This window comes from Moritella yayanosii, from assembly GCF_900465055.1.
GTDB classification, from domain to species: domain Bacteria; phylum Pseudomonadota; class Gammaproteobacteria; order Enterobacterales; family Moritellaceae; genus Moritella; species Moritella yayanosii.
The window spans coordinates 3,344,947-3,460,289 of record NZ_LS483250.1 but is presented as its reverse complement, the minus strand read 5'-3'; the positions used below and the strand labels follow the sequence as shown (position 1 = coordinate 3,460,289).

The following is a 115,343-nucleotide window of genomic DNA, read 5'->3' as shown; positions in this document are numbered from 1 at the left end:
AAGAGTTGGCATTGTCTTTGCGTTAGTGAGTACAGAGCAGTACTACAGGGATGTGAGTCATGACAGTTGAATTAATTACCAAAGCGCAATCAAAAAATAACAGCACGCTAGGTCAAGTCGCATTAGTAGGAGCAGGTCCGGGGGATCCAGAGTTACTCACACTAAAAGCTTTAAAGGCGATTGAGAGTGCCGATCTGATCTTGTTTGATAACTTGGTTAGCCACGACATTAGAGCGTTATTTCCACCCCATACCAAAGCGATCTATGTCGGTAAGAAAAAAGCAGACCATTGTATTCCACAAGACCAATTGAATTTATTCATGGTTGATAAAGCCAAACAAGGTCTTAATATTTGTCGCCTTAAAGGCGGTGACCCATTTGTATTTGGCCGCGGTAGTGAAGAACTACTGGTGCTCCATGCCCACGATATCAAAACAATCGTCGTGCCTGGTATCACCGCAGCATCGGGCTGTACCGCCTACGCAGGGATCCCGTTAACCCACAGAGGTCTGTCAACGGGCTGTACCTTTATTACTGGACACCTAAAAAATGGCCAATTAGACCTACATTGGTCGCAGTTAGCGCACCTAGAACACACCTTAGTGTTCTATATGGGATTGGGTAAATTAACGGAAATTTCAGCGCAACTGATCAGTCATGGTTTAGCCAGTGATACTCCTGCTGCCTTGATAGAAAACGGCTCGACACCACAACAGAGAGAATTCGTTGGCACTGTAGCTACCTTGCCAAAACTGGCGATTGAACACCAATTACAAAGCCCTAGCCTGATTGTGATCGGCAAAGTTGTCTCTCTTGCAGAGCAACTTAGCTGGCGAGATCTAGAGCAAGCGGCAAAAAATCAAGAATTAAGCGCATAACGGAGCATGTCATGAAAAGAATTATAGTTGTCGGTAACGGCATGGTAGGTCACCATTTTATTGATCAATTTATTCAACAAGGAAAAATGGATGAAGTGCAAATCACCACATTCAGTGAAGAATCACGTCTCGCTTATGATCGTGTACAGTTAAGTGCTTACTTCAGTGGTAAAACCGCTGATGACTTAATGATGACCTCGCCAGAATACTATGATGACAACGGCGTGCAATATTTTGTCAACGATAAAGTCGTTAGCATTGATAAAGCGGCTAAAACAGTAACCACAGCACAGGGTCGTGTCGAGCGTTACGATAAATTAGTACTGGCGACAGGCTCATACCCATTCGTACCCCCTATTCCAGGTAAAGACCAAGACCATTGTTTGGTTTACCGTACCATTAATGATTTAGAAGACATCACGGCATCGGCCAAAGAAAGCAAAGTCGGTGTGGTTATCGGTGGTGGTCTACTGGGTCTTGAAGCGGCAAATGCAATCAAACAATTAGGACTAGAAACCCACGTGGTTGAATTCGCACCGCGCCTAATGGCAGTGCAAGTTGACGACGGCGGAGGCAAGATCCTGCGAGATAAAATTTCAGCATTAGGCGTAAACGTCCACACCGAAAAAAATACCAAAGAAATTGTGAAAGGTGAAACATGTCGTTACCGCATGAACTTTGCAGACGGTACTCACGTTGAAACCGATATGATCATCTTCTCTGCCGGTATTCGTCCGCAAGATGAGTTGGCCCGCGCTTTCGACCTAGAATTAGGCGAACGTGGTGGTATTAAGATCGACGATCATTGTTTAACCTCTGACGAAAACATTTTTGCGATTGGTGAGTGTGCATTATGGCAAGGCCGTATTTTCGGTCTAGTGGCACCCGGCTACCAAATGGCAAAAGTAGCGGTAGACCAAATTGTTGGTGCCGGTGACTTAGCGTTTACAGGTGCAGACATGAGTACCAAGCTGAAATTGCTTGGTGTTGACGTAGCCAGTATCGGTGATGCTCATGGCGCAGCAGAAGGCGCACAAAATTATGTTTTCACTAACGAAGCTGACCAAATTTACAAAAAACTGGTTATCAGCGCATGTGGTAAGAAATTACTGGGCGCGGTAATGGTGGGTGAAGCCGAAGATTACGGTACTTGGTTACAAATTTATTTAAACGACATGGATATTCCCGGGGCGCCAGAGAATATGTTGGTACCACCCGCAGAAGGTGGATCGGTCACTATGGGGGTTGACGCTCTGCCTGATTCAGCGGTTCTTTGTTCATGTCTTGACGTAACAAAAGGGCAAATTTGTGCTGCGGTACAAGACGGTGCAACGAGCATTGGTGACATTAAATCAATCACCAAAGCGGGTACTGGTTGTGGTGGTTGTAGCGCACTGGTAACACAAGTACTTAATGCCGAACTTGAAAACATGGGTGTTGAAGTGAACACAGATCTGTGTGAGCACTTTGCTTACTCACGTGCCGAACTGGCTGACATAATCCGTGTTAAACGTATTAAAACATTCGCAGTATTAATCACCGAATTTGGCGCAGGTCATGGTTGTGAAATTTGTCGGCCGACTGTAGCCAACATTCTTGCGTCATTCTGGAATGACTACATCCTCGAAGATGATCATCTTGGTCTGCAAGACGTCAATGATGTTTATTTAGGCAACATGCAAAAAGACGGTACCTACTCTGTTGTACCACGGATCCCAGCGGGTGAGATCACCCCAGAAAAATTAATTGTACTCGGTGAAGTGGCTAAAAAGTATGGCTTATATACCAAGATAACCGGTGGACTACGTATCGATTTATTTGGTGCGCAATTACATCAATTACCCGAAATATGGGCATGGCTGATCAAAGCAGGCTTCGAAACAGGTCACGCTTACGGTAAATCACTGCGTACAGTAAAATCGTGTGTGGGTAGTACCTGGTGTCGTTATGGTGTGCAAGACAGCATGTCACTGGCCATTGATCTGGAGAACCGCTACAAAGGTTTACGCTCGCCACATAAAATTAAGTTTGGCGTTTCTGGTTGTACTCGAGAATGTGCTGAAGCTCAGGGTAAAGACATCGGTATTATTGCTACCGAAGGTGGCTGGAGTCTCTATGTCTGTGGTAATGGTGGTATGCGCCCTCGTCATGCCGATTTATTCGCGACCGACCTAGATACTGACACGCTGTACAAATATATTGATCGTATATTGATGTTCTATATCCGTACCGCAGACCGCCTACAACGTACATCGGTTTGGTTAGAAAATATGGAAGGTGGCTTAGATTACCTTAAAAACGTGGTTATTAACGACAAACTGGGTCTTACCGCAGAGCTTGAATCTGACATGGCCGCAAACATTGCTAACTACCAGTGTGAGTGGAAAACAACCCTTGAAAGCCCTGAAAAACTACTGCGCTTTAAACACTTCATTAACTCTGAAGAAAAAGACAGTGCGGTTCAGTTTGTTGAAGTGCGTGACCAAATTCGCCCTGCTACACCCGCAGAACGTGAAGGTCTGATTGAGATTGTTGAAGTGAGCTAACGATCAACTCACTCAAACGACAATGTATCGATTCAACGAAAGCAACACATAACAATAATAGCAGGTGGTGACACCTGCTAAAACAAGATTTAAGGATTAATTATGACGATTTGGACCCCCATTATTGCCAAAGATAAACTCACCCCAGATACCGGTGTGTGTGCATTAGTGAACGGTAAGCAAGTTGCGATCTTCTTTGATCGTAAAACAGACCAACTGTTTGCGATTGATAACTACTGCCCAGCCAGTAAAGCCAACGTATTATCACGCGGATTAATATCTTCCATTAAAGATGTATTAACCGTTTCATCACCGCTTTATAAAGAGCATTTCAGCCTGACCACAGGTGAATGTCTTGAAGATGCAAGTTTATCAGTACCCGTGTATGCGGTACGCGTCACCGATGGTATGGTAGAAGTCAGCGTATAAGGATATCGTGGCGTGATTATTTAACGCCATAACAGGGAGTTAGTATGTCACCACGGCACTTACAAGGCGGCGCAACCTTTACCATAGGTCAGCGCTCAGTTGCAGGGATAAAAGCCCATAATGAAGATGCCATTGGTATTCGTATTCCTGATGATTTACTGCTAACCACTAAAGGTTCAGTCGCGATTATCGCCGATGGTGTCAGCGCAGCAGAAGCCGGTAAAGAAGCCAGTGAAACCTGTGTACATAACTTCTTATCCGATTATTATTCGACTCCAGAAACCTGGTCGGTTAGCAAATCAACTGGTCAGGTATTAACCGCACTGAACCGCTGGTTATACAGTCAGGGTCGACAGTTTGCCGATGCCCAAAAAGGCTACCTCACCACCTTAAGTGCCATTGTATTTAAATCCCATGCTGCCCATTTATTGCATGTCGGTGATTCGCGAATATACCGTTTACGTAACAACACCCTCGAGCAATTAACCCGAGACCACACCACCGTCGTCAATAGTAAACAATCTTACCTCGCGCGCGCGATGGGCTTGGATACCACCCTCGATGTGGATTATAAAGAAGTCGAGTTACAAGTCGGAGATGTGTTTTTATTATCAACCGACGGCTTACATGATTTTGTTAGCGATAAACTATTACGAGAAATGGTGCAACAGACGCATCAATCTGCCGAGAGTGATTTTGAAGCATGTTGCGAACAGCTAATTCAGCATGCACTGGCCAATAACAGTAATGATAATATCAGCTGCCAGTTATTACGTATCGACAGTTTACCTAAGCTGAGTGCCGAAGATGTGCATGTCCATCTTGCCTCTATGCCTTTCCCGCCCGCATTACGCACTGGGTTATCGATTGATGGCCTAAAAGTGATTAAAGAGTTGCATGCCAGTAGCAGTAGTCATTTATATTTAGTCGAAGACAAAGAAACCAAACAGCAATACTGCATGAAAGCACCCTCGGTCAACTATATCGATGATCCGGCTTATATAGAGCGTTTTACCATGGAGACCTGGATTGGTTCGCGATTAAATAACCCGCATATTTTAAAAATTGTCGAAACCAACAGGAAAAAAAACCACCTCTATTATTTAATGGAAGTGATTGAAGGTATCACCCTGGAGCAATGGATAAGTGAACACCCTAACCCTCCGATCCAAGAGGTGCTTAATATTGTTGAGCAGGTGATTAAAGGCTTACGCGCTTTTCACCGTAAAGAAACCCTACATCAAGATTTAAAGCCGGGCAATATAATGATCGATAATAACGACCACGTTAAGATCATTGATTTTGGCTCTTGTTTCGTCAAAGGTATCGCTGAAATAGCCACCCCGCTGCAACGGGATAAGATCCTCGGCACCGCCGCCTACTCAGCCCCTGAAACCGTGATCAACGGTGACAGTACTGCACAATCCGATATCTTTGCCATTGCCGTGATTATTTTTGAAATGCTCACCGGTAAGCAGCCTTTTAATGGCAAACTCGAAACCTGCCGTACCCAAAAAGCTTACCTAAAGACCAAATATATCGCGGCCTATGAATATAACCCGTTAGTACCATTCTGGTTAGATGGCGCCATTAGAAAAGGATTGCGGTTCGACCCCAACAAGCGTCACGCGGATGTATCCGAACTCTTGCATGAGTTACAGCACCCTAATCCTAACTATGAGAATAATCGCAAACAAACCTTAATTGAAAAGAATCCAGAACGCTTTTGGCAAGTGATCTCGTTATTACTGCTATTTGCGTTATGTATTTCGCTATTTAGTTAAGCAAAAAAAAGCCCTATACCCTGTGATATAGGGCGTTAACTATTCGATTATTCAGCAATACTGCTATTAAGTAATACTATGCTTGGTAAATAACCTATCACCTAAATAACGGGCTAGTTATTAGCAATAAAACCAACGGCTGCATAGGCTTTCGCTAACGTAGGTGCAGCGCGCGCAGACGCTTTGTCAGCACCAATACGCATAATGCGCAGCAGTTCAGTCTCATCGGCACGTAACTCATAGTAACGCGCTTGAATAGGTTCAATCATAGCGACAACAGCGTCAGCGGTATCTTTCTTCAAGTGACCATACATTTTATCTTCATATTCAGGCACAAGATCAGCAACTGAACGTTTTGTTGCCACAGAAAGTAACGTCAGTAAATTAGATACACCCGGCTTTTCAGCATTATCAAAGTAGATACGCGCTTGTTCATCACTGTCTGTTACAGCACTTTTCAGTTTTTTAGCAATCTGTTTCGGATCATCTAATAATTTGATGTAAGCTTTTGGATTGGCATCTGATTTAGACATTTTCTTCAGTGGATCTTGCAGGCTCATGATGCGAGCGCCCTGTTTCGGGATCATCGGCTCAGGTACTTTAAACACATCACCGTAGATATTATTAAACCGTGTCGCGATAGTACGCGCTAATTCTAGGTGTTGCTTCTGGTCGTCACCAACAGGCACTGCATCTGCTTGATAAAGTAGAATATCTGCTGCCATTAACACAGGGTAAGTATATAAACCTGAATTACTGCTGCTAGCGTTATTCGATTTATCTTTAAACTGCGTCATGCGGTTTAACTCACCCATTTGGGTATAGCAGTTTAATAACCAACTCAATTGCGCATGTTCTGGTACTTGAGATTGTAGAAAAATCGTCGATTTTTCAGGATCTAGACCACAAGCAACATACATTGCTAGGCCTTCAAGCACCTGTGATTTAAACTCTTTCGGGTCTTGGCGTACCGTGATGGTATGTAAGTCCGCCAGCATGAAATGACAGTCGCTGTGTTCCTGCATGTCCAGCCATTGATTGATTGCACCAATATAGTTACCAATCGTCATACTGCCTGAAGGCTGAATACCACTTAATACCACAGGTTTTGTCATATATATATTTCCCAATCTCTTAATTCATTCAATTGTGGGCAAGTACATCGACTCACCCAATCATGTTTACTGTTATTGCATACAACGATGGTTGTTAAAGTAGTCGCCTACTTTAACTTAACTGCTGCTACTTTAATTTCACTGCGGCTAAAAGTTCACTGATGTCATCGGCAACGAAGTCAGGATTGCTGTCGCTAATTGGAATACCGTAGTTGTAACCATAGGTTAAACCAAAACTGGTAAAGTTTGCCGCTTGTGCGGCAATGATATCGTTTTTAGAATCACCCACCATCAAGGCATCTTCTGCCTTAAATTGGTAATGATCTAAGCAATGTAATAGCGGTAATGGATTGGGTTTTTTCTCAGGCAGAGAATCACCACCCAGTACCACTTCAAAAAACTCACTGATACCGGCTAATTCAAGTACCGGCGTAGTTTGCACCATAGGTTTATTGGTCACAATTGCCAACTTAAACCCTGCATCGCGCAGTGCTGTTAGGGTTTCTTTTACATTTGGGTATAACACGCTGTGTGTATATACATTGGCAGAATAGTGCTTTAAGAATGACGCCAGTGCATCATTAAATAACGCAGGGTCAATGTCATCAGCAATGTTAACACTGCCTGATAACGCGCGTTGTACGAGTACTTGCGCACCATTACCAACCCAACCGCGGACTTCATCTTCCGAAAAATGGGCACGATCAAAATCACTCAGCATGCAATTAACCGCAGCTGCAAGATCAGGTACACTATCAACAAGAGTACCGTCTAAATCAAAACAAATAAGCTTAAACATTGGCATTTTCTAACTCCGAACGCATTTCATCAATGACTTTTTTATAATCTTCTTGGCCGTAAATCGCAGAGCCAGCAACAAACATATCGGCGCCCGCTTCTGCAATTTCGCGGATGTTATCGACTTTAACGCCACCGTCAATCTCGAGTATAATATCGCGACCACTGGCATCAATTAATTGTCGTACATCGCGTAATTTTTGTAATGTTGAAGGAATAAAACTTTGACCACCAAAGCCAGGGTTCACTGACATTAATAAGATCATATCTAACTTATCCATCACATAATCTAAATGATGTAACGGCGTTGCTGGGTTAAATACTAACCCCGCTTTTAAACCGTGTTCCTTGATCAGTTGCAGAGAGCGGTCAACATGATCAGATGCTTCTGCATGAAAAGTAATCATAGACGCACCGGCTTTAGCAAACTCATTAATCATGTGATCAACCGGTCGCACCATTAAATGCACGTCAATGGGTGCCGTTACACCATGATCACGTAATGCTTTACAGATCATGGGCCCAATCGTTAGGTTCGGCACATAATGGTTATCCATTACGTCAAAATGAATGACATCCGCACCAGCGGCCAGTACAGCATCGACTTCTTGGCCTAAGCTAGCAAAGTTAGCCGAAAGAATTGAAGGGGCAATCAGAAAGTTTTTCATTGGGCATGCTCTCAGTTGTTGTTATTCCATTACTCTGAGCAAATCTTACCCTAAGTTAGCCCCTAGGGTAAAATAATAAAACCAGAATAATACAGACAACGGAGATTTAACTGAGGGATCTAAGACTATTCACGCTGTTCAGCGCGAGTTTAACGATATAGCGCGAGTAACTCGTCCACTTTATTACGTTTACCGGCATTCCGGCTAATAGTACGCTTTACCTGTACCACTTCGAATGTTGAGCCATGATAAAGTTCACGTGTTAACGGAATATCATGATTCGAAATTAATATCGGAATATTGCGCTCTTGTGACGTTTCACGCGACACTTTGGCAAGTAAGGCCTGATCATCGAGGCTAAAGCCGCTCGCCGAATACGAGGTAAAACTTGCCGTTCTACTTAATGGGGCATACGGTGGATCACAATAAACCACATCATCACGGCCTAAACGTTTATACACATCTGAGTATGATTCACAAATAAACGTGGCTTTTTTGGATTTTTCAGCAAAGAAACGTAACTCTTTCAAAGGGAAATACGGTTTTTTGTAAGAGCCAAAAGGTACATTAAATCCACCTGATTTGTTATAACGGCATAAACCATTAAAACCATGACGATTCATATACAAGAACATCAGCGAACGCTGATAAGGGTCACTGGTTTTGTTAAATTTTTCACGAATTTTATAATAACGTTCTTTATCATTAAATTCAGGGGTAAAAAAACGCTGCGCATCGGCAATAAACTGTTCTGGTTTGTGCTGTAGGATCTTATACATATTAATCAAATCAGGATTAATATCATTTAACAAGTATTCGTCATAATCGGTATTTAAAAATACTGATCCAGCGCCAACAAACGGTTCAACTAAACGCTTACCTGCTGGTAATTTTTCACGTAGATGATCAACCAGAGAATACTTACCTCCGGCCCATTTTAAGAAGGCTCGCGTTTTCTGCATTTTGTGACTTATACCGCTAAATAAAAGGGGGCCGATTGTACATCCATTACAGCTAAATTGCGCTGTTTATTTATAAATCTCTTTGGATCTGAATGAATCGTTTCAACCAAGGTTTATCTTTTTGTACCGTTGCTGGTAATTTTTGTTTCGCGGCATTCGCTTGCTCAACACTGCTAAAACTACCATAAAGAACCACATACCAAGGTTTGTTGTTACGTTGAGTCTGATATGTCCAGATATTATCAGGTAATTCATTTTCGTTTAAATACTGTTTTAACTGTGTTTCACGGCTTAAACCGGCAATCTGAAACGTATAATTTTTCGCCGGTTGCGCCATCACCCAAGCTTTGCCCGTGACGGTGTCGGACGTGCTTTCAACGGCTTGAAAGTCCGTTTTACTATCAATCACCGGGTTTGCATCTGCTGAACGTTGCTTGGCAAGCATTTTGTTGACCGCAGCATCATCAATCACGACACGCTGCGTCTGTACACTAGATTCGGCCAGAGTAGGCGCTGTCAGGGTAATAGTTGGACCTATTTCAGTGGGCAATTCTTTATCCCAATCACTGGCTAACATTGGCGCTGAACTGACAACTGACGCAGTATCCGTAGACACAGTGTCGTCATGCATAACCTTTGAAGGATTTGGTAATGGTTCTGCCACTATGATATCAGTCGCTTGTTGTTCAGCTTGATAAGCGTCATATAAAAATGACCCCGCACTACCGAGCAATAATAGCCCTGCAATAATGCTGGCTAAGTAGAATGACTTATTCTTCGTCGATTGAGTTGCCGTATTAGTCATTGCAGATCCAGGGTTATATACCTGTCCTTGCATAATCGCTTGCGCGCATTGTGCTAACTCGGCGGGATTGCCTTTACAGGCTTCAATCTGACGATTAATGGCGTCCTGATTAACGAATGTAGGCTTATAACCAGCTTGATTAAACTGTTGCTCTACAAACTGCACAGCGGCTTGTGGATCGAGTGCTGTCATTTCCAACTCCAATACATTGGTTGCTGATTTTTCAAATTCCAGCATGGTTAAATCAACCCACTTACTTTCTGCAAATAAAATGAGATTTATTTTTATACTAATTCTATTATTAAGACAGCGTTCTACCAATTGCGCAAATTCAGTAATGCTTGCTGCAGACAATGCCATGGCATTATCAATACAGACCGTCAGTTCATGCTCGAGCTGCTGAGCAAACAGCGGTAAGCTATCAATCAGTGACTCATGTGCATTAAAACGGCCATCATAACTGATCTGTTGTAATAATAGTGTTCTCAGTGCGACATTATCATGACACTGCTGTGCATCAATTGTAATTGTTTTTTGATTAAAATCCGATTCTACATAATGACGTAATACCGTTGATTTACCTGAACCTGATTCACCGCTTACGAGTAACAAATGTGAAGAGAATTGAGTGAGATGACGCAGCCGTTCACACAGCTGCATTTGAGAATAAATTTCAGTTTGAACTGAATAGTGCACTAGGATCCGCCTGATTATGGAAGTTCACCACATCACGTAACGTGTTTTCAGTTACTGTCGATAATACTTCAGCACTACCAATCGAGGTTGGTAGAATAAAACGAAGTTGACCATTAAGTACTTTTTTATCACGTTTCATGTGCTGCATAAATGCGTCAAAACTCATTTCTGCGGGGGCAAGTAAAGGTAACTCCGCCGCCTTAATTAGTGCCGCAATACGTGTTACTTGAGATGCCGTCAATAGACCCATTAATGCCGATGTCTGTGCCGCCATGATCATACCAGCAGCAACCGCTTCACCGTGTAACCAAACGCCATAACCCATTTCAGCTTCTATAGCATGACCATAGGTATGACCAAGATTGAGCAATGCCCGTAAGCCATGCTCTTTTTCATCAATGGCAACAATTTCAGCTTTAATTTCACAACAACGATAAATCGCGTATTTTAACGCCGTCTGATCAAGCGCCATAAGTGCTGTAATATTGTCTTCTAGCCAAGTAAAGAAGTTAGCATCATAAATGATCCCATACTTAATTACTTCAGCCATACCAGCCGCCAGTTCGCGTCGAGGTAAAGTAGCTAAACAATCCGTATCAATAAAAACCGCATTGGGCTGATAGAAAGCACCAATCATATTTTTACCCAAAGGATGGTTCACTGCCGTTTTACCGCCAACCGAGGAATCAACTTGACTCAACATAGTCGTCGGAATTTGAATAAAGGGAATACCGCGTTGGTAACAGGCGGCCGCAAAGCCAACCATGTCACCAATAACACCACCACCAAGAGCGATCAACGTGGTATCACGCCCACAGTTCTCACGCAGTAGCGCGGTAAATATTTCATTTAAAGTATCTAAGGTTTTAAATTGTTCACCATCAGAAAGAATAATACTGTCAAATTCATAATCTTGTAACAATGCTGTAACGCGTTGTAAATACAAGGGTGCAACCGTATCGTTTGAGATCACGACGACTTTATTGGTTGTTATTGCAGACTTAAATTGCTCTGCTTGCGTTAACACGCCCTCACCAATATAAATAGGGTAGCTCCGCTCACCTAGCTCAACAGTTAACCTTTCCATGTGACCTCAATTAAAAATCCAATAACTTTATAATTTGATTTGCGACAACTTTAGCGCTTTGTTCATCTGTTTTAACTGTAAAATCTGCAATCTCTTCGTATAAAGGATTACGAGCATCAGCTAATGTTTCCAGAACTTCACGTGGTTCTTCAGTTTGCAATAAAGGACGACGTTTATCGCGCGACGTTCTTACTAACTGCTTATCAATAGTTGTTTCTAAATAAACCACTACGCCACGAGCAGAAAGGTAATTACGACTATCTTTACTTAAAATTGAGCCACCACCGGTTGCCAACACAATACCTTGCTCTTGTGTTAGATCGTCGATGACTTCCGCCTCACGAACTCTAAAGCCCGCTTCACCTTCTACATCGAATACCCATGAAATATCAGCACCAGTGCGGCGCTCAATTTCATGATCCGAATCGATAAAATCTAAATGCAACTGGCTCGCCAGCTGACGACCAATTGTACTTTTACCTGCGCCCATTGGGCCTATTAGGAATATATTACGTTTTTCAGCCATTTTAACTCTTCAATAAATCTAAAGTAATAACACCCTTTTTCTTAGGGGCACCCGACCTACCTATAAAATGTCCTCTTGATTGTAGTAACCAGTGATGAGACATTTTGGCAACAGCCAAAATCAGCAACACCCGGTAAAAAACCAGGTGATGACATTTCAGGCAGAAAAAGACCGCTATTTATATAGTTTTTACGGCCTTTTGTCAAAGGTAGGTTACATCGTATCCACTACCACTCTTGGAGTGACGAAAATTAGTAGTTCGCGTTTTTGATTAATATTCTTGGTACTACGGAACAATACTCCTAACCAAGGGATATCACCGAGAATCGGAACTTTCGTTACAATTTTCTTAATTTCATGCTTAAATATACCACCTAACACGATAGTTTCGCCATTTTCAACCAATACTTGGGTGCTAATAACTTGGGTATCGATGGAAACAGCTTCACCACCCACTGTTTTCACATCCTCACCCCGAGTATCTTGATTTATTTTCAAATCTAAGATTATTTTATTATCTGGAGTAATATGTGGTGTCACCCATAACCCCAATACCGCTTTTTTAAAGACGATAGTGGTAGCACCACTCGAACTTGATTCAACATACGGGATTTCCGTACCTTGTTCAATATACGCTGATTTTTTGTCAGTAGTGGTGATTCTTGGACTTGCGATCACTTCAGCTTTTTGTTCTGCTTCTAACGCAGAGAGTTCTAAATCAAGTATTTGACCATTGGCTAACCCTGCAATCTGAAACGCTATAGAACCCGCTGGCGATGCGACAGGTAGATTGACATTAAGTCGGTCTCCAATAGTAAGGACACTGCCGCCAGCCAAAGAGTCATTACCTTCAATAGAGCCAGATGATAAGCCAAAGCCGCGACCAATGTCAGTACTGCCGCTTAAACCCCAACGGATCCCCAATTCATCAGAAATATTTTCCACGACAGAAACCATTCTCGCTTCAATAATCACCTGACGTACTGGTACATCAAGCACCTCAATAATACGTTTTACACTGGCAATTACAGTCGCAGTATCTTTAATTAATAGCGTGTTAGTCCGTTCATCAAAAGTCACTGTACCGCGTGATGATAACAGACTGGAATCTTTTTGTGACAAAAGCTTTGTTATATCACCTGCTTTAGCAAAACTAATCTGAATGAATTCCGAATGTAATTCCGCTAAATCTTCCGCTTCTTTCTTACTGACAAGATCGCGACGCTCTAATGCCGCAAGTTCATCTGCAGGCGCAACCATCAGCACATTACCCTCGAGTTGCTTACTCAGACCTTTCACTTTCATTACAATATCAAGAGCTTGCTCCCATGGTACACTATCTAAACGCAGGGTGATATTGCCATTCACAGAATCGGTAGTAACTAAGTTAAATTCATTAAAATCAGCAATTAACTGTAGTACGGTACGCACTGGGATATCTTGGAAGTTAAGTGAAATTACCTGCCCTTGATATTTACTGGTTTTTTCATCCGGATCTTTTTTGGTGATTTCAATAACAAAAATATTATCCGCTTGATCGTAACGATAATTAAAGTCATCACTGATGTCTAATTCAAAAGCCGTTACCCCTTCATCATGGAAAGTTTCAATTGTGGTTACCAGGGTACCAAAATCAGCTACATCTAAAATATAGAGCAATTTTTTCAAAATAGCCGTACTATGAAATTCGGCGATTAACTTGTTGCCTTTACGCTTAATATCCACGGCCATCGAACTGTTTTTCATGGTTAAAATTAATTTACCACTGCCGTCATTACCAGTACGAAAATCAATGCCACGCACTTGGTTTACAAAACCACTAAAATCTTCTTCCTCATCGTCCTCAATCGATATAAGATCTTCAATTTTAGGTGACTGCACGGTCACTTGACGACCATCTTTGGTGGCCAATAATGATGCGCTAACAGTGGCAGCAGGCACACCGACGTTATCAATATTACTATCCATAACAGACGCGGCTGGCAACACTGAACTATTCCCCGCTGTTGCAAAAATAGGTTCAACGGCAAGCACCAATGTATCGTTATTCGTTGTACTGTTAGCGACTTCGGGCACAATAACATCTCTGTTTAACACCCCAAAAGTGGCAATTAAACTGTTGTTATTTTGCACAATTTGATACGGTACTAGCTCATCTAAAGCGATAGTGATTTTAAGGCCTAAATCAACACGTTCGGCCGCTACATTTAACACGTTACCTTGTTCGATTACCACCGGGTTGAGCAGCAAGATAGAACTCGCATCTGGTACTAAGATGACGAGTTGATGCGGCGAATATTGGAGTTTATCTGCATATTCAACCACATTTTCACTGAATTCTAACTCCAACTCTAACAGCCCTTCGGCTAACGAGTTTAAATGAATTTGTTTTAATTGTGGCTCAGCAACACTGAACGCAGAGCATAAAAGTGTAGTACATAAAACCAATACCTTCACGATATTGGTACATCTTACATATGATTTAGTCATTTCATCATCCCTGAAAATGGCTTAACTGTGATTTTGGATACTATTTAACTGTGGTTTTGATGCTATTAACTATTACCTTGACTGCTAAGATGAATTTGAGTTGTGCGAACTTTCCAGCATCCCTTACCCGTTAATATCAACTCAGACAATTCGATATAATGCTTGGTTATGTCGAGTATCTCACCGTGATTAAGTCCCATATAATCACCCGGTGAAACTCGGAATATCTCTCCCGTACTTGCTCTTATTAACCCCCACAGGAGCTTTTCACTGCCGAGGGTGCCATGCATATTTAAATTATCTAACGAATAGGTTTCTAACGGCCCTTTAATCCGGGCAAAATTAGGTTGCGGACAATTCTGTGGAAACGATGTTTCTGCTTTTACCGATTCAGGACGAGGATTCGAAAATGGGTTACGTGCCCCCGTTTCCGAATAATGCAATGCCACAAAACTTTCCATATCTGGCACACTTTCGACAAGGGCTGTTTTACGCCCTTTAACGTCATTAATGTAATCCACCAGATCCTGATTATCCGCAGTACAACCAGTTATCGTCAGCGTTAGAAAAACGAGGCTAGTTATTCGCTTCATTTATCCCCCTTATAACGATAAGTACGGGCAATCATATTCACTTTCAGTAATTCCCCTTGCAGTTTGGTAATAGTGAAATCTTCTAGCGTTACGATCCTTGGTAACGCAGCAATATCACTAGTAAACTGACCAAGTTGATGAAAGGTACCAATTACCTCTAAGTTGACCGGTACTTCATAAGAGAAGTCCCGTTTGACTTCTTTTAACCATTTAAATCGACGCAACTGCAAGCCGTTATGCTGACCAATATAACTCAAGTCGTCGAGTAATCCTGCGGTCTCACTTTTTGATGGCAACTGCTTAAGCATGTGATTAAATAAATTTTCCATCTCAGACATTTGCTCAGTATATAAGCCTAAATTCCCTGCAAGTCTGGCTTTTGCTTCAAACTGTAATTTTAAACTTGCTTCTTTCTTTTCAATATTTTCCAGTGCTTGTAACGACGACGCGATAAACATCCAATAAAATAACGCCGCAATTAATATTGAACAAATAATATTAATGGCAATTTTGGCTGGTTTCGGCCAATTTCCCAGATCTTCGAGATCAAGTTCGTTGAGTTCTTGTAGATTCATCTTAGTTGCCCTCGTCCGTCGCCATCGGGGTTACCGAGAATCGCATTTCAAAACGATTGCCCTCTGCGGCCGACAAGGCAATAATAGAGTCTAAGTTACCATATCTAAGCCAAGTTGATTCCTCAATATTGCGCAGTAGTACCGCCAGGCGGGTATTCGAATCACTGGTACCATTAATTTTGATAATGTCATTTTTAAAGGTTAACTTTGCCAGGTTTACACCCGCTGGTACCAATTGGGGCAGGGTATTCATTAACTGTGTGGGGGTATTGCGACGACGCTGTAAACTTTGAATTAAATCAATACGCTCTTGCAACTTATCTTTACGTCCACGTAACTCTTTGATTTTACCTAATTTAACATCAATAACTTGCATCTCTCGCTGCAACAAGACATTACGTTGTTTTTGATTATCGATAAAACCGCCAATCACCATATTCAGCATAATCATGACTAATAAGGTCGCACCAAGACTAATTCCACTTAACGTGAAAAAACGTTGTTGTCGGTATTTTTTATCCGCGTCGCGCCACGGTAAAAGATTAATATTTGACATTAAAACGCCCTCATTGCTAAACCAAGCGCGACCATATAACGGGGTCCGTTAGCAATTAAACGTTCTTTATCTTCGACCTCTTCCGCATAGTCAAACTGAGCAAAAGGATTGGCAACACGGGTGGGGATACCCAGCTCAATTTCGACTTGCGGTGCCAGTTCCATGATTAATGCAGAACCACCACTCAGTGTGATCATATCTATTTTTTGCAATGTGCCCGAGTTAGTAAACAGCTGCACATTACGACGGATCTGCTGTATGCATGCGGTGATATAAGGCGCCAATACATCAATATCGTAATCCAGTGGCAACTGTTGAGCGAGTTTCATTTTTTCAGCTTCATCACGTTGCAAGGTATAATGCTCGCTAATGATGCGCGTATAGTTTTCGCCACCAAAGTTTTGCACCCGAGAATAAATAGATTCGCCCTTATGCAACATTGAAAAAATGGTCATGTTGGTACCAATATCAATCGCGGCAATCACTTTGCTATCATCTTGCAGATCAGCCAAGCGTAAATACAAATCGTGAGATCGCGCTAATGCATGCGCAGCCACATCCACAATTTGGGGAATAAAGTCATTCTCTTCGAGGCAGCCAGCTAACGAGGTGACACTTTCCGTACGCGTCGCACTCAATAACACATTGTGCTTACTTGGGTTATTGTCATTGATACCTAATATTTCAAAATCGAGACTAATTTCATCAAGCGGGAAAGGAATTAAACTTTCCGCTTCCAACTCAATGTGCATTTCCAACTCAGGGCCGGAAAGGTCAGTATCAACATAAATAATTTTCGTAATAACATTGGTGCCAGATACGGCAGTAGCAGCTTGTTTATAACGGAAAGGAAAATCTTGACGCACCTGTTGCAACACATTCGTTAATGCTTCTATATCTTGCAATTGGTGATCAACGACACATCCTTTTGGCGTTGCAACCTCTGATACCATATCTACCACATAATGATCTAATCGCTTAGACAGCGCGAGGGCTTTTACGGACGATGATCCAAAATCAACTCCGATCATTGCCACTGTCTGATTCCTTTTAAACAGCTTTAGCATAATGATCTTCAACTCTATGTAATAACAATGATTGTATTTTGTTAACTTTTTGTTACCGCCAAAGCATACAGACTTAAATCTCTGAGGTCTATCATAAAGAACTCGTACTATTTCACAAAACAAAGATATAATGATCGATTATTAAGAAATTATTGTGGGCACTATTGTGAAATGGATTAAACGATTATCCGTATTTTTATTAGTTAGCGGACTGCTCGGTGTAGGGAGTATCATTGCACTATATTTCTATATCAAGCCAGAATTACCTGATGTAACGTCATTAAAAACGATACAATTGCAAACACCAATGAAAGTCTTTAGCCAAGATGGCAAACTGATCTCTCAATTTGGTGAAAAACGCCGTATCCCCATTGCTATTGATGATGTGCCACCATTAATGATCAACGCATTTTTAGCCACCGAAGATAATCGTTTTTATACCCATCCAGGCATAGACCCAATCGGTATTGTCCGTGCCGCCACTGTCATGATCATGACAGGTGAGCGCAAGCAAGGCGCGAGTACAATTACCCAACAGGTTGCTCGAAACTTCTTTTTAACCCGAGAAAAAACCTTTATTCGTAAAATTAAAGAGATATTTTTAGCCTGGCATATCGAACAAAATCTTTCCAAAGATGAGATTTTGACGTTATACCTGAATAAGATCCCACTCGGTTATCGTTCATTTGGTATTGGCGCTGCAGCGCAAGTATACTACGGCAAGACGTTAGACCAATTAACACTGGCGCAAATGGCAATCATTGCCGGTTTACCAAAAGCACCGTCAGCATTAAACCCCATTCGCTCACCTAAACGCGCGAAAGCCCGTCGTCATATCGTATTATTACGGATGTTAGACGAAAACTATATCAGCCAAGCACAGTTTGAAGACGCCAATAATGCGCCAATTACAGCAAAATATCACGGTGCTAAAATCGATTTATCCGCACCTTATTTGGCCGAAATGGTGCGTATTGAGGTTATCAATCGCTACGGTGAAGATAAAGCTTATGGACAAGGTTTAAATGTCTACACCACAGTACACAGTGATCGTCAAACTGCAGCAACCACAGCACTCATTAATAATTTACTTAACTATGATCTACGCCACGGCTATCGTGGTCCATTAGGCCAAGCTTGGACTAATGATGAGGTGCTGAGTAACAAGGAACTGTTATTATTACTAAAAGATAAACCAAGCTATAAACCATTACAGCCGGCCGTCATTACAGCCGTAACAGAGCAAACTGCCGACGCATTACTGGCTAATGGCGAACAGGTCACTGTTAGTTGGGATGGGTTAAAATGGGCGCGTCCATTTATTTCAGATAAGAAGCAAGGCCCAGCACCACAAACTGCCGCCGAAATTGTGAATGCCGGGGATATTGTCATGCTACGTCCAATACCAGCAGCAACGAAACCAGCGCAGTGGATGTTAGGCCAGATACCAGACGCCAGTTCTGCTTTTATCGCTATCAATACCAATGACGGTGCGATTGAAGCATTAGTCGGTGGATTTAATTATCAGCACAGTCAATTTAACCGTGTCACCCAAGCCGAACGTCAAATTGGTTCAAACATCAAACCGTTTGTCTATTCAGCAGGTTTAGCGCAAGGGGCAACACTCGCAACGCTAATCAATGATGCGCCAATTAACCAGTGGGATGAACGTGCTGGTACGGCGTGGCGACCAAAAAATTCACCGCCAACATACAATGGTCCAACGCGTTTACGCTTAGGCTTGGCACAGTCGAAAAATGTTATGTCGGTACGTTTATTCCGTCAAGTCGGTTTAAATAACGTCATTAACTACATGACACGATTTGGTTTTGATAAAGCCAAGTTACCACGTGATGAGTCACTCGCTCTGGGCTCTGCGTCGATGACGCCGTTAGAAGTTGCAGTTGCCTTTGCAACGTTTGCCAATGGTGGTTTTAAAGTAGAATCTTACTTTATTGACCGCATTGAAGATGCCAAGGGTGAACTAATTTACCAAGCAACGCCAAAACAAGCCTGTTTAGCATGTGAAAAACAAATCGCACTCGGCACGGATACCCTTGAACATTGGTTATCAATCGAAGGTGATGCACTAGCACAATGTGCTATTGCACCTTATAGTTCGCAACAATTAGCACCCCGTATTATCACTGAACAAAATGCATTTTTAATGCGTGACGTGATGGCTAGCGTTATTTGGGGTGGCGGCGATTGGCGTCATAACACCGGTTGGAACGGTACCGGCTGGCGTGCAGCTGCAGCGCTGAAACGACACGATATCGGTGGTAAAACAGGGACCACAAACGAGGCAAAAGATGCTTGGTTCTCGGGCTTTAACCCAGATCTATCGGCCACTAGTTGGATAGGCTTTGATGACCATCGCCGTCAATTAGGGCGTGTCACCCATAATATCAATCTAGGTAAACACCAGATTAGTGGTGGTGAAGCGGGCGCTAAAACAGCGCAACCTGCTTGGATTGAGTTCATGAAACAAGCGCTAGAAGGGATACCACAGCGTCCAAATGTACTGCCGGAAAATATTGTTCAAGTACGTATCGATCGTGAATCGGGGTTATTAACCCACAAATCCGATTATACCTCACGTTTTGAATACTTTATTACAGGCACGGAACCAACCGTGTATGTGAATAATCAAGATGCGGATTCGTCATTCGATCAACTCGATGAGTACAGTGAAGAAGCGGATGAATCACTCGATGATTTATTTTAAGCGTTGTTATTAACATAACGTTAATGAAAAATGGCGCTGCTTTATGTTAAAAGTAGCGCCTTTTTTATATCTACAATTTTGCCAGGCTATTTATTCAAACTAATTATTTCAATAACTTAACTAAACTATCGTTGCAGTAACTTGTTTGCTGATCATTTGTGCGATGTCGTTAAAACACGGGCGTCTTACTGAACCTTTACGATACAATAAAACAATTTTACGGGTCGGTTCTGGATCAACAAATTTAATATATTCAACACCTTCTGTGAACCGACTACGCGGGATAGCCAGATGTGGTAATAACGTTATCCCCGCTTCGGCAGCAATCATATGACGAAGTGTTTCTAAACTCGTCGCTTTAAAGCTCTGGTCTTCTTCAGCACCCGCCGTAAAACAGTAATCCATCGCTTGATCACGTAGGCAATGACCATCTTCTAACATCAATACCTTCTCGCCACGTAATTCCGACAAAGCAACCCGATCTCGACCTTTAAAACGGTGTGAGCTAGGAATAATCAGCTCTAATGGTTCTTTATATAACTCAATATTACCGTATTTCCCCATACTCGGTAAATACGCTAATAACAGACAATCCAACTCACCTTCGTCCAACTGCTTTAATAGTTCATGGGTTTGGTTTTCATATAAGAACATATCTAAATCAGGAAATTGTTTCTTCATCGATGGCACAATCAGAGGCAGTAGATATGGCGCAACGGTTGGGATTAGCCCAATATGAATGGCCCCTGCCGTCGGGCTTGCATAACTCTTAGCGATTTCTTTAATCGCTTTCGACTCTAATAATACAGTACGCGCTTGATCAGCAATTTGATCGCCGGCAGGGGTGAATAATACCTTTCTTGAGGTACGTTCAATCAAGATAACATCCAGTTCATCTTCTAATTTACGGATCTGGCCACTGAGTGTCGGTTGACTAACAAAGCATTTTTCCGCAGCTTTTCTGAAATGTTTCAATTCTTGTAACGCGACTAAATATTCTAAATCTCTTAAGTTCATATCGACCCAGCTTAAACGGTAAAAGCAATTAAATACTCATTATTGATTTGTTTATTCTATCAATAAACTAACAATAACCACACTGTTAATAATGAGAAATCATGATTAATTACCCATAAATAGAATAATTCTAATCATTTATGACAATTTGTACTTCTCAGCCGTTTAAATTATAGGTACTATCGTGATACCGCCTTAAAATTAACATGCTAATAACAATGTTTGTCGGTATGTTTTTATCCAACAATAAAGCACAATTATTCAGTAACGGATTACTGTTGTAGCAATCATAAGGATTTTGTATGCACTTAAAAAAGTTAAGTTTCTTAGCTGTTTTGCTGCTGTCTCTCGGTTTAACGGGCTGCGGTAGTGATAATTTAGACACGGTAAGTAGTGATAATAGTGATGGCTCAGGGGATACTTCCGATAATATGAGTGATAATTCTGATGATACAATTTACACGGCATCAGGTAACTTCACACCAAAAATTATTCAACGCGGTCAAACATTTACTTTCAATTATTACTTAGATAAAACGCCTGATGCTGCCGTTATTTACGATATCGACATTGTCGGCACTGCCATCCAAGGTACAAGCGAAGACTACACCATCAGCAATGCATCCACGCTAACGTTTGCTAAAGGTTCAACCACCACCAATCTCACTATCACCACCTATCAAAAAGAGGATGTCTATGATGCGCGCACGCTGTCATTAACGTTTACCGGTAATACCGGTGAACCAGCTACAATTAATCTGCTCATCTCGGGTAATGTTTACCTTAATGACACTGGTATTACACATTACTCTGACGGCAGCTCTTTCGATATACAGACTCAAACGAATGATAAATATAAACAACAAGATGCAGCTTATGGTCTTGATATCATCATCAATTCTGCAGCCACAGAGCCGGATACTGGCGATAGTAAAGATGATACAAAACAACTTTATAAAAACGCATTTGACGTAAATCCAAGTGATTCAGAATATAAAGGCAAAGCAGGCTTCCGCTTTGTAAAAATGCACGATAATGGTATGGCATTATCGGCAAGTAGCACAAATCATTCATGCGTTAAAGACGAGGTTACTGGCTTAATCTGGCAGGTTAAATCGACTTATAATACGCTGTCTAATGTCGAATTGGATCCAACTCTTCCAGCTAATTATCAAATGGCAGATGCCCGTCGTTATCAAGCTTCCAATTTTTCCTATCCTTGGAAAGCTTCAGCCTTGTCTGGGGTAGGGCCCGGTTGGCAAAATGGTAGAGTGAATAATGGTGCTTTTATACCCGAAGATAACCTCCTCGCAAACCGCAATTGTGGTTACAATAGTGGCTTTACAGGCAGGGATTTTGATCTATATTGTTCCTCTGGCAGCTATGCCAATGAAACAAACTTCTTAAAAATTTGCGGCCAAAGCAACTGGGTTGTACCTACCGTTGAGCAGTTAAGAAGTATCATTAACTATGAAAAAGTGACTGATTATGCTGATCTGGTAGCGAATAAACACGGCCTTGATGAAACCTTTTTTGACTGCCCCCCAGGTGACTGTGTTATTGCAAATAACAGCCTACAGGATCCGCTCTACTGGACCAGTTCATCGGTAAAAGGCGCCGAAGGACTGGCCTGGTGTATCAACCTGGAAAATGGCGCAGTCCAAACCTGCAATAAAAGAGAATACCACAAAGTTTTAGTGGTCAGCAGTAATGTTCCCGCTGAATTTTTTAATCCAAATTCTGATAACTCAACCGTAACCGATTAGCAGGAGTAGCAATCCAGATGCAAAAATCAATACTATTACTTATTAGTTCAACGCTGCTTTCTACAAATGTTTTTGCAGCATCTGATCCCGTTAACTTAAACTGTGACCCTCTATTAGATCAAGAGTATTCAACGTTCGAATTTATTGATAATCTCAATGGCACAGTAACCGATTTACGAACCAGTCTGATTTGGGCTAAATGTACCCTTGGCCAAACTTATATTTTAAGTACAAATTCTTGTTCGAGTTCTGGTGCTGAAAACTATCTCGACTGGGGAAATGCGTTATCCGCGGCGGCATCTTATCAGGTGAATAAGATTTCAGGCTGGCGACTACCCAATATTAAAGAGTTAGGTTCTTTGGTTGATCGCAGTTGCGCTGCACCAACAATTAACTTAACGCTGTTCCCGAATACTGTATCAAGTATTTATTACTCCAGTACCCCATTCAAAGCCAGCAGTATTGATGCAAACTATAGCCATCTCGTATCACGTGTCATTGATTTTTCTGATGGTACAGAGCTGCCGTTAACAACCCCAGAAAGTTCGAACACCAGCTACGTAATACGCGCAGTAAAAGGTGGCTATCGCTAATCGATAAACAAATCGGTTAAGATCAACAACGGCGAGCTAAGCTCGCCGTTTTCATTACTTATAAAACCCTTACATCAACTCTAATTCAACCATAGCAGCGCGAATTGCGTCTTTTGTACCTTGGGTCAATTCAATAACAGGTAAACGACACTCAGGTTCACACAAGCCTAACAACGACACAGCGTACTTCACACCTGCGGGGCTAGTTTCTTTAAACATTAATTGATGCAGCGGGATCAAGCGGTCTTGTAATTCTCTCGCTTCATTATATTTACCCGCAAACGTTAATTCTTGCACTTGTGCATACAGTTTTGGCGCTACGTTAGCAGACACCGAGATCAAACCGTTACCACCAGATACATTATAAGCAACCGAGGTGCAATCATCTCCGGAAAGGAAAGAAAAATCACCTTTAATTAATTGACGCTCTAACCAAGGACGCGACAGATCACCTGTTGCATCTTTAATACCGACAACATTTTTCAATTCTGCCATACGCGCTAACGTTTCAGGCTGGATATCGACAATCGCACGACCAGGGATATTGTAAACTATAATAGGCAGGTCATTATTATCGTTAATCGCCTTAAAATGTTGGAATAGACCTTCCTGACAAGGACGGTTATAATAACCAGCCACATGTAACGTCGCGATAGCACCGGCAGCTTGTGCATGATTAGATAACATGATCGCATCGGTTGGATTATTTGAACCCGCGCCTGCAATAACCGGTAACCGGCCTGCAGCTTGGCTGACAACAATATCAAGAATTTGGCAATGCTCTTCTAATGATAATGTTGGACATTCACCCGTGGTACCCACAGCCACAATACCATGCGTACCCTGTTCTACATGCCAGTCAACGAGATTACGTAATGCTGGTTCATCAATTTTATTATTTTTAAACGGGGTAACCAACGCAACAATTGAGCCTTTAAGTAATGCTTTCATTGCTGCTTTATCGGTGACCGGTGAGTTAACACTCATAGAAGCTCCATTTCGATTATAAAAAAACCTCGAATACATAAATTGCGGTCGAGGTTTCTATAGGGATTTATTTGTTCTCGAATCACATGCTACGCTGGCTTTAATTGGCCTTGTTCATCTTGTTTTCGTTTTAAAGTAAGCATGTGACGTTCTCATTTAGATGAAAAAACATTTAAGCGTTTATTATTTATCGGTTACTTTTTATTATCTATCGTTTAATAATTCTCCATTCACCACAAAATGTCAAGCGAGATCATCTATGAGCAAAATCAAACTGCCAATCCCACGAGGCAAAGCCATAGTCAAACGACTGATGGAATGTGCAATTTACAAACCGAAAGGGGAAGATATTGAAGTAGTTTGGGTATATACTCTCCGACCAAATTAAGTAAAGAGCCCAGACCCATGATCAGCAATAGCTATACCCTAGCAAGTCAATTACTCGAACGTAATACTGCACATTTTGAAGACAAAGACCTGTTGATTGCGGGTTACATCGAAGATACATACCCGACAGAATTAGCTAAAATAGCAAAAAAAGTAACGTTATTCAGCTACGATTATTCCGCTAAACTACATTATGATAACGTCAGTAATATTGATAATCATTGCTCGACTGAATATCAAGCCGTTAAAAAGCACCAAGTTGCGTTGATCTATATGTCAAAATCAAAAGCAGAAGTAGCATATCTATTAGCCAACATTACTGAACATCTTGAAGATGGCGCGTTGATATTCATGGTGGGTGAAAACAATGCCGGCATTCGCAGTGCCAATAAATTCTTTGCCCCGTATGGCGATATCTGTAACAAACTCGATGCAGCGCGCCGCAGTTCGTTGTTTGTAACGGAACTAACTAAGCCAGTGGCTAAATTTGTGCAAGATGATTGGATTACAACATTCCCTATCACAGTAAATAGTATTGAGTTAACCGTATGTACATTACCGGGCGTATTTAGCCACGGTAAGCTGGATACGGGCAGTAAAATCCTACTTAATAACTTACACAAGAAACCATCCGGTCGTGTGCTTGATCTGGGTTGTGGTGCCGGTATTATCGGTAGTTATATCGCTAAACGTTTCCCTGCAAGTAAGGTGGAAATGACCGATGTCAGCGCGCTTGCGGTTAAATCGAGTCAATTAACCTTAGCGGCGAATGAATTAGCGGGTCAAGCTTACATTTCTGATGTGTATTCTGATATTAGTGGTAAATTTGATTATATTATTTCTAACCCACCCTTCCATGCTGGAGTAAAAACCCACTACGCAAGTACTGAGACATTCTTAAAAGAAGCCAATGATCACATTAATCCCCGCGGTCATTTAGTTTTAGTGGCAAATAGCTTCCTTAAATACCCAGAGATTATCGAAGCAAGTTTTGGGCATTGTTTATTACAAATAAAATCATCTAAATTCGCAGTCTATTACGCTAACAAATAAGTTCGCGAATAAATAGTGACGCAAATAACGCATGGCGTTAATAAATAGCATAAATAAAAACGCCCATCACCATTGCAATGGTGATGGGCGTTTTTATTATTAAGGCTAATATTTACCTTTAATTAAGCATCTCTTGCTTCTGCAGATAGCTCGTCAATACGCTTTTTCATAATCGCGTGTACGTCAGTTGATAACTTTCTTACCGAACTACGTTCTAAGCCCACCGTTGGAATCGGTGCCATGATCTCAATAATCACTTCGCCATTATCCCAGCGGTTTAATTTAATCTTGTTATGGGTATTTGAACAACAAACTGGCACAATCGGTACTTCCGCTTGAATTGCAATATGGAATGCACCCGTCTTAAACGGTAATAAACCTCGACCACGACTACGCGTACCTTCGGCAAACATCCAAATACTCAAGTGACCTTTACGAATACGATCCGCTACTGCAGAAATAGTACCGAACGCTTTACTTTTGTTACTACGGTCAATCAAAATATTACCCGATAACCAATACACAAAACCAAAAATAGGTACCCAAACTAAACTTTTTTTGCCGACTGATACTGTCCCTGGTTGAACCGCAGCCGTCATAGTGACCAAATCATAGTTGTTTTGATGATTACCAACAAATACATACGGGCCAGCATCATTCAACCCCGCTGGTTTACGGACGATTAGCTTCACCCCAAAAATACGCGCCAAACGAGAGAAGTTTCGCGCCACACATGCCACGTGTTTTGGATGACGAGGCTGTAAACTAAAGCGTAATATACTCATGATCAGTAAATAGATCATAAATAGTAAGATCAAGATTAAACGACTAATTAATAACATTTGTAACCCTCTTTAACATGGCTGCAGTATACCTAGCCGATACTCAGTGTACAAGCGTTAGCTGAATTATTCATCCACGACTTCTACCGTATCAACACGCTGTAATCCGCGGGGTAATTTGAAGCCACGACGTCCACGCTCACCTTTATAATGTTCTAAATCAGCAGGTTTTAATGTTAATTTACGTTTACCCGCATAAAGTGTTACCGACTGTCCTGCAGGCACAATTATCAGTATTTGCACAAATTCTTCACGGCTTTTAACACGTGCAGAGGGGATATTCATTAATTTATTACCTTTACCTTTCGATAATAACGGTAATGACGATAGCGGAAAAATTAACATCCGGCCTTCGTTAGAGATAATTAAACAATGGTCTGTGGCTATATTTATCACGGCTTGTGGCTCAATCACTAAACCACCCACGGGTAAGACTAATAATGCTTTACCATTTTTGTTACGACTGATCATGTCACTGAACTTGCCAATGAAACCATAACCCGCATCAGAACTGAGTAAGTATTGCTGACTATCATCCGCCATCAGCACATGAACAAAGGTGTGCCCCACCGCTAAGCTAAATCGGGTCGTTAATGGCTCACCCTGACTACGCGCAGAAGGCAATGTGCGCGCATCAAGTGCAAACGAACGACCACTCGAATCAATAAATACCGCAGGACAATTACTGCGTCCTTCTGCGGCATCTTTATAACCATCGCTGGCTTTATAACTGAGCCCTTTGGCATCAACATCATGGCCTTTAGCACAACGTGCCCAGCCTTGTTGCGATAACACCACGGTCACGGCTTCATTTGGCATTAATTCTTTTTCGGTTAAGGCTTTCGCTTCTTTACGCTCGATAATCGGTGAACGACGTTCATCACCAAATTTCTCGGCATCCGCAATTAATTCTTTTTTAACCAAGGTTGCTAGGCGGCGATCTGAACTTAACAGTTGCTCAAGTTTGTGACGCTCGGTATTTAACTCACCTTGCTCGCCACGAATACGCATTTCTTCTAGTTTCGCTAAATGACGTAATTTTAGTTCTAATACCGCTTCTGCTTGTTTAACCGACAAATCAAAGCGACTGATTAATTCCGCTTTGGGATCATCATAATTACGAATAATCTCAATCACTTCATCAATATTTAAGAATGCGATCAATAAACCATCAAGCATATGCAAACGTGACAGTACTTTATCCAAGCGGAATTGCAGACGGCGACGCACCGTACTGTGGCGGAATACCAACCATTCAGATAATATTTTCTTTAAACCTTTAACTTGTGGTTTCTCATTCAAACCGATCATATTCAAGTTAACGCGGAAGTTTTTCTCAAGATCCGTACTGGCAAATAAATGCGCCATTAACTGTTCGATATCAATACGGTTAGAACGAGGGATAATGACGAGTCGGGTTGGATTTTCGTGATCTGATTCATCCCGTAAGTCCGCCACCATCGGCAACTTCTTGGCCTGCATTTGTGCCGCAATTTGCTCTAAAATTTTACCCCCAGAAACCTGATGTGGCAGCGCGCTGATCACAATATCACCACTTTCCATGCTGAATACCGCGCGCATTTTAATGCTGCCTTTACCGGTTTCGTAGATCTTGGCGATGTCTTTTTCTGGGGTAATGATTTCCGCTTCGGTCGGATAATCTGGACCTTTTACATAGGCCATTAGTTCTGACAGTTCTGCTTTCGGATTATCAATCAAATGTAAGCACGCATTCGTCACTTCGCGTACATTATGCGGTGGAATATCCGTCGCCATACCAACCGCAATACCAGTCACACCATTTAACAGGATGTGTGGTAACCGTGCCGGTAATAATTGAGGCTCCTTCATGGTGCCATCGAAGTTAGGTGACCAGTCAACCGTACCCAAACCAATTTCACCTAGTAATACTTCTGCAAACTTGGATAATTTAGCTTCGGTATAACGCATTGCCGCAAATGATTTCGGATCATCCGGCGCCCCCCAGTTACCCTGACCGTCAACTAATGGATAACGATAAGAGAAAGGTTGGGCCATGAGCACCATGGCTTCATAACAAGCACTATCACCATGGGGATGATATTTACCTAATACGTCACCAACAGTACGTGCAGACTTCTTATATTTAGCCCCCGCATGCAAGCCAAGCTCAGACATAGCATAGGTAATGCGGCGTTGAACTGGCTTTAATCCGTCACCAATATGAGGCAAAGCACGATCCATGATCACATACATGGAATAGTTCAAATATGCCTGCTCGGTAAATTCTCTTAGCGGTTGTTCTTCGACACCTTCTAAGCTCATATCAATAACGTCAGTCATCAAGATTCCTGTTATTTAGAATAAATAAAAATTTCACAATCAAAAGCGAAACAACATATGCTATTTATCAGCATTTATATTATTATAAAACGCGCAATAAAATTATCTTTGATAATCACAATAAATAATGTTAATTAAGTGAGTTATAGATAGTTATTTCAACTATAACTCGCCAATATTGTGATTATCTAAGGCGACTTTAGTCAGCTCAAAATCCGATAAAAAACAAAAATGACAGGAAATTAATCATGGGGAGCAGTGCATTATATTCTCTTATCGAAAAAACTAAATTATTATTTCCATCATTAACAATACGCGTCAAGGTGTTATGTAATGTGTATGCATCACTACCCAGTATTCACCGTAAATTACTGCCCGCGTTATTGCTGACTATCGTGGTATTACTTATGCTGCCAGCAGCAGATGATACCGCCCACAGTCAAGCCGGATCCAGCGCACGAAAATCAATTACGCTGACGATCGCACCGACTCAAAATGTAGCAAACAAAGCAGGCCTAGCACAGAATCAAACCAACAATACCCCGCCACCCATTAAAATTAAACTACTCGACCCTGAAAATATCGACGGCGAATGGCGTGCTCACGTGATCCGCAAGGGCGATTCTGTTTATCGTATTTTCCGTCAATACGATATTCCTTCTGCAATACTACATGAGTTAATTGCATTACGGGCACCTGAGCAATACATTACCCGGGTCAGACCGGGACAAATCATGTCATTTTATATTGCGACAACAGGTGAGTTAATCCAACTGAGAATTACGAATGTAGATAATGAACCCGTGCTATTTTCGTTACGTGAAGATGGCAGTTACATTTTTCACTAACATAATACTGAGTTAACATCGCTCTTAATTGACATAGTCGGGGGACATTAAGCACACACTTGATTTCGCCCTGATTCTTTGGCTTTATACAGTAGCTTATCTGCCGCTATAATCACTTCGTCAGGGCTTGTTGTTGAACTTCGCCTCTGGGCAACACCGATACTTATCGTTACTTTTACGGTTTTTTCAATAAATTCCACTTGGCAACTGTCCGTATTTTTAGCGCCTGCTTCCTGCGGCTCTCTACGCTCGACGGGTTGGCGAATTTGAAAAGGATAATCAGCAACCAATAATCTAATGTCGTTTAAGTAACCGATACAATCAAGTGCCGATTTACCTTTAAATAAGATGGTAAACTCTTCGCCACCATAGCGAAAAACTCTACCTCGTCCTTTCACTGTTGCCAATTGCGACGCCACCATTTTTAATACCGAGTCACCAATATCATGGCCATAGGTATCATTGAATTTTTTAAAACGATCAATATCCAACATCGCAATACTATACTTGCCACTCAGCTGAGCCAGTTCAATATTTAACGCACGTCGACCCGGAATACGAGTAAGCTCATCAATAAAAGCCTGTTCATGACTGCGTTTCAATATACTGAACAGCAGCACAATCGCACTGATGGTAAACATGCTGGCCGATATCCACTGCTGCTCAAACTCAACCACCGTCAATGTACTCGCCAGTAGCGCACTCAGAAATGCTTGATCGGAAGACACCTCTCTAAATAGCATGAGTATCGCCGCAATCAGCACCGCGCAGATCAATAAACCTAGTAATATGTTGGGTAATACCGACACATCACCGGATACTAAGATCCAAGGTTCTATTGCCGTCAACAAGTTGCTCACCAAAGGTAATTGTTCTGGCTGAATAAACCAATAAAAAACGGCAATTTGCACGATGAAGATAGCGTGATATGAAAGTGCTTTAAAGGAAAACAGTGCGCGTTCAGGTAAGAATAATAACAACACTAGATTAGCGGGCAATAATAACACCAGAAAATAATATTCAAATAACGTACTGCCAACCGCCAACGGGGTTTGTAAACGTTGCTGGATCACATTGTAAGCCACCAGCATCAGCAACGCAGCAAAACCACTACGACCTTGCTTAAAGAAGTGACTTAGTACGATCACCAGCATAAATAATATATTCGGTAATTCAACCAACATACCTTGCTGCTCGGTTGAAAGCACAGCAAAAAACGGCGGGAGAAAAAGTCCTGAAAACATAATTACAAATGTAAATAATAGCCTTAAATACATTAACGTCACTTATTGCAATAGCGCAAATCAGCGCTGTAATTTATATTAACCAGATCCAGTTTTCTATAGAACCAGTACAATTTTCTATTCACTCGATGCAATTTTAGTCATCGACTAACTTGCTTCAAGTTTAGCGATCTATTAGCTAGGTTCAATTTTAGCAATATAGTAATTAACAGAAATAGCGGCAGAGCTCAGTCCCATACCAATCGCGGTAATAAACAACAACATGACCTCGTTAAATACTAACCCCTCAATACTAAACTCGGTATCATATAACTGAGCCAGGTTGAGCACGGTATCTTCCATCCAATACACCATAAACATAGTCACTAACCAAGCTAAAATACCACCAATAGCACCATACCAAAATCCGGTATATAAAAATGGTCGTTGCACAAATGCATTGGTCGCGCCAATTAATTTTAATACTTCAATTTCAGCACGGTTAGATAAAATATTTAAGCGGATGGTATTGCCCGTAATTAATAATACTGAACTTAATAATAGAACGGAAACAACTAACACGGCATCACTAAAAATAGAAATAATGCCTTCTAACCGTGCTAACCACATAATATCCAGCTTCCCTTGTTGCACCTCAGGCTCACGCTCTAGCTTAGCCAGTAACTCTTGTGCGGCAATGGAACTGCGATAATAAGGCTTAGGAGTGACCACCACGACGGCTGGTAATGGGTTATGGTCTAACAGGGTTAATGCCGATACTAACCCAGAAGTACGCTTAAATTCTTGCATGCCCTGTGCTTTGGAAATGTACTCAACGCTATCAACCTCTTTGTAGGTCTTTAAGCGATGCAGTAAATTTTTATAACGAGACTCAGGTAACTCTTTTTTTAAGAATAAATTAATGTCTGTCGGACTGCTCCATTCTTGGCTTACGGTTTGGCTATTTTTTAATACCACGTACAAGGTGCTTGGTAAGGCTAAACTAACCCCAAGTACCAACATGGTCATCAATGATGCAATCGGCGTACGCCACACGTCTGCTAAACTCGATATGGCTTGATGAATATGCTGCTGGCAACGAATTTGAATACGTTTAATAACGGTTGCATCAGGTTTGTTGAGTTGCTTGTTCATCTTAAATCCCTTGTAACTCGTCATTACACATCTCACCGGCCTTAATACGTAAGGTGCGATAACGCATTTTAGCAATCAAGCCCAAATCATGAGTAGCAATCAATACTGAAGTACCAGTGCGATTGAATTCCTCAAATAACTTGATGATTTCCATTGATAACTGCGGGTCTAAATTACCGGTGGGTTCATCCGCAAGCAACAATTTGGGACGCGAAATAATAGCCCTAGCAATACCCACCCGTTGTTGCTCACCACCCGAAAGCATCGGTGGATAGCACTTGGCTTTATTGTATAAACCCACTTTATCTAATGCCGCCAGTACCCTATTTTTAACTTGTTTCGCGGTATAACCTTTGATAATTAAAGGCAATGCAACATTATCACAAATGGTACGGTCGACTAATAAACGGTGTTCTTGAAAAACGATACCAATGTCACGACGTAAAAAGGGAATGTCAGTTTTATTGATCTTACTGACATTGCGACCATTAATGATAACATCGCCTGCACTTGGTCGTTCTAACATACTAATTAGCTTTAATAAGGTACTTTTACCGGCGCCAGAGGGTCCCGTTAAAAAAGCCATTTCGCCTTTCTCAAGATGAAAATTAACTTTCTGTAATGCGCAGAGGCTGCCAGGATAAACTTTAGATACATTATCAAACCGAATCATGATGACCGCGTCCTTGGAGTGTGCTCGTATAAAAATCTAGAATAGTGAAATACAATACTCACCGAATTAACGATGAGTATGTTGGTAAATAGACTGCTCGGGTTATTTTTTATCTTCGCTACTAAACAGCGCTTCAATAAACTCTTCCGAGTTGAAAGTACGTAAATCATCAATACCTTCACCAATGCCGATAAAACGGATTGGGATCTCAAATTTATCTGCCACTGCAAAGATAACACCACCTTTGGCCGTACCATCTAACTTGGTAATGGTAATACCAGTAAGACCAATCGCATCCTTAAATAGTTCTGCTTGGCTTAATGCATTTTGACCGGTACCCGCATCAATCGTTAACATGATCTCATGCGGCGCAGTTGCATCGTGTTTGCGCATGACGCGGACTATTTTCTTCAATTCATCCATCAAGTGCGCTTTATTTTGTAAGCGACCTGCAGTATCGGCGATCAGCACGTCAACATTTTTTGCAGTTGCAGATTGCATCGCATCAAATAATACCGAGGCACTATCTGCGCCAGTGTGTTGGGCAACCACAGGGATACCGTTACGATCCCCCCATACTTGTAACTGCTCAACAGCGGCAGCACGGAATGTATCACCTGCCGCTAGCATTACCGATTTACCTTCAGCTTGGAATTTTTTCGCCATCTTACCGATAGTCGTGGTTTTACCAACACCGTTCACACCAACCATTAAGATCACGTGTGGTTTGTTGTTACTGTCGATTTCTAACGGTTGCTCAACTTTATGCAGCATATCCGCCATGTCTTTTTTCAAGATATCGTACAGCGCTTCAGCATCTTTTAATTGTTTACGTGATGCTTGTTGCGTTAGATTATCAATAATACGTGTGGTTGTTGCGACACCCAAATCGGCAATCAATAACTGCTCTTCAAGTTCTTCAAATAAGTCATCATCGATATGTTTGCCACGGAAAAAGTTTTTAAAGCCACTACCGATATTACCCTTGGTACGTGATAAACCACGCTTTAAACGGGTAAATAATTTATCTTTTGATTCTTCAACAACAGCTGGAACTACAGATACTGGTTCATTTTTGGCTTCAGTTTCGACAATTGGCGCGGTCTCGATAACCGTTACCCTTGTTTGAACCTCATCAGCAGTCTCGGTGGTCGCAGGCTTGGTAATACTATCGATTACTGGCGCGTCGCTTTCGTCAGCAACTGGTTGCGTTTCAGCCTCGGCTTGATCAGCATCCTGTTTTAATTTCTTTTTACCAAACTGGTACCACTTGGGGGCGTCAGCACCCATATTGTCAGTCTCTGTGGTTTCAGCGTTAGCCGCGTCAATAACACTTTCCTCTGTATTATCAGAGCTCACCGTTTCAACAATCTCAACGTTAACCACTACTGTTTCTGGTATCTCCGCATTATCAACTCGTTCACTGCCAGTTTTGGTACTGTCAATTTCGTTATCATGTTGAATATATTCATTATTTACTGAAGTTTCATGTTCATGCGTTTCTTGTGCTTCTTTTTTACCGAAGCCAAACCAATTTTTCATGCCTTTCTTTGCCATTTTCGGAAAACCTTACTTTCAGCAGCATTGACCTGCTACAATGACTCAATATCGATATAATTAAACTTCACCTACAAGTGACAGTGTGATCCGGTATCAACCCGAGCACTAGAACTTGCATTTCTAAGTTGCTTGAGTATATTACCATTATTCTGTCCAGACAAAGAATTACTATGGCAAAATCTCGCACAAAACAACAAAATCAACGTCCTGCTGGGCACATCCGCATTATCAGCGGGCAATGGCGTGGTCGCAAGCTGCCCGTTAAAGATGTCATCGGCCTGCGTCCCACCACCGACCGCATTAAAGAAACCGTTTTCAACTGGTTATCCCCTTATGTCCGGAATAGCCGTTGTCTGGACCTGTTTGCTGGCAGTGGCGGGTTAATTTTTGAAGCTCTGTCCCGTTATGCTAACTCGGGGTTATTGTTTGAAAAAGATCCCAGTGCAGCCAGCCAGCTACAGCAAAATATCGATTTACTGGACGCCGACAACGCGACATTAGTACGTGGCGATACCTTACACCTACTCACTACAGTACCCGAACACCGCTATGACTTAATATTTATCGACCCACCGTTTCGTCAAGACTTACTCGAAGATTGCTGCGCCAAGCTCGAAGCAAACAATTGGTTAAGTGCGGACGCAGTCATTTATATCGAGCGCGAGAAAGAACTTAATCAAGTTAAATTACCGGCTAACTGGACTATCTTAAAAGAAAAGCAAGCAGGACAGGTTTGTTTTGAACTATATCAACGCACCTGACCGCTAGCCTTCATCTCCCTGTAACGGTGAAATGAAGGCATAATTTATCCGCTATGCGGAGCCATCAGCCACGATTGTACCGCATCATAATCGCCACGAAATACAATACGTTCGGCTTTCTTATTCAACTGATAACGGTACATGGGATCGTAATACTGTTCCAGGATCAGCGTTAACCATTGCAGGTGATCATCGGCTACATTGCTCTGCTGCTGTAATTTAATGGCGCGTTGCTGAAGCGCAACAATATGACTGTAACGTTCATGACCTAAGCGTTTACGAATACTAAATAGACCTTTTTCAAGATACGCAGCAAACTGATGCCAGCCCTTCTCCTCGCCATAAGCAGCAACAAAATCATGCTGCATCCGGATCACATAATCGTCCAACAAGCGTGCTAACCGCACATCAAGAGGATCATCAATAACGGCAATCGGCGCGACTTGCATCGCCTTATAGATTGATATTGGTACGTTCACCGAACCCACATTTCGCCCTTCGTCTTCAAGAATAAATGACAGGCAACCTTGTGCTTGTTTTTTCAAAATATCAATAGCTAAGGTATTATCAAAGTTAATTTGAGTGCGCTGCGCCGTCACATAGCGACCGAACGACGAACCACGATGATTGGCAGCACCTTCCAGATCAAGGCCATTTGGAAGCGAATTAATCAACTGCGTTTTACCACAACCAGTGAACCCCGCCAATAAGGTAAATGGCGATGCCGCCACACTCTCTATCGTCGCCAGCAAGAAACGCCGCAACGCTTTATAGCCGCCTTCGATAAACGGATAATCAATCCCCGCTTCCTGCAGCCATTGCTGACTGATCCGCGAACGTAATCCCCCCCGGAAACAATACAGGTAACCATTGGGATTGGCGTCACAAAAGGCACGCCACTGTGCAACGCGCTCGGCCTTGCGCTCACCACCAACCAGGCGATGACCTAACTCAATCGCCGCATCTTGTCCTTGTTCTTTATAACAAGTTCCGACGGCGGCTCTTTCATCGTCAAGCATCAGCGGATAGCTGTGTGAGGTCGGAAATGCACCTTGGGCAAACTCCACTGGCGCACGCATATCCATCATCGGGGTATCGCTGAGAAATAGCTCGCGATAATGACTGCTATTGTCACGAGCCATTAGCAGATCTCGATCAGTACGGGACCATCTTGCGGTTTTAATGCACCGATCGCTTGCAGGTCAATATTATGTAACCGCGCTATAGCTCGAACCTCATCCACAGCATCGGGGCTGACCGCCAATAATAACCCCCCCGAAGTTTGCGGATCACAGAGTAATGATTGCTGCTGCGATGTGATCGTTCCAATTTTATCGGCATAACTGGCATAATTTCGCGCGGTGCCACCGGGCACACAACCTTGGTCGATATAATCAAAGACCGCGGGTAAATACGGTACTTTATCGAACCAGATTTCTGCTTTTAATTGACTGCCTTCGCAGATCTCAGTCAGGTGTCCCAGTAAACCAAATCCGGTCACATCCGTCATCGCTTTTACCCCGGTTACATTGGCAAAGTCTTCACCGGATTTATTAAGCTGACACATCAACTCACAAGCAATACCCTTATGCTCATCACGTAATTTGGATTGTTTCTCTGCGGTTGTCAGTACCCCGATACCCAGCGGTTTGGTCAAAAAAAGCTGGCAGCCGCTTTCGGCTTGATTATTCCGTTTTACCCGTTCAGTTGGCACGATCCCGGTTACGGCCAACCCAAAGATCGGCTCTGGCGTGTCTATCGAGTGGCCACCAGCCAGAGAAATACCAGCATCACGACATACTGCCCGTCCGCCTTCAATGACCTTTTGAGCGACTTCCGGGGGCAATACGTTAACCGGCCAACCGAGGATGGCAATCGCCATGATGGGTTTACCGCCCATGGCATAAATATCACTGATCGCATTGGTTGCCGCTATCCGGCCAAAATCATAAGGATCATCCACGATAGGCATAAAAAAATCGGTAGTGCTGACGATTGCGGTACCATTTTGCAGATCAAATACCGCCGCATCATCCTTACTCTCATTCCCCACCAATAAATTTGGATCATGAAAAGGGGCAATCTTTGAATGTAAGATCTTGTCTAAAACTTGCGGGGATATTTTACAGCCACAACCAGCACCGTGACTGTATTGTGTAAGACGGACGTTTTCCATGCCACTCTCCAAAAAACAACATAATTAGCTAAGCAGCTGATTGTACGCCCGTATTTAAACCGTGTCATCTATATAACTTAGTCATCATGACAGTCTATTTTAGCAATAAATACCATAGTCGATAGATTATGGGTCATGGCAGCGGGTTCTTCGACACTATTTAGAACCCATGAATCAACAAAGACAATGACGACGATAAGCACTGGGGGACACACCGACACATTTTTTAAAATAACGCCCCATGTGACTCTGATTTGAAAAACCACATTGTAAGGCAATCTCAGCTAAGGGCAAATGACCGGCTTGTATCGCTTGTTTCGTCCGCTCAATCCGGATTGCCAACAAATACGCTTGCGGTGTTTGTGCCATGCTTTGTTTAAACATCCGGCAAAAATGATATTCACTCAGTTGCGCTAAGTCAGCCAGTTCGGCCAGATAAACCTGACGCTGGAAGTTAGCCTGCATGTAATCACACACTAACGCTGCAACCTTTGGTGATAAGCCACCTTTCACCGCGGTGGTTAATTTAGTGATGCCCATATTCTGCAACATCGACACTAAGATAGTATTGGTCACTTGCTCCATGGCGAGATGAGCATTTCCGTTCTGCCAATCACTGGTCGCCATACAATGACGAAACAGAGCTTCGGTAGCAGCATCATTGGTAAAGGTTAATTCCGGCAGCTGTAACATCCGCGGATCAATATCAAACACTTTCAGCGCCAGCTGTTTGAGGTAATCATCACTAAAATATAAGTGCATGAATTGCTGTGTTTGCCCCAGTTGCCAATGACTTTCAGAATCTTTTGGCATCAGGCAAAATTTACCTGGCGCGCCAAACCCAGAATTCACATCAGTACGGTGGGTTTCATAACCGCCAGACATGTACAAACTCAACGTGTGCTGCTTATTATTCACATAATATAAGCGATCATGTTCGTTTTGATAATGCGCCCACGACAGTGCATCCGTTAACGACATTTGTCGTAAACAGATCTTACTGGGCGATTGTTCAAAGCTAGTTGCACTGAGCTCAAGTTGAGGTAAGGCAATATCCAGCGGGTCCATTACTGGTTTTATTAACGGCATAACAAAATACTACCATTAATGGCAGATTGCTCAACTGCTACTGTTATCATGCTAATCATTAAACCGCAATATTGTGTTAGTTTTGCCGGTATCGTGATATTTACAACATCAAAATACCTGCATAATGCAGACTAATTAATTGTGGTCGTAATAAAGAAGGAACCGTTATGTCAGCATTACTTTATGTTTCAATGATATTTATTTGGGGTTTTTCGTGGATATCAATCAAGTGGCAACACGGTGATGTGCCGATGGAAGTCTCCATCTTTTACCGCTTTGCAATTGCGGCAGCGGTCATGTTTGTGGTCGGTAAATTATGCGGTAAACTGCAACCCGTAAAACGTAAAGACCATGCTTTTTTGGCCCTGCAAGGCGTGTGTTTATTCTGTTGTAATTTCCTCGCCTTTTACAGTGCGACTTTGTATATACCCAGTGGTTTAGTCGCTGTGTTTATGGCAAGCGCACCGGTATTCAACGCTGTTCACAGTAAGCTATTTTACAAAACCCAAACCAACGCTAATTTTTGGTTCGGTGCCATACTTGGACTTGCCGGTATTAGCTTGTTGTTTGCGAGTGATTTACTGCAAACAGATTGGTCGCAAGATACTTTGTACGGTCTGTTATTTGCCCTACTTGGCACTTGGTGTTTCTCGATTGGCAATATGCTGAGCATACGTAATACCAAGAATAATGTGCAGCCCTTTACTGCCACCAGCTATGCCATGGTGTATGGTTGTGTCGCGCTGTTGATGATTATATTAGTCCGCGGCATCTCGTTTGAGTTTACGATGACAACGCAATACATCGGCAGTTTATTGTATCTCGCCATTCCGGCATCGGTACTTGGCTTTACCTTTTATCTTATCTTAGTCGATCGTTTAGGGGCCAGTAACGCCGCGTATATTTTAGTTATCACCCCGATTGTAGCCTTGAGTGTATCGGCAGTATTTGAAGATTATCATTGGACGCTGTACTCAACGCTAGGACTGGTATTGGTGATATTCGGCAATGTATTAACCCAACGTAAAAAACCGTTGTTTGTACGCACTAAAGTGCAGTCATTACCGGCAAGTTAATCATTACTAACGTGTCGCACTGATAATCAGATATAAAAATGCCCGTATAGTTATCACTATGACGGGCATTTTTTATTCTGTCAGTAAACCAGTTATCACCGAGTATTCATTAAACTAAGCCTGCTATTATTAACAGCGCGTGTTTAATCAATACGGTTCAAACGCTACAGATTAATCAGGTGCATAGCCTAAGTTAGGCCCTAACCAACGTTCGGCTTCTTCAAGCGTCATGTTTTTACGCTCTGCATAATCTTTCACTTGGTCTTCTTGAATCGAGGCAACCGCAAAATAACGTGATTCTGGATGGGAAAATATCAACCCAGATACCGCCGCACCCGGCCACATTGCATACGAAGAGGTGAGCTTCATACCGATACTGTCTGGGTCTAATAATTCCCAAATAGTACCTTTCTCGGTATGCTCAGGACAGGCTGCATAACCAGGCGCCGGACGAATTCCTTGGTACTTTTCACGGATCAGATCATCGTTGTTCCATTCTTCGGTCTGCGTGAACCCCCACTCTTCTTTACGTACCAGTTCATGTAGACGCTCGGCCATCGCTTCCGCTAAACGGTCACACACAGACTGGATCAGAATGGCGTTGTAATCATCTTCAATACCTTTGAAGTAATTCGCTACGTCATCTTCACCAATACCACCAGTAACGGCAAATGCGCCGATATAATCAAACTTACCTGAATCTTTCGGCGCCACAAAATCAGCAAGGCTATTATTGTACTGCCCTGGTTTTTTCTTGGTTTGCTGACGTAGGTGCTCCAGTTTGGTTAATACCTGTGACCGCGTTTCATCGGTATATACTTCGATAGTATCGTCATTAACGGTATTGGCAGGGAATAAACCAATCACGCCATTGACAGATATTTTATAATCGTCAGGCACACCTTCAAGCCCAGCGCCGCCTACTTCTAAACGATCCAGCATGTCGTTAGCATCATTAAATAAACTGGTCGCTTCGACACCAACCACGTCATCGGTAAGAATACGCGGATATTTACCCGCCAAAGTCCAGGTCATGAAGAACGGGGTCCAATCGATGTATTTGCGCAATTCCGCAATCGAGTAACTAATGTATTTTTTCACACCCAATGTTTTCGGGACTGGCGGCGTATAGTTAACCCAATCAATTGGCGCTTTATTGGCACGGGCTACTTCAAGTGTTACCGGCGCGCTGCGTGGTCGTTTACGGGCATGTTGCTCACGCGCCACCTCGTATTCTTTGGCCATTCTCGCGACCAGTACCGGTTTCTTGGTTTCTGACAATAATGCCGCTACCACCCCGACTGCGCGTGATGCATTGGAAACATAGATAACCGGTTCGTCATAGTGTTGCTCAATTTTCACCGCAGTATGCGCTTTGGATGTGGTTGCACCACCAATCAGGATCGGCAGTTTAAAGCCTTTACGCTGACACTCTTTTGCCACATGCACCATTTCATCGAGTGACGGGGTGATCAAACCGGATAAGCCGATAATATCGCAGTTTTCTTCCACTGCTTTTTTCAAGATATCATCACACGAGACCATCACGCCCATATCGATGATCTCATAGTTATTACACTGCAACACCACACCGACAATATTTTTGCCGATATCGTGAACGTCGCCTTTTACGGTGGCTAGTAATATTCGACCGTTTGACGATTTTTTTTGTTTTGATGCTTCAATGTAAGGATTTAAGTAAGATACCGCCCGTTTCATTACCCGCGCAGATTTAACCACCTGGGGTAAGAACATTTTACCGGCACCAAATAAATCACCAACCGCATTCATGCCATCCATTAACGGACCTTCGATCACTTCTAATGGCAGGGTTGCTTGTTGACGAGCTTCTTCGGTATCGTCTTCGATAAATTCAGTAATACCTTTAATTAAGGCGTACTCTAAACGTTTATTCACCTCAAAGCTGCGCCACTCTTGGGTTTCCGCTTCGACTTCAACACCTGAATCGCGGTACTTCTCGGCAAGAACGAGCAGCGCTTCCGTGGCATTATCATTGCGATTAAGGATCACATCTTCGACACCATCCAGCAGCTCTTTCGGCAGATCATCATAGATCGCCAACTGCCCCGCATTAACAATACCCATATCCATGCCTTCACGGATAGCGTAGTACAAGAACACGGCATGGATCGCTTCACGCAACGGGTTGTTACCACGGAACGAGAAGGATACATTAGAGACACCGCCCGAGATCATCGCATGCGGTAATTCACGTTTAATGTCTTTCACTGCTTCAATGAAATCAACGGCATAGTTATTATGCTCATCAATACCGGTGGCAACGGCAAAGATATTTGGATCGAAAATAATATCTTCCGGCGGGAAATTAACGTCATTCACCAGGATGTCGTAAGAACGCTTACAAATTTGAAATTTACGTTCTTGGGTATCTGCTTGGCCATCTTCATCGAAGGCCATCACTATCATAGCAGCGCCATAACGACGGATTAATTTAGCTTGATGGCGGAAGTTATCTTCACCCTCTTTAAGCGAGATTGAGTTAACAATCGCTTTACCCTGTACGCATTTCAGACCCGCTTCAAGAATTTCCCATTTCGATGAGTCGATCATGATTGGCACTTTCGAAATATCGGGTTCTGACGCCACTAAGTTTAAAAATCGATGCATACAATGCAACGAATCCAGCATACCGTCATCCATATTAATATCGATGATCTGCGCGCCAGCTTCGACTTGCTGTAGGGCAACATGCAGGGCTTCGTCGTAGTTTTCTTCTTTAATCAGACGCTTGAAACGTGCCGAACCGGTAACGTTGGTACGTTCTCCAACGTTAATAAACAAGCTGTCTTTCTTTATCGTTAATGGCTCAAGTCCACTTAAACGACAGGCGATTTCGATTTCAGGTAATTGACGCGGCTTAACACCTTCCACAGCATCAGCCATCGCCTTAATATGTTCTGGCGTGGTACCACAACAACCACCGACCATATTTAAGAAACCGGCTTCAGCCCATTCCTTAATATGTACAGCCATGTCTTCCGGGCTTAAATCATATTCACCAAAGGCATTAGGTAAACCCGCATTGGGGTGCGCGGTAACATAACTTTCTGAGATACGTGACAACTCATCAACATATTGACGTAATTCATCTGGGCCTAATGCACAGTTAAGACCAAAAGTGATCGGTTCGGCATGGCGTAATGAATTATAAAATGCTTCTGTGGTTTGACCCGTCAGAGTCCGACCCGAGGCATCGGTAATGGTACCCGAGATCATAATAGGTAATTCAAAGCCAAGTTCTTCAAAAACAGTTTTAACCGCAAAGACCGCCGCTTTAGCATTCAAGGTATCAAAGATAGTCTCGATGAGAATAATATCGGCACCGCCTTCGATTAACGCTTTGGTTGATTCGATATAGGCTTCAACCATTAGATCAAAAGAGGTATTACGGAAAGCGGGATCGTTTACGTCAGGCGAAATAGAACAAGTACGGTTGGTTGGACCCAGAACACCGGCCACAAAACGCGGACGATCCGGGTTTTCTGCGGTTTTTTCATCGGCAACTTGACGGGCGATACGCGCGGCTTCACGGTTAATCTCTGCCGATAAGGATGCCATATCATAATCTGCCATTGCGATAGTCGTGGCATTGAAGGTATTGGTTTCAAGAATATCGGCGCCCGCGTCGAGGTACTCTTTATGAATGTCAGCAATGAGCTGTGGCTTACTTAAGACCAATAAATCATTATTACCTTTGACGTCGCAATGCCAGTTAGCAAAACGTTCACCACGGTAATCTGCTTCTGCTAATTTATAGTCTTGGATCATCGTACCCATGCCGCCATCGATAAGCATGATACGTTGTTTTAATTGCTGTTCCAGCTGTTGTTTGATTTTTATAGTAGCCACAAGATCCCTCGTTAATGTACTGCAGACTCAATCCTGAGTCTTATTATTTGATACTAATCTATTTGCTCGACTATCTATTCGAATAGCTACACTCGTGACAGTTATAGATCGTTTAAGTCATATGGCGTTTGTTGATAAACATAATAGTTTAACCAGTTGCTATAAAGCAGATTACCATGACTGCGCCAAGTAACAAGAGGGGCATTTTCAGCATTATTACCTTTATAGTAATTAGCGGGGACAGCCGCCTCCACACCGTCGGTAATATCACGCATATATTCTTGATGTAAGGTGTCGGCACTGTATTCTGGATGACCAGTGACAAATACCTGGCGGCAGTCTTTTGATGCCGCTAAATACACCCCGGTCTCATCATTCGCAGCTAGGATGTCGAGATCTGTACCTGCAAACATCGCTGCAGAGAAATTGGCATAGCGCGACATAGGTACGGGGAATTCATCATCAAAACCACGTACTAATGGGTTATGACGATGGAACGTTTGCTGTGGGTAGACACCGGAAAATTTTGTCTCGTGGACTTTTTTATCAACGCCGTGCAGAATTTTTAATGCCGCTTGTGCAGCCCAGCATAAGAATAACGTCGATACCACGTGGGTTTTCGACCAGTTAATGATCTCTTCGATTTGTGGCCAATACACCACGTCATCATGACCGACTAAACCTAATGGCGCACCGGTAATAATTAAACCATCATAATTATTATGACGAATGCGCTCAAAGTCATGATAAAACTTATCAATATGTTCTTGGGGAGTATTTTTAGAGGCGCGATAGTCAATGCGTAAGAATTCCACATTGACTTGTAATGGCGTATTCGACAATAACCGTAAAATTTGATTTTCAGTCTCAATTTTTTTCGGCATAAGGTTAAGAATAACCAACTGCAGCGGTCTGATTTCTTGCTTGGTTGCGCGTGACTCGAGCATCACAAAAATATTTTCATTACCTAATATTTCGGCAGCCGGTAGCCCGTCTTTAATTCTAATCGGCATTATTCCCATCCTTAAGTAATAGATTAGCCATCCAGAAGTCTACCTCAATTAGATAAGCTTTGTAAGTGCTGTTCACAGCAAATTTATCACGGACGACATTAGGATAATGAGTTGTGGGCTTTTTCGGGAGGATTACCGTATTGGAAATTGTAGATTTATTTCTTGTTTAAAAAAATGAATACCAGTACGTTGAGAATTCAACGCTCACAGTCATTGTTAGAAATCGCCTAACAATGACCGTTTTATTACTGAATGGTATTAGTCATGCAGAGTCATCGGCTTTTGAGTACATCCCTAGTCCGCAGAGTCTAACTCACCCTCAAACTGAATCAGCCAAATTTTTAGTAACGCATCTAATTGACTCTTTTGTTTTTGTGTTAATGATGCTGATAAAGCGTGTTCATTTTCAACATGGGCTAACAAGGAATTGTCGATTTTTTCCATACCTTGATCACTGAGCTTAACCAAATAGCTGCGTCTGTCGTGTTGGCTATGGGTCCTCTCAATCCATCCTGTTTTTTCAAGTTTGTCGAGGCGGTTGGTAATAGCACCGGAGGTTAGCATAGTTGACTTATATAAGTCGGTTGGCGTCATTATATAGGGTTCTCCATTGCGTCTCAGTGTCGCGAGAATATCGAAATCACCTTTTGATAATCCCATGGATTTGTGCTGGTCCCATATCCCCTTAGAAATATGGTTACTTACCCTAAGTAGACGAGCAAAGAGTCCCATAATCTCAGGTTCTATATCAGGACGAACTTCGTGCCACTGCTTCACTTGTAGATCAATTTTATCAATTTTCATAGTTAATACTTTCCCCCATTTTCTGCATCTTAACATTAAAAAATTTGAATGTATCTTAAAGTTTATTATATTAACACTAAGTTACTTTAAATTGTGATACTCACGATAAAGATACACATGATTAAGATATTTATCATTAAGTAGTTTACAATTAAGATAGTTGCCGTTAAGATAAAGTCAATTAAGATATATGTAGTTAAGATACTTAATTCTGAAGTACATTAAGGGTATTAACTCAAGGTTCTATTTAAAATTAGTATGAAAAGGAATGAGAATGTTAGAGATAAAGATGGATCAGAAAAATAAGACAAGGAACGCCAGTCTAATGATGTTGGTGGCAACCATATGTGTTGCGGCGTCTTTTCCTGTATCAAAATCATTGATGCAATATATATCTGCGGAACTGGCTTTATGTATTCGGTTTGTAATTTCTTCCGCTCTGTTTTACATATTTATTCAGCTTAAAGGGTTATCAGTCTCCATCATCCCCCAGAGATGGAAAGCTTATCTATTTGTCAGTTCATTTTATGCCATGTTCTTTATTAGCACGTTTGAAGCATTGAAATTAACGAGTGCTTTTAATACCAGTGTTATTTACACCTTAATGCCAAGTGTCTCTTTGTTGATCGCTTGGTTCACTTTCAAAGATACGAAATTAAAGCATTATATTGTTCCGCTTATACTGTCGACCCTCGCGAGTATGGTGGTGGTAACACAAGGTAAATTATCATTTTTTGATATTTTAAAAATCGTGAACATGGGGGATTTAATTTTTTTACTAGGCACTATATGCATGGCGTGTTTTTTTAATGTCACTAAAAAATATACCTCCGGAGAGCCGCCTCTGGTGAGTACCTTCTATATCTTACTTGGCAATACGGTATGGATGTTTTTATATCTTTTACTATCACCAGAAAAACTGATTTTTAATCCCAACACCATTGTCGTGGTTGAGCTTATATTTTTGGTGCTGTTTTGTACGGTATTCACTTTTTTCTCGGTGCAATACGCTACTAAATGGATTGCACCGATCAAAATATCGTCATTTTCCTATCTCACGCCTATATGTGTGGTGTTAATTAATTTCGGATTCTTTTCTATGGAAGTCAATTCCATTGTTGTATTTTCATCTGTTATATCAATATTGTCTTTGTTTTATATACAGTGGACTTCTGGTGAAAAAGCAGCACAGTAAATAGTATTTAAGGGATAATTATGTTGTTTAGTAATGCAGGAAGCAAACTAGGGTTCGACCGTCTCAGGATGAGAGTAATAGGGCCGGAAAGTATTGGTGATTATGCGGCGGCGGTTGCTTATTGCCAGAACGTTTACACGCACAAACTTAAGGTAAAGCAGACTATTTCTAAAAAATCGCTTTACATGGTACTTGAAGAACGGGGGCCTGAAGGATATGAGATCATTTCTTGTTTTGGGGTGGTATTTCCAAATGAGAACGCTAAGCAATTCTCTGAAATGTACCTTCCTTATGATATTGAAGATTACATGAAAGTGGTCTCACCCGAACTGAATTTTAATAAGAATAAAATGGTTGAATTAACTGCACTTTGTTCAACCAGCGGTGATTTCACATCCCGAATGATGCTCATATGTGCGCCTATTTTGGCTTACAAGCTGGGTTATGATTACGCTCTAGTCACCATTACTGAAGTGATTAGAGATCTCGTTTCGTTGAAGTGCCACTGGAACATGTCACCTTTGGTTTTTTCTAACTCAGATTATGCAAATATTAACAGGGATGACTGGGGCAGATATTACGATTTTAAACCCATTACATGTCTAGTAAATCTTGAAGATTCATTTACTAGTGCTTGTAACGATAAAGAAGATTTTTTAGTTAGACAATGTTTGAATATTTGTGCACCAATAAATGCATTTTCTAAAAATTGTGCTTGAAAATTAAAGGGATATTAATATGTTAACAATTAAAAATGTGCTTTTTTCAAAACTAGAACAAAGAGAAGACCACGAAATTGTGATAGAAAAAGCACAATTAAAGGTAACAGTAAAACAACTACAAGAAAGATTAAGCTTATTAGAGCAGAGTTATGCTCATTTAGACCTTACAGGGAAAATTGTCTGTTTGACTCATGCTGATCCTGTTCAGTATATGATCTTTGATTTGTTTTTGTTAAAGGTTGGAGCTGTCAATATGACAGTGCCACTTGAATTTTCTGATACGCAAATTGCACATTTTTTTGAAAATGCTGACTACTGTATTGTTGATAATGACAATGTTTATACACGTTTGCAAAAAATAAATCAGAGTGTTGTATTTTTGGATAATAATGGGAAGCAGATAAATCCAGGCCAGCCGTTGCGAAACAATGGTAATCGGGATCCGAGCTGGAGAAAAATCGTGCATACGTCGGGCACTACTTCCAACCCCAAAGGCGCAATTGTCAATGAACAAGCATTGGCAAACATGCTCGATAAACTGACTGATGGGATCTGTGCTGAGAATTCTTTAAACTATTTCTCTTTTCAACCTATGTCCTTATTGATAGAGCAAATTTTGGCTCTATATTTGCCTCTTGTTAGTGGTGGTAAAGTAATTTTTAAACCGGACCATGTGCCCGCTTTTGGTTTAACGTATACGGATTCAGATACCTATTTGGAATTAATCCGTCATGCAGATGCTAATTTTTATTTTTTACCCCCTCGATTGATTGAAGACTTGTCTGTGCAGGCACTGCACTTACAGGAAAAAGGCATCGATCCTAAGGCTTATTTCTTCCCGCAAAATGATACCTATGTATTAACCGGGGGCGGTACTGTAAATCAGGAAGCAACTGAGTTTTTGGACGAAATGGGCATTTGTGTATATGAAGGGTACGGTGTCTCCGAAAATACATCTGTTATATCGCTTAATACTCGCCTTTGCAGAAAAAAAGGAACGGTAGGTAAACCACTTAAGCATACCCAAGTAGAAATTATCGACGGAGAAATTGCAATACGGTCTAACAGTTTATTTTGCGGTTACCTAGATGGCGAAAAGGTGAATAATCCCGTAAAAAATGGGCTGTTTTTTACAGGTGATATTGGTTCGTTGGATGATGACGGTTATTTAAGAATTAGTGGTCGAAAAAAGAATATTATCATTTTATCGAGTGCTAGAAATATTTGTCCAGAACATGTCGAGTCTGTTTATCGCGGAAGTGAATTAATAGAGCAGATAGTCATCTTTGGTGACGGCAAAGATTATCTGTCAGGTATTATCGTACCTGCTAACGATAAAGTGACTAAAGCTGAATTGGATTTGAGTATTAAAGCATTATCGAATGAATTACCTTCGTTTTCTCAGCTCAATAATTACCTGATTCCAAAAGACCGAAATGCCTTCATGACCGAGTACTTTACTATTACGGGGCGACCGCGTCGCGATGTCATCGAAGCTTGTATAAAGCATAATTTGATCAATTTCACCACTAATTTGTAAATAAGGATATAAGTAAATGAACATCATAACTACAGTGGAAAACGATATTGTATATCTCACCGCGAGTCGCAATTTCAAGTGTAATGGATAATACCCGAGTAATGCATGGTCGTAGACCGATAGTATCAAAACAAAGAAAAATATTTAACACACTTAGCTATATATAAAGGAGTAACGAATAATGACCAAAAAATTATTAGCCATAAATACTTCATTACAACATGCAGGTGGGCAGTCAGGTAAACTAGTCTCGCATTTTATCGCAGATTGGTTAGAGCAAGGCGGTAACGTAGTTGAAAGAGATTTAGCTAAGTCACCAATACCACACTTAAATGAAATGGTAATTAATGCATTAAAACAGGGGCAAAGTGAAACTCAAGCTCAACAAGAAGCTTTGGCACTGTCTGGTCATTTAATTGATGAGCTTAGAGAGGCTGATGCAGTGGTGATCGGAATGCCATTATACAATTTAGCGGCGCCTTCCATATTTCAAACTTATTTAGACTATGTTCTGCGAGCAGGAGTGACATTTAAATACACTGAAAAAGGTCCAATGGGGTTATTAAATAATAAACCTGTTTATATATTGTGTACGCGTGGAGGCATGTTTGGCGGTGACAATGCTCATATGGATACGCAAACACCATGGCTTAGGAACATCTTAGGATTCATGGGATTGTCTTCCACGCAATTTATTTATGCTGAAGGCATGGGAATAAGTGAATCGATGGCAACTGAAAGTTTAATTCAGGCAAAAAACAGCATCTCAGCATTATTTAAGCATCAGGTCGCTTAACCTGTAATTGGAACACAATTCCTGATTACGTATATTCAAATATCGTCTCAATAAGGGCCTGTTATTCAGGTCGTTTTTCGTCTAACCTCCCCCATAACGATCAGATAAACTCTAACCAAGCTTGGAGTATGATCTCAAAATCCTCCAGGCCACACACAGCCATTGTTTCTGCATCATACAAATTCATGTCGTCTTCAAGCACGTCACCAAAATCCATTAACTCCGAATTAGTACACGCACACGCATCTTCTTGGGTCAGGGTTAATGTCATCTCATCACCAACTAAACGATACTCTTGTTTTTTACGGACTTTTAATAAATCAATTTCAGCTTGAATCAACGCAATAGTGGCTTTATCCGTGCCTAAAGTGCCTTGTATCCAACTACCTAACGCAGTCTGCTCCATTGATATTATTACTCGATAGGTATCAGTTAGGGTATCTTTACGAAATTCAAAATCCACGGTTATGCCTGCTTTTAGTTAATAGAAAAAAGTTTAATAGGTGCTCTCACTGAGATTGTAGCAACAACAGCAGTATTAAATAACCGAAAATATTTGCTTGCTCGACAGCACAGTTAAACGTTTAGTTTTACTTAACGTATCAATCCACAGTTGGTTCTGATTCGTCACTACCTGGCTACAATTAACATGGCCATGAATGGTGACATCAACATTGTCAATCCGGCTAAATTCGCCTTTTTTAACCGCTACATACGGGGCAGTAGACCAAACTAAATCATCCAGTAAACTTGACTCTATGCCGCTCTCATCCAAAAACACATGCCAATCAACAGGCGCAAACGCATGACTAATGCCGACAGAACCCTGCGCCGTTTTAACCGTTAGCGCATAACTGCAATGTTGTTTAATTAGTAACTTACAAGCAGTTTGCTGTTCTGGAGCAAGCGCATAAAACCATTCTCCCCCGGCGTTTTTATGTAGACGAGTCAACTTATGCTCATCTTCAGCAAGCAACATCTCTTCATGGTTACCAAGTACGGCAAAAAACCACGATTCATTGAGCAAGTTTAAGGTATGCAATGATTGTGGTCCGCGATCAATCATATCACCGACTGAAAATAACCGGTCGTTATCAAAATCAAAACGGCAGCGGGTCAAGGCACGCATTAATAGCGGTAGCTCGCCGTGGATGTCACCAACAAAATAATCTCTACCGACCAGATTTTCAGCAATGAATTTATGTGTGATCACTCTGCATGTTCCTATTAGGATAGCTTACGATACTATTTTATATTAATACCCGATTCAAAAAAAACGGCGACCCATGTGAACCATAGATCGCCGTTTATTTTAGCAAATTTGCCGCTTATACTAAAGCAGCGAGCGTTTAAGTTAGCCGAATGCTAATTAAACTGCTTCTTGAACAATCACTTCGTTCGCTTTTTCAATGTAAGACGAAATTTTATCGAAGTTTAAGTAACGGTAGGTATCCGCCGCTGTTGCATCAATCTCAGACGCCAGTTCCATGTACTCTGCAACCGTAGGGATCTTACCTTTAATCGCCGCGACTGCAGCAACTTCAGCAGAACTGAGGTAAACGTTAGCACCATTACCTAAACGGTTCGGAAAGTTACGCGTTGACGTAGAAACAACCGTGGTATTATCACCCACACGTGCTTGGTTACCCATACACAGTGAACAACCTGGCATTTCGGTACGAGCGCCCGCTTTACCGAAGATTGCATAGTAACCTTCATCACTTAATTGTGCGGCATCCATACGCGTTGGTGGAACAATCCACATACGTGTTGGCAGTGTACCGTTGAATTTCTCCAGTAGTTTACCCGCTGCACGGAAATGACCGATATTAGTCATACAGGAACCCACGAATACTTCGTCAATTTTAACACCCGCAACAGCAGATAATAGTTTCACATCATCTGGGTCATTTGGACAAGCTAGGATAGGCTCTGTCACATCCGCCAGATCGATTTCGATGATCTCAGCGTATTCTGCATCCGCGTCCGCTTCAAGCAATTGTGGATTAGCGATCCATGCTTGCATTTCAACTACACGACGAGCAATCGTCTTCGCATCGCCATAACCTTCAGCAATCATCCACTTTAACATCACGATGTTAGACTCTAGGTATTCAATGATTGGCGCTTCGTTAAGCTTGATAGAACAACCTGCCGCAGAACGTTCAGCAGATGAATCCGATAATTCGAATGCTTGCTCAACTTTTAGATCGGGTAGACCTTCAATTTCCAGTATCCGACCAGAGAATGCATTAATTTTACCTGCTTTCTCAACAGTCAGTAGGCCTTGTTTAATCGCATAATAAGGGATTGCATTGACGAGATCACGTAGTGTGATACCCGGTTGTAGTTCACCTTTAAAGCGCACCAAAATAGATTCAGGCATATCCAGTGGCATAACGCCAGTTGCTGCTGCGAATGCAACCAGACCAGAACCCGCAGGGAAAGAAATACCTAATGGGAAACGGGTATGTGAATCACCACCAGTACCTACTGTATCAGGTAGTAACATACGGTTTAACCAAGAGTGAATTACACCATCACCTGGACGTAACGACACACCCGCGCGGTTACGGATAAAGTCAGGCAGTGTATGGTGAGTTTCAACATCCACTGGTTTTGGATAAGCCGCCGTATGGCAGAAAGACTGCATCACTAAGTCAGCCGAGAAACCCAGACAAGCTAAATCTTTTAGCTCATCACGTGTCATTGGACCCGTGGTATCTTGAGAACCAACCGTGGTCATTTTTGGTTCGCAATATTGGTTAGGCCGTACGCCTGCTACACCACATGCTTTACCAACCATCTTCTGCGCCAAGGTATAACCTTTGCTTGAAGCTGCAACGTCTGCAGGTAAACGGAATACCGTTGAATCTTCTAGACCAAGGGCGATACGCGCACGCGTCGTTAAACCACGACCAATAATCAGTGGGATACGACCACCAGCACGCACTTCATCAAGAATTACATCAGTTTTTATCTTGAACTCAGTGATCACTGTGCCAGTTTCGTGATTTTTAACAACACCTTCATAAGGGAAGATATCGATAACGTCACCAGTATTTAAGCTAGTTACATCAAATTCGAGTGGTAGTGCACCTGAATCTTCCATGGTATTGAAGAAAATTGGCGCGATCTTAGAACCAATACAAATACCACCACCACGTTTGTTCGGTACGAATGGGATATCATCACCCATGCACCATAACACAGAGTTAGTTGCTGATTTACGCGAAGAACCAGTACCAACAACATCACCAACGTAAGCAACTTGATGGCCTTTTTCTTTTAGTTTTTCAATTTCTTGCAATGGATTTGCAGAAACACCTTCACGCTCATTTTTAAGCATTGCCAGTGCATGCAATGGAATATCAGGGCGAGACCATGCATCGGGTGCCGGAGATAAGTCATCGGTATTGGTTTCGCCAGGTACTTTAAATACAGTAACAGTGAGTTTTTTCGCCACTGCAGGTTTCTTTAAGAACCATTCAGCATCAGCCCAAGATTGCATCACTTGCTGTGCGAATTTATTACCTGCTTTAGCTTTTTCTTCAACCGTATAGAAAGCATCGAACATTAATAGTGTGTGTGACAAACCTTTTGCAGCAATCGGAGCCAGCGCGTCAACATCGAGTAATTCAACCAATGTTTCGATGTTGTAACCACCTTGCATCGTGCCAAGTAGTTCAGTCGCACGTTCTGCAGATAAGATCGGCGATGTCGCCTCACCTTTAACAATCGCAGTTAAAAAGCCCGCTTTAACATAAGCAGCTTCATCCACACCCGGTGGTACGCGATTGGTTAAAAGATCTAACAAAAATTCTTCTTCGCCAGCGATTGGTGCTTTCAGCAATTCAACTAGACCAGCAACTTGTTCTGCATCAAGAGGTTTAGGCACAACCCCAGCAGCGGCACGTTCTTCGACATGTTTACGATAAGCTTCTAACACGACTCATTCCTCTTAGTTTATGCCACCCATGGTGGACATCCTTGTTATGTATATACCCAAGCTACTTCAGGATGCACACCCTACTCGTCTCTGATATAGCATCTTGAAGTAACTTGGGTATCACCCTAACTTACTCATTTGATAGGTGAATTCAACGGTTATTGAGGTGAATTCAGCAATAATAAAGTTAAAGCCTCTTGCAGAGTGTTCACAAATATAACATTTTTAACCTAAAATTAAAATTAAAGCAGCATGTGCCGAAGGATTTTTACATAAATACTCAACATTCATCAAACTTATGGGGGTAAAAACATAGCGAATTTATATGAATAGTTATAACGCGTATTTAGCCATTAGGACCAATGAAGAGAGAGTGAAAATAAAGATTTATTTACAATATTTATTGTAAGACCAAGTGGATTTTACGGTCTGGTATTCAGGTTTAAATTTTAATTGCAAACACAACAGTTTTTGTTTCCCGATTGATGTAGCAAAAGCCAGGTTAGCTTTTAACAAATGAGGGTGTGTAACTGACTTAGCAAATTGATCAAACATGAGCTGCTTGTCTTTACCTGATAATAGCGCCCAGTTCGATAACAAAATTTGCATCGAACCTGAAATAACCTCTTTAATATAAGGACCCGTTTCGATTGCATTAGCCAAGTATTGCTGAGTATCAACATTGTAACCATCAAGATAATTATTGGTGATGGCAAGATCAATCCATACATCAGGCCACATTGGGCGGCGTGCAACCGCAGCTAAATAGAGAGATCTTACCGTCGTGTATTGAGCCTCGTCTTCAAAACCACTGATGATGCCCCAATGTAAAATACGGCCATTAATATGGGCATAATGCGGATAACTCGGATCAAGCGCATGGGCTTTATTAATCGCTGCCAACGCCGAGTCATATTCACTCCGGCTGGTTACCTTGCCTTGCTTAGCCCAAGCATTGATAGCAAACTCAGCTTGGTAGTACCAGGCATTGGCATACCCTTTATAAAAGGCCGTATAACCCGCATATAGACAACCAAGTAACAACAGCAAAACAAGCATAGTTCGCGGTACTGCGGTGCGTTTTACAGTTACTGCCTCTTGTTCGCGGCGCACTATCATGATAACAATTGCAGCTTACCCTCGGGATCAACTTTGCCGGTAAGAATATCATTACTCGCCGATGTATTAGTCTTAACAGCGCTACCATAGGCTTTATCACTGTAATAACCGTAATAATAATCACTATTTGAACTTGCTCTGATATCCACCTTATTTAGCACAATACCGGCAATTTTGATGTTGGCATCAACCAAACGACCAACACCGTTTCTCACCACACCAGTGCGGGTATCATCACTTTTAACCACATAAATTAACGAATCAGCCTGCTTGGCAATGATCAGTGCATCACTGACGGCGTTAATCGGCGGTGTATCAATAATAATGTAATCGTAAGTCAGTTTTAACTGCTTAATGAGCTGTGCAAAGTGCTTAGACGCCAACAATTCCTGTGGATTACTCGGTAAATTACCACATGGCATCACGGTAATATTTGACTGGTCATCGTAATATAAGCAGTCGTCCAATACTTCAGTTTGGGCGATCATATTGGATAAACCCGCATGATAATTGGGGATCGAAAAACGTTTACAAATACTCGGTTTACGCATATCACCATCAATCAACAAGACATTACCCATTTGACCCAATGAGAATGCTAAATTAACCGATGTCGTTGACTTGCCTTCACCGGGTATCGATGATGTGATAGCAATGACTTTATCGTCTTCATGATGCGTTAAAATATAACTGGTACGTAAGGTGCGCACCGATTCAGCAAAGCGACGACCGGTATCAGTAAAGAAGTGATGCAGTTCCAAGTCTTGGTGTTTTTTAAGCACAACTAACGGCAGTAATCCTAACATGCGGAAAGACAATTTATCTTCAATATCTTTTGCCGATTTAAAGTTATCGTTTAGCGATTCAAACACAAACGCCGCCACAATACCTAAACCAAACGTAGCCACAAATGCCAACAACACGATCAATGCTTTTTTCGGTTTAATTGGCCGTTCCGGGGCGAAGGCGCGATCAGTAAAACGCGCAACCGCCGAGTTAAAGTCACTGGTGACTTCCGTTTCCTTGGCGCGCGATAAGAACGTATCAAAGATCTTACGGTTGGTATTCACTTCACGTTGTAGCTTACGGTAAATATTCTCTTTGCTGACCACACGGTGATATTTGGCTTTAATACTCGCAAGATCTCTTTCTAACGCGTTAATGTTGCGCTTTTTCGTGATTAAACTTTTATCCAGTCCTGAAACGATCTTCAGGATCCGCGATTTCATGCGTTTTGTTACTGTGTGCCACTCTGATTGTGCCGACTTGAATTTTGGATGTTTAGGTCCATACACTTTAGAGAGATCGGAAATTTTCAACTCCACTTCAATTTGATTATCTCGCAATGACACAATCGCCGGGTGCGAGCTAATTTCAGGCATGGATTCTAACAATGCTAAATCTTTCGTCCCTTGTTCTTTCACTAACGCAACAATACTACGCAATTGATTATACTCATTGCGGGCCTGCGTTAATTGCTGCGAGGTTTGATCAAGTTCTTTGGAAATTAATGCAGAGACTCCTTCGCCACTTTGGCTAATCAGATTTTCTTTATTGCTGTATGTTTGCAGTTTGGCTTCGGACTTATTCAAGGTCACCCGTAAGTCTGACAAGCGTGAGTGCAACCACCCTGACGCACTTTCATTCACCGAAATTTTATCAAACAAATCTTGCTGTATATATACATCACCGACGGCATTCGCTACTTTAGCGGCTAGCCTTGGGTCCTGACTGTCAAACGAGATAGACACTAATTGCGTTTTACGGACCGGTTGGATGGTTAACTGCTCACTAAATTGCCTAATTAAAGCCCGTAATTTACGCTCTTCAAGCTCTTGCTCTGTTAATACTTCAGCGACATCTGTTGGTAAGAAAGGGAGCGCGTCACGCAACATGTCCATCACCGACTCACCCTGTTGCGGCTGGAATTCAGCTTCATCCTGCAAGTTAAGCTGAGTAATAACGGCAGCGGCAATGGTGTTCGACTTTAAAATTTCAAATTGAGTTAAATAATATTCTTTACGATTGGAATCTAAGCCCATCACCTCTTCGAAGGATACCGCTTTGGCTTGATTAGCTTCAATCAACAAGGTTGAGGTAGCTTGGAATGTCGGCGTGATATTTTTAACAATAATGGCTGTTAAAATAGCCACGGCGGTAGCCAGAAAAAAGATCCGCCATTTAAACTGATTAATAATTTTAAAATAATTACTGAGATTGATAACCTCTTCCACCGGCTGTTTTTTTATCATGCTATTACTACTCGTCATGTCAGTCATTAGAAGAACCTTTGTTCAATAGTAATGGTATCACCCGCATTTACCCGGTAAGTCAGGCTGGCGTGAATTTGTTTATCCTTATCACTTTCTTTATAAATAAACACTTTTTCTTCTGATGCTCGGTCGGTGAACCCACCTGCTAACGCAATCGCCTGGTTCACCGTCATACCGGGCTGATAAGAATAACCACCCGGCTTGTTCACTTCACCGTGAATATAAAAAGGACGGTATTTAGTCACTTGCACATATACGTTTGGTTCAATCAGATAATCCCCCACCAAACCACGATAAATCAGTTGTTCCACTTTTTTAACGGATAAACCAGTCACTTTAATTTGCCCCAAAAAAGGGTAATTAATTAAACCACTATTACTTAACAGCGTATTTACCGTGAGATCGTCTTGACCATACACTTTAAATTCAATTTGATCGCCAGGGCCTAACACATACGCATCTTCCGCCTGCACGGTCGAAAATAAAATGCCAGCGAATAAAACAAGGCATAAGTACAACTTTTTCATAATGACTCTTTAATGGGGTGATATTAATGGCGTGAGGGCAGTTACAGGGACAGCACCTATCAGTGCAATCCTTGTATCAGTAACAACCTGTGTATTAAACATAGCGGAGGCGCAATGCTAATCATGTCATGATCACTATCGCGCTGAACATGTTATAGGGTAAATGTAAGGTTTAAACCGGTGACAAATTTGTCATAAGAAATGTTTTGCTGGTTAGAATCGTTATTGATCATTTCAGCATACAGCGACGCGTCTAACCATTGCGTAAATGAGTAATCAACAGCCGCGGTATATTTCAAGTATTCATCTAAACGGTTATTCGCTTCATTTTCATATTCGTCTTGTTGATAAGTCACAGCCAGTGAGGTATCCACTTTTGAACTCCAGGCGTGAACCCAAGATAGATCAACATCACGCTCTACTAAGTAAGAGCCATCTGCAGAATCAGGGTCTTGTGAAGCCTGTGTCGTTGACAGGTAGAAAGAGGTATAACGTAGCGGTTGCCACTTAGCACCGATATCCCAAGTTAAGCCATCAAAATCGTCAACCGCAGTGTTCTCAAATTGTTTAAATTCAAAACCTAACTTACCATCGAGAGTAATGACTGACGAACTCTGCCACTTCAAACCCAGCAGCGCGTTATAAACATCAGAATCTTTTAGTGATGCGGTATCATAACGAATGTAATCACCGTTTAGGGTCAGCGATACTTCGGTAAATGCGTTGGTATTGTAATAAAACGTGGTACCAAATAAGTTGTTTGATACGTTGCTGTCGGCGGTAGCAAACACATTGTTGTTGTTATAATCTGTGGTACCTGCTTCAGTGGTAAATGCGATACGCGCCTGCGTGCTGCGTATACCATATTCATAGGTTGCGGTTAACAACAGGTCTGAATAACGGATCAAGTCCGCATTCGGATCAAAAGCACCTTCACTTAATCCCGAACCACGTTGCTCTGAAATACTCGCTATCGACGCAGTAAAATCAAAACGGTGTGATTTACCGTTTTCAATATGCACAGCAACACCCAAGTCACCATCAACATAGTTATCATCCGCATTTTCTGCGTAAGTGCCAGCGTTCAGGCCAACATCAAACGAGAAGGTGTTAATACCATTATCAATTTTAAAACTAACCGCAGGTGCTACAATTAATACCGCACTACTTGTTTCATTATTCGTTTGGTTATAAATGTTATCATCGTATTTAGCGTCTATACTTAGTGACGGCGTGACTTGAATACCAGATTTAGTCGTGTATGTGTCAGTGCTGCTGTCAGGTGCTGCAATAGTTGGCAGGCTAAATATTGCAAGCAATGCCGTCGCTAAGACACTTTTTTTGGCGCTTAGCGTGGTGTGATTGAACTTAGTCATAATTAATTTTAATCCCTTAATTGTGAGTTTAAATGCTACTGATAAATAAAATTCATTAACGATGAATGAGCTAAAAAGTAATTACATCCTTTAATTAACAACAACTATTTCTTAATGTTAAACAACAAAGCAACACGGTTAATTATACTAATCAGATAATATTGAAATGGTATTTAGTATGCTAATACTGCATACCCAACCTGTTTACATTATTTTTAGACACAGTTTAACCCTACCATAGCGGGTATTGAGTACATATGAAGTGTGACCAAAATCAACATATTAAGGTACGGATTGATTAGGTTGATGAGCGTTTTCTAATGCTTTAGTTTGAAGGTGGCATTAGCTTTAAAAGGACTGAAGTTGAAACGGGTGAAGAAACGTAGCCGAACTTATTTAATATAATGAGGCTCAACACTGCAGAGCCATAAAATGACTCTATTTTCTATGATCACAAACCAATATCGCCTAGAGCATAAACAAATATCCTCGCCTTTAAGACACGGTTTATGGCTTGTTATGCATAAGATGAAGCTAACATATTTACAAATTTATCTATTTGACCTGCTGGTAATTTATTAATGCCTGCAGCCGCTTTACGACCACCGCCTGTGGTAAATTGAGCGCAAAGGTCATCCGCACCAACACGATTTTCAAGTGGCGCGCGAACACTGACCAGATAAGATCCATCGCTATTAAGGGTTAATACCGCATGGGCTTTACTTTGGTTGCGGTTAGCTAATTCATTGCCATAAACACCACTAATACGCCTCGCCCACGCCTCACAAGGTAAAACATATACTTCGCAAATATCATTACTTATATAAGGTGTAATGCCAGTCACTCGTTGATGATCGTGACGATAAGCGGATTGCAATGTATAGAACACCGATGATTGGTCATCTTGTAATGAAAATGGCGAGGTAAATTGTGATAGTTGGCGATAGAGAACCGCGGGGTCAAAATGTAAATCGTCTAATGACGCACCGTAGCCGTTATAATTGATTAGCGTGCCTAATTCACATAAAAAATCAGCTTGCTGCGCTGTTACTTTATGTTCATCTGCAAGTTGATCAGCTGTTGAAACCAAGTTATCACCATAAGCTGCTGCGATAGCCCAGTGTATGTATTTATTACCTAATTTATTATTGATTAATAAGCTAGTGCAAACCTCTGACGAGGTATCAACAAGCGCGGTTAACTTATCTGATTGGGGTATCGCCCCAGTTCTGTGGTGATCACAATAAAATACGGGTATATCATTGGCTAAAATTGACGTTAATGCCTCGGTATTTTTCTCCATGGATATATCAAGTGCAACAACCGCTGACGCCTTGGTTACATCCACATGTTTTAACAGGCTGTTGTCACGTTTAACACCGGTAATTAATGTACTTTGTTTTGGTTCGTTTAAACGTAATTGCAGTAATGCGATGATGCCATCAGCATCACCATTGAATACATCGTAATGCATAATAATCCTTGTAGTGATAGCGGTGAGCTCAGAGCTGCATGCTACGAGTAAAATAAGTCTAAGCTCTTCAAATATATTGCTGTTTCTTTAGATACTGTACAACTTGCTGTGCGCATTCTTCGATGGATAGGTCTGCTGTTTTGACCACTATCTCGGCATTTTCTGGCGCTTCATAAGCAGAGTCTATGCCGGTGAAGTTTTTGATTTCGCCGGTGCGGGCTTTCTTGTATAAGCCTTTGGGATCACGTTGTTCACATACTGCCAGTGGTGTGTCGATAAACACTTCAACAAACTGACCCTCTGCTAATTGTTTGCGTACCATTTCACGGTCGACAATGAAGGGGGAGATAAATGCAGTGCATACTAACAATCCGGCATCGACAAACAGTTTTGATACTTCGCCAATACGGCGGATGTTTTCAATGCGGTCAGTGTCGGTAAAGCTCAAATCACCATTTAAGCCATGACGAACATTGTCACCGTCAAGCACATAGGTTTTACAGCTCAGATCGTGCAGCATTTTATCCACGGCATTCGCGACGGTTGACTTGCCCGAACCACTTAAGCCAGTGAACCAAAGTACCGCAGGTTTGTGGCCGTTGCCCGAGACACGTTCTTCATGGCTAACACTGGCTTGATGCCAAACTACGTCTGATGATTTGTCGCCATCAACGTCGATGTTTTTGTAAGGTTGTTCTGACATTTAAGATCCTGAGACGTAGTTGTAAGTTTAAAAAGGAAAAACAATGGGGATCATGATGATGACCGCAATACTGTAAGTGATAGATACCGGTAATCCAAACTTAACAAAGTCGATTAATTTATAATTACCCGCATTAAACACCATTAAATTGGTTTGATAGCCATAGGGGCTAATAAAACTACCACTGGCACCAAAAGCAACGGCCATCACAAAGGGCAGGTAACTGACATCCAAACCTGTTGCGATACTAAATGCGATGGGAAAGGTTAATGCCGCTGCACCGTTATTGGTGATTAACTCGGTCAGTATAAGGGTTAATATAAATACCCCAATAAATGCGATATAAGCACTTTGATCTTGTAAGTATAACTTGACGAAGTCTGACAGTAAGGCCGTTACGCCGGTATTATCGAGTGCCGTAGCAAGGCAAAGGGCACTGGCGACGATTGCCCACAGTTCAATGGGTAATCGACGTTTTATTTCGTTGATCGATAAACATTTTGTGACCAGTAATACCGCGAGATAAAATACAAAGCAGGTAAATAACGCTACGTTAAACACGATGGATGTGGCTATGGTGATCATGAACCCCCACAGTACGATGCGTTCTTTAACCCCGGTTAACATGTTTGTCGTTGCCACGTCACTAATGACAAAGAAGTTTTTCGCCAGATTGGTGCGTTCGGCAAAGTCACGACCGACGGCTAATACCAGGAAATCACCACTTTGGATCACAACATCGCCGAGCTTACCTGATAACGGTTCACCTTCCCGACGGATTGCCACAACAGCGGCATCAAACCTTGCTCTGAAACTTGCCGCTTTAAGTGTTTTACCTGCGATAGATGCACCGGGCTTGATGACCACTTCGGTTAGGTTGTCACGCAGTAAACCATCTTGCTCGGCAAACATGGTTAAACCGTCAAACTGACGTAATACTTTCACCTTGGATACATCACCCGAGAAAATGAGTTTATCTTTTCTTTGGATTATTTCATCGGGGGTAACAGGAGTAATTAAGCGCCCTTGACGAATTATCTCTACAAGGAATAACGACTCAAGGTTACGCAGCCCATTTTCCTCTACGCTTTTACCGCATAATGACGAGGTTGTTTTAACTTCCGCTTCAACAAAATATTCACGAATTTTAGATTCTTCAAGCAAACTGCGAGGCAGAAAACGAATGGTGAATGCGATGACAATTAAACAAGCGGTTAAAACAACGATCCCGACAAGGAAGAAGTCAAAGAATGCGAAACCTTGTTTACCCCGCGCTAACAGCATGGAGTTAACGATTAAGTTAGTTGATGTTCCAATCAGGGTTAGCGTACCACCAAGGATTGCCGCATAGGACAGTGGTAATAATAATTTACCTGGATTGATCAGTTTGTTTTGTTTAACTGGATTAATAAGCGTTGCAACAACCGCAGTATTGTTAAGTAAACCGGATGCGAACGCTGTACCGACTAATATTTTTAAATAACTTTTCGATTTCGACCCATTAAATAGCACCTTGGATAAACGCCTAAGCAAGCTTGTACGTTCAAACGCATAGGAGCAAACAACCAATAACATCAGCGTCACTAATCCCGGATTTACCGCATTGTGTAATAGCTCGTCACTGGATATAAATGATAAACCTAAACAGGCCAAACAGGCTGCTGCGAATACCCGTTCGGGGACTTTTTGGAACTTGACTAGACCGATAAGGGTACAAGCGAAAATTCCGATAATAGTTAATTGTTCGAGATTCATGATGATAACTTACAACTCATCTATTAGATTTTTTGCCAAAACAGTAGAGTGTTAAATCCTAGCCGTTTTTTGACAAAGTAAACCGCGGCTAAATTCTGAAATGCAAGGCTTGCTGCTGTCGCAATTGCACAACCTGTTACGCCGTAATGCTTCGTCAGAAATAAGGTCAACACGACAGCCATAATACCTGATACTAACGAAATATTACGCATATCACGTTCATGTCCTGACATGGTAAGCAGATAACCCACCGAACCTGTGACGACATTAATAAACTGACCTAAGACCAATATTTGTAATAATCCTGCGGCGCTCACAAAGTCTTCACCAAACAACCCCATTAAAAATTCGGGGAATACAAACATGAATGAAACAATTGGTACTGCAGATAATATTAATAATCGCACCGAAAATAATGCCGTACTACGCAAACCGCTCATATCATTACTGGCATGGAATGCCGCGAACTTAGGAGCCACCACTAAGTTAATCGCCATTAAGATAAAACTAGTGAGCATGGCAATACGCATGGCAACAGACAAATATGCAACGTCTTCAGCCATTAACCACATACCTGTAATTAATGGGCCTATCCATTGAACAGTCTGGCCCATCATGCTGATTAGCCAATTTGATTTGGCACTTTTCCATAGTTCATTTTTGTTAGGTAATCGTTCTTTTTTGTCTAGTAACTTTTTATTATTGCCAGACAACTGCCCTTCTTGATTTAGTCCTTTTGACCATATTCCATAAAATATAATTGAGGAAATAATCAATGCGATTGAAAATACAGCACTCACTTCTGTTGCGGTCGATAGGCTGAACGCTAAAATAGCTACAGAGGTTAAAACAAGGTGAACAATATTTTGGCAAGGGATCGAAGCCGTTAAACGTTGCTGCGCTTGTAGGCTCATTGCAAGTAGCGTCACCACCGATATAGCGAATATAGCAGGCGATATCGCTTTTAATGTATTTATCATTTCAGGTTTACTAAAGCCGTATACAGCTAAAGGCTCTGCAATCAAATACAAAAATACACTCATCAAAACTGCTAAAGGCAGTGTGTATTTAAATGCATAATGTAATATTGCTGAAATTGACTTGCCCTGTTGCTGCTTTGCCGCGATCCCCGAAAATCGTAAAATCGTATTCTCAAAACCCATGCGGCAAAAAGCGGACAAGAACATAATCAGTGCAAATGCTAAGAAGAAATAACCCGATTTCTCTGCACCTAACGATCTTGCGACCAATAAATTAAAAATGAACGCCATGCCAGCACCGAGAATACGAATAAACAATGCAATAAATGCATTAATGGCCGTATTTCGATGTTCCGAATGAGATAATACAGATTTTATTTTAGATAACATTATGCCGACTAACTAAATATGTATGAAAGATAAACTGACTTACAACCTAATCAAAACGACCATTTGTAGAATCAGACCAACGCTGCAAAGCACTTTCAAGATCACCCGGTAACTGAATTTCATTCTCAACTATCCAACTAGGGTAGATATTGGTTGAACGAATTAACTTCATCACTCGATCTGGGTGAATACCTATATTCAAGAAATTTACTATTTTAAACAAACTTGCAGCACAAAGTACGACTTGCTTTGGAACCATAAATAATTTCACATTAGGAAAATGATTTTTTTTAAAACATTCGATTATGTTTTCAAGTGTATAGCGCTCAGGATATGCACCATTAAACAGTTCAAATGAGTTATCTGTATATCTTGCCGACTCAATCGCAGATATTAAGTCTTCAACATAAATACATGCTTTGATCGTATTTTTCCGTCCCGGATAAATAAATATACCTTTACCCATCATAGTCGCTAGCCGAGTAAAGTTACCACCTTCACCCGGACCAAAAACAACAGCTGGACGAACGATTGTTAATTTTCTGTTATCGCGACTTTTATACCAAGATTTATGAATTTTCTCAGCCAACATTTTAGAGTAACCGTATGCAGAATTCGGGGTTAATTCTGTATTTTCATCTTTTTGTTCTTCGTCAGGTCCATAAACAGAAATTGAGCTTGTAAAAATAATTTCATTTACATCATGTTTTTCTGCGAGTTCACAAACTGAACTAGCTCCTGCAATGTTTGTGTCGTAGTATTCATGTGTTGGATGTCCAGGGGTAGTATGGACAGCAGCAAAATTATAAATACGTTCAATTGGGACATTTATATCTAATTTAGATAAATCCCTCACATCACATTTTATATAAGTTAACTGTTCATGACTAAACCGAGGTTTATTTAAGTCAATAATTATAACGTTGTAATCATCAGAAATAAGTTTATGAGATAAATGTGTACCAATGAATCCCGAACCACCAAATATAATTATCGTTGCCATCTAAATAAAACCCCCTAAATAATAAATAGGCTATTAACCTAAAATGATACATTAAAAATCAACGAGTTGAACTCGCCTTTTTCCACGTTATTGTTTTTACACCTAGAATTGATTGAGAAACACCAATCCCTGCAGCAACATTAACCATTACAAAATATTCAATGATAGTTGCTAATTTTTTTAATATCGGTATTCTCGGGAAATAACCCATCCATGAAATTATTGCGACAAGATAAAAAGTTATATGTGATATTGCAGTTGATAACCAAAATGGTGAAGCTAATGTTATAGATAAATAGATATTTGAAATTAAAGCTATAACCATAAATAATAAGCTATACCACCTGAGAACTTTATGTGAATACATTTTCCATAAATTAAATAAAGACAGTTCTTTCAAAAATTCAGATTTCATAAACTTGTAACTATTATATGATCTATTACTAATTCTTATTTTCCTTGGGAATTCTTCATTGGTAGATTCAGCTCCCTTTTCGTAAGCAACAATGTCATCATTAAATTTAAGTTCATAACCCTGAGTAATAATTCCTGTTGAAGTGCAAAAATCATCTAGAACATGAACAGGTAACTCTCTATATAAATCACGACGAATAGCAAATATAGACCCGTCAGCTCCCATCATTGAACCAGTATTAGATTCTGACATTTTAATTGATTCTTCATACTTCCAGTATAAGCCATTCGATTCTGCAGAGCCTTCCAGATCATCGTTAGTATATATAAGTTGCCCTGCAACACCTCCAACATTATTATCGCAAAATGACTTTGAAACTTGCTGTAATGCATCATTTTTAAGATATACGTTAGCATCAGAAAAAACTAAAATATCGCAATCAAGTCCTTTTAATGACTTATTTATCGCATTTGTTTTTCCCAATCCATCAAACACTTCATTCAGCATTATTTTTTCAGGATATTGTTTCACATATTTCGAAACAATATTTGATGTTTGATCTGTAGATGTATCAGAAATAACTAAAACTTTATAATTTTTGTAGTTCAATTTAAGATGGTTATCAAGTTTTTCTTGAATAACTTGTTCTTCATTATGTGCGGGAACTATTATTACAATGGATGGTTCTTTCAGCTCAATTATTTTTTTTATTTGAGGCTGCTTTATACAGAAGATAATAATTGGGTAGAGTATGTATATATAAACAAGTAAAAACACTGAAAATCCAAATATATATATCATAAACCAATCACTCCTTTACGAATTACAAACATATTACTTCCCTCTCTCATACCAATTACACATTTCGTCAACATTTTTATTCCAGTCATATTTAACTATCACGTTATTATATGCCTTTTGACCTAGTTGTATTCTTAAAGGTTTGTCTTTAGCTAATTTATGCATAGCTCTAGACATCAAATAAACATCATCAACAGGGACCACAATTCCTGTTTTATCATGTAGAATGACCTCTGGTAGCCCTCCTACATCGGTAACAATACATGGTAAATGTGCAGCTCCAGCTTCAACAGCAACTACACCAAAACTTTCCTCTCTTGAAGGTACAACCATTACATCTATGTTTTTATAAAACTTATGTAAGTCTGCATTATGAATCCAACCTAGAAATTTCACGCTACTTTCAATATTAAGTTTTTTTGATAATATCTCTAAATTCCTTCTCTCTGGACCATCTCCTGCAATTTCCAATTTTAGCTGTATATCAGTTTCTTTTTTTAACTTCGCAAATGATTGTAATAACGTATCAACCCCATAACGAGCCTCTAAGACCTTAGCTAAACCAAAAGTAACTGTTCCACTTCGCTCTGAATAATTCGGATTGGAATATAGATCAGGAGATACACCAAATGGTATCACCTGAATATCTTTACTTGTATATTTCAAAGTTTCGTCTTTCATTGCAAAACTTGTAGAAAATATCTGAGTTGCATTATTTAACACTCTCTCAAGTAAGAATTTATTCAATTTATTTTGCTGTGGAAATCGAAAAACATCTGAACCCCAAACTGACAATAAATATTTAATTCGAGCATTTAAAGCTAACGTTCCATAGCCACTCGCAAAATGAACATGTATATTATCAGGTTTTAGCTCGCCTATTATTTTTCGTAATGCAAAAACATTAAAAAAATACCCTTTAAATCCACTAAAAGGTAATTTTATTACATTCACATTTTTACTAACCCCCTTCATTACATCATGTTGTGTAATTAAATAAACATCAAACTTTTTTAATGCTATTGCATTTACCCAACGAACTGTATGAGTTGATGACGCATTTGAAATTATTATTACTTTATTCATTCGTAATTACTTTTCCACTTTGTTTATTCAAAAGGATTCCAACAATTAACCATTGTAATATTGCTATAGGCATAGAGTTTTGAAAAAATGAGACCTCAAACGAATTGTATACAATAAGGCTAATCCAATAAAATAAAGAAACTATATAGATATGATTATTTTCATTTTTATATAAAGCTATCATGATTTTATATAAAATCATGGATAAAACACCTAGTCCAATTAATCCGACCTGTAACCATACTTGTATGAATAAGTTATGAGACGACCAGGTTTCTTCAGTGAAAATATCTCTAATTAGAAATCCAGCACCATGTCCTATTAATGGGGCTTCAAATATCAACTCTATAGCTAACGGCCATATTAATTCCCGACCAGAAGATAAGCCTCGATGACTTATTTCAATTACGGTATCCCCTAGTCCTGATATATAAAAAAAATATTCCAAATCAGACAAGATAAATACAATAGAAAAAGCTATTGATATAGAACTAATAAAAACGATTAGTGGATTAATCTTAAATTCAAATTTAGAACCAATTAGTATCCCTAAAAACACGATGACTAATTGTATTGTTCCACCTCGAAAATCAATAAATAAACACATCGATACTAATATAAAAAAATAACTTGCAATAAAAACAAAATTATCTTTATCATATGAAGAGAAAATTAAAAGTAAGATACCTAATGCAATAATATTTCCACCGATTGTATTTTTAGGTGTACCCCAAAATCCAAACAAGCCAACAATAAAAATTAGAGCTATGAAAAATATTATTATTATTTTTACTATGGATAAAAAATTAGAGCTAAAATTATTTTCAGAGGATAATATACAAGCCGACATACAAAAAATAAGGTACACGCTGTATTTAAAACCATAACCATAATATATTGCTGATATTGCATATATTATTGATAGTAAAAAAACCCAAAATTCTAATTGTAGATACTGTATTCGACTGAAAAATATATCCACTGTCAATATTGTAGATAATAATAAGACGACTAATAATACAGCCTGTTGAAGTACTTCAAAGGTATCGCCAAATACACCATCTAAAAAAGCACTAGAAATAATAATTACTATTAATAAATTAGATAAATAATCTCTATGGCTTTTCATAAAAAAAATGCCTATAAAAAATACTGTTTTGAATTTTTTCCCTATATTCAGTTCTAATAACAAAACCTTTATTGAATGCTTTATATACTTCGCTATACCATTTTTTATCTCCTGAGTTACCTTTTACTTGAGATATATCTTGACCGGTAAAGTTTGTAATAACTGCATTCAATTCATTTAAATTAGCCAAATTTATAATTAAAACTTCAAACTTACCTTCATTAATAATCGTATAACCTTCTTTTACATTATATTCATATTGATATACGTCAATTCCGGTAAATTTTTTAAATTCACGGCTATACCAATTCAATCCATAATCAAAATCATAAATTTTATAAAAAGCATCAACTAAATATTCATTTCCTTCTGATCTTATATCAGTAGAAGGATCCTCAGAATATTTATACAACCAATGTTGTATGTTTTGAAAAAACATTGACTTATCTCTCGATATCGGTTCTCGAATTAAACTTATAATTTTTATTTTATTTCTTTTCTTTATCGCTATTCGTTTTACAAACTCAAAAAACAACCTTTTTAACAAACCAAGTTTATATTTATCTCTCAGGTTTTGATGCAAATAACAAGGTGAATTACCGAATAGTGTATGAAGATGTATTGAGTTTGGTAACGATTGTTCAAAACTAGTTGAACCCACTTTACCCATTTGATAGACCAGTATTGCGTCTTCATTTCTATATTTATTATATGATGTACTGAGGTCTTTAAATATTTTTTTCATCCTACATTCCTGTTTATAAACGACCATATAAATGACTTGACGATCTTAAACATCTATAGGAGTACAGTTCCACTCAGGAAAACACTTCCTAACATACGCATTCAACTCAACCTCAGCCTGCGTATATTCTCTTTTAACTTGTTCAGCACCATCACTATCAACATTCGTCTTAGTAATCATCCCAGCACCAACAGTCACATTAGTTAAGCGGTCAATCACCACAAACGAGCCAGTGCCTTTCACGGTGTTGTATTCATCAATCACGACAGGGCTTGATGTGCGAATATTACAAGACGCAATCTCGTTAAGTTGCATTTCATTCACTTCAACGTGTTCTAGCGTATTAACATCTATTTTGTGATTAATACTTTCGATACGGCCGTAAGTATTTTTAGTACCTACTTTGAACTCGTATTCTTTATCTGGTTGCAGTGCTGCATCATCCATCCAGACGATGGTTGCTTCGAAGTGGTCTGACGCTGTCGCAAGTTTGTTTGATTTAACGAGCACATCACCACGAGAAATGTCTATTTCATCATTGGTGGTAATCGTAATCGCTTGACCCGCAAATGCATTGGCTAAATCGCCATCCGCAGTGACAATACGCGCAACCGTTGACGACTTACCCGATGGCATAGCAGTGATCACATCACCAACGTTAATCACACCAGCCGCAACCGTACCGCAGAAGCCACGGAAGTCTAAATTAGGACGGGTAACAAACTGCACAGGGAAACGGAAATCATCTAGGTTTTTGTCTTCATTAATTGTCACTGAATTAAGCAGCTCCATTAACGTCGCACCAGGATACCAATCCATTGATTCAGACTTGTTTACTACGTTATCGCCTTTTAATGCTGAAATCGGCACAAAGCGAATATCAGGAATATTAAGATCTTGCGCAAAGGCTTTGTAATCCGCTTTAATCTTACGGTATTCTTCTTGGCTAAAATCAACTAAATCCATCTTATTTACAGCAACAATAACGTGTTTCAGCCCTAACAACGACGCAATGTAAGAATGACGTTTTGTTTGTGTTTGCACACCATAACGCGCATCAATCATCACAATAGCGAGGTCACAGTTAGATGCACCCGTCACCATGTTACGCGTGTATTGTTCATGCCCAGGGCAATCGGCAATAATAAACTTACGGCTTTCTGTCGCAAAATAACGGTAAGCAACATCAATGGTAATACCTTGCTCACGTTCAGCTTGTAGGCCATCTACTAATAGTGCTAAATCAAACTCACCATCTGTGGTGTTGTATTTTTTAGAGTCGCTTATAATGGCGGCCATGTGATCTTCAAAAATCAATTTTGAGTCATGTAACAGGCGGCCAATCAGTGTTGATTTACCGTCATCCACGTTACCGCAGGTTAAAAAGCGCAGCATGTCTTTGTCTTCATGCTTTTGTAAATAGGCTTCAATATCGTTTTCGAGTAACGATTGTTCGTTTGTCGTTTGTGTTGTCATGTTAAATTCTCAAAATTTGTTATTAAATTAAAGGTTAAGATATTTGGGTTATAAGCAGCGTCTCTCAATCACTGTGCGATTAAAAGTAACCTTCCATTTTTTTCTTTTCCATTGAACCTGACGAATCATGATCGATGACACGACCTTGACGTTCCGATGTTTTAGTTAATAACATTTCTTGAATAATCTCAGGTAACGTTGCTGCTTCAGACTCAACCGCACCTGTTAATGGGTAACAACCTAGGGTACGGAAACGTACACTCTTCATCATAGGTACTTCACCTTCGTGTAACGGTAAGCGTTCATCATCAACCATGATTAATGCACCGTCACGTTCTACCACTGGGCGTTTCTTAGCTAAATACAGCGGTACAATCTCGATACCTTCAAGGTAGATATACTGCCAAATATCAAGCTCAGTCCAGTTTGACAATGGGAATACTCGAATGCTTTCGCCTTTATTCACTTTACCGTTGTACGTATTCCACAACTCAGGACGTTGGCATTTAGGGTCCCAACGGTGATTCTTATCACGGAATGAATATACACGTTCTTTCGCACGCGATTTTTCTTCATCACGTCGAGCACCACCAAATGCAGCATCAAACTCATATTTATTTAATGCTTGCTTCAAGCCTTCAGTTTTCATTACGTCAGTGTATTTTGCACTGCCGTGATCGAAAGGATTAATATTAGCGGCAATGCCTTCTTCATTTTTATGTACGATTAAATCCATACCGTATTTTTTAACGGCTTGGTCTCTAAATTCAATCATTTCTTTGAATTTGAATGTGGTATCAATGTGCATTAATGGGAATGGCGGTTTCGCCGGATAAAATGCCTTCATGCATAGATGTAACATTACCGCAGAATCTTTACCCACTGAATACAACATCACAGGGTTATCAAACTCTGCCGCTACTTCACGCATGATATGAATAGACTCAGCCTCTAATTGCTTAAGATGAGTCATTCTTGCTTGTGATATTTCCATTAATTACTCCGAGTATTTGTCGTTAATTGTTTATAACAACAATTATATTATTCTGTAAAATTCGTTTATTTAAAGTAATAGTGCTCTTATCACTGCCAGCCTAATCACTACCAAACAAATCACGCGTATAAACCTTATCAACCACACTTTCCAACGCAGCTTCCATACGGTTCGATACAATCACATCTGACATTGCTTTAAACTCTTCAAAGTCAGTAATTACTTTAGAGTTAAAGAAGGTGTCTTCATTTAACACTGGCTCATAAATAACCACTTCAATGCCCTTGGCTTTAATCCGTTTCATCACGCCTTGAATAGATGATGCACGGAAATTATCCGAACCTGTCTTCATAATAAGGCGGTAGATACCCACGACTTTTGGTTGTCGGCTAATAATCGAAGACGCTATGTAGTCTTTACGCACTGTGTTTGATTCAACAATCGAGCTGATTAAGGTGTTTGGCACATCTTCAAAGTTGGCACGTAGTTGCTTAGTGTCTTTCGGTAAGCAATAACCGCCATAACCAAATGATGGGTTGTTGTAGTGGTTACCAATACGCGGGTCAAGCCCTACACCTTCGATGATTTGACGGGCGTTTAAGTTATGTGTTTCTGCATAAGTATCTAATTCGTTAAAATAAGATACCCGCATGGCCAGGTAAGTGTTCGAGAACAACTTCACCGCTTCCGCTTCGGTCGAGTCAGTGAATAAGATGTCGATGTCTTGTTTAATTGCGCCCTGCGCTAACAGGCCAGCAAACACTTCTGCACGTTCCGACTGTTCACCGACGATAATACGCGAGGGGTGTAAATTATCGTACAGCGCTTTGCCTTCGCGTAAAAATTCCGGAGAAAATATAATGTGACTACAGCAGAGTTTTTGCTTAATACGTTTGGTATAACCCACGGGCACTGTGGATTTGATGATCATGATCGCGGTAGGGTTAATTAACATGACATCTTTAATCACCGCTTCTACTGATGAAGTATCAAAATAGTTATTCTCAGAATCATAATCTGTCGGCGTCGCAATAATGACATAATCCGCATTTTCGTAAGCATCATGTTTATTGGTCGTCGCGATTAAGTTTAAGGCTTTATTGGCGAGGTAGTCTTCTATTTCAGCATCCGCAATAGGTGATTTTAGGTCGTTAATTAATGCGACTTTGTCTGCAATAATATCCAGTGCTATAACGTTATTATGCTGGGCTAATAACACCGCATTTGACAGACCAACGTAGCCAGTCCCTGCTATCGTAATATTCATAAACGTCCTGATGTATAAAGATGACAGACTCCGCTGTCATTTATCGCCAATAGTGCTGTTACCCATTACGGATCAGGTTACTGCGAGTAATCTCTTTTGTTTCTCGGTTTTCTTTTTATTTAATTCTGCCTTAGAATCTTGCAGATATACGTTTTCGTAACAGTAGTTGATCGCATCGATGTAACCCTCTACTGAGCCACAGTCAAACCGCTTACCTTTAAACTTGTATGCGATCACACAACCTTCCTGCGCCTGTTTAAGCAAGGCATCGGTAATTTGGATCTCGCCACCTTTACCGGGTTGGGTATTCTCAATGTACTCAAAGATATCTGGGGTAAGAATATAACGGCCAATAATCGCAAGGTTGCTTGGTTCAGTGCCGGGTGCTGGTTTTTCTACCATGTTAGTCACGCGGTATAGATCGTCACGAATTTGGTCACCGGCAATCACCCCGTATTTATGGGTTTCACCTGCAGGCACTTCTTCAACTGCGACAATAGAACAACGGAATTGCTTGTACAGTGCCACCATTTGTTCGAGTACGCCTTTGCCATCATTGACACAAAGGTCATCGGCCAGTACCACCGCAAACGGTTCGTCACCCACAAGTTCTCGTCCCGTTAAAATGGCATGACCTAAGCCTTTCATTTCACTTTGACGAATGTAGGTAAAGTGCGCCGATTCGATAATGCCACGTATATCGTCGAGCAATTCTTCTTTATTGGTGCCTTTGATTTGGTCTTCTAATTCGTAGTTTTTATCAAAATGATCTATTAATGAATGCTTACCTCGACCAGTGACAATACACATGCCGTTCATACCCGCTGCAATCGCTTCTTCGACACCGTATTCAATTAACGGCTTGTTAACGACAGGCATCATTTCTTTTGGCATTGATTTGGTGGCGGGTAAAAAACGTGTGCCGTAACCAGCAGCAGGGAATAAACATTTTTTGATCATGATATGTTCTCTCTATAAGGTTAAGACATGACTCTAGGTAAAGTTAAACATTCGGCCACGCTACCGCTATTATTTGTAGTTTTAAAAAACCCGTTAAAAAAACGTTTACGCTATATATTTAATACATACGTTATTATATAAACCAGCAATGCATTTACTCGCTCATGAATATAGTCTTTAACAACAACTTAATTCATCAACCAAGACTCTCTAAATTGTCTATTAACGTGACACAGATAAATCACCAGCGCTATAAATACGTTACAGCACATGCGTCAAACTGTCTATAGTTCAAAGATATATGTAGCGGCAGGTATATTACAGAAAGATTAAAACACCCAATTACTTAACGTCATAACGCAACATCACCTGCGCATTAGTTGACATTTCTAAATTAACTTTCAATTAATGATCACATCTACCCAGTACAGAATAATCGACTGATATAGTATTAGATAAGTTTGAGTATTTGGGATGACTTGCTAATATACTGTGATTTTTCTACTATTATTTTAGCTATGATGTGGGCTGACAGAATGGATCTTTATAATTCATGATTTCTAAACACCTGCATTTACCCTGGTTGATTATCGCGTTAAGCGTCTCTCCAGCCACCGCATATATCAGCCAATCTTTTAGTTATGATTTTTATCACCAATTAACATTGGAATATGGTGATGATGCAACTGCAAGAGCTAAGCGCTGGCAGTCACTGCTCGAATCATCAAAATTAAGCTCGGACTGGGATAAAGTGAATAAAATAAATAATTTTTTTAATCGTGAAATTATTTACAAAACCGATATTGAATTATGGAAAAAACATGATTATTGGGCTTCACCAGCCGAAACAATTGGCCAAGGCATGGGAGATTGTGAAGATTTTGTGATTGCTAAATTCTTTAGCTTGATCGCATTAGGCATCCCTGAAGACAAACTACGCTTAATGTACGTTCGCCATCTCAAGGTTAATCAGCCACATATGGTATTGTTATATACCGAGAATAAAACAGCAAAAACGGTGGTATTAGACAATTTTAATCCGCAGATATTACCGACCAGTTTGCGTCGAGATTTAAAACCGATTTACAGCTTTAATGGCCAAGGTCTATGGACAGCAAAGGCAAAAAGCCGAGGGAAAAAAATAACCAATAGTCGTGGTGTATCGGCATGGCGAGATCTTGTGACCAAAATTGAAAAAAATAATATTTAATATTAACTCAGTCTTTATTTAAAATAATATCTGCTACCCTGCTTAGCATCACACCTCAATTAGAAAGTGTATTTAATGAAACAAAGGAACTGTTTTATCAAAAAATCTAAACTAAGTTTGAGTACCCAACTCTATACCCTTGTTTTAACTATCGTGAGCATTAGTTTTATCGGTTCGCAAATCATCAATGTCACAACCACCCGTGATTATCTCAACCAACAATTACAATCACACGCCCAAGATACTGCCACCAGCTTAGGTTTATCTATTTCTCCTTATATGGATAAAGACAATATTGTCATTGCCGAAACCATGATTTCGGCAATTTTTGATTCCGGTTATTACCAATCAATTATTTTAACTGACTTAGCCGATAGCGTCATATTTTCTGCTTACAATGATTATTATGTTGAAGGGGTTCCCAGCCACTTTATGAATACCAATACCTTAACCGCCCCTATTGTATTCTCTGAGATTAATGACGGTTGGGATATCGTGGCAACGTTAAGTGTGCAAGCGAATACCGGCGTATCCTATGCCAAGCTATGGCAGCAAACTCGTGATCATTTTTTCTTATCATTGATCATTTCGTTTATATCATTATTGCTTGCCCATTATATTATTAAAGCTGTACTAGCCCCATTAGCCAGGTTAGAGCAGCAAGCCAATTCAGTATGTCAAAAACAATTCTCACTGATTAATAATACTGCTTTTACGCGGGAAATCAGTTCAGTGACTACCGCCATGAATAACATGGTTACTAATATCCAAGCCAATTTTGATGAGCTAAATCAACATGCAGAAAAACTCTGTCGTCAAATTTATATCGACCAACTCACTGAGTTAGGAAATCGAAAAGCATTCGACAAACACTTTAGTCATGTACAGCACACCATGAGCCATGATGATCAATATATTATCGGCATGGTATTATTGCCCTCATTGAATACCATTAATGCTCAATCTGGTTATCATGCTGGTGACGAATATATAAAACGCGCGGTGGCCGTCATTCAAGCCATATTTAAGCCCATTATGATCACTCAGTTATTTCGTTCACACGGAGGTAGCTTGCTGTTTACCATTAAGAGTAGTGATGTGGGCAGTATTGATATATGCCATCAACTCAATACCCAGTTCGCGATGTTAAATTCGTTAGCATACAGTGACGGCTTTGCAAATGTGATTGCGACATCATTTACTCAACGCGAAAAACTAGCAAACTTGTTAGCCAAGCTTGATACCTTGCATACACAAGAAATATCGGCCAATAAACAAGGTATTATTTATACTGACCAGACAAACTCACCAGAGTTTGGTTTTCAACAATGGAGCCATATCATCGACACCCTAGTAACCAATAACGAAGTTGAATTGGTGTGCCAACCAACGGTAATGTGTGATACTAATGCCCCCTTGTACCATGAGATATTTAGCCAATTCTTATTTGAAAAAATACATCTACCTAACAGCCAATTATTTGCGATGGCAGAACGTTTAAATAAGTCTGAAGCGTTAGACAAAATTGTGTTACTAAAATTAGCGCAGCTTAACCTTAATGACCGCTTTGATGTCATCGGTATTAACTTAACCCATCAGTCCCTGCACTGCTTAGAATTTAGGGATTGGTTAACCAATTTCTATGCGCAAAATCGCGAGAAATTACCTCATTTAGTCTTTGAAGTGAATGAAGGTGCGGTACTGTCGTCGATCGAATCAAGTAGCGCTTTCATTACCTTTGTTAACTCACTCGGCATTAAAGTCTGTATTGACCATTTTGGTTCTAGCTTTACCTCATTCAAATATTTAAAAGGGCTAAATATTCAATACTTAAAAATTGATGGTTCTTATATTCGCCACCTTGACGTAGAACCAGAAAACAACGCTTTCATTCAAGCTATTATTCACATTGCTCACAGTGTCGGAATCAAAGTGTTAGCTGCACATATTGAAAGCGAAGGTATTTTTAACCTCATTAAAGAACTAAATTGCGATGCAGGCCAAGGTATCTACATTCATAAGCAATTCGAATTAGCTAAATCCAGCCATGCAATGACTTATGCAGCCATTGAAGAGTCGATACAACCATAATTCCGTTAATGACAACCATGTATATCGGTTTATCCGGCTAATGTAGCGATTAACAGCCAAGACGATATTCGAGACGGTATATTATTAATATTCAATGACTTAACAATTAACTATCAAGCTAAACAGCTTTAAAAACCAACGATTTTCATGGTAGCATGTTACTGATTAGGTACGTAGGCAGCTGTTAAATACTTACCTGTTAACTATATTTATAGATAAGGATTTATTTAATGAAAAAACTAACTTTAGCTAGTTTACTTCTTACATCATTGAGTGCCCCGATGCTCGCGACAGCGGCAGACGTTGCAACGACAGAAAATACGGACGCAGTGACTAGCACCGAACTCGCACAAGCAGAACCACTTGCTAAAGACAATACCGTCCCAGTCATTAGCAACGAACTCGCACAAGCAGAACCACTTGCTAAAGACAATACCGTCCCAGTCATTAGCAACGAACTCGCACAAGCAGAACCACTTGCTAAAGACAATACCGTCCCAGTCATTAGTAACGAACTCGCACAAGCAGAACCACTTGCTAAAGACAATACCGTCCCAGTCATTAGTAACGAACTCGCACAAGCAGAACCACTTGCTAAAGACAATACCGTCCCAGTCATTAGCAACGAACTCGCACAAGCAGAACCACTTGCTAAAGACCATACCGTCCCAGTCATTAGTAACGAACTCGCACAAGCAGAATCAATGGTGCAAGAAAATGTACCCGCATTATCAAATACAGAAAACACCATTACATTAGCCAGTTTACCGACTGAAGTTGACAGTGTTACTGCTGAATTATCACCAGCTGAGTTAATTATTCAAGCCATTGCTAATGATCCAGATAATGCCCAAGAAATTATTGCACAAGCATTTGCATCGATGAACAGTGGCGAAGAAATGGAAACACTATTATCCAATATACTTGCACTTAGCGCTGACGATCCAATTTTAGTTCAATCAGTTGCCGCCGCGATGATTGAGGCTGGCGTTGACTCAGATACAATTGTGGCATTAGCCGTCGCCCAGGGTATCGATGCGACATTAGTATCAGAAGCCACGGCAGCAGGCTTAACCGTTGCAGAAGTAGCAGCAGCGAGAGCCGCGGAAGCTAGCGTCTCTCCACGTAAAACACCAAGTAATCCAGGTAATGGTGGCAATGGTGGTATCTCGAAGAATGTTTAAACATCGTCATTGATGCAACAAATACGTATTTTTCAAAGGCCCTGTTAGGGCCTTTTTGTTTTTATTAGGTGCTACATATTGCAAAAATTTATTTTTTATAACATTTGTGCTGTCATTTTTTATGCGCCGATCCCGCTAGGTGCGAATCGTATCTGGGCAAGTTCAAGTATCGAATTTTGGGTTTTTGCTATTTTTATTGTTCATCTAATGACGGTAGTAAAATGCGATAAACCGCTCCTTCCGCCTCGTTATTCGCTGCCGGTATTAATCCCTCTTACGGTGACTTGTGTATGGTTGCTATTACAAATCTTAGCCGGACTGTCTTTAGACCCGGCCGCGACACAGTTGATGTTATTAAAGACCTTAGCGTTAACCTTACTCGCGTGGTTAATTTTCTGTTATGTGACCGACAAAAAAACAGTCTACCAATTTGCATTAGCCTTGTTCTTAGCCGGTGTATATCAAGGTATTTACGCTAGCTGGTTAAACTTGAGTGTGGGCAGCTCCAGTCCGGTATTTGGTATTCCTTATGGTAATAGAGCGAATGGTACGTTTGTATATCAAAACCAACTGGCCAACTATTTAGCGCTAACGTTATCAATTGGCATTGGTATTTTGATCAGCCAATTATCCTACGATCATAGCCGCTCTCGCCTGCGAGACAGAATTAGAGCCTTAGCCAACATATTATTAAGCGCTAAGATGGTGATCCGCTTGGGCTTGATCATTATGTTTATCGGTTTAATTTTAACGCGTTCACGGATGGGCAACTCCGCATTCTTTATGGCGTTAGCCACGGTAAGCTTGCTGGCGCTGTTTATCTATAACCATCCGCCGAAAAACCTCAAGCTATTAATCATTAGCTTCTTTGTGTTAGATTTAATTTTAATTGGCTCTATCTTTGGCGTTGAAAAAGTAAGGCAGCGTTTAGTGGAAACATCGCTCGCATCCGAAACACGCGATGAAGTCGTACGAGATGCATTGCCTATGATCCAAGACCAGCCAATATTTGGCAGCGGTGGTGGCAGTTTCTATTCAAGCTTTCCGCGTTATCATCCGGAGGTGTATTCGGGCTTTTACGACCATGCACACAATGATTATATTCAGTTCGCAGTAGAGTTAGGATTACCGATAACGCTGATGTTAGGTGGTATGATGCTGTACTGCTTATTACTATCAGTACGCACCATAAAAACAAGGCGAACCCCTTTATTTCAAGGTATTGCGTTTGGATCCTGCATTGCGATATTACATATGCTGTTGCATTCAACGGTTGATTTTTCGTTGCAATCACCGGCTATTGCGGTGATGTTTGTGAGTATTTTATCATTGAGTTTGATTGTGGGCAGGCTTAATACGCGTTCTTATTCACAAAACCTTTAAATATGGTTAAGAAGATAATTTTAATATCGAAAAATACAGTCCAGTGACGGATATATTGTAAATCAAACTCAATACGTTTTTCCATTTTCTCTAAGGTATCGGTTTCTCCACGCCAACCACTTATTTGTGCCCATCCGGTGATCCCAGGTTTTACCTGATGACGCAGCATATAATATTGCACCTGCCCTCGGTATTCTTCATTATGGGCAACAGCATGAGGCCTAGGACCAACGACAGACATATGCCCAGCCAATACATTAAAAAATTGCGGCAGTTCATCTAAAGAAGTTCGACGTAAAAATCCGCCGAAGGGGGTGATCCGTGCATCATTTCTTGTTGCTTGTATCACTTTGTCATTATCTTCCATTACCGTCATAGAACGGAACTTCCATACCTGAATTTCTTCGCCACGTAAGCCATAACGACGTTGTTTGAATAATACCGGACCTTTTGAGGTTAGCTTAATGCCTACGGCAATGGCGAGTAGAAGAGGTGCGATCAACAATATGATCAAAAGACTAACAATGATATCTTCCAAGCGCTTGATCCAGTTTTTTGCGCCCAAATAGGGTGATTCAAACACACTAAGTGTATCGACCTGACCGATATGATCAATACGGGCATGCATTAAACCAGACATCACCAGGTCAGGTACAATATGCACGTCCACGGTGGTATCACCCAATTTTAATATAATATCTAATAGTCGCTGCTCTGCAATACTCGGTAACGCGATAAATAATACGTCTACCTTACCATCACGGGCTTCATCAACTGCTTGGTCAATATTACCCATAATAGTTAAATTATTATACGTTCTCGACTCATCACGATCATCATAAAAACCAACAAAATCATAGCCAAGTTCATTGTGCTTAGCGACTTCATTAAAGAGTTTCTCGCCGCGTTCTGTGGCACCAATAATGGCCATTTTTTGTAAATTAAAGCCTAATTTACGACGTGTTACTTTCCATTTATGATTAAGGTAACGCCACGAAAACATCAGTACAAATGCCTGAGAAAACCAAATGGCGATAGTAACTCTAGAAAAATCACTGGTTTGCTTAACTAAAAATAATGACAGAATTAATGAAAGAAAAGCGACAATAAGTGCTGCCCATGTTGTTAAGACCATTTGTTGAAATTGATTAACCCGCCAGGTTCTATAAATTTCAAAGAACTCAGCCGTATATAAATATACAACCAAGGTAATTAACATCGCGATAAGATAATTGTCATGTGACGTGATGCCATAAATAGCCAGTGCCAACCAAAATGATCCCACTATGGTAGCGATATCCAATAAGCGATATAAAAAAGAATATGTATTACTACTAATTTTAAATGTTCTCGATGCTTTCATTATTTAATGTCCGTATTAAATGATTGAAACCAGGTTCCTACTTGTGTTAGTACTATACAAAAAACAAGTACTATCAATGCATTAAATGCAGTTTCATACTTCAATATTGAATGATAACATCCAAATAACGTACTGCGTCGACGGGTTAATGTTACATAAAGTTATTACTTAGGTATTTAGGTCTTAATTGGCGGTTAATGTTGAAAGGATATAAAAGGAAAAATAACGCGATGTCGAATGTAAATCATGATGCTGCATATATAACACCATACTTTTCCCGTTACAAATAACGAGCAAAGTATGGCGTCATATTGAAAGTCACACGAGTGAGTAATTAGAAATTATTACCAATAAATAGATAGCCAGAAGCATGGCCACCTTCGGCATAACCGTAAGACAACATCACCGGGCCAATACCGGTATCTAAGGCAATAAACACGCTACCGGCTGAAATGGTTGAAGCAAAGCTGACGTCATCTTTATCATTCCAGACATTGCCCTGTTCAATTGACGCGCCCATATACAGCGGCAATGAAAATGCGCCCAAATTGTTATCCAATAAACGGTGACGATAGATTAATGCCACGAGACCTTTATAATTACCGGTGATCTCGTTAATACCATAGCCCGATAAATTTTGGAAACCACCGAGCCCGACTTGAAAGGTTGGGGAAATAGGCGGACCATCATAACTCGCCATTGATGCTTTAAACTCAACGGTCGAGCGATTGAAAGACAGCGCATTACGCCAGTCCAAACTAAAAAATACATTATTTTCGTTACTATTTAAATAATCGCCGGTATCAATGTAAACATCAGCATCAAGCTTGAAACCTTTGGTTGGAAAAGAGATATTATCAAATGAATCTAAACGCAGTTGTAAATACCACCCCTGACTATCAAAATCACTGTTAATATTGGCACCAATAATTTCAGCGCTGCCCGATTGATAATAACTGCCTATCGCAATCTGCGCCCAATCAAACGGGATAACGCCTAACTCGGCATAGACACCAACTTGCTCGGTTTTAACCGGGAAATATTCAAATACCGAACCAAGCGACTCTAGTACAGGATCATTAACGGAACTTACGTATAACTTACTTTCATAATCTTCTAGACGTACACCAGCTTTAAAGAAGAAGTGTTGGTTGTAATCAATCGGTGAATAGAATTCGGTACTGATATTTGAATCAGAGCCATACACGAACTCGGTACGCCATTCCCCGCCCAATCTATTTAAATCAGTCAGTATGTATTGCAAGCCTATTTGTTGGCGGTCATCACTGGTGGTTGACTCTTGAATATTAAATTTAAAATCCACATAACCCGGACCCCAGCTTTTTTCAACCACATTAATATGCAAGTCATGCACACCATTTTGTTCAGTGATACTGTAATCGACTTTTTGAAATAGATTTAACGCATAAAGCGCATCTATTTGCTGCTCTAACTCAGCGACCGTGATCTTATCGCCGCGTTTTAAACTTAACTTATTTTCGATCACTCTCGGGCTTAAACGAGTATCGGTATTAATAGTAATGTTATTAATGTCGATAATGTCTATTTGTGCTAACTGCTGTTTTTTACGTTGCTTTTGTTGTTGGTATAATGCGTAATCAGCATCTGATAATGACAGCGCCAGCAGTTTAGCACTGGCATGTTCGGCGGCTTTCTCACCACGGTCTACCGCATCGGGCATTAAATCAAAATCAGCCGTACCGATACCATCAATGTCAGGGCTAAGTAGAATATCTTGCTCAGTTAATTTAGCGATTTGTTGATTAGCACTGGTCCGTGTCATCGAACTCGAGAGTTGATCAAAAATTAAAAATGCACTGGTGATCTCTTCTTGTCGATAAAGCTGTGAACCAATATCAACCGCAATAATAATATCCGCCCCCATCTCCTGCAATATGCCAATAGGCAAATTATTCACCATACCGCCATCAACAAGATGCTTTCCATCAATAATAACCGGGGTTAACGCGCCTGGGATCGACATACTCGCCTGCATGACTTTGGATAGATCACCATGGTCTAAGACCACTTCCCGCATAGTTTCGACATTGGTGGCAATGGCCCGATACGGGATCGGCAACAAGTCAAAGTGACTAACATAAGGCAAACTATTGGTTGATAAACGTAATAACTTAGCCATGCCTTGACCTTGAACGAAACCGGATGGGTATTCCACATTGGTGCCGTCAAAACCAATATGGGTTTGAATTTGAAATGAATCCTGACGTTGTTTCTCTCTGACTGAAAGTGACTCACGTGGCACATCATCATTGTAACCTTGGTTCCAATCATACTCGGCTAAGATAATTTCAATCTCGGCAGACGAACGCCCCATGGCATACATACCACCGATAAATGAGCCCATGCTGGTGCCAGATACGTAATCGACCGGAATATTATGTTGTTCTAAATATTTGATGACCCCTAAATGCGCCGCACCTTTGGCCCCCCCACCACTCAACGCGAGACCAATTTTAGGCCGTTGCGGTACATTATTATTGTTATAATTATAGTTATTATCACTATCTGAAACCGTTTCTGCGGCAATGGCTGTATGAAAATTCAGGCTGATGAAGGAGAATAATAACCAATTGATTATTTTAAATGAAGCACCAAAAATCCGTTTAATCTGTAACATAGCTAAATGAAAATCCTAAAAATTAATCCATCCCATCCAATGGGAACAACACGTTATATTGCATATAACTTAACTATATTAGCAGTTCCTGTTTTAAAACACCTAATTGCAGGCATAAAAAAAGCGACCATCAGGTCGCTTTCTGCTATTACAATAAAAAGTTAACGATTAACGCGTTAAATTATTTTTTCTTCATCGCTTTCGCATTAGGAAGGTCAGTAATAGACCCTTCATAAATTTCTGCAGCCATACCAACTGATTCGTGTAACGTTGGGTGAGCATGAATTGTTAATGCGATATCTTCTGCATCACAACCCATTTCAATTGCGAGACAAACTTCACCGAGTAATTCACCTGCGTTAGTACCAACCATAGCACCACCGATAATACGGTTAGTGTCTTTGTTGAATAATAACTTAGTCATACCGTTAGATGCGTCAGAAGCGATCGCACGACCTGATGCAGCCCAAGGGAATACAGCAGCTTCGTAGTTTACGCCTTGCTCTTTCGCTTCTTTTTCAGTTAGACCAGCCCACGCCATTTCTGGCTCAGTGTAAGCAATTGAAGGAATAACTTTAGGATCGAAGAAGTGTTTCTTGCCAGCAATGTTTTCTGCAGCAACGTGACCTTCATGCACACCTTTATGCGCCAACATAGGTTGACCAACGATATCGCCGATTGCATAGATGTGTGGCACGTTCGTGCTCATGGTTTTATCCGTTTCGATGAAACCACGTTCAGTCACAGTAATACCGGCTTTTTCAGCGGCGAGGCCAAGACCATTTGGTACACGACCAACAGCAACCAGCACTGCGTCATAACGTACTGGTTCCGCAGGCGCTTTTTTGCCTTCAAACGTAACATATAGGCCATCTTCTTTAGCGTCAACAGCGGTTACTTTTGTGCTTAGCATTACGTTAAATTTGTTTTTAACTGCTTTAGCGTAAACTTTAACGATGTCTTTATCCGCGGCAGGTACTAATTGATCTGCAAACTCAACAACGTCAATATCAGAACCGAGTGCAGAGTACACTGTACCCATTTCTAGACCGATAATACCACCACCAAGCACAAGCAATTTACCAGGAACTTCTTTCAGTTCTAGTGCATCAGTTGAATCCCAAACGCGTGGATCTTCATGCGGGATAAATGGTAGTTTAACTGGGCGTGAACCCGCTGCAATGATTGCGTTATCAAAGGTAACAGTTGTAACGTTACCGTCACGGTCTGTTGCCTCGATAGTGTTAGCACCAGTAAATTGTGCTAAACCTTCAACCACTTTAACGTTACGCATCTTAGCCATACCGCCAAGACCACCCGTTAATTGACCAACAACTTTTTCTTTCCATGAACGGATTTTGTTGATGTCAGTTTTTGGCTCGCCGAACACGATACCGTGATCTGCTAATGATTTTGCTTCTTCAATTACTTTTGCTACGTGTAGTAACGCTTTTGAAGGGATACAACCAACGTTAAGACAAACACCACCTAGGGTGTGGTAACGTTCGATGATTACAGTGTCTAAACCTAGATCTGCCGCACGGAATGCAGCAGAATAACCTGCAGGACCAGCACCTAGTACTACTACCTGAGCTTTAACTTCATTACTCATTATGACCTCGTTGTCATTTAATTATCTGGAATAGCGGATTACCTCACTCAGAGGCACAATTTAAAGCTTCTGAGTAATGATGTTCAATTCCAGATAATTTTACATATATGTTAAATAAATGAGAAGTAAAAAGAGTTAAAACATTACAAAAATGCGATAACCCCTCTCTATTTAATACTAAACACTTATCTAATTAAATACTAAAACTTTTATCTAACTAAAATTAAAGTACTAGTTGACGAAGATCTGAAAGATATCCGTTTAATGCTGTAACAAAACGAGCACCGTCAGCACCATCGATCACACGGTGATCATATGAAAGTGCCAGTGGTAACATAAGACGAGGAACAAAGTCTTTGCCATCCCACTTAGGTTTAATTTCAGAGCGTGATACGCCTAAAATTGCAACTTCTGGTGCATTAACGATTGGTGTGAACTGCGTACCACCGATACCGCCAAGGCTAGAAATTGTGAAACAACCACCTTGCATGTCAGAAGAAGTCAGTTTACCCGCACGTGCTTTTTTAGAGATAACAGCAAGATCTTGGCTAAGCTCGTAGATACCTTTCTGATCAACGTTACGGATAACCGGAACGACTAGACCGTTTGGCGTATCCACAGCAACACCAATGTTGATGTATTTCTTCTGAATGATAGTTGCGCCATCTTCGCCGATTGAAGTATTGAACTTCGGATAATCAGCTAACGCTTTAGCGACTGCTTTAACGATGAAGATAAGTGGAGAGATCTTGAAGCCTTTATCTTGCTTAACAAGTTTGTTGTTCTCAATTTTACGGAACGCTTCTAGTTCAGTGATATCTGCTTCGTCAAATTGTGTAACATGTGGGATTTTAACCCAGTTACGGTGCAGGTTCGGACCAGAAATTTTCTGGATGCGAGTCATCTTAATTACTTCGATTTCACCAAATTTAGCGAAATCAACTTTCGGCCACGCAAGTACGTCCATACCAGAACCGTTGCCGCCTGTCGCGCCAGATTCTAAACGTTTAACTGCATTTTTAACGTAAGTTTGTACGTCTTCTTTTGCAATGCGACCTTTACGACCCGTTGCGCCAACGTTATCTAAGTTAACACCGAATTCGCGTGCTAGACGACGAACGACTGGTGAAGCATGGTGGTAAGCGTCGTTTTCAACGAAACCAGTTACTTCTGGAGCTTTTGCAGCAGGCGCTGGAGCAGTTTTCGGTGCTTCTGCGTTAGCTACAACAGGTGCAGCCGGAGCCGAAGCGGCGTCAGCTACAACAGGAGCTACAGGAGCAACAGCAGGTGCCGCGCCAGCAACTTCAAAGGTCATGATGAAAGAACCAGTTGTAACTTTATCGCCTACAGCTGCTTTAATTTCTTTCACAACACCAGCGAATGGTGCTGGTACTTCCATTGACGCTTTATCGCCTTCAACAGCCATTAAGGTGTCTTCTTCAGCAACAGTATCGCCAACTTTAACTGAAATCTCAGTTACTTCCACTTCATCGTCGCCGATGTCTGGAATGTGAACTTCTAATACTTGAACTGCCGCCGCAGGCGCTGCTTCAACTGCAACAGCCGTTGCGTCAGCTACAACAGGAGCTACAGGAGCTGCTGCGCTTGCTGCATCAGCAAAGATAAAGATTAATGAACCAGTTTTAACTGTGTCACCAACATTTACACGGATTTCTTGTACTACACCAGCTTGTGGCGCAGGAACTTCCATAGACGCTTTGTCACCCTCAACAGCCAGCAAAGTATCTTCTTCTGCAACGGTATCCCCGATTTGAACGGAGATCTCAGTTACTTCTACTTCATCATCACCAATGTCTGGAACGAAAATTTCAATACTCATTTTTTATACCTTATGCGTATAGAGGGTTTAATTTATCAGCGTCGATGTTATATTTTGCAATTGCATCAACAACAACTTGATTTTCTAGATCGCCTTTCTTCACTAATTCAGATAATGCAGCAACAACTACGTATTGCGCGTTAACTTCGAAATGACGACGTAAGTTTGCACGGCTGTCTGAACGACCAAAACCGTCAGTACCAAGCACTTTGTATGAAGTCGGTACGTATGCACGCACTTGTTCTGCATAGTTTTTGATATAATCTGTCGCGGCAATAGCAGGCGCATCACTCATTAGTGTAGTGATGTACGGTACTTTTTGCTCTGCTTCAGGGTGTAGCATATTGTAACGTTCTACGTCTTGACCATCACGTGTAATTTCATTGAATGAAGTTACCGAGAATACGTCCGAACCAATACCATAGTCTTCACTTAGAATACGAGCCGCTTCGCGAACTTGCATCATGATCGTACCTGAACTTAATAGTTGTACTTTTGCTTTGTCGCCAGTATAAGTTTCTAACTTATACATACCTTTACGGATACCAACTTCAGCACCTTCAGGCATTGCAGGATGCGCATAGTTTTCATTCATCAAGGTAATGTAGTAGAAAACGTTCTCTTGTTCGCCATACATACGACGTAAACCGTCTTGTAATACCACAGCAACTTCATAAGCGAACGTTGGGTCGTAAGACACACAGTTAGGAATAAGCCCTGCTTGTACTAAGCTGTGACCATCTTCGTGTTGTAGACCTTCACCGTTTAGCGTGGTACGACCGGCTGTAGCACCTAATAGGAAACCACGTGCCATTTGATCGCCAGCCATCCATGCAGTGTCGCCAATACGTTGGAAACCAAACATTGAGTAGTAGATGTACAGTGGGATCATAGGTACGTCATTGGTACTGTATGATGTAGCCGCTGCAACCCAAGAAGACATAGCACCTAGCTCATTAATACCTTCTTGCAGTACTTGACCATTGGTCGTTTCTTTATAGTAAGAAACGATTTCGCGATCTTGAGGTGTATATACTTGACCTTTCGGGTTGTAAATACCAACTTGACGGAATAGACCTTCCATACCAAATGTACGCGCTTCATCGGCGATAATTGGTACGATGTTTTTGCCAATACCTTTATGCTTAAGCAGCACATTTAGGGCACGAACATAAGCCATTGTTGTCGATATTTCACGTTTTTGCTCACCAAGGAGTACGCCAAAATCTGCAACAGTCGGGATGTCTAATTTACCCGTAAATGCAGGTTTACGTTGTGGTAAGTAACCGTTTAATTCTTTACGACGTGCGTGTAAGTACTCGTGCTCAGGCGAACCTTCTTCAAGCTTAACGTACGGTAATGATAGTAGGTCTTCATCAGAAACAGGTACATCGAAACGATCACGGAATTGCTTAAGCGTATCCGTTTTCATTTTTTTCACGCCGTGCGCGATGTTTTTACCTTCCGCCGCTTCACCCATGCCATAACCTTTTACAGTTTTAGCTAGGATCACAGTTGGTAGACCTACGGTTGCTTTTGCTTTTGCATAAGCCGCGTATAGTTTACTGGTAGAATGACCACCACGTTTAAGTTCCCAGATTTGCTCATCAGTCATATCTTTAACTAATGCAGCAGTTTCAGGGTAACGACCAAAGAAGTGCTCACGTACATAAGCGCCGCCTTTAGCTTTCAACGTTTGGTAATCACCATCCACAGTTTCATTCATTAACTGCAGTAGTTTACCCGTGGTGTCTTTAGCAAGAAGTTCATCCCACTCTTCACCCCAGATAACTTTAATCACATTCCAACCAGCGCCTTTAAATAGGCTTTCTAGTTCTTGGATGATCTTACCGTTACCCATTACAGGGCCATCTAGACGTTGTAAGTTACAGTTAACAATAAATACTAAGTTGTCTAAACCTTCACGTGCAGCGAATGATAATGCGCCACGTGATTCAGGCTCATCCATCTCGCCATCACCTAGGAAAGCGTATACAGTTTGATCTTCAGTTTGTTTTAGACCACGGCCAGCTAAGTATTTCAAGAAACGCGCTTGATAAATAGCAGAAAATGGACCAAGACCCATAGATACTGTAGGGAACTGCCAGTATTCAGGCATCAACTTAGGATGTGGATATGACGGGATACCTTTACCATCAACTTCTTGACGGAAGTTGTTTAGTTGTTCTTCAGTTAAACGACCTTCCACAAATGAACGCGCGTAAATACCAGGAGAAATATGACCTTGGTAATAAACTAAATCGCCACCGTCTTTTTCCGTTGGTGCACGGAAGAAGTGGTTGAAACATACATCGTAAAGTGCAGCTGAAGACTGGAAAGACGCCATGTGGCCACCTAACTCTAAATCTTTCTTTGATGCACGTAGTACGATCATTAAAGCATTCCAGCGGATAATCGAACGAATACGACGTTCTAGTTTCTCGTCACCTGGGTATACCGGTTGGTCTTCAGTACGGATAGTATTAATGTAATCCGTAGTGATGCCGCCTTGGCCTAGTTTAACGCCGTCTTGATGTGCTTTTGCAATTACTTTTTCTAATAGATACTGCGCACGTTCAAGACCTTCTTCACGAATTACTGATTCGATTGATTCTAGCCATTCGGTAGTTTCGATTGGGTCTACATCATGCTTTAAGATGTCGGACATATGAGATTCCTTACTAATTAGATCTCTACAATATTAAAGAAATATTCTTAAGCATAGGCATGTTTAAGAATATTCATTAGTAACACTATTTAGCCTGTTGTATACGGCGTGACGCACGATTAATGCGGCTATCTTCACGCCCAATATCCAGCAATGCTTGCTCGATATAAGCCAGATGGGCATGACATGCTTCTCTGGCTGTTTCTGGCTGTCGGTTAAGAATTGCAGTGAGCATATCACTGCGATGTTGGCTAATTTGTTCAACCACACGTTGACGCTTTTCCAACAACCTAAAATTTTGGCAGATATTATCTTCTAACAATGGGTTCAACCCACGCATAAGATGCAGCAACACAATATTGTGTGATGCTGCGGTGACCGCGATATTAAACGCACTCACTGCTTGTGCTTGTAGCTGCGGATCATGTGCTAATTCAGATGCACTAATGGCATCGAGCGCAACACGTAATTGCTGAAAGTCGGTTTCAGTACCACGTAACGCTGCGTAATACGCTGAAATACCTTCCAACGCATGACGAAATTCTAATAGGTCTAATTGCGCTTCTGGGTGTGTCGTCAATAGTTGAAATAATGGTTCCATCAGCGTTTGGTCCATGACCTTTTTCACCCAGGTACCACGTCCTTGACGACGTTCCAATAAACCTTTGCTTTCCAACCGTAAGATGGCATCGCGCAAAGTTGGGCGAGAAACCTCAAACTGCAGGGCTAAATCACGCTCTGAAGGTAGGCGCTGGCCAGCCTCTAAGCTACCTTCCAAAATCATTTGCTCCAGTTGCTCTGCAATCGCATCGGACAACTTCGGCGGCTGAATTTTTCGATAGACCATGTGAACCTCAAAATGACCAGTGGTAAATTGGTCAGACCAATTTAATGTTAAGTCATGACAATTTACCAAAACCACGCTCGATTGTCATTAAAAATAGACATCTTTGTTCGTATTTATAGCGTTTAAATCAAAATAGTCAGTATAAATAAGCCTGAAAAAGCCCAAAAACAAAGCATGTAAATGGGGTGTTGTCTATTTAATCCAGTTTAAATGACTCATTCTTCAAAATAAACCAGCGAAAAAATACCCCTAAAGTAATAGCTTTGATGCATTGGTCTTACCACTAGATATAGTGGTTTAGACACCGATGAACAGCCCCGTAGAAGCCCAAAGGTAAAATTAAAAATAATTAAATAACAAGCGTTAAGCGTCATAGAGCCGTCTTGGTAAACAGTCTGACCACTAACTATATACCCCAGTTATGTCAAGATGCTATATCAGAGACTAGCTGGAATATCAGCACAAGGCATAATTTGAATGTAAGGAAGGAAGGAACCGAAGTTATTAACGAGCCAGTCCAATCTACGACTCGTTAATCCACTTGGTAAAATAATCGTTACCGATACTTTTAACGATATAATTGACTAAATGATAGTACCGTTAATGGTAAGCAGAGCAATGACGGTCACAAACAAGATTATATTACGCTTGGCCAGTTGCACCAAATAACAGGTATAGTCATAACATTTATCGGTTTCAACGTTGGCTTTACTGGCGAGGTATACCACCTTGCCTAATAAATCAAATTCAGGCGTGGATAGATCACGCCAGCTACGTAAACTCTGTGGTAACGCCGCCTGCTCTTCCGCCACCAGCGCGAAACCGAACATAGTTAATCGCGCTGGTAACCAATCCATAATACGCATAATTCGGTGAATACCACTGCGGTTTAATCGCTTGCTATGCTGCTGAATAACATATTTATGGTAACTACGTGCCACCACGTACATGGTTAAACCAATCGGCCCTGCAACCACAAAATAAAAGATCACCGCAAAATAAAAACGATAATTAATCCATACCAATTGCTGTGCTACCGCTTGGGTGAGTAATGTAGAACAGAAACGTTCACTGTTGACATCTAAACAACCGGCATACATGCCTTTGGCTACTAAATCATTACGACTTAATGCTTTGAGGTATTGACGATAATCACGACGATAGTCACTACCACCAAAACTCATCAATAATAATAGCAGCCAAGTGACTAGCGTAAAAATGCCATAATAAAGGCCGGTTAATGCATCAAGTAAGCTGTACATCAGCATTGCTGGTAACGCGATGATCACCAAAGTGCCAAATAAGCCAGCATTGATAAAGGTGGGTAATAACGGAAAAAGATAACGTTGTAATACGTTATCGAGCTGAAGTTTAGCGCTCAAATGCACCACGCGTTCAATCAGTAATGCCAGCAGCAAAGCGATTAATGCCATCTTAATTGTCCTTCAGATCTAAGCACGAAAAATAATGTGACCAGTCGAAATGCGGTCCCGGATCATCTTTGCGAGCAGGGGCAATATTACTGTGACCGGTAATACGATCTCGGGTAATTAAAGGGTAGCCTTGCTGGATGTCCGCTGTGACCGTCGCTAAGCATTGATACTGCATGGATGTATATGCATGATTAACATCCCCTTCCAGTTCGATACCAATAGAAAAGTCATTACAACGAGATTGACCAGCAAATGCTGACAGTCCAGCATGCCAGGCGCGTTTAGCCAACGGCACAAACTGGATCAATTGCCCGTCACGTTTAATGTATATATGTGCAGATACCCGCACCGAAATTAACTGCTGAAAATAAGGGTGCAGACTGCAATCGAGTTTACCCATAAAAAAATCTTCAACATAGTCAGCGCCATATTGCTCTGGTGGTAAACTGATACAATGGATGACTAATAAATCAATATCAGCGTCCATCGGACGATCATCATAATGTGGCGATGCCAAAAACTGTGCATTTGCCAATAAATCTGACCTTGGTTGTCTATTTACCACGATATTTACACCTTCTGACTATAATCGAATTTAATGCTATGCAAGACTACCACTCACCATTGCTTCACTTTACAATGATATCGTTAGCAATAACATAGTGACGTCAGTAAAATACAAAGCGAAGCCAGTAAAATAAATTAACCCGCTTTATCCCCACGCTAATTCAAGATGCTATATCAGAGATTGGCTGACATAGTATGGAGAAAGACAATGGATGGAAATCAAAAAATCGCCAAAGCCATGACTTACATCGCCTGGATCAGTGGGTTAATTGTCATGACCTTATTCTTTAATGATTATTTAGCCAAGCAAGAAAACCCAAATACCCGGCCTAAAAGTTATCGACAAAATGGCAATGCCGTGGTTATTTTGCAACAAAATCGCGTCGGACACTATGTTACTAATGGTTATATAAACGGTTATCAGGTAAAATTTTTACTCGATACCGGCGCAACACAGGTGTCGATACCAGCAAGTATCGCCGAAAAAATTGGCCTCGAGGCTGGTTATAGTCAATCTGTGAATACTGCCAATGGTGTGATCGAGGTATTTTCAACACGCCTCGATAATTTAGCTATTGGTGAACTGATCTTCTACGACCTAAGTGCGAATATCAATCCCTACATGCAAGGTGATATTATTCTGCTTGGTATGAATGCATTGAAACAAGTTAAATTAGTCCAGCAAGGCAAAACCCTCACCTTAAGTGAGTATTAGTTTTTAATCGACCTAGGAATTATTATGTTACAACAAGAAATACGCCGCGCAGTAAGCACTGCATTAGCAGAAGACCTGGGGGGGCTAAGTGTGGCTGACGGTGATATCACTGCAAACTTAATCGCAGCAGAGACACAAGCTAAAGCCAAAGTGATCAGTCGTGAACAAGCGGTATTTTGTGGTAAAGCCTGGGTTGATGAAGTATTCCTCCAGCTTGGTGATACAGTAACCGTGACTTGGTTAGTGGCCGACGGTGATCTGGTGGCAGCAGACCAAACGCTATTCACGCTAGAAGGCCCTGCCCGTACACTGCTAACTGGCGAACGTAATGCATTAAATTTTGTGCAAACGTTATCAGGCGTTGCCACCTTAACCAAAGAATATGTAGACCAACTTGCAGGTACGCAATGCCAGTTACTCGATACCCGTAAAACCATTCCCGGTTTACGATTCGCACAGAAATACGCGGTCACTTGTGGTGGCGGTAAAAACCACCGTATCGGTCTGTTCGATGCTTACCTGATCAAAGAAAATCACATTATGGCGTGTGGTGGCATTGAAAACGCCATTGCCAAAGCCAAAGAATTACAACCTGGCAAACCGGTGGAAGTAGAAACCGAAAGTCTAGCAGAGTTACAACAAGCATTAGACGCAGGCGCTGACATTGTGATGTTAGATAACTTTGATATTCCCATGATGCGTGCAGCGGTTGAATTAAACCAAGGTAAAGCGAAATTAGAAGTATCAGGTAATGTCACTATTGATACCCTAGCCAGCTTTGCCGCAACTGGTGTTGATTTCATCTCGGTAGGCGCATTAACCAAACATGTGCAAGCAACAGACCTATCGATGCGCTTTATTAAATAAGCTTATAAATTACCTAAGCCAGCTCTAAAGCCGTAATTCTAAAGAAATAGTTCAATCGCAAGCACCACCCCGTAAGGAGTAGTGCTTTTTTTATACTCTAAATCAGACTGCAAAAATAAAATGAACGACTATATAGCACCACGCATTTTAGTTATTCATCTAGTAATAACGCTCTAATCACCTCACTTACCCTACAAACACTTAGTACAAGATAATTATATATCAACAAATCAACGGGTTATTTCGACGTATTGCCTTATAACTTGACCTGGATCGTTAAATAAGTGTGTACAAAATGTTAAATCAGGGTTTAAATAAATTAACTCATCAGATACCTCATACCATTTGATGACTAAAGGACTATTAGCTAATTTTATAAGGATATAAAAAATGAGAGTACAACAGAAAGCACAACAACAAGGTTTTACGTTAATTGAATTGATGATCGTCGTCGCGATTGTAGCAATCTTGGCCGGCATTGGTATGCCTGCTTATCAGAACTATACTGACCGAGCAAAATTCACGGAAGTGGTAGCTGCAACAGCACCGATCAAAACAGGTATTGAACTTTGTGCGCAAATCGAAGGTATTACTGAATTCAAATTGACTGCAGCAGGCTGTGGTGAACTTGGCGAAAAAGGTATTCCATCAGCACCTGCAGCTTCTGTCGAATTAAAATCAATAGCATTAAGTCTCTCCTCAAAAGATATTGTCATTACCGCATCAAATAATGATACCACTGCGGTTACATACACGCTCACAGGCACAGTAAGTCAAGGTCGAGTAACTTGGATATCTGGCGGTGGTTGTGATTCTCTAGGTTACTGCTAAGCCCTAATGCCACACCAGCATAACGCGAGCGGCCTGGCACATAGCCTGGTCGCACATTCATACCTCGATGTAGAAGAGATCCCACAACTTCTGCAAAGCGCCAAACAGGAAGGTAAAGCCTTCACGACTTATATCGTCGACAATAGTATCATCGACAGTCAAATATTAGCGCAATTATTAGAACGTGAATACGGCGTGCCACTGCTCGACTTAGATACCTTTAATCTCGAAGAAATCCCCGATAATCTGCTCAATGAAAAACTCATTGAGAAACATCATGCCTTACCTATTTATATGCAGGGCCAAACTCTATACCTAGCGATGTCAGATCCAACAAATGTAAGCGCACTAGAAGAGTTTGCCTTTAGCTTTAGTTTACATACCGAAGTTCTATTGGTTGATGAACTACAATTACAAAAAGCCTTAGACACTGTATTAGAAAGTGATATTGATGCCCTAGGCGATCTTAATGATGCCGATATCGGTGACTTGGAAGTGGATAATAGCGAGTCACGTTTAGAGCAAGAAAGTAAAGACGGCGCGGATGACGCGCCAATCGTTAAATTTGTGAATAAAATTCTACTCGATGCGATTAAAAAAGGCGCCTCTGATATTCATTTCGAACCCTATGAGTTTAAATATCGCGTACGCTTTCGTATTGACGGGATCTTACATGAAATGGTATCGCCACCGGTTAACTTAGCCATGCGCTTTTCCGCGCGTTTGAAAGTCATGGCCAAATTAGATATTGCCGAGCGCAGAGTGCCACAAGATGGGCGGATAAAATTAAAATTATCCAAGAATAAATCCATTGATCTACGTGTCAGCACCCTACCCACCATGTGGGGTGAAAAAGTAGTGATGCGGATCTTAGATTCCAACCAAGCCAGTCTCAATATCGATATACTCGGTTATGACGAAAAACAAAAAGCGCTCTATCTTAAAGCACTCACCAAACCGCAAGGCATGATCCTGATCACCGGACCAACCGGTAGTGGTAAAACCGTGTCTTTGTACAGCGGATTAAATATTCTGAATACCGTGGAACGTAACATCTCCACCGCCGAGGATCCTATCGAGATCAATCTCAGCGGCATTAATCAGGTGCAGATCAACCTCAAAGCAGGACTTACTTTTCCCGTCGCATTACGTTCATTCTTACGTCAAGATCCAGATGTGGTAATGGTCGGTGAGATCCGCGATATAGAAACAGCAGAGATTGCCATCAAAGCCGCGCAAACCGGTCATTTAGTGTTATCGACATTGCATACCAACTCCGCCGCAGAAACTCTGACCCGTTTATCAAATATGGGGGTGCCGGCTTATAATATTGGTTCATCCGTCAGCTTGATCATCGCTCAGCGCCTTGGTCGTCGGCTTTGTAATGAGTGTAAACAACAGGAAGATATTCCGGCAAGTGAATTAGCTAAATTTGGCTTTAGTCAACCACAAATTGATCACGGCATTACCCCGTTTAAAGCCGTCGGTTGTAACCAGTGCACCAAGGGTTATAAAGGTCGCGTGGGGATCTACGAAGTCATGCCCATGTCTGATACGATCTCACGGATGATCTTAACCGGCAGTAACTCCATGGCACTCCACGATCAAGCTCAGCAGGAAGGCATGGATACCTTACGCCAATCCGCATTAAACAAAGTCATAGACGGGATCACCAGTTTGCTTGAAGTTGAACGTATCACCAGTCATTAAGACGCCATAATAATTAAGCAGCCCCTCTGTTTATTAATAAGGATTTTATCGTCCACCATTCGCTAAGGATAGCCTCATGGTCGCAGTAACCAAAACAACCCATAATCGTCGCAAACCATCAGCAGTAAAAAAACGCTATCCGTATCACTGGCAAGGCGTTAACCGTAAAGGCAAAAAAGTCAGTGGTGAAATGCAAGCAGAAAGCATCAGTAACCTGAAGGTAGAACTTCGCCGTCAGGGTATCAACGTTTTAAAAGCCAAGCGCAAATCAACAGGCTTGTTCTCTGTCGGTAGCAAAAAAATTAAAGCGATGGACATTGCCCTCATATCACGACAGATTTCCACCATGCTGAATGCCGGTGTGCCCTTGGTGCAAAGTTTAGAAATTATAGCCCGCAGTAATGACAACCCCGCCATGCGCTCGTTAATCGGCGAGGTGGCAGCAGAGGTGTCTACCGGTACATCGCTGTCTAATACCTTGCGCAAACATCCCATTTATTTTGATGATTTGTATTGTGATTTGATCAGCGCAGGCGAACAATCAGGTTCATTGGACACTATGTATGATCGTATCGCCACCTATAAAGAAAAAGCCGAAGCACTCAAATCTAAGATTAAAAAAGCCATGCTTTACCCGGCTATGGTAGTCGCCGTTGCGACTATCGTCACGCTTATTTTATTGCTGTATGTCATACCGCAGTTCAAAGACATCTTCGCCGGTTTTGGCGCAGAACTGCCGCCTTTCACCTTGTTTGTGCTATCGATTTCTGATTTCGTCAGTCAATTTTGGTATTTGGTGATTGGCATATTATTTGGAATACCGATTATTTACCTTAAAGCGAATCAACGTTCAATGAAAGTCAAACATATCACCGAACGCACTATCCTCAAGATCCCTGCAATTGGACCAATCATGCATAAAGGCGCGTTGGCACGTTTCGCCAGAACGCTATCCACCACATTTGCAGCCGGTATTCCCCTGGTAGACTCGCTAACCTCTGCGGCAGGCGCATCGGGCAATATTGTTTATAAAAATGCGGTAATGGAAATGCGTAATGAAGTGATCGCCGGATTACCAATGCACATCGCCATGCGCTCAACCAATTTATTCCCTGACATGGTGACGCAAATGGTGATGATCGGTGAAGAGTCTGGGTCACTCGATGATATGTTAGCCAAAGTTGCGCATATTTATGAGCAACAAGTTGATGATGCCGTCGATGGCTTAACCAGTTTAATCGAACCGATGATCATGGTGGTACTGGGTGTCATCATTGGCGGTCTGGTGATTGCGATGTATTTACCTATCTTTAAAATGGGTAGCATCATGTAAGCTTTAACAGCTTTTCTGTAGTGGGTTTGCTATCATCTTATTTCAGTTAACATTTATCTATCAATTTGATTCGTACAGGTAATTCTAATGCAAGACTTAGCGCTTCTTTTTCAACTCACCCCTTGGCTATTATGGTTATCAGTTGCCCTTCTCGGTCTGTTAGTGGGCAGTTTCTTAAATGTGGTGATTTACCGCTTACCCATCATGATGGAGCGCGAGTGGAAACAAGAGTGCACGGTTTATTTTAGTGATAAATGCAAAACCGCTGAAACAGGACCTGAAACCACTAAATTTAACTTATTGTTACCCCGCTCTGCTTGCCCTAAGTGTGATCATCAAATTACGGCATTAGAAAATATCCCGGTGATCAGCTGGCTAGTATTAAGGGGGAAATGTAGCAATTGTGCCAATCCTATTTCAGCACGTTATCCAAGCATTGAGCTATTAACCGGGTTATTATCACTCGTGGTCGCCGTGTATATCCCGTACGGCATTCAATTAGCTGGGGCACTCATCTTAACCTGGACCTTAGTCGCACTGACCTTTATCGACATTGATAAAATGTTATTACCCGATCAAATGACGCTACCATTATTGTGGTTAGGTCTATTTATTAACGTTAATTATGCTTGGGTAACACCATCCGATGCCATCATCGGCGCTATCGTTGGTTACTTATCACTGTGGTCTGTGTATTGGGGGTTCAAATTACTCACCGGCAAAGAAGGCATGGGTTATGGGGATTTCAAACTCTTAGCTGCGTTTGGTGCTTGGTTCGGCTGGCAATCAATTTTAGCCATTGTGCTGTTATCTTCTTTTGCTGGCGCAATTATTGGTATTACCCAAATCGCATTAAAAAAACATACTCAAGGCAACCCTATTCCATTTGGTCCTTATCTGGCCATCGCAGGCTGGTTGTACCTTATCTGGGGCGATCAATTAGTTGATTTTTATTTAGTTAACTTTGTTTATTAACACTCAATCAAACTTGTTAAGGTAAGCGCTATGTATGTTGTTGGATTAACAGGTGGGATCGCATCAGGTAAAACCACGGTCGCCGCTCTTATCGCAGCCCAAGGCATTAATTTAGTCGACGCTGACATTGTCGCCAGAGAAGTGGTTGCAATCGGCAGTGATGGCTTAAAACAGATAAGCACGCATTTTGGTGAACAGATATTGCAAGATGATGGCAGCTTAAATCGCGCGTTATTACGTGATACAATATTTTCAAATAATGCCAATAAACAGTGGTTAAATCATTTATTACACCCGATGATACGTGCTGAATTATTAGCGCAATTAGCCGCCAGCAATTCCCCTTATACCTTGTTAGTGGTGCCACTGCTAGTTGAGAACAAGCTCACCACGCTATGCGATCATGTGCTGGTTGTTGATGTTGAAGAACAAGTCCAGATAACACGAACTATCGCACGCGATAACGTATCTGTACAGCAAGTTAAGGCGATATTACAATCACAAGCAACGCGTGAACAACGCCTTGCTGCCGCGGACTCAGTGGTGGTCAATAATGGCCGTCAACAGCTTACAAGCGATGTTGCAGTTTTACATCAGAAATTTCTTGAGTTAGCAACGGCAGGCATGGCAGACTAGCCACTTTCAAGTACAGTTTATTTAGGAAATAATCATGCAAGTAAATTGCCCAACCTGTCAAAAGCCTGTTGAATGGGTTGCCACTAGCGAATTTCGCCCGTTTTGTTGTGAACGCTGCAAACTGATTGATCTTGGCGAATGGGCAAGTGGAGAACGTGTCATTCCAGGTGAAGATGCCTCACCACAAGAATCACAACCTAAAGGTTACGAATTCGATTAGCCTATTAACTGGGTATATATTGCTGAATGGCTCAGGCAAACTGAGCCATTAACATCTCGACAATTATTTGATTTGCGGCTGGAAAAGTATAATCAGCTAACTCACTGATATTTACCCAAGCCGTTTGCTGTCCTTCAAGTCCCCTGCCGACACCCGCAAACTTATCGACCAGATAGAAATCTAATTGCACGATTTTATCGCCATAATCAAATTCTAACTGATGAAATGCCTGCGCATTGATCACATCAAGGTTAACTTCTTCTTTCAGCTCTCTGGTTAACGCCTCAAGCACAGATTCGCCAGACTCTACCTTACCACCTGGAAACTCCCACTTATCACCTTGGTGTTGCGCTGAGCTACGTTTACTGATAAAGACTTGCTGATCACGAACGATAATACCGGCAGCAACATGAACGACTTTCATTATGAGTTCTCTTATTGGATAGTTGTATTGTATTAAATTTAATTAACAAAAAGCGCTAAAACATTGCTGTTTTAACGCTTTTAATTTTAACTTTAACGTCTATTAGCTATCACCAATAATGACGATGACTGATAGCGAGTTATCGTTATTACTTTAATTTACCATGACACTGTTTAAACTTAGCACCGGAACCACAAGGGCAAGGATCATTACGACCGATTTTCTGACCTTTACGTACAAATGTTTCTGATTCAGCCGTTGCCGATTTATCTGCTAGCTGGTTTTCAGCTGTTGCGTGACTCATGTTCTGTGGTAATGACTCGCCACGGCGACGGTGTGCTTCCACTGCGTCTACGTCTTCCGGCGCTTGCACTTGCACTTTAGAAACCACACCAACCACATCTGATTTCAAGTTTTCTAACATTTCAGTAAACAGTTCAAACGACTCACGCTTGTATTCTTGTTTCGGGTTTTTCTGGGCATAGCCACGTAAATGAATACCTTGACGTAAATGATCCATTGCCGCTAAATGCTCTTTCCATAAACCATCCAGTGTTTGTAACATTACTGCTTTTTCAAACTGACGGATCACTTGTGCACCCACAGCATCTTCTTTTGCTACATAAGCGTCATTAGCCGCTGTCATGATACGTTCACGGAGCTTTTCTTCGTATAACTTAGTATCGTCATCGAGCCACTGCTGAATAGGTAATTCCAGCATGAAATCAGCACGTAAACGTTGTTCTAGACCTGATATATCCCACATTTCATGCAATGATTGGGGTGGAATGTAAGCATCCATTACCGCATTGATCACGTCTTCACGGATCGCGATCATGGTTTCACTGATGTCTTCCGCTTCCATCAATTCGTTACGTTGCTCATAAACCACTTTACGTTGCTCATTGGCGACGTCATCAAATTCAAGTAACGATTTACGAATATCGAAGTTACGCCCTTCAACTTTACGTTGGGCGTTTTCAATCGCGCGCGTTACCCACTTATGCTCAATCGCTTCGCCTTCTTCCATACCCAGTTTCTTCATCATGCCAGTAATACGGTCTGAAGTGAAAATACGCATCAGAGGATCTGTCATTGATAAGTAAAAACGCGTTGAACCTGCATCTCCTTGACGACCAGAACGACCACGTAACTGGTTATCAATACGACGTGATTCATGACGTTCGGTACCGATGATGTGTAAACCACCCGCGGCAAGAACAGCTTCGTGACGAACTTGCCATTGGGCTTTAATATGCTCAATTTGTGCTGCAGTTGGATTCTTCAGCGCATCAATTTCGGTTTGCCAGTTACCTCCCAATACGATATCAGTTCCACGACCAGCCATGTTGGTGGCAATAGTCACAGCGCCAGAACGACCCGCATCGGCAATAATTTCGGCTTCACGTTCGTGAAATTTGGCGTTTAATACGTTATGTTTGATCTTGTCTTTTTTCAGTAATTTCGAAAGCAGTTCAGAACTCTCAATAGATACGGTACCCACTAGCACTGGCTGCTGTCTTGCTACACAATCTTTGATATCTTCAATGATCGCAACATGCTTCTCAGCAGCAGTCAGATAAACCAGATCACCAAAATCTTTACGCGTCATGGGTTTATTGGTTGGCACTACCACTGTTTCGAGGTTATAGATAGATTGGAATTCGAAGGCTTCAGTATCTGCTGTACCTGTCATACCTGACAGTTTCTCATACATTCGGAAGTAATTCTGGAATGTAATCGATGCTAATGTTTGGTTTTCATTTTGGATCTTCACACCTTCACGTGCTTCTACCGCTTGGTGTAGACCTTCAGACCAACGACGACCCGGCATAGTACGACCCGTGTGTTCATCGACAATAACAATCTCGCCTTCATCACTCACGATATAATCCACGTCTTTTTCAAATAACGTATGCGCACGTAATGCCGCATTGATGTGATGTAGTAATGAAATATTCGCCGCAGAGAATAAATTGTCCTCTTTGCTTAATAAGCCACGCTCTTTAAGCATTTCTTCAACTATGATTTGACCGTTTTCAGTCAGTAATACTTGCTTGTTTTTTTCATCGACCGTGAAGTGACCATCACCGGTATATTCTTCGGTATCTTCTTTCTCTTGCTGTTCTAGCAATGGAATAATGGTATTGATCTTAGTGTATAGGTCAGAGCTATCGTCAGCTGGACCTGAAATAATAAGCGGGGTACGTGCTTCATCAATTAAAATAGAATCCACTTCATCGATTACCGCGTAGTATAACGGACGCATAACACGTTGTTGCGGTTCAAACGCCATGTTGTCACGCAGGTAATCAAAACCAAATTCATTATTGGTTCCGTAAGTAACATCGGCAGCATAAGCGTCACGTTTGGCCATGTTATCCATGCCAGAAATGTTTAAACCAACGGTTAACCCTAAAAATTCAAATAGTTCACGGTTCCATTCCGCATCACGTGCAGCAAGGTAATCATTCACGGTAATAATATGTACGCTTTTACCTGTTAAGGCATTTAAATAGGCGGGTAAGGTTGCGGTGAGGGTTTTACCTTCACCGGTTCGCATTTCGGCAATCTGATTATTATTTAAAACCATACCACCGAGTAACTGTACATCGAAGTGGCGCATGCCAAATACACGTTTAGAGCCTTCACGAACAACCGCGAATGCTTCCGCTAAAATGCTATCAAGTGACTCACCATCAGCTACACGTTGTTGAAAGTCAACTGTTTTTGCTTTTAGTTCTGCATCTGATAATGCTTCGAAATCTGCTTCTAATTGATTAACTTGTTTTACAACTTTGTGCAATTTTTTTAAAATGCGGTCATTGCGGCTACCGACTATTTTTGTAATTATATTAGTTAACATTTTATGACCAAAAGTTATTGTGAATCTATTTGAAATTTAAAGCATTTTAGCGATAAACATAGCGTTTAGGATCGACTTGTCGTCCCGATTTTAGCACTTCGTAGTGCACATGAGGTCCAGTAGAGCGTCCTGAACTCCCCATAATAGCAATAGTTTGCCCTTTACCAACCACATCGCCTTCTTTAGCAATCAACTCTTTAGCGTGGGCATAACGTGACGACAGACCATTTCCGTGGTTAATTTCGATTAACAACCCATACCCAGAACGTCTTCCCGACCATGTTACAACACCAGCGCCAGTTGCGATAATATTCATACCATTATTACCAGCAAAATCAATACCTTTGTGCATGGTCGCTTGGCCTGTAAAAGGGTCTTTTCGCACGCCATAAGGAGACGATAACCAAGAACCACGTTGAATAACTGGACGTCCAGATAAAACCGCCTCATCAGTTATATTGTGATTCAATAGCATAGTTTCAAGTAGTGACAGCTGTTGTGAGCGATTATTTATTTCCAATGACAGTAAATCCATCTCTTCAAGCAAAGTTTGTAAATCAACAGCATAGCTTGAATCAGTATCAATCGGACCGCCAATTGCAGCGCCTGTAAAATCAAATTCACCACGCGTTAAGTTAGCATTCTTAGCCAACTCATCACTCAGTAAACTCAAACGGTTAACCTCAGCTTGCAGCATACCAACTCTACTCGCAAATACCGCAATTTTCAAATTAGTTTCTTGACGTAAAGACAGGATTCGATCGGCTTGTTGCTGATGTTTTTGCTGTGCTTTGGCAATCTTGAGTTGGATGGCTTGAGAAGAGTAATTTGAATAGATAAACCCAGAAAACGCGATCGAAACAGCAATAACAGCAATGAATGCAGCGATTAACCAGTAGATATTACATAATTTAAAATAGGTATGTTTACCATTCGAGTAAGTAACTGTAACGCTCATAATCTTTTATTAACTAATGAATTTGTAACACTAAATATAAACAATTTGGTGTCAAAATTCTATCTGTATTTATCTCGAACCGGACTAACTCATGTCAGTTCGAGATACAACGCAGGTTTGGTCAGATTATAACGCCAATTCTAAATTTGGTTCTAACCAACGAATTGGCGAATCTTGCGTTTCATCAACCGTGGTGAATTCCCACGCTTCTTGATTTGCAAGCAATGCTCTTAACAATAAATTATTCATGCCATGGCCAGTTTTGAATGCTCTGAACTCACCTAAGATTGAATGGCCTGATAAGTATAGATCACCAACCGCATCAAGAACTTTATGCTTCACAAACTCATCGTGATAACGTAATCCGTCATCATTGAGAATACGGAATTCATCAATCACGATAGCATTATCTAAGCTACCGCCGAGTGCCAGATTTTGTGATTGTAAGTATTCAATATCTTTCATGAAACCAAAAGTACGTGCTCGACTGATTTCTTGATGGAACCAATCACCTGAAAAGTTTGCGCGAATATGCTGGTTTTGACCTTCAAATACCGGATGATCAAACTCAATCCGTAAATCTATGATAAAACCATGATTCGACGGTAAGAATTCAGCCCATTTATCGCCATCTTCAACCCGGATCGGTTGTTTGATTTTAATAAATTTCTTCGCACAGTTAAGTTCTTCAATTCCCGCACTTTGCAGTAAGAAAATAAAAGGACTAGCGCTGCCATCCATAATTGGAATTTCTGCGGCGTCTACTTCAATAATAATATTATCAATGCCTAGACCCGCTAGTGCCGCATTGATATGCTCGACGGTAGAAATACGATGACCATCGTCACTAATGAGACAAGTACACAACATGGTATCTTTGACCATCTCTGCTGATGCTTTAAAATCAACAACCGGATCAAGATCGATACGACGATAAATAATACCAGTATTGGCTGCGGCGGGGCGCAGATTTAGGGTAACCTTGTTGCCAGAATGCAGACCAATGCCGGTGCCACGTACCGCCTGTTTTAATGTTCTTTGTTTAATCATGAAGTCACCCTATTTAAATCCCACACTCCAGCGCGAGGCCGAGCAATTTACCACAGCCCTACTGGAAATGCAAAATCACCAATCCACACACAGCTTACATAATTCAGTCTTAGGGCTAAACATAATCCGTAAGACTGAATCATATGCTAGCGACTATACCATAAAGTATCAGTCTGCTTGACGACGTAAGAACGCGGGAATATCAAGATAGTCCGGTTCACTCTTGGTTGCCGTCGTAGTGTTACTCTCACCAACCGCAACTGCAACATTCTGCATATCTACTTGGGTATCGGCTGGAACAACTGTTGCTTTAGCTGTTTCTTCAACTTTCATTGGTTCAACTTTGGCTTCTTCAACTTTCTTCACCGGTGTTGGAACTAAGGTAATATCAGGTTTATTTTCCGCACCAATACCCGTAACAACCACAGTTACACGGAGTTCATCCGTCATTTCAGGGTCAATGACCGCACCCACAACAACGATTGCATTATCAGATGCAAAGGCTTTAATTGAATTACCAACAGTTTCGAATTCTTCGATGTTGATATCTAAACCCGCTGTAATATTAACCAGAATACCGCGTGCACCCGCTAAATCGACATCGTCAAGTAATGGGCTTGAAATTGCCGCTTCAGCCGCTTCTTCCGCGCGATCTTCACCAGAAGCCACACCCGTACCCATCATTGCGGTGCCCATTTCGCTCATTACGGTACGCACATCGGCGAAATCCACGTTGATCAGACCCGGACGGGTAATTAACTCGGCAATACCTTGTACAGCACCAAGTAATACATTATTTGCTGCTTTGAAGGCGTCTAATAAGCTCACACCACGACCCAATACTTTCAGTAATTTGTCGTTAGGGATTGTGATTAAAGAATCTACATGTTCACTTAATGCATCAATACCCGCTTGCGCGTAATTAAGACGACGTTTACCTTCAAACGAGAAAGGTTTAGTCACAACAGCAACGGTTAATATGCCTAATTCTTTGGCAATTTCGGCAACCACAGGCGCAGCACCAGTTCCTGTACCGCCCCCCATACCGGCGGCAATAAAGATCATATCAGAGCCTTGTAGGTGCTCACGGATGGTATCTCGATCTTCCATTGCAGATTCACGACCTACCTGAGGGTTTGCACCGGCACCTAAACCTTTCGTTATTGTGTTACCGATTTGAATAACAGTTCCAGCGGCTGAATTACGTAATGCTTGCGCATCCGTATTAATCACAATAAATTCAACACCTTCAATTGTCTCATTGACCATATGATCAACAGCATTACCGCCGCCGCCACCAACACCAATGACTTTAATGACAGCTTCATCGTGACTATCATCTAGTAGTTCAAACATGGTAATTCTCCAAAATCTTATTGGGGTTTAAAACCCGCCTTTGAACCAGCTCGTTATTTTCTTAAGTAGCTGATTACAACTATTCTTTTCTACGACTACTTCTGTTGTTGGTTCGAACTGTTGTTCTTTACCAAACTGAAGTAAGCCAACCGCTGTTGAATACACTGGCGTATTCACATATTCAGTTAGCCCATAAATATTCAAGGGGCTACCTATTCTAACTTGGGAGTTAAATACGCCTTCGGCGCATTCAACCAAACCTTCAATTTGTGCAGCACCACCAGTGAGGACAATCCCCGCTGCCAATTTTTCCAGTTTTAATGAGATCAAAACAGTTTTCAATTCATCTTCAACCATTCCGAACAGTTCAGAATATCGAGGTTCTATCACTTCTGCAAGTGTTTGTCGTTGTAAAGTGCGCGACGGTCGACCGCCAACACTCGCCACTTCGATAGTATCATCACGTTGTAATAAATTCGCGTGTGCACAGCCAAAGTTAACTTTAATATTTTCGGCATCTGCAGGGGGGGTACCAAATGCATACGCAATATCACTAGTAACTGCATTGCCTGCATAAGAAAATACCGATGTATGACGTAACGAACCGTCATAAAAAACAGCGATATCAATCGTGCCACCACCGATATCGACAACACAAACACCCAGTTCTTTTTCATCATCAGTGACTACAGCATAGCTTGATGCAAGTGCAGAAAAAATTAATTTATCCACTTGCAATTGACAACGTTCGGCACATTTTACAATATTTTTTGCCATGTCATTGTGACACGTAATCAAATGTACCTTGGCTTTCATGCGAACGCCTGATAAACCAACAGGATTTTTAATCCGTTCTTGATAATCAATAGCATATTCTTGTGGTATTACATGCAAAATTCGATGTTCGTCACGAATGCGCACAGACCTTGCTGTATAGATCACATTATCAACATCATCTTGTGTGACTTCATCCTCAGAGATCGCCACCATGCCAATTTCATCTTGACTACTGATATGTTTGCCAGAAATACTCAGATAGACAGATGATATTTTCATATCAGCCATCATTTCAGCTTCTTGTAATGCACGTTGTACGGCTTTAACCACAGATTCAAGGTCGTTCACACCACCTTTGTCCATACCTCTCGACGCACTTTCGCCTAAACCGATGATGTTGAGTTCGCCGTCAGGTAGCAACTCACCTACGACAACGGCAATTTTTGAGGTGCCGATATCCAAACCTACAATTAATTTTCGTTCCATCGACTTAGTCATTATCATTACTCTTTATTGTCATTTTTCCAGCCAACTGAGAAACCTGTATCGTAACGTAAATCTATATAGGCTATTTTGTCTTTATCTAATACTGCAACATAATCGATGTAGCGCTGGATCCGTGATATCGCATCTTCACGGCCTAAGCGCAACATAATACCATTACTTAATACAACCGTTATTGCATTTCGCAAATTAAGTGTCATGGAAACGATTTTATACTCATTAAGCTGCAGTAGCCCATTGAATTGATTGTATTTAGATAATGTTTGTTCGATTCTATCACCGGGACTATAAAGTTTCACTAATGATTTCGACACACTGTTAATCTGAGCATCAAAAACAATACCGTCTGCATTCAATAACTGGGTATCATTCCACACTGCAACAACCGGTTGTTCTTGAATATATACCCGTAATAAGTCCGGCCAACTTTTACGCACCGAGGCATGATAAACCCAAGGTAATGATTCTATTTTTCGTTGAATATCATCAACGTTTACTGAAAAATAATTCTCTATGGCCGGTTTTTGTAACAATACCCCACGGATATCATCATCGCTGACATAATGACGCTCACCTTGAATAATCAGCGCTGACATTGGCATCTTACTGGCATCAGTTAGATAGGCTTCCATGCTGCTAAACATCCAGCTAAAAAAGACTATCACCATAAAGAAGAAAAACAGACCTAAACCACGTTGTAACCGTGACGACGCTAACTCTTCAACGCAGGACTCATCCGCTTGAATTTCAAGTTCGGTGAGCGCATAGATATTATCATCAAGTGTGTCTGGTAACGGCGTAACAGTCGCGGTGGTCATCATCGATTAATGCGCGAGCGCTAATACCTTAGACACTAAAGTATCAAAGTTATAACCCGCGGCATGCGCAGCCATTGGCACTAAACTTTTTTCGGTCATACCTGGCACCGTATTCACCTCCAGTAATTGGAACTGACCTTGCGCATCCAGCATGGCATCAACACGACCCCAGCCTTCGGCAGCTACCGCATGAAACGCTTTTAATGCATAAGCTTGTAATTGCTGACGTTGTTCATCGGTAATGGGGGCCGGACACAAGTATTCGGTGGTATTTGATTGATACTTAGCTTGGTAATCATAAAAGGTATTTGGCGTTTTAAGTTGAATAACCGGTAATACTTCATCACCGAGAATAGCCACAGTAAACTCTGGACCTTCAATCCATTGCTCAACGAGGATCTCGTTATCATAGGCAAATGCAGCCTTCACCGCAATTTCTAACTCTGCCACATTATGCACTTTTGCCATGCCAATACTTGACCCTTCTTTCGCCGGTTTAATGATAACTGGCGAACCAAGATCAGCGATAATATCACTCGCCATTGTAGGATTAAAATTAATCGGTGTCACAATACGGTATAGTGCTGTTGGTAAACCTTGCGATTGCCAAATTTGCTTAGTTCGGATCTTGTCCATCGCTAATGCAGCACCTAACACCCGGCTGCCAGTATACGGAATGCCCATCAGCTCTAATGCGCCTTGCATCACACCATCTTCTCCACCACGACCATGTAAGGCAATAAACACATGGGTAAAGCCATCCCGACCAAGTTGATGCACATCGTACTCAGCAGTATCTAATGCATGCGCATCGACACCCGCACGCAGTAATCCGGCGGTCACCGCGGCACCTGATTTTAGTGATACTTCACGTTCGGCAGAATGCCCACCAAATAATACCGCTACTTTTTTAGTGCTTGTTACGCTCATGATTACTTCTTCCATTGTTTCATCGTACTAACATTCATTTCCATTGCAGCTAGTTCCTTAGCCAGCGTCCCCACATTACCAGCACCTTGGGTCAATACCAAATCACCGTCTTGTAAATGCTCCGCTAAAATAGCCGGTAATTCATCAGGACTTGATACGAAAATAGGCTCAATAATACCGCGCTGTCGAATGCTACGACATAATGAGCGGCTATCTGCGCCCGGTATTGGCTCTTCACCTGCTGGGTATACTTCTAATAAGAATAACAAATCAACCTTGGATAACACGTTGGCAAAGTCTTCATACAAATCACGGGTTCGGGTATATCGGTGTGGTTGGAATACCGATACTAACCGTTTTTCAGGCCAGCCTGCACGTGCTGCAGTAATGGTAACATCAACCTCGGTCGGGTGATGACCATAATCGTCTACCAACATCACATTACCGGCACCTGAATCAAACTCACCCAGCATATCAAAGCGTCGAGCAGTGCCCGCAAAATTAGCTAATGCGGTAACAATTGCACTATCATCAATGCCATCTTCAGTGGCCACCGCAACCGCAGCAGTGGCATTTAAGGCATTATGTTGACCCGGTGAGTTTAAACTCACCCGCAAATCATCACGATCTTTACGACAAATAGTAAAGTGACTTTTATGGCCTTTTTGCACATAATCAATAATACGTACATCGGCATTTTCAGAAAAACCATAAGTCACCACCTGACGACCAACATCAGGAATAAGTTTTTCAATCACCGCATCATCGGCACACATCACCGCTAAACCGTAAAATGGTAAATTGTGCAGAAAATCAATAAAGGTTTTTTCTAACTTAGCAAAATCACCACCATAAGTATCCATATGGTCAGCTTCAATATTGGTGACCACAGCAACCATTGGTTGTAATAATAAAAATGACGCATCACTCTCATCTGCTTCAGCAATCAAATAACGGCTAGTGCCTAAACCCGCGTTGGTGCCAGTGCTTTTTACTAATCCGCCATTAACGAATGTAGGATCTAAGCCTGCTTCATGGTAAATACCGGTCACCAACGCTGTAGTCGATGTTTTACCGTGGGTACCAGCAATCGCAATACCATGACGAAAACGCATTAATTCAGCTAACATTTCAGCACGTTTAATCACCGGAATACGGTTTTCATGGGCGGCAACAATTTCAGGATTAGTTACATCGATAGCTGTTGATACCACCACGACACTCGCATTCCGCACATTTTCGGCAGTATGCTCAAAATTAATTTTTGCACCTAATTTTACTAGGCGTTCAGTCACCGGATTTGGCGCGAGGTCAGAACCCGTGATCTGATAACCTTCATTGGCTAATACTTCTGCGATACCACCCATGCCAGCACCTCCGATGCCAACAAAATGAATAATTTTCACACGGCGCATCTCTGGCACTATTGTTCTTAATTGTGCGATCTTTTGTTCAGGCATTATCTATCTCTCTTCACTTAACGCTGAACAGGCAGTTGCGACCTGCTCAGTGGCATCTAGAATGGCAACACTTTTGGCTGCAGTTGACATGGTCACAAGATGCGCTTCATCATCCATCCATTGCTGTAATAATGTGGCTAAATCCACGGCATTTAATTGCCGTTGTGGTATCAATACCGCGCCACCTGCTTGTACCAATGATTGCGCATTTTTCGTCTGATGATCATCCACAGCATGTGGTAATGGAATAAAAATAGCCGGCAGCCCAGCAACCGCGACTTCTGACACAGTTAATGCTCCAGCGCGGCACACTACCACATCGGCTTGACCATAAGCTTGCGCCATATCATCAATAAAATCAGTCACCTCAATTTCAGCTGTCACACCAGCTGCTTGATAAGCACGAATCACCTTGGCAGCATTATTTTTACCTACCTGATGCCGTACACAAATATGCTCTTGCGGTAATAATGCCAGCGCAGCAGGTAACGTATCGTTGAGTATTTTGGCCCCTAAGCTACCACCAACCACTAGTACGGTCAGTTTGTCTTTCTGTATTCGCACTTGATCATGCAACGCTAAAACATCTTCACGCACAGGATTGCCGACTAACTGACCATCAGCAAACGCCCCCGGAAAGGCCATTAATACCCGTTTGGCAATTTTAGCTAATAATCGATTGGTTAAACCTGCTGCCGCATTTTGTTCGTGTAATACTACGGGAATACCTTGTAGCCATGCAGCTACCCCTCCGGGTCCACTGGCAAAACCACCCATCCCCAATACCACATCTGGCTTAAAATATTGCATCACTTTGCGCGCCTGCAACACCGATTTTAAAATTCGAAAAGGTGCCGCACATAAACGCTTAAGGCCGTTACCACGTACACCGGCGATATCAATAAATGAAATATCAAACCCATACTGCGGCACTAAATCTGCTTCCATGCGATCGGCAGTGCCAATCCAATGGATAGTCCAGCCCTGCTGTTGTAAATATGTTGCAACCGCAATACCAGGAAACACGTGACCGCCAGTACCACCAGCCATCACCAATAAACGTTTTGTCATCATATTATCTTTCATTTGTTATGAGATTAATTTCATTATTGCCATGAATGTGGTCATTCATGCGCTACTACGTTGGGCATGGCATTATTTGCCATCGACACTTTTTGTGCCCGATATTCATAATCGATCCGTAATAATACCGCCACAGCACAGCTCATCACGAACAAGCTAGAACCACCATAACTCACTAAAGGTAAGGTTAAACCTTTGGTCGGTAATAACCCCGATGCAGCACCGACATTAACCAAGGTTTGAAAACAAAACCAAACACCAACACTGATCGCCAGAAAACCCGCAAAAGATTGATCAGCTTCTAAGTTACGACGGCCAATCTGCAATGCTTTAAATACCAGTAGCATTTGCAGCATCAATACGATACATACACCGATAAAACCTAACTCTTCGGCGAGGATCGCAAATACAAAGTCAGTATGCGCTTCGGGTAAATACTCTAATTTTTGAATTGAATTACCCAGTCCTTCACCGCTAAAGCTGCCACGACCAAAGGCCATTAACGACTGCGTTAGCTGATAGCCACTACCAAATGGGTCATCCCAGGGGTCGAGGAAAGAGGTAATTCGACGCATTCGATACGGCGATAATATCACCGCTAATACCCCCAGTAAAATAGCCACAACACATAATGCCATGAAGTGGACTAACTTTGCACCACCGATAAATAACAGCGCCACACTGGTGGTTAAAATAACCATCACAGAGCCGAAATCGGGCTGAAAAAGCAACAATGCAGAAATAACGGCAATGACTAATAAGCCATTCACAAAACCTTTATAACTTTCTTGTAATAAATGCTTTTGACGAACCAGATAACCGGAAAAATAGGTAAATAAAGCAAATTTAGCAAATTCAGCAGGCTGCATATTCAACGGGCCGAATGAGATCCAACGGGTACTACCATTCACCGTACGACCAATCACTAATACCAGCACCAATAATCCAATCGCCACAAATAAAAACCGCACACTATTGCGTTCAAAAAACGCAATGGGTACATTCAATACACACGTTGCAGCACACAGAGACACAGCTAAAAAGATCAAGTGCTTTTTCACGAACATAAACGGATCGTTGCCCAAGGCGATACCTTCGGGTAACGAGGCTGATGCCACCATCACTAAACCCACTATCATCAACACGATGGCCAGTAACAATAATTGTCGATCATACACAGCACTTTGCTGTGCTTCAGCGCCGAGTAAATAATGTTTCGTCCGGATTAAAAATTCCATTACAATGCCTTAACTAGCGCTCTAAAATGATCGCCTCGCGCCATAAAGTTCGCGTACATATCAATACTAGCGCAGGCTGGTGATAACAATACCCAATCACCCGGTTGTACCAACTGACTAATTTCTGCAATCGCGGTATCTAAATCAGCAACCAACTTAGTATTCTCGGCTAAGCCAGCAAAACGAGCACCGTCTTTACCAAAGCAATAAGTCAACGCAATGTCATCACGTAATGCTGGCACTAAAGGACCAAAGTCAGCGCCTTTACCATCACCACCCGCGATCAGATATAAGCGCCCCTTGACACTGCTTTTCAGACCATCAAGTGCCGCCAGCGTAGCGCCGACATTGGTGGCCTTAGTATCATTGATCCACATGACATCATTCAATTTACGGATAAATTCGCAGCGATGTGCAAGTCCCGAAAACTGTTTTAAACCCGGTAAGGTTTTAGTTCTATCCACGCCAGCAGCATCAAGCAGCGCTATCGCTGACAACGCATTCATCAGGTTATGTACACCCGTGATCTGCAAATCATCAGCGCTGATAATGCCTTCACCTTGATAAGCCAGCCAAGTACACCCTTGCCGTTGGATCAAACCATAGTCAGCATCATCTGCACCAAAGCTACACTGTGCCGCATTGCGCGTATTATTTTGTGTAGGACAAGCCGTTAATACATCATCACGATTGGTCACTATGGTTTTCGCATTTTGGTAAATCGACAATTTAGCCTGACGGTAAGCTTCAAAATTCGGATAACGGTCGAGGTGATCATCCGTTACATTAAGCACGGTAGCTGCGACAGCCTTTAGACTATGCGTGGTTTCTAATTGAAAACTGGAAAGTTCGAGCACATATAACTGATAAGGTTCGGCAACATCCAATAGATCTAATGCTGGAATACCGATATTGCCACCGATTGCGGTTTTCACACCCGCCGCATTGGCCATCTCGCCGACCAGCGTGGTCACCGTCGATTTACCGTTTGAGCCAGTGATAGCGATAATCGGGGCTTTTGCCGCTCTGACAAACAGCTCGATATCGCCAATCACTTCAACGCCATGTTGCTGTGCTGCCGCGATCTCCGGGGTTGCAATGGCAATACCTGGACTAACAACTAATTGTTTAGCCTGTAGTAAAACCTCTGGGTGTAAACCACCCTTGTATAACCTCACCTGAGCTGGTAATTCATCTTGTCCCGGCGGTACATCACGACTATCAACCACAACAGGCACTATGCCTTGTTTTAGAAAATAACGCACACAAGACAGACCGGTTTGGCCTAAACCAATAATAACAATAGAAGCAGCCATATTTTGCTCAGATAAGTGTGTCATTAACGTACCTTCAATGTAGCTAAGCCAATGAGTACTAATATAATAGTGATGATCCAAAAACGCACAATCACACGCGGTTCAGGCCAACCTTTTAATTCATAATGGTGATGAATCGGGGCCATTCTGAAGATACGTTGACCACGTAACTTATAAGAACCCACTTGTAAAATAACCGACACCG

General features: G+C 41.3%; 94 protein-coding genes (1 of these 94 running past the window's edge). 27 read left to right on the top strand and 67 right to left on the bottom strand.

Going from position 1 to position 115,343, the window contains the following annotated elements; all coding sequences use genetic code 11:
* Positions 1-59 precede the first annotated feature (59 nt).
* The 4 genes from cobA to MORIYA_RS15995 all read left to right on the top strand — a co-directional run bounded on the left by cobA (position 60) and on the right by MORIYA_RS15995 (position 5,637).
* Complete coding sequence (gene cobA / locus MORIYA_RS16010; RefSeq protein ID WP_112716759.1) at positions 60-878, top strand: uroporphyrinogen-III C-methyltransferase; 819 nt, start codon at positions 60-62, stop codon at positions 876-878.
* Positions 879-889: 11 nt separating this feature from the next.
* On the top strand, positions 890-3,424 hold the full coding sequence (gene nirB / locus MORIYA_RS16005; protein WP_112716757.1) for a nitrite reductase large subunit NirB: 2,535 nt from the start codon (positions 890-892) through the stop codon (positions 3,422-3,424).
* A 102-nt stretch (positions 3,425-3,526) separates the two neighbouring features.
* Complete coding sequence (gene nirD / locus MORIYA_RS16000) at positions 3,527-3,853, top strand: nitrite reductase small subunit NirD (RefSeq protein ID WP_112716755.1); 327 nt, start codon at positions 3,527-3,529, stop codon at positions 3,851-3,853.
* Between the two features lie 44 nt (positions 3,854-3,897).
* The gene (locus tag MORIYA_RS15995; RefSeq protein WP_112716753.1) at positions 3,898-5,637 is read left to right on the top strand and encodes a bifunctional protein-serine/threonine kinase/phosphatase; all 1,740 of its coding nucleotides are present in this window, start codon (positions 3,898-3,900) and stop codon (positions 5,635-5,637) included.
* 113 nt (positions 5,638-5,750) lie between these two features.
* On the opposite strand, the gene trpS is transcribed toward MORIYA_RS15995, so the two are convergent.
* From trpS to pilM, 12 genes are all read right to left on the bottom strand, one after another.
* Positions 5,751-6,752: a tryptophan--tRNA ligase gene (gene trpS, locus MORIYA_RS15990; protein ID WP_112716751.1), complete on the bottom strand. Its 1,002-nt coding sequence runs from the start codon at positions 6,750-6,752 to the stop codon at positions 5,751-5,753.
* 127 nt (positions 6,753-6,879) lie between these two features.
* Entirely contained in the window at positions 6,880-7,551 is a 672-nt protein-coding gene (locus MORIYA_RS15985; protein WP_112718645.1) for a phosphoglycolate phosphatase, read from the bottom strand.
* Entirely contained in the window at positions 7,544-8,218 is a 675-nt protein-coding gene (rpe, locus tag MORIYA_RS15980) for a ribulose-phosphate 3-epimerase (protein WP_112716749.1), read from the bottom strand. Before rpe ends, MORIYA_RS15985 begins: the two co-directional genes overlap by 8 nt.
* A gap of 149 nt (positions 8,219-8,367) precedes the next feature.
* Positions 8,368-9,180, bottom strand: a complete 813-nt coding sequence (locus MORIYA_RS15975) for a Dam family site-specific DNA-(adenine-N6)-methyltransferase (RefSeq protein ID WP_112716747.1) — start codon at positions 9,178-9,180, stop codon at positions 8,368-8,370.
* A gap of 70 nt (positions 9,181-9,250) precedes the next feature.
* Positions 9,251-10,681, bottom strand: coding sequence for an SPOR domain-containing protein (locus MORIYA_RS15970; protein ID WP_112716745.1), 1,431 nt, complete (start codon positions 10,679-10,681; stop codon positions 9,251-9,253).
* The gene (gene aroB / locus MORIYA_RS15965; RefSeq protein ID WP_112716743.1) at positions 10,659-11,768 is read right to left on the bottom strand and encodes a 3-dehydroquinate synthase; all 1,110 of its coding nucleotides are present in this window, start codon (positions 11,766-11,768) and stop codon (positions 10,659-10,661) included. Before aroB ends, MORIYA_RS15970 begins: the two co-directional genes overlap by 23 nt.
* 10 nt (positions 11,769-11,778) lie before the next feature.
* The gene (gene aroK, locus MORIYA_RS15960) at positions 11,779-12,294 is read right to left on the bottom strand and encodes a shikimate kinase AroK (RefSeq protein WP_112716741.1); all 516 of its coding nucleotides are present in this window, start codon (positions 12,292-12,294) and stop codon (positions 11,779-11,781) included.
* Positions 12,295-12,507: 213 nt separating this feature from the next.
* On the bottom strand, positions 12,508-14,784 hold the full coding sequence (locus tag MORIYA_RS15955; protein ID WP_112716739.1) for a type IV pilus secretin PilQ: 2,277 nt from the start codon (positions 14,782-14,784) through the stop codon (positions 12,508-12,510).
* Between the two features lie 65 nt (positions 14,785-14,849).
* Positions 14,850-15,377 carry a pilus assembly protein PilP gene (locus tag MORIYA_RS15950; protein ID WP_112716737.1) on the bottom strand — a complete coding sequence of 176 codons (528 nt, stop codon included), beginning with the start codon at positions 15,375-15,377 and terminating at the stop codon, positions 14,850-14,852.
* Positions 15,374-15,952 (bottom strand): type IV pilus inner membrane component PilO, encoded by a 579-nt coding sequence (locus MORIYA_RS15945; protein ID WP_112716735.1) that lies wholly within the window; start codon positions 15,950-15,952, stop codon positions 15,374-15,376. The genes MORIYA_RS15950 and MORIYA_RS15945 overlap by 4 nt, the downstream gene beginning before the upstream one ends.
* A gap of 1 nt (position 15,953) precedes the next feature.
* Positions 15,954-16,508 carry a PilN domain-containing protein gene (locus MORIYA_RS15940; protein ID WP_112716733.1) on the bottom strand — a complete coding sequence of 185 codons (555 nt, stop codon included), beginning with the start codon at positions 16,506-16,508 and terminating at the stop codon, positions 15,954-15,956.
* A complete protein-coding gene (pilM, locus tag MORIYA_RS15935; RefSeq protein WP_232011741.1) occupies positions 16,508-17,539 on the bottom strand; it encodes a type IV pilus assembly protein PilM in 1,032 nt (343 codons plus the stop codon). Before pilM ends, MORIYA_RS15940 begins: the two co-directional genes overlap by 1 nt.
* 202 nt (positions 17,540-17,741) lie before the next feature.
* Between pilM and MORIYA_RS15930 the strand changes: the two genes are divergently transcribed.
* Positions 17,742-20,303, top strand: coding sequence for a penicillin-binding protein 1A (locus MORIYA_RS15930; RefSeq protein ID WP_232011648.1), 2,562 nt, complete (start codon positions 17,742-17,744; stop codon positions 20,301-20,303).
* A 120-nt stretch (positions 20,304-20,423) separates the two neighbouring features.
* Here MORIYA_RS15930 and oxyR read toward each other — a convergent pair whose 3' ends face one another.
* On the bottom strand, positions 20,424-21,320 hold the full coding sequence (oxyR, locus tag MORIYA_RS15925) for a DNA-binding transcriptional regulator OxyR (RefSeq protein ID WP_112716728.1): 897 nt from the start codon (positions 21,318-21,320) through the stop codon (positions 20,424-20,426).
* 302 nt (positions 21,321-21,622) lie between these two features.
* On the opposite strand from oxyR, the gene MORIYA_RS15920 reads away from it, so the two are divergent.
* Positions 21,623-23,086: an Lcl C-terminal domain-containing protein gene (locus tag MORIYA_RS15920; RefSeq protein WP_112716726.1), complete on the top strand. Its 1,464-nt coding sequence runs from the start codon at positions 21,623-21,625 to the stop codon at positions 23,084-23,086.
* Positions 23,087-23,103: 17 nt separating this feature from the next.
* On the top strand, positions 23,104-23,679 hold the full coding sequence (locus tag MORIYA_RS15915; RefSeq protein ID WP_112716724.1) for an Lcl C-terminal domain-containing protein: 576 nt from the start codon (positions 23,104-23,106) through the stop codon (positions 23,677-23,679).
* A 69-nt stretch (positions 23,680-23,748) separates the two neighbouring features.
* On the opposite strand, the gene dapA is transcribed toward MORIYA_RS15915, so the two are convergent.
* Positions 23,749-24,666, bottom strand: a complete 918-nt coding sequence (gene dapA, locus MORIYA_RS15910; RefSeq protein WP_112716722.1) for a 4-hydroxy-tetrahydrodipicolinate synthase — start codon at positions 24,664-24,666, stop codon at positions 23,749-23,751.
* Positions 24,667-25,071: 405 nt separating this feature from the next.
* On the opposite strand from dapA, the gene rsmC reads away from it, so the two are divergent.
* A complete protein-coding gene (rsmC, locus tag MORIYA_RS15905) occupies positions 25,072-26,106 on the top strand; it encodes a 16S rRNA (guanine(1207)-N(2))-methyltransferase RsmC (RefSeq protein ID WP_112716720.1) in 1,035 nt (344 codons plus the stop codon).
* A 122-nt stretch (positions 26,107-26,228) separates the two neighbouring features.
* On the opposite strand, the gene MORIYA_RS15900 is transcribed toward rsmC, so the two are convergent.
* Entirely contained in the window at positions 26,229-26,948 is a 720-nt protein-coding gene (locus MORIYA_RS15900; protein ID WP_112716718.1) for a 1-acylglycerol-3-phosphate O-acyltransferase, read from the bottom strand.
* Between the two features lie 66 nt (positions 26,949-27,014).
* Positions 27,015-29,270 (bottom strand): DNA topoisomerase IV subunit A, encoded by a 2,256-nt coding sequence (gene parC / locus MORIYA_RS15895; RefSeq protein WP_112716716.1) that lies wholly within the window; start codon positions 29,268-29,270, stop codon positions 27,015-27,017.
* Between the two features lie 248 nt (positions 29,271-29,518).
* Between parC and MORIYA_RS15890 the strand changes: the two genes are divergently transcribed.
* Positions 29,519-30,118 (top strand): LysM-like peptidoglycan-binding domain-containing protein, encoded by a 600-nt coding sequence (locus tag MORIYA_RS15890; RefSeq protein WP_112716714.1) that lies wholly within the window; start codon positions 29,519-29,521, stop codon positions 30,116-30,118.
* Between the two features lie 47 nt (positions 30,119-30,165).
* On the opposite strand, the gene MORIYA_RS15885 is transcribed toward MORIYA_RS15890, so the two are convergent.
* The 4 genes from MORIYA_RS15885 to ftsY all read right to left on the bottom strand — a co-directional run bounded on the left by MORIYA_RS15885 (position 30,166) and on the right by ftsY (position 34,726).
* A complete protein-coding gene (locus tag MORIYA_RS15885; RefSeq protein WP_232011647.1) occupies positions 30,166-31,302 on the bottom strand; it encodes a GGDEF domain-containing protein in 1,137 nt (378 codons plus the stop codon).
* A gap of 234 nt (positions 31,303-31,536) precedes the next feature.
* Positions 31,537-32,496, bottom strand: coding sequence for a permease-like cell division protein FtsX (gene ftsX, locus MORIYA_RS15880; RefSeq protein WP_112716710.1), 960 nt, complete (start codon positions 32,494-32,496; stop codon positions 31,537-31,539).
* A 1-nt stretch (position 32,497) separates the two neighbouring features.
* On the bottom strand, positions 32,498-33,169 hold the full coding sequence (gene ftsE, locus MORIYA_RS15875; protein ID WP_112716708.1) for a cell division ATP-binding protein FtsE: 672 nt from the start codon (positions 33,167-33,169) through the stop codon (positions 32,498-32,500).
* Between the two features lie 102 nt (positions 33,170-33,271).
* Positions 33,272-34,726, bottom strand: coding sequence for a signal recognition particle-docking protein FtsY (ftsY, locus tag MORIYA_RS15870; RefSeq protein ID WP_197713396.1), 1,455 nt, complete (start codon positions 34,724-34,726; stop codon positions 33,272-33,274).
* 173 nt (positions 34,727-34,899) lie between these two features.
* Between ftsY and rsmD the strand changes: the two genes are divergently transcribed.
* The gene (rsmD, locus tag MORIYA_RS15865) at positions 34,900-35,490 is read left to right on the top strand and encodes a 16S rRNA (guanine(966)-N(2))-methyltransferase RsmD (protein WP_112716706.1); all 591 of its coding nucleotides are present in this window, start codon (positions 34,900-34,902) and stop codon (positions 35,488-35,490) included.
* A 44-nt stretch (positions 35,491-35,534) separates the two neighbouring features.
* On the opposite strand, the gene mnmH is transcribed toward rsmD, so the two are convergent.
* From mnmH to MORIYA_RS15850, 3 genes are all read right to left on the bottom strand, one after another.
* Complete coding sequence (gene mnmH, locus MORIYA_RS15860; RefSeq protein WP_112716704.1) at positions 35,535-36,632, bottom strand: tRNA 2-selenouridine(34) synthase MnmH; 1,098 nt, start codon at positions 36,630-36,632, stop codon at positions 35,535-35,537.
* Positions 36,632-37,666 (bottom strand): selenide, water dikinase SelD, encoded by a 1,035-nt coding sequence (selD, locus tag MORIYA_RS15855; protein ID WP_112716702.1) that lies wholly within the window; start codon positions 37,664-37,666, stop codon positions 36,632-36,634. Before selD ends, mnmH begins: the two co-directional genes overlap by 1 nt.
* Before the next feature lie 174 nt (positions 37,667-37,840).
* The gene (locus MORIYA_RS15850; protein ID WP_112716700.1) at positions 37,841-38,755 is read right to left on the bottom strand and encodes a helix-turn-helix domain-containing protein; all 915 of its coding nucleotides are present in this window, start codon (positions 38,753-38,755) and stop codon (positions 37,841-37,843) included.
* Between the two features lie 167 nt (positions 38,756-38,922).
* Here MORIYA_RS15850 and MORIYA_RS15845 point away from each other — a divergent pair, with 167 nt between their 5' ends.
* Positions 38,923-39,831, top strand: a complete 909-nt coding sequence (locus MORIYA_RS15845; protein ID WP_112716698.1) for a DMT family transporter — start codon at positions 38,923-38,925, stop codon at positions 39,829-39,831.
* Positions 39,832-40,002: 171 nt separating this feature from the next.
* On the opposite strand, the gene metH is transcribed toward MORIYA_RS15845, so the two are convergent.
* The 3 genes from metH to MORIYA_RS15830 form a co-directional block, all read right to left on the bottom strand.
* Complete coding sequence (gene metH, locus MORIYA_RS15840; RefSeq protein ID WP_112716696.1) at positions 40,003-43,722, bottom strand: methionine synthase; 3,720 nt, start codon at positions 43,720-43,722, stop codon at positions 40,003-40,005.
* Positions 43,723-43,823: 101 nt separating this feature from the next.
* On the bottom strand, positions 43,824-44,735 hold the full coding sequence (gene metA, locus MORIYA_RS15835; RefSeq protein WP_112716694.1) for a homoserine O-acetyltransferase MetA: 912 nt from the start codon (positions 44,733-44,735) through the stop codon (positions 43,824-43,826).
* Positions 44,736-45,029: 294 nt separating this feature from the next.
* Entirely contained in the window at positions 45,030-45,539 is a 510-nt protein-coding gene (locus MORIYA_RS15830) for a MarR family winged helix-turn-helix transcriptional regulator (RefSeq protein ID WP_197713395.1), read from the bottom strand.
* 274 nt (positions 45,540-45,813) lie between these two features.
* On the opposite strand from MORIYA_RS15830, the gene MORIYA_RS15825 reads away from it, so the two are divergent.
* The 4 genes from MORIYA_RS15825 to MORIYA_RS15810 all read left to right on the top strand — a co-directional run bounded on the left by MORIYA_RS15825 (position 45,814) and on the right by MORIYA_RS15810 (position 49,792).
* Positions 45,814-46,734, top strand: coding sequence for a DMT family transporter (locus MORIYA_RS15825; protein WP_162629283.1), 921 nt, complete (start codon positions 45,814-45,816; stop codon positions 46,732-46,734).
* A gap of 20 nt (positions 46,735-46,754) precedes the next feature.
* Complete coding sequence (locus MORIYA_RS15820; protein ID WP_112716690.1) at positions 46,755-47,453, top strand: thermostable hemolysin; 699 nt, start codon at positions 46,755-46,757, stop codon at positions 47,451-47,453.
* Positions 47,454-47,472: 19 nt separating this feature from the next.
* Positions 47,473-48,996: an AMP-binding protein gene (locus tag MORIYA_RS15815; protein ID WP_112716688.1), complete on the top strand. Its 1,524-nt coding sequence runs from the start codon at positions 47,473-47,475 to the stop codon at positions 48,994-48,996.
* A gap of 181 nt (positions 48,997-49,177) precedes the next feature.
* Positions 49,178-49,792: an FMN-dependent NADH-azoreductase gene (locus tag MORIYA_RS15810; protein ID WP_112716686.1), complete on the top strand. Its 615-nt coding sequence runs from the start codon at positions 49,178-49,180 to the stop codon at positions 49,790-49,792.
* A gap of 100 nt (positions 49,793-49,892) precedes the next feature.
* Here the strand turns inward: MORIYA_RS15810 and MORIYA_RS15805 are convergent, their stop codons facing one another.
* From MORIYA_RS15805 to galU, 20 genes are all read right to left on the bottom strand, one after another.
* Positions 49,893-50,255 (bottom strand): YacL family protein, encoded by a 363-nt coding sequence (locus tag MORIYA_RS15805; protein ID WP_112716684.1) that lies wholly within the window; start codon positions 50,253-50,255, stop codon positions 49,893-49,895.
* A 75-nt stretch (positions 50,256-50,330) separates the two neighbouring features.
* Positions 50,331-51,005 carry a metallophosphoesterase gene (locus tag MORIYA_RS15800; protein WP_112716682.1) on the bottom strand — a complete coding sequence of 225 codons (675 nt, stop codon included), beginning with the start codon at positions 51,003-51,005 and terminating at the stop codon, positions 50,331-50,333.
* Positions 51,006-51,161: 156 nt separating this feature from the next.
* Positions 51,162-53,741 (bottom strand): bifunctional aconitate hydratase 2/2-methylisocitrate dehydratase, encoded by a 2,580-nt coding sequence (acnB, locus tag MORIYA_RS15795; RefSeq protein WP_112716680.1) that lies wholly within the window; start codon positions 53,739-53,741, stop codon positions 51,162-51,164.
* A gap of 387 nt (positions 53,742-54,128) precedes the next feature.
* Complete coding sequence (locus MORIYA_RS15790; RefSeq protein ID WP_112716678.1) at positions 54,129-54,860, bottom strand: VpsP family polysaccharide biosynthesis protein; 732 nt, start codon at positions 54,858-54,860, stop codon at positions 54,129-54,131.
* Entirely contained in the window at positions 54,857-57,139 is a 2,283-nt protein-coding gene (locus MORIYA_RS15785) for a GumC family protein (RefSeq protein ID WP_112716676.1), read from the bottom strand. The genes MORIYA_RS15790 and MORIYA_RS15785 overlap by 4 nt, the downstream gene beginning before the upstream one ends.
* On the bottom strand, positions 57,139-57,660 hold the full coding sequence (locus MORIYA_RS15780; RefSeq protein ID WP_174216937.1) for a polysaccharide biosynthesis/export family protein: 522 nt from the start codon (positions 57,658-57,660) through the stop codon (positions 57,139-57,141). Before MORIYA_RS15780 ends, MORIYA_RS15785 begins: the two co-directional genes overlap by 1 nt.
* Before the next feature lie 152 nt (positions 57,661-57,812).
* Positions 57,813-59,036: an outer membrane beta-barrel protein gene (locus MORIYA_RS15775; protein ID WP_112716672.1), complete on the bottom strand. Its 1,224-nt coding sequence runs from the start codon at positions 59,034-59,036 to the stop codon at positions 57,813-57,815.
* A gap of 517 nt (positions 59,037-59,553) precedes the next feature.
* Complete coding sequence (locus tag MORIYA_RS15770; RefSeq protein WP_112716670.1) at positions 59,554-60,510, bottom strand: DHH family phosphoesterase; 957 nt, start codon at positions 60,508-60,510, stop codon at positions 59,554-59,556.
* Positions 60,511-60,577: 67 nt separating this feature from the next.
* A complete protein-coding gene (cysC, locus tag MORIYA_RS15765) occupies positions 60,578-61,213 on the bottom strand; it encodes an adenylyl-sulfate kinase (protein ID WP_112716668.1) in 636 nt (211 codons plus the stop codon).
* Between the two features lie 27 nt (positions 61,214-61,240).
* A complete protein-coding gene (locus MORIYA_RS15760) occupies positions 61,241-62,968 on the bottom strand; it encodes an SLC13 family permease (protein WP_112716666.1) in 1,728 nt (575 codons plus the stop codon).
* A 23-nt stretch (positions 62,969-62,991) separates the two neighbouring features.
* A complete protein-coding gene (locus tag MORIYA_RS15755) occupies positions 62,992-64,338 on the bottom strand; it encodes an oligosaccharide flippase family protein (RefSeq protein WP_112716664.1) in 1,347 nt (448 codons plus the stop codon).
* A gap of 46 nt (positions 64,339-64,384) precedes the next feature.
* Positions 64,385-65,341 (bottom strand): NAD-dependent epimerase/dehydratase family protein, encoded by a 957-nt coding sequence (locus tag MORIYA_RS15750; protein WP_112716662.1) that lies wholly within the window; start codon positions 65,339-65,341, stop codon positions 64,385-64,387.
* A gap of 58 nt (positions 65,342-65,399) precedes the next feature.
* The gene (locus MORIYA_RS15745; protein ID WP_112716660.1) at positions 65,400-66,557 is read right to left on the bottom strand and encodes a glycosyltransferase; all 1,158 of its coding nucleotides are present in this window, start codon (positions 66,555-66,557) and stop codon (positions 65,400-65,402) included.
* A 33-nt stretch (positions 66,558-66,590) separates the two neighbouring features.
* Entirely contained in the window at positions 66,591-67,643 is a 1,053-nt protein-coding gene (locus MORIYA_RS15740; protein WP_112716658.1) for a glycosyltransferase, read from the bottom strand.
* Complete coding sequence (locus tag MORIYA_RS15735) at positions 67,636-68,772, bottom strand: O-antigen ligase family protein (protein WP_112716656.1); 1,137 nt, start codon at positions 68,770-68,772, stop codon at positions 67,636-67,638. The genes MORIYA_RS15740 and MORIYA_RS15735 overlap by 8 nt, the downstream gene beginning before the upstream one ends.
* The gene (locus MORIYA_RS15730; protein WP_162629282.1) at positions 68,759-69,517 is read right to left on the bottom strand and encodes a putative capsular polysaccharide synthesis family protein; all 759 of its coding nucleotides are present in this window, start codon (positions 69,515-69,517) and stop codon (positions 68,759-68,761) included. Before MORIYA_RS15730 ends, MORIYA_RS15735 begins: the two co-directional genes overlap by 14 nt.
* A 45-nt stretch (positions 69,518-69,562) precedes the next feature.
* On the bottom strand, positions 69,563-70,993 hold the full coding sequence (cysN, locus tag MORIYA_RS15725; RefSeq protein WP_112716652.1) for a sulfate adenylyltransferase subunit CysN: 1,431 nt from the start codon (positions 70,991-70,993) through the stop codon (positions 69,563-69,565).
* Between the two features lie 79 nt (positions 70,994-71,072).
* Positions 71,073-71,987, bottom strand: coding sequence for a sulfate adenylyltransferase subunit CysD (gene cysD / locus MORIYA_RS15720; protein WP_112716650.1), 915 nt, complete (start codon positions 71,985-71,987; stop codon positions 71,073-71,075).
* A 100-nt stretch (positions 71,988-72,087) separates the two neighbouring features.
* Complete coding sequence (locus MORIYA_RS15715) at positions 72,088-73,254, bottom strand: nucleotide sugar dehydrogenase (protein ID WP_112716648.1); 1,167 nt, start codon at positions 73,252-73,254, stop codon at positions 72,088-72,090.
* 72 nt (positions 73,255-73,326) lie between these two features.
* A complete protein-coding gene (gene galU / locus MORIYA_RS15710; RefSeq protein WP_112716646.1) occupies positions 73,327-74,214 on the bottom strand; it encodes a UTP--glucose-1-phosphate uridylyltransferase GalU in 888 nt (295 codons plus the stop codon).
* Between the two features lie 553 nt (positions 74,215-74,767).
* Here galU and MORIYA_RS15705 point away from each other — a divergent pair.
* The 4 genes from MORIYA_RS15705 to MORIYA_RS15690 all read left to right on the top strand — a co-directional run bounded on the left by MORIYA_RS15705 (position 74,768) and on the right by MORIYA_RS15690 (position 80,082).
* Entirely contained in the window at positions 74,768-75,424 is a 657-nt protein-coding gene (locus MORIYA_RS15705; protein WP_112716644.1) for a transglutaminase-like cysteine peptidase, read from the top strand.
* A gap of 75 nt (positions 75,425-75,499) precedes the next feature.
* Positions 75,500-77,515 carry a bifunctional diguanylate cyclase/phosphodiesterase gene (locus MORIYA_RS15700; protein WP_112716642.1) on the top strand — a complete coding sequence of 672 codons (2,016 nt, stop codon included), beginning with the start codon at positions 75,500-75,502 and terminating at the stop codon, positions 77,513-77,515.
* Between the two features lie 230 nt (positions 77,516-77,745).
* Positions 77,746-78,699: a hypothetical protein gene (locus MORIYA_RS15695; RefSeq protein ID WP_112716640.1), complete on the top strand. Its 954-nt coding sequence runs from the start codon at positions 77,746-77,748 to the stop codon at positions 78,697-78,699.
* A 78-nt stretch (positions 78,700-78,777) separates the two neighbouring features.
* Complete coding sequence (locus tag MORIYA_RS15690) at positions 78,778-80,082, top strand: O-antigen ligase family protein (protein WP_112716638.1); 1,305 nt, start codon at positions 78,778-78,780, stop codon at positions 80,080-80,082.
* Here the strand turns inward: MORIYA_RS15690 and MORIYA_RS15685 are convergent.
* From MORIYA_RS15685 to ampD, 8 genes are all read right to left on the bottom strand, one after another.
* The gene (locus tag MORIYA_RS15685) at positions 80,051-81,445 is read right to left on the bottom strand and encodes an undecaprenyl-phosphate glucose phosphotransferase (RefSeq protein WP_112716636.1); all 1,395 of its coding nucleotides are present in this window, start codon (positions 81,443-81,445) and stop codon (positions 80,051-80,053) included. The two genes, MORIYA_RS15690 and MORIYA_RS15685, sit on opposite strands and share 32 nt — an antisense overlap.
* 334 nt (positions 81,446-81,779) lie before the next feature.
* Positions 81,780-84,104: a patatin-like phospholipase family protein gene (locus MORIYA_RS15680; protein ID WP_112716634.1), complete on the bottom strand. Its 2,325-nt coding sequence runs from the start codon at positions 84,102-84,104 to the stop codon at positions 81,780-81,782.
* 181 nt (positions 84,105-84,285) lie between these two features.
* A complete protein-coding gene (gene lpdA, locus MORIYA_RS15675; RefSeq protein ID WP_112716632.1) occupies positions 84,286-85,716 on the bottom strand; it encodes a dihydrolipoyl dehydrogenase in 1,431 nt (476 codons plus the stop codon).
* A 223-nt stretch (positions 85,717-85,939) separates the two neighbouring features.
* On the bottom strand, positions 85,940-87,556 hold the full coding sequence (aceF, locus tag MORIYA_RS15670; protein ID WP_112716630.1) for a pyruvate dehydrogenase complex dihydrolipoyllysine-residue acetyltransferase: 1,617 nt from the start codon (positions 87,554-87,556) through the stop codon (positions 85,940-85,942).
* Positions 87,557-87,566: 10 nt separating this feature from the next.
* On the bottom strand, positions 87,567-90,224 hold the full coding sequence (gene aceE / locus MORIYA_RS15665) for a pyruvate dehydrogenase (acetyl-transferring), homodimeric type (RefSeq protein ID WP_112716628.1): 2,658 nt from the start codon (positions 90,222-90,224) through the stop codon (positions 87,567-87,569).
* An 85-nt stretch (positions 90,225-90,309) separates the two neighbouring features.
* Positions 90,310-91,071, bottom strand: coding sequence for a pyruvate dehydrogenase complex transcriptional repressor PdhR (pdhR, locus tag MORIYA_RS15660; RefSeq protein WP_112718639.1), 762 nt, complete (start codon positions 91,069-91,071; stop codon positions 90,310-90,312).
* A 584-nt stretch (positions 91,072-91,655) separates the two neighbouring features.
* The gene (gene ampE, locus MORIYA_RS15655) at positions 91,656-92,504 is read right to left on the bottom strand and encodes a regulatory signaling modulator protein AmpE (protein ID WP_112716626.1); all 849 of its coding nucleotides are present in this window, start codon (positions 92,502-92,504) and stop codon (positions 91,656-91,658) included.
* A 1-nt stretch (position 92,505) separates the two neighbouring features.
* Positions 92,506-93,069 carry a 1,6-anhydro-N-acetylmuramyl-L-alanine amidase AmpD gene (gene ampD, locus MORIYA_RS15650; RefSeq protein ID WP_112716624.1) on the bottom strand — a complete coding sequence of 188 codons (564 nt, stop codon included), beginning with the start codon at positions 93,067-93,069 and terminating at the stop codon, positions 92,506-92,508.
* A 210-nt stretch (positions 93,070-93,279) separates the two neighbouring features.
* Here ampD and MORIYA_RS15645 point away from each other — a divergent pair, with 210 nt between their 5' ends.
* The 8 genes from MORIYA_RS15645 to yacG all read left to right on the top strand — a co-directional run bounded on the left by MORIYA_RS15645 (position 93,280) and on the right by yacG (position 100,358).
* Positions 93,280-93,786 (top strand): retropepsin-like aspartic protease family protein, encoded by a 507-nt coding sequence (locus MORIYA_RS15645; RefSeq protein ID WP_112716622.1) that lies wholly within the window; start codon positions 93,280-93,282, stop codon positions 93,784-93,786.
* A 24-nt stretch (positions 93,787-93,810) separates the two neighbouring features.
* Positions 93,811-94,653: a carboxylating nicotinate-nucleotide diphosphorylase gene (gene nadC, locus MORIYA_RS15640; protein WP_112716620.1), complete on the top strand. Its 843-nt coding sequence runs from the start codon at positions 93,811-93,813 to the stop codon at positions 94,651-94,653.
* A 390-nt stretch (positions 94,654-95,043) separates the two neighbouring features.
* Complete coding sequence (locus MORIYA_RS15635; RefSeq protein ID WP_112716618.1) at positions 95,044-95,484, top strand: pilin; 441 nt, start codon at positions 95,044-95,046, stop codon at positions 95,482-95,484.
* Between the two features lie 6 nt (positions 95,485-95,490).
* Entirely contained in the window at positions 95,491-97,194 is a 1,704-nt protein-coding gene (gene pilB, locus MORIYA_RS15630) for a type IV-A pilus assembly ATPase PilB (RefSeq protein WP_112716616.1), read from the top strand.
* 76 nt (positions 97,195-97,270) lie between these two features.
* Positions 97,271-98,527: a type II secretion system F family protein gene (locus tag MORIYA_RS15625; RefSeq protein WP_112716614.1), complete on the top strand. Its 1,257-nt coding sequence runs from the start codon at positions 97,271-97,273 to the stop codon at positions 98,525-98,527.
* 87 nt (positions 98,528-98,614) lie between these two features.
* Positions 98,615-99,502, top strand: a complete 888-nt coding sequence (locus tag MORIYA_RS15620; RefSeq protein ID WP_112716612.1) for a prepilin peptidase — start codon at positions 98,615-98,617, stop codon at positions 99,500-99,502.
* A gap of 30 nt (positions 99,503-99,532) precedes the next feature.
* Positions 99,533-100,138, top strand: a complete 606-nt coding sequence (gene coaE / locus MORIYA_RS15615) for a dephospho-CoA kinase (protein ID WP_112716610.1) — start codon at positions 99,533-99,535, stop codon at positions 100,136-100,138.
* Between the two features lie 28 nt (positions 100,139-100,166).
* Entirely contained in the window at positions 100,167-100,358 is a 192-nt protein-coding gene (gene yacG, locus MORIYA_RS15610) for a DNA gyrase inhibitor YacG (protein WP_232011740.1), read from the top strand.
* Between the two features lie 31 nt (positions 100,359-100,389).
* Here yacG and mutT read toward each other — a convergent pair whose 3' ends face one another.
* The 13 genes from mutT to mraY form a co-directional block, all read right to left on the bottom strand.
* Positions 100,390-100,782, bottom strand: a complete 393-nt coding sequence (gene mutT, locus MORIYA_RS15605; protein ID WP_112716606.1) for an 8-oxo-dGTP diphosphatase MutT — start codon at positions 100,780-100,782, stop codon at positions 100,390-100,392.
* Positions 100,783-100,930: 148 nt separating this feature from the next.
* On the bottom strand, positions 100,931-103,648 hold the full coding sequence (gene secA / locus MORIYA_RS15600) for a preprotein translocase subunit SecA (protein ID WP_112716604.1): 2,718 nt from the start codon (positions 103,646-103,648) through the stop codon (positions 100,931-100,933).
* 46 nt (positions 103,649-103,694) lie between these two features.
* Positions 103,695-104,606, bottom strand: coding sequence for a M23 family metallopeptidase (locus MORIYA_RS15595; protein ID WP_112716602.1), 912 nt, complete (start codon positions 104,604-104,606; stop codon positions 103,695-103,697).
* A gap of 126 nt (positions 104,607-104,732) precedes the next feature.
* Positions 104,733-105,656 carry a UDP-3-O-acyl-N-acetylglucosamine deacetylase gene (gene lpxC, locus MORIYA_RS15590; protein WP_112716600.1) on the bottom strand — a complete coding sequence of 308 codons (924 nt, stop codon included), beginning with the start codon at positions 105,654-105,656 and terminating at the stop codon, positions 104,733-104,735.
* Positions 105,657-105,824: 168 nt separating this feature from the next.
* On the bottom strand, positions 105,825-107,012 hold the full coding sequence (gene ftsZ, locus MORIYA_RS15585; RefSeq protein WP_112716598.1) for a cell division protein FtsZ: 1,188 nt from the start codon (positions 107,010-107,012) through the stop codon (positions 105,825-105,827).
* A gap of 27 nt (positions 107,013-107,039) precedes the next feature.
* A complete protein-coding gene (ftsA, locus tag MORIYA_RS15580) occupies positions 107,040-108,287 on the bottom strand; it encodes a cell division protein FtsA (RefSeq protein WP_112716596.1) in 1,248 nt (415 codons plus the stop codon).
* Between the two features lie 5 nt (positions 108,288-108,292).
* On the bottom strand, positions 108,293-109,114 hold the full coding sequence (locus MORIYA_RS15575; protein ID WP_232011646.1) for a cell division protein FtsQ/DivIB: 822 nt from the start codon (positions 109,112-109,114) through the stop codon (positions 108,293-108,295).
* 3 nt (positions 109,115-109,117) lie between these two features.
* Entirely contained in the window at positions 109,118-110,056 is a 939-nt protein-coding gene (locus MORIYA_RS15570; protein WP_112716594.1) for a D-alanine--D-alanine ligase, read from the bottom strand.
* Positions 110,044-111,504 (bottom strand): UDP-N-acetylmuramate--L-alanine ligase, encoded by a 1,461-nt coding sequence (gene murC, locus MORIYA_RS15565; RefSeq protein ID WP_174216980.1) that lies wholly within the window; start codon positions 111,502-111,504, stop codon positions 110,044-110,046. The genes MORIYA_RS15570 and murC overlap by 13 nt, the downstream gene beginning before the upstream one ends.
* On the bottom strand, positions 111,505-112,572 hold the full coding sequence (gene murG / locus MORIYA_RS15560; protein WP_112716590.1) for an undecaprenyldiphospho-muramoylpentapeptide beta-N-acetylglucosaminyltransferase: 1,068 nt from the start codon (positions 112,570-112,572) through the stop codon (positions 111,505-111,507).
* Positions 112,573-112,625: 53 nt separating this feature from the next.
* Positions 112,626-113,822 (bottom strand): cell division protein FtsW, encoded by a 1,197-nt coding sequence (ftsW, locus tag MORIYA_RS15555; RefSeq protein ID WP_112716588.1) that lies wholly within the window; start codon positions 113,820-113,822, stop codon positions 112,626-112,628.
* Positions 113,822-115,162 carry a UDP-N-acetylmuramoyl-L-alanine--D-glutamate ligase gene (gene murD / locus MORIYA_RS15550; protein ID WP_112716586.1) on the bottom strand — a complete coding sequence of 447 codons (1,341 nt, stop codon included), beginning with the start codon at positions 115,160-115,162 and terminating at the stop codon, positions 113,822-113,824. Before murD ends, ftsW begins: the two co-directional genes overlap by 1 nt.
* Positions 115,162-115,343 carry the 3' end of a phospho-N-acetylmuramoyl-pentapeptide-transferase gene (gene mraY / locus MORIYA_RS15545; RefSeq protein WP_112716584.1) on the bottom strand. Its footprint extends 901 nt past the window's final position, so only the last 182 of its 1,083 coding nucleotides appear in the window; its start codon lies off the right edge, out of view; its stop codon occupies positions 115,162-115,164. The genes murD and mraY overlap by 1 nt, the downstream gene beginning before the upstream one ends.

Bases quoted from the DNA above. Each gene is read 5' to 3' on its own strand.
- cobA (WP_112716759.1), top strand. From the start codon at position 60: ATGACAGTTGAATTAATTACCAAAGCGCAATCAAAAAATAACAGCACG.
- nirB (WP_112716757.1), top strand. From the start codon at position 890: ATGAAAAGAATTATAGTTGTCGGTAACGGCATGGTAGGTCACCATTTT.
- nirD (WP_112716755.1), top strand. From the start codon at position 3,527: ATGACGATTTGGACCCCCATTATTGCCAAAGATAAACTCACCCCAGAT.
- MORIYA_RS15995 (WP_112716753.1), top strand. From the start codon at position 3,898: ATGTCACCACGGCACTTACAAGGCGGCGCAACCTTTACCATAGGTCAG.
- trpS (WP_112716751.1), bottom strand. From the start codon at position 6,752: ATGACAAAACCTGTGGTATTAAGTGGTATTCAGCCTTCAGGCAGTATG.
- MORIYA_RS15985 (WP_112718645.1), bottom strand. From the start codon at position 7,551: ATGTTTAAGCTTATTTGTTTTGATTTAGACGGTACTCTTGTTGATAGT.
- rpe (WP_112716749.1), bottom strand. From the start codon at position 8,218: ATGAAAAACTTTCTGATTGCCCCTTCAATTCTTTCGGCTAACTTTGCT.
- MORIYA_RS15975 (WP_112716747.1), bottom strand. From the start codon at position 9,180: ATGCAGAAAACGCGAGCCTTCTTAAAATGGGCCGGAGGTAAGTATTCT.
- aroB (WP_112716743.1), bottom strand. From the start codon at position 11,768: ATGGAAAGGTTAACTGTTGAGCTAGGTGAGCGGAGCTACCCTATTTAT.
- aroK (WP_112716741.1), bottom strand. From the start codon at position 12,294: ATGGCTGAAAAACGTAATATATTCCTAATAGGCCCAATGGGCGCAGGT.
- MORIYA_RS15955 (WP_112716739.1), bottom strand. From the start codon at position 14,784: ATGACTAAATCATATGTAAGATGTACCAATATCGTGAAGGTATTGGTT.
- MORIYA_RS15950 (WP_112716737.1), bottom strand. From the start codon at position 15,377: ATGAAGCGAATAACTAGCCTCGTTTTTCTAACGCTGACGATAACTGGT.
- MORIYA_RS15945 (WP_112716735.1), bottom strand. From the start codon at position 15,952: ATGAATCTACAAGAACTCAACGAACTTGATCTCGAAGATCTGGGAAAT.
- MORIYA_RS15940 (WP_112716733.1), bottom strand. From the start codon at position 16,508: ATGTCAAATATTAATCTTTTACCGTGGCGCGACGCGGATAAAAAATAC.
- pilM (WP_232011741.1), bottom strand. From the start codon at position 17,539: ATGATCGGAGTTGATTTTGGATCATCGTCCGTAAAAGCCCTCGCGCTG.
- oxyR (WP_112716728.1), bottom strand. From the start codon at position 21,320: ATGAACTTAAGAGATTTAGAATATTTAGTCGCGTTACAAGAATTGAAA.
- MORIYA_RS15920 (WP_112716726.1), top strand. From the start codon at position 21,623: ATGCACTTAAAAAAGTTAAGTTTCTTAGCTGTTTTGCTGCTGTCTCTC.
- MORIYA_RS15915 (WP_112716724.1), top strand. From the start codon at position 23,104: ATGCAAAAATCAATACTATTACTTATTAGTTCAACGCTGCTTTCTACA.
- dapA (WP_112716722.1), bottom strand. From the start codon at position 24,666: ATGAGTGTTAACTCACCGGTCACCGATAAAGCAGCAATGAAAGCATTA.
- rsmC (WP_112716720.1), top strand. From the start codon at position 25,072: ATGATCAGCAATAGCTATACCCTAGCAAGTCAATTACTCGAACGTAAT.
- MORIYA_RS15900 (WP_112716718.1), bottom strand. From the start codon at position 26,948: ATGTTATTAATTAGTCGTTTAATCTTGATCTTACTATTTATGATCTAT.
- parC (WP_112716716.1), bottom strand. From the start codon at position 29,270: ATGACTGACGTTATTGATATGAGCTTAGAAGGTGTCGAAGAACAACCG.
- MORIYA_RS15890 (WP_112716714.1), top strand. From the start codon at position 29,519: ATGGGGAGCAGTGCATTATATTCTCTTATCGAAAAAACTAAATTATTA.
- MORIYA_RS15885 (WP_232011647.1), bottom strand. From the start codon at position 31,302: ATGTTGGTTGAATTACCGAATATATTATTTATGCTGGTGATCGTACTA.
- ftsX (WP_112716710.1), bottom strand. From the start codon at position 32,496: ATGAACAAGCAACTCAACAAACCTGATGCAACCGTTATTAAACGTATT.
- ftsE (WP_112716708.1), bottom strand. From the start codon at position 33,169: ATGATTCGGTTTGATAATGTATCTAAAGTTTATCCTGGCAGCCTCTGC.
- ftsY (WP_197713396.1), bottom strand. From the start codon at position 34,726: ATGGCAAAGAAAGGCATGAAAAATTGGTTTGGCTTCGGTAAAAAAGAA.
- rsmD (WP_112716706.1), top strand. From the start codon at position 34,900: ATGGCAAAATCTCGCACAAAACAACAAAATCAACGTCCTGCTGGGCAC.
- mnmH (WP_112716704.1), bottom strand. From the start codon at position 36,632: ATGGCTCGTGACAATAGCAGTCATTATCGCGAGCTATTTCTCAGCGAT.
- selD (WP_112716702.1), bottom strand. From the start codon at position 37,666: ATGGAAAACGTCCGTCTTACACAATACAGTCACGGTGCTGGTTGTGGC.
- MORIYA_RS15850 (WP_112716700.1), bottom strand. From the start codon at position 38,755: ATGCCGTTAATAAAACCAGTAATGGACCCGCTGGATATTGCCTTACCT.
- MORIYA_RS15845 (WP_112716698.1), top strand. From the start codon at position 38,923: ATGTCAGCATTACTTTATGTTTCAATGATATTTATTTGGGGTTTTTCG.
- metA (WP_112716694.1), bottom strand. From the start codon at position 44,735: ATGCCGATTAGAATTAAAGACGGGCTACCGGCTGCCGAAATATTAGGT.
- MORIYA_RS15830 (WP_197713395.1), bottom strand. From the start codon at position 45,539: ATGAAAATTGATAAAATTGATCTACAAGTGAAGCAGTGGCACGAAGTT.
- MORIYA_RS15825 (WP_162629283.1), top strand. From the start codon at position 45,814: ATGTTAGAGATAAAGATGGATCAGAAAAATAAGACAAGGAACGCCAGT.
- MORIYA_RS15820 (WP_112716690.1), top strand. From the start codon at position 46,755: ATGTTGTTTAGTAATGCAGGAAGCAAACTAGGGTTCGACCGTCTCAGG.
- MORIYA_RS15815 (WP_112716688.1), top strand. From the start codon at position 47,473: ATGTTAACAATTAAAAATGTGCTTTTTTCAAAACTAGAACAAAGAGAA.
- MORIYA_RS15810 (WP_112716686.1), top strand. From the start codon at position 49,178: ATGACCAAAAAATTATTAGCCATAAATACTTCATTACAACATGCAGGT.
- MORIYA_RS15790 (WP_112716678.1), bottom strand. From the start codon at position 54,860: ATGATAGTGCGCCGCGAACAAGAGGCAGTAACTGTAAAACGCACCGCA.
- MORIYA_RS15785 (WP_112716676.1), bottom strand. From the start codon at position 57,139: ATGACTGACATGACGAGTAGTAATAGCATGATAAAAAAACAGCCGGTG.
- MORIYA_RS15780 (WP_174216937.1), bottom strand. From the start codon at position 57,660: ATGAAAAAGTTGTACTTATGCCTTGTTTTATTCGCTGGCATTTTATTT.
- MORIYA_RS15775 (WP_112716672.1), bottom strand. From the start codon at position 59,036: ATGACTAAGTTCAATCACACCACGCTAAGCGCCAAAAAAAGTGTCTTA.
- MORIYA_RS15770 (WP_112716670.1), bottom strand. From the start codon at position 60,510: ATGCATTACGATGTATTCAATGGTGATGCTGATGGCATCATCGCATTA.
- cysC (WP_112716668.1), bottom strand. From the start codon at position 61,213: ATGTCAGAACAACCTTACAAAAACATCGACGTTGATGGCGACAAATCA.
- MORIYA_RS15760 (WP_112716666.1), bottom strand. From the start codon at position 62,968: ATGAATCTCGAACAATTAACTATTATCGGAATTTTCGCTTGTACCCTT.
- MORIYA_RS15755 (WP_112716664.1), bottom strand. From the start codon at position 64,338: ATGTTATCTAAAATAAAATCTGTATTATCTCATTCGGAACATCGAAAT.
- MORIYA_RS15750 (WP_112716662.1), bottom strand. From the start codon at position 65,341: ATGGCAACGATAATTATATTTGGTGGTTCGGGATTCATTGGTACACAT.
- MORIYA_RS15745 (WP_112716660.1), bottom strand. From the start codon at position 66,557: ATGATATATATATTTGGATTTTCAGTGTTTTTACTTGTTTATATATAC.
- MORIYA_RS15740 (WP_112716658.1), bottom strand. From the start codon at position 67,643: ATGAATAAAGTAATAATAATTTCAAATGCGTCATCAACTCATACAGTT.
- MORIYA_RS15735 (WP_112716656.1), bottom strand. From the start codon at position 68,772: ATGAAAAGCCATAGAGATTATTTATCTAATTTATTAATAGTAATTATT.
- MORIYA_RS15730 (WP_162629282.1), bottom strand. From the start codon at position 69,517: ATGAAAAAAATATTTAAAGACCTCAGTACATCATATAATAAATATAGA.
- cysN (WP_112716652.1), bottom strand. From the start codon at position 70,993: ATGACAACACAAACGACAAACGAACAATCGTTACTCGAAAACGATATT.
- cysD (WP_112716650.1), bottom strand. From the start codon at position 71,987: ATGGAAATATCACAAGCAAGAATGACTCATCTTAAGCAATTAGAGGCT.
- MORIYA_RS15715 (WP_112716648.1), bottom strand. From the start codon at position 73,254: ATGAATATTACGATAGCAGGGACTGGCTACGTTGGTCTGTCAAATGCG.
- galU (WP_112716646.1), bottom strand. From the start codon at position 74,214: ATGATCAAAAAATGTTTATTCCCTGCTGCTGGTTACGGCACACGTTTT.
- MORIYA_RS15705 (WP_112716644.1), top strand. From the start codon at position 74,768: ATGATTTCTAAACACCTGCATTTACCCTGGTTGATTATCGCGTTAAGC.
- MORIYA_RS15700 (WP_112716642.1), top strand. From the start codon at position 75,500: ATGAAACAAAGGAACTGTTTTATCAAAAAATCTAAACTAAGTTTGAGT.
- MORIYA_RS15695 (WP_112716640.1), top strand. From the start codon at position 77,746: ATGAAAAAACTAACTTTAGCTAGTTTACTTCTTACATCATTGAGTGCC.
- MORIYA_RS15685 (WP_112716636.1), bottom strand. From the start codon at position 81,445: ATGAAAGCATCGAGAACATTTAAAATTAGTAGTAATACATATTCTTTT.
- MORIYA_RS15680 (WP_112716634.1), bottom strand. From the start codon at position 84,104: ATGTTACAGATTAAACGGATTTTTGGTGCTTCATTTAAAATAATCAAT.
- lpdA (WP_112716632.1), bottom strand. From the start codon at position 85,716: ATGAGTAATGAAGTTAAAGCTCAGGTAGTAGTACTAGGTGCTGGTCCT.
- aceF (WP_112716630.1), bottom strand. From the start codon at position 87,556: ATGAGTATTGAAATTTTCGTTCCAGACATTGGTGATGATGAAGTAGAA.
- aceE (WP_112716628.1), bottom strand. From the start codon at position 90,224: ATGTCCGACATCTTAAAGCATGATGTAGACCCAATCGAAACTACCGAA.
- pdhR (WP_112718639.1), bottom strand. From the start codon at position 91,071: ATGGTCTATCGAAAAATTCAGCCGCCGAAGTTGTCCGATGCGATTGCA.
- ampE (WP_112716626.1), bottom strand. From the start codon at position 92,504: ATGGCATTAATCGCTTTGCTGCTGGCATTACTGATTGAACGCGTGGTG.
- MORIYA_RS15645 (WP_112716622.1), top strand. From the start codon at position 93,280: ATGGATGGAAATCAAAAAATCGCCAAAGCCATGACTTACATCGCCTGG.
- nadC (WP_112716620.1), top strand. From the start codon at position 93,811: ATGTTACAACAAGAAATACGCCGCGCAGTAAGCACTGCATTAGCAGAA.
- MORIYA_RS15635 (WP_112716618.1), top strand. From the start codon at position 95,044: ATGAGAGTACAACAGAAAGCACAACAACAAGGTTTTACGTTAATTGAA.
- pilB (WP_112716616.1), top strand. From the start codon at position 95,491: ATGCCACACCAGCATAACGCGAGCGGCCTGGCACATAGCCTGGTCGCA.
- MORIYA_RS15625 (WP_112716614.1), top strand. From the start codon at position 97,271: ATGGTCGCAGTAACCAAAACAACCCATAATCGTCGCAAACCATCAGCA.
- MORIYA_RS15620 (WP_112716612.1), top strand. From the start codon at position 98,615: ATGCAAGACTTAGCGCTTCTTTTTCAACTCACCCCTTGGCTATTATGG.
- coaE (WP_112716610.1), top strand. From the start codon at position 99,533: ATGTATGTTGTTGGATTAACAGGTGGGATCGCATCAGGTAAAACCACG.
- mutT (WP_112716606.1), bottom strand. From the start codon at position 100,782: ATGAAAGTCGTTCATGTTGCTGCCGGTATTATCGTTCGTGATCAGCAA.
- secA (WP_112716604.1), bottom strand. From the start codon at position 103,648: ATGTTAACTAATATAATTACAAAAATAGTCGGTAGCCGCAATGACCGC.
- MORIYA_RS15595 (WP_112716602.1), bottom strand. From the start codon at position 104,606: ATGAGCGTTACAGTTACTTACTCGAATGGTAAACATACCTATTTTAAA.
- lpxC (WP_112716600.1), bottom strand. From the start codon at position 105,656: ATGATTAAACAAAGAACATTAAAACAGGCGGTACGTGGCACCGGCATT.
- ftsZ (WP_112716598.1), bottom strand. From the start codon at position 107,012: ATGTTTGAACTACTAGATGATAGTCACGATGAAGCTGTCATTAAAGTC.
- ftsA (WP_112716596.1), bottom strand. From the start codon at position 108,287: ATGACTAAGTCGATGGAACGAAAATTAATTGTAGGTTTGGATATCGGC.
- MORIYA_RS15575 (WP_232011646.1), bottom strand. From the start codon at position 109,114: ATGATGACCACCGCGACTGTTACGCCGTTACCAGACACACTTGATGAT.
- MORIYA_RS15570 (WP_112716594.1), bottom strand. From the start codon at position 110,056: ATGGAAGAAGTAATCATGAGCGTAACAAGCACTAAAAAAGTAGCGGTA.
- murG (WP_112716590.1), bottom strand. From the start codon at position 112,572: ATGACAAAACGTTTATTGGTGATGGCTGGTGGTACTGGCGGTCACGTG.
- ftsW (WP_112716588.1), bottom strand. From the start codon at position 113,822: ATGGAATTTTTAATCCGGACGAAACATTATTTACTCGGCGCTGAAGCA.
- murD (WP_112716586.1), bottom strand. From the start codon at position 115,162: ATGACACACTTATCTGAGCAAAATATGGCTGCTTCTATTGTTATTATT.